The sequence below is a fragment of the uncultured Methanobrevibacter sp. genome (assembly GCF_937881195.1).
Taxonomy (GTDB): Archaea; Methanobacteriota; Methanobacteria; order Methanobacteriales; family Methanobacteriaceae; genus Methanobinarius.
In genome coordinates, this window is sequence record NZ_CALGFC010000039.1 from 1 (window position 1) to 91,338 (window position 91,338).

Consider the following 91,338-nt stretch of genomic DNA (forward strand, 5'->3'; position numbering starts at 1 on the left):
TAAACCCTAAATCCAAAAAAAGAAAAAAAGAAAAAAATTTTATGAGTCGTCCTCAAAATATAATTAAAAAAGAATGAAAAAAATAATAAATAAAAAATACACAATTGAAGAAAAGAATAAATATTAAAAAAAACAAAATTAATATTGTTATAATTAAAAAAGGTGATTTTATGTGTACTGTTGGAGGACCAATGGCAGATATTAAAATGAGAAAACTTAAAACAAAACGATATAAATGTTTGGATTGTGGAAATGACTTTAAAGGATTAGGTAAAAAAGTTATATGTCCATCATGCCAAAGCGAAAATGTTGAATGTTTAGATTAATTTTTATAATTTTAAATTATTTAGTAAATAATTCTTGTTTTAAATTTAATAAATTTTTAGATTTAAGGAATAAATAAATTGAAAAAAATAGATATAAATCCTTCTGAAGTACTATTTTTAATTGGAGATACTGGAACAGTTGGAATTTTAAAGGTATCCGATGAAAAAATGTTATTTATTGGAACTCCTGAAAAAGAAGAAATTGTTCTATATCTAGAAAAAGATGATTTAATAGCTGTTTCTGCATTTGGAACTGGAGAAAAATACGAAAAAGGTATAAAGTCAATGGCATATATTACAAGAGAAATGGAATCCCCAATAATTGTCTTACCAAAAGATCATCCAAGTTCAAAAAGACTAAAAATGGTTTTATCTGTAGGGGAAAGCATTAGATTAGATTGTGATATAACACCAGGAACACATCCAGAGCAAGACATATTGTGTTCATGTAATAGTTTATCTGGTTTGAAGATTGAAAAATCAAAAAGCGGTGTCATCATTAATAATAATAATAAAATAAATTATAAAATAGAAAAATTATAAGTTTTTTTATATATTTGAAGATATTTAAATAAATAAATCTAATTATAAAAAATATAATAATTTAAAATATTTATTATAAAAATTATAAAAGATATAAATACTTAAATATTATAAATTAAACTTATAATCATATCCTAAATCTAAACTACATTATAATAAAAATAATTTGATCAAATTAAAAAAAAATGATTTAATCAATTTAAAAAAAAATATTTATATAAAATAAAAAAAGCGCATAATATGATAATTAATACTTTATTTCAAATTTTTGGACAAACATTAGTCCTTATAGCTGTTGGACTATTTTTATTATTAATTTTAGCCCTAGCTTTTGGTAGAATACTACTTAAAAAAGACATACTTATTTTTCCAAAACTGATTATTTTTGCATTAGATATGTTTTATTCCCCTCTAAAAAGATTAGCTAGAAGTTTAGGATTTGATGAATCCATGGTAGATCACATTGGAGTTGAAGTACGAAACAAAGTAAATGCAAAAAAATTTAATAACACATCCCCTAAAAAGAAAATAATTGTATTTCCTCATTGCCTTAGAAATCCAAAGTGTGAAGCTATATTAGATGAAACTGGTTTAGTTTGTGATTGTTGTGGTAAATGTGCTATTGGAATAATAAAACCAAAAGCAGAGCAGATGGGATATAAAGTCTTTGTAATTCCCGGTTCAACATTTGTGAAAAAAATTGTCAAAAATAATGAGTTTGACTCTGTGCTTGGTGTAGCCTGTTATGAAGATTTAAACCTTACAATGATGAAATTAGCTAATTTTACCCCACAAGGAGTATTACTTTCAAGAACAGGATGTTTTAAAACAAAAGTTGATGTTAAGACAGTACTTGATAAAATTGGGTATAAGGAAGATAATGAAGGAGAAGAATCTTTTGATTATTATAATGATTTTGAAATAGGTTGTAGTGACAAAAAACATGATTTAAATAAATAATAAATATAAAAATTTAGTTAAATAACTTTCCCAAATTGATTTCTTTTAAAAAAAATTATCTGATTAAAGTTATTATATAATATTAAAGATTTATTTAATTAAAAATTATCTAATTAAAGTTTATATAACTAAAAATTATCTAATTAAATAATTATCATAATAATTGAAAATTTATCTAATTTTATCTAGTTTTCAACTTTTTTCTTGGTTTTATCAATAATATATTAGGGTGTATATCTGCATAATTATCTAAACATAATTTCTCATCATCATCCACCCAAAGATCAAAAGAAAGATTATATTTCCTAATTATTTTTTTTAGATAAACTGGTGCTTGAGGAATATAAATTTTATATCCTTCTTTATTTGTAGCCTCTAGAAATTCTTTAAATTTTTTCCCACCAATATTAGTAACTTCAATATAGTCTATATACATTTTTTTATCATCTTGAATATAAACTATAGATTTATTCTTAAAATATTTCGGAGTGAACCCAATATTTTTAGATAATTTATGTTCTTGATTTAATCTTACTTTAATGTTAATTCCTCCATATTTTGCAGTAATAAAATTTTTTAAATCTTATTTATATTTAATACCTAAAAATTTAATAATTTATTAATAAATTTTAATAAATAATAGATTTATATATTAAATATTATACAAATACATTATTAAATATTATATTAATATACAATACATTATATTGAATATTTTAAACAAAAAACTTTATTCTAAATCTTAAAGTATTGATTAAAAGATAAACTATTTAATAATTCTTTTAAGATAATTATATTCTCTTTTTACTAATTTAAATAATTTTCTGGTTTGTTTTATTAATTATTTTATTTATATAAATAATATGAATTATTAATTATTTTTTATTATATAATAATTATAAAACATATAATTATAAAAATTATAAGAATTATAAGAATTATAAGAATTATCAAAATTGTAAAATTTACATGAAATATAAAATTAAAATAAATTATAAAAGTTATAAAGATATTAATGGTAAATAAATATTTAAAAATATTAAATATAAAAAAATAAGTATTAGTTTTCACCCCCTCTCGGATTAAATGTATTTTTTATAAAATTTATTAGATATTATAAAGAGATATTTGAGTGAAAATATTATGAAAACTGTAGAAAATATATTCCATGAAGTAATACAGCAAGAAGGAACATTATTCAAACAAGCAGATGTATTTACATTAGAATATTTACCAGAAATACTAAGATTTAGAGACAAACAAATACAAGCTATGATAAATCACAGTAAACAATTAAAAAGTAATCATCCTCCAACCAATATGGAAATCACTGGGCCTTATGGAACAGGCAAAACAACAGCTGTGAAAAAATATTTTGAGTTAATAGAAAATGAATTTAGTGTAATAACCTCATACATAAATTGTGAATTTGATAAAACTGAAAATCAAATTCTTACAAAGATTTATAATAAGATTTATAAAAAAAATGTGAAACCAGGAATTAACACCCATATACTAAAAAATAAAATAGTCAGCTATCTAGGTGAAACAGAAAAGATACTTGTAGTCTGTTTAGATGATTATGGATCAAATAAAATATCTGGAGAGGACATTGACCAAATAAATAGAGTTATGTATACTTTACTCAGGGCTCATGAAATCAATCCAAAAGCAAAAATTAGTCTTATAACCGTGACAAACAAAAGATATATTAATTTTGTTTTAACTCAAAGTGTTGAAACAATATTCAGACCCATTAATATCAATTTTGATGCATATAACCTAAATGAAATTCATAAAATATTAAGTGATAGTTGTAAAATTGGTTTTGCAAATGGTGTAATAAAAGAAGATGTTATCCATATGGTAGCTGAACATGCTTACCGTGAAGGCGATTTAAGAGTTGGTATTCGTTGTTTGTATGATGCTGGATATAATGCAGAGTTTGTTGGAAGTAGTATTATTAAAAGAGAGCATTTAGATTTTTAGTATATAATTAATATTCTTCTAATTATTCATTTCAATTTTCTTTTATTTATTTTTAATATTTTCAGTTTATTAGTTATATTATTACTATACTATCGATTAATAATAAGTATATAGAATAATTCCACATATAATAATTTTAATAGTAATTTTAATAGTAATTTTTATGTTAAATGAAAAACATAAATTATAATGAAGAATATCATGATAAATAAACAAATGAATAAATATATTTAATATTAATTAATCAATGATTAATTTCTATAACAAATAATAATAATAATAATAATAATAATAATAATAATAATAATAATATATACTAATTTAATTTTATATTCTGTGATAAAAATGCTATTTGAAGATTTAAAATCATTAGAAAATAATGAAAAAATATCTAAAAATGATGTGTTAAAAATCTTAAAAAAATGGGCAGAAAATGTTTCTGTTTTTGATATTATGAATTCAACAACAAGGTTTAGAGAGTCTTGTAAATATGTTCAGAAGGAATATAAAGGATATTTTGATGAAATATATGTAAAAAATTTTTATATGCGTGTGAAAGATATATTGAAAGATAAAAATAATTATAATGATAATGTAAATAGAAAATTATTCTTAAAGGCAATTGAATATTTTCAAAAACAAGATAGTGAAATGGAAATATCAAATAAATTATATGATAAAGAAGAAGTAATAGAATCTCATAGATTAATATATTACTTAATTTGTATTTATACAACTTTTATATTAGATGAACCAATTCATCATGTAGGAAGTACATTCCCTGGACATACTAAAGTTAGGTATGAAAATGGAAAATATTATTGCCCCGTTAAAAATAATAATATTAATAATCTAAAAGCAGTATGCAGATTTTGCATAGCTAAACAGGGATAGAATGAAACAAAATATAATAAAAAAAGGTAATCTATATGAAAGCCAATCCTTTAGAAATTCCAATAACTGATAATCATATTCACATAGACCCAATTAATGGAATTGGACCAATCAAAGTAGCTAAACAATTTTATAATGTTGGTGGAAGAGTTATGATAATACCTAATAAACCTTCATGGACATTTGGAGAGCCTTTTAATTTTAAAAAAGCTATGGATTTAGTTATTGAATATGCTGAAGATATAAATAAAAATACCAAAGTTAAAGCATTTCCAATTGTTGGTGTTCATCCTGCTGAATTTTCAAGACTTATTGAAAGTGGAAAATCATTTGAAGAAAGTTTTAAAATTGTTAGAAAAGCATTGGCATATGGAAAAGAATTAGTTTTAGAAAAAAAAGCTTTTGGAATTGGTGAAATAGGTAGGCCTCATTATGATGTTTCAGATGAAGAAATGAAATATCAGAACAAAATTCTAAAATATGGATTAGAATTAGCTAGAGAAATTGATTGTCCTGTTCAATTGCATACAGAATCTGCAACTGAAATTGAATTTAAAGAATTTGCATCATTTGCAGATAGTATTAAATTTAATAAGAAAAAACTAATAAAACATTTCTCAGGACCATATATAACTAAAGATGAAAATTTTGGAATTACACCCTCAGTTATGTCAGGAAAAGAGAATATTAAAATAGCTATATCAAAAGGAGATAATTTTTTAATGGAAACTGACTATCTTGATGATTTAAGTCGACCAGGAGCAGTTCTTGGCCTAAAAACAGTTCCAAAAAGGACACTTGATTATATAAAAAAAGGAATATTTACAGAAGAAGATGCTTTTAAAATACATAAAGAAAATATAGAACATATTTATTCCATTGATTTAGATTAATAACCTATAAATAATAGATAAAAAAATGAATGAAATAATCAAAACAAAAAAAATACAATAGAATTAACTAATAAATTTAGAATTAATTAATAAATTAGTAGCATACTAAAAAAATTAATTAAAAAATAGATAAATATTAATTAAAAATTAATTAAAAAGTAAATAATTATTAATTAAAAATAAGGATATTTTTTAATTAAACATTAAATATTTTAGCTACACCCACGATATTAGATGCATTGGTCCATTTTTCTATAGCTATCATATCAACGTAAGTTCCATTTACAAAAGCTTGAACTGTATCATTATTATCACTAGATAAATAAATTTTATCCCCACTAATATTACCTAAGCGTTTTATTAGAAGAGTTTCTTCAGGATCTTTAACAACTATTATATCTCCAATTTGAGGATTTTTTGTTTTTTGAATTATAACTTTTTCCCCATTTTTTAGTGTAGGGACCATTGAAACCCCATCAACAGTAACTTCCATAGGAATTTGATCTTTACCAAATTGAGAGTGAATATTAACTTTTACGTCTTTAAAACCATGATTTTTAGCTATTTCCATTATTCCAGATTTTAAAGTAGTTGAATTACTATCAATATTATTCATTTGATTATAAGAATAATTTTCAAGTTCATTATTCATATTGCCAAAATTATTTGTAAATGGTGCAGAAATCACATTTACAGTAGCGTTTTCACCATCTAAGCTAACATCAATTATTACAGAATCTGCAAAAACAAAAGAGGTTACTAAAATTCCAATCCCAATAATAATAATTATAACTACAAAAATTGTTATAAGTTTATTCCGCTCTATAAAAAGACCCCCATATTATTTTTTATAATACATTTATCTATTAATTAATTATTTTTTAATAGTAAATATAATTTTCTTATAAATAATCTAGATAAAAATAAGCCTATAAATCATCTAAGAGAATGTCATGATCCATTAAATCCATATTTAACAATAATTTCATAGTTTCAATATCAATTTGACCAGGAGCTGTCACGTCCCCACCCGTAGCAAATGTAATAGGAGCATTAAATTTAGATGCTATAACACGAGTATAACTTCCCAATTCTCCCATAGATATTGCTATTGTATTATCGCAACGAGACATAATTGCTAAAACACTAATTGTATCCTCAAGAGTAATAGGCATTACAGCAATCTTAGCTATATCTCCTATTTTTTTTTCTTGTTTAACAATTTCAAGTAATTGATCTACTGAAGGTGTTTTTTTAAAATCATGAAAAGAAACAATAGTTTTAATATTAGATTCCCTACACTTTTTAATAATATAATTTCGGAGACTAGAATCAGTTTGAAGCTCTATATCAATATATTTAACATTTTTAAAATTAGAACAACTTTTAAGGATGTTTATCCTTTCTTTTTCACTACCTAAAAACATTCCTCCTTCCTTTTCACTACGATTAGTAGCTATAATCGGAAAATCAATAGATTCAATAATGTTCCTAACAATTTTAGGATTAACATTAATTATACTATCAATCCTAATTTCTAAAAGATCTGCACCTTTTTTAATATAATCTTCAGCGGTTTTAATTATTTCTTCTTCTTTTTCTTGCATAATAGGAATAGCTATTTTAGTTTGTGAAATCAATATTTTTCCCCTTCCATTAATTTAAATAATAAATTTACTATTTCAAACTATTATATAAAATAATGTTATATATCCAATATTATTAAGTTAACTATTTTATTTTTTATCTATTTTATATGTTATTTATTTTTATCTTTTATCTAATATTTTATCTTTTATTTAAGTATCTTTAGATTTTAATATCATAATTTTAAAAAATATATTATTATATTATTTAAAAACAATGACTAAAATTCAAAAATATTAGAATAAAACCTACAATAATATAAATAACAATGAATAAATAATAATTATCATAAATATTAATTAGTAAATTATTAAGAATATGAAAAAATATAATATGAAAAAATTATATAAAATTTATTTAGAAAATTTAAATACATATTGAAAGAAATTTATTGGGTGTTAAATTGAAAATAACAGCTATTGGAGCAGATATATCTAAAAATGATGTTTCTTGTAGTTATTCTTTATCTGAAAATATAGAAAAAGACATTCCTAAATTAGTAGAATCAGGAGCCCATAGTGCTGCTTTAACTAATATTACTGGTGATGATATAGTAATATCTGCTTTTGTAGAAGATAACCTACTAGAAAAAATCAATAAGAAAATTGTTAATATTCTTAAAGACAATGCAGAAGACATAGGAGATATTGCAGGAATATCAAAATACCCTGAAACTGCTGGAGAAGGAATTTCATATGCAGAAGCAAAAATAAGGCAGGATAGATATCCAGATGCAATTGTAATGTCCTTTGATACTTATGGCGGAGAACCTTTTGTAGAAGATGTAGCTAATTCCTGTATTGATGCTGCTACTGGAATATCTGGCCTTACTGATATATGTGATAAAATAGGCAAACAACGAAAAATACCTGGTGTGGGTTATGTGTCCAATGAGACTGATGACCCAGTTGTTGTAGCTACTGTAGAAAATATTGAATCTGTTGGAGTGATTGCAGGAGCTATGATTGGTGCTGCCTGTGGAAATAAAAACACTTATCTTGTTGAAAGAGGAACTCCTTGCAATGTTATTCCAGGAAGTGTAATTTTTTCAGTTTCTGCTTTTATGAATGGTAATGTTATTGATTTATCAATTCCTTTTCAATCAAGATCTAGAATTCTGAAATAAATTAAAAATAGCTAAAATAATAAAATTAATTAAAATAATAAAATTTAATTAAAATAATAAAAATTCATTAAAATATTAGATAAGTTAATGAGGGTAAAAATGATCTTATTAAATGAAGAAACCAGATGTTTAGTTCAAGGAATTACAGGAAAACAAGGATCTTTCCATACAGACCAAATGCTCCTATATAACACAAATATTGTAGCAGGAGTTACTCCTGGAAAGGGAGGTCAAGAATTTCAAAATGTGCCGATATTCGATTCAATTGAAGCAGCAAAAGAAGAAACTGATGTTAATGCTTCAATTATTTTTGTACCTGCGCCCTATGCAAAAGATGCTGCGTTTGAATCAATAAAACATCTAGAACTAGTAGTTATTATCACAGAACACATCCCAGTACATGATGCAATGAAAATAATGGATTATGCAAAAAACAAAGGTGCGACTGTTATTGGACCTAATACTCCAGGAATAATATCTCCAAAAGTTGGAAAAATGGGAATTATGCCAACACATATCTTCTCAGAAGGGAATGTCGGAGTAATATCTAGAAGTGGAACTTTAACATATGAAGTAGCTAGTCAACTAACAAGAGAAGGAATTGGTCAAAGTACCTGTGTTGGAATTGGAGGGGATCCCGTTATTGGAACAAGCTATTCAACAATATTGCAAAAATTTGAAGATGATCCTGAAACAGAAAAAATTGTCATGATTGGAGAAATTGGAGGCAATGCTGAAGAAAAAGCTGCAGAATATATCAGAAAAAACATAACAAAACCAGTTGTTTCATATATTGCAGGAATAACTGCACCTCCTGGGAAAAGAATGGGGCATGCAGGAGCAATAATTGAAGGAGATACTGGAACTGCAGAGAGTAAAATGAAAGCACTTAGAAAAGCAGGAGTTAATGTAGCTAAAAAACCTTCAGATATTGTTGAATTAATTAAAACAATTTAATATTACATAATCAAAATTATAATAAATATTAAAAATTATAATAAATAAATATTATTAAGATTATTATTATTGTTATTAAGAATAGTATTATTATTACTATTGTTATTAAGAATATAGTTATTATTATATAAGAATATAATTATTACTATTGTTATTAAGAATGTTATTATTAAAAATCATGGAGCCTTCATATGAATAAAAAAGAAATTATTCAAAAATTAATAGATGGTGAACTAAAATTATATGAGGTTGAAAAATATTCTTCATCAACAGAAGAAGCTATAGATACAAGAAGAGAATTTATTGAAATAGTTTCAAACACAGAGCTATCTACAATAGGAAAATATAATCTTGATATGGAATCTGCTTCTAAAAAAAATATTGAAAATCCAATTGGAACCATACAAATCCCTCTTGGAATAGCAGGCCCCATAAAAATAAATGGAGAATATGTAGAAAATGAAGAATTATATGTTCCACTTGCAACATCAGAAGGAGCTTTAATAGCATCAGTTAATAGAGGTTGCTCAACTATAACCGAAACAGGAGGAGTTAACACTAGAATTATTGATGATAAAATGACAAGGGCTCCTGCTATAAAAGCAAAATCAGCTATTGAAGCTATCAAAATAAAAAATTGGTTTGAAAAAAATTTCCAAAATCTTAAAGAAATTGCTGAAAGTACTACTAATCATGGAAAACTTTTAAAAATTGACCCAATACTTGTTGTAGGAAATTATATTTATCCTCGTTTTGTTTATTCAACTGGAGATAGTATGGGAATGAACATGGTTACAATAGCTACTGAAAAAGTTTTAGATTTACTATTAAATGAAAATGATGCTGAAATAATAGCACTTAGTGGTAATGCATGTGTTGATAAAAAGCCATCTTCAATTAATCTAGTTGAAGGTCGAGGAAAAAGCGTAGTTGCAGACATACTTATTCCCAAAAAAATAGTTGAAAATAAATTAAAAACTACAACAGAAGCAATAGTAGAAGTCAACACCTCAAAAAATCTTATTGGATCTGCTGCTAGTGGAAGTATGGGTTTTAATGCACACTTTGCAAATATGGTAGGGGCTATTTTTCTAGCTACTGGACAAGATATTGCCCATGTAGTTGAAGGATCTCTTGGGATAACAACAGCAGAAAATAGAAATGGAGACTTGTATTTTTCTGTTACAATGCCTGATTTACCAATAGCAACTATTGGTGGAGGAACAAGCCTCAAAACAGCAAATGAATCATTAAAAATATTAGGTGTTTCAGGCTCTGGAAATGTCAAAAAATTTGCAGAAATAGTTATAGCAACTGTTTTAGCAGGAGAATTATCATTAATTGGAGCATTAGCTGCAGGACATTTAGCTAGAGCCCACAAAGAATTAGGTAGAGCTTAATAAAATTTAAAAGGTTTTTTCATGGTTTTAAAAGAATCAAATAATAATGAAAAGTCAGCCAATAGAAATAAATTACATATAATAGAAAATATGAATGAAACAGATTATGATAATAAAATAATAAGCTTTGATGATTTAGAAAAAGAAATACTTTGTTTAGAATATCCAGAAATAGAGCTAGAAACTGATGATATTAAATTAATATTAACCCTTAAAAAAGATTATTCCAAAATTGAAGATTTAAAAAATAGAAAAGAAGAGTTTATAAAAGATATGAAAGATTTTATAGATGAATTTGTATCTAATAAAGAATTTGATGAATTAATGGAATACTATTAAATTATTAAAATAAAATAATCAAAAATTAAATAATGATTTTTGAGCAGAATCTTTTTTAACTTTTTTAGATTTTTTTTCTTCTTTTTTAGGTTTATTTTTACTAGATTCTTTTAATTCTTCTCTTTTAGATTTATTCTCTTTAGATTCCTTTTCTTTAGATTCCTTTTCTTTAAGTTTTTTTATTTTTTCTTTCTTAAGATTTTCTGAAATTTTTTGATCGTTTGTTCTTATAGCTTTTTCTTCTTTTTCTATTACTGTTATTTTTGATTTTTTGACGGCTTCTTTAAAGTTTTTTGAATCTTCATTTGATTTTGATACAAATGACAATGTTTCTGAACTTATTGGAACATATTCTTCTGATTTTTCTTCAAAATTAGCTTTTTCTTTTTGTTTAGCTAATTCGGCTTGTTTTTCTTTTTCTTTCCTTTTAATAACAGATTTAGGTATTTTTTTCTTTCTAAATCTTTTTATCTCATCATCATCAAAATCAAAAAAAGTCGAAATATCATAAGCAACATCATCATTTTCAAACATTATCTCAATGTAAGGAAACATAGAAATAGCTACACTATTAGATACATGAATCTTTTCAGAAATTTTTTCGGCAATTTTATCTCTAAGGGCTCGTTTGCCTTTAGTTCTACCCATTAAAGAAAATGCCATAGCCCCTGTAAGTCTTGTGAATTTTTTATAAGTATCATCTTTAGATAATGCAACACCAACACCCATAAATTCACTAGCATATCTCCAATAAGTATAATTTCTAGTCTGTCTAGCTCTCCCAAAGTATAAATCCGCTTCACTAATCATTTCATAAGCTTTTTTAATTTCTTTAGGTTTTTCATACTCCCTAGGAACATTTTCGGCTATATATTCCAGTACTAAAGTTGGGTCCTCATCCAATCTAAGAGAATTTTTCACTTTATCAATACTCTTACTTTTTAAAACTCTTCTAACACTATCAAATATATTATTGGTATTGTCTTTTTGAGAAACAATTTCTAAATCATCCATTTCGAGTTTTTTAGTTTCTTCAGCTATGACCTGAAGAGTATTTAGTGCAGATCTCATATCCCCATTAGAACCTTTAGCTAGTGCACGTACAGCTTCAGGATCTGCTTTAATCCCTTCTTTTGCACAAATCCGTTTTAATAGTGCATTTATAGAATTAGTGTGAACTTTTCCAATTTTTATAACTTTACATTTAGTTTTTATAGTAGTTAGCCTTTTACTATAAAAATCATTAGCGGTCATTACAATAGGATGAATACTTTCTTTAATTATTTTACCAATTGCTCTAGTTCCACCTCTATCATCAGTTCCATGAATCCCATCCACTTCATCCAAGATAATAAGTTTATAATCATTATCATTAGTGAAAAATGATTTTGTGGTTGCTGACTCTCCTACAGTATTCATAATTATATCATATGAACGTTTATCGCTTGCATTGAGTTCAATAGAATCTGAAAATTCACGAGCTATTACATGAGCAAAAGTTGTTTTTCCAGTCCCAGCTGGTCCAACAAGTAATAAGCATTGCTGAGGATTACCTTCTTTCCAATTTTTAACCCAAGCTTCAATTTCTTTTTTTTGTTTACCATTTCCAATAATTTCATCGAAATTTCTTGGCCGGTATTTCTCTGTCCAACGCATATTTTTACCTAAATATAATAAAATAGCTAATATAATATCAAAAAATATATTTAATACATAATAAATTAAATATATTGCAAAAAATTGGAATTATAAAAATTTAGTCAAAAGTGCTTCTAATTGGATTCTAGGATTAGCACCTTCCCTAATTCTAAAATCAGAGTCTGCAATAGCTTCAATTAAAGGAATATATACTTCCCCATCCATTTTACCTTCCATTGCCCTTTTTGTAACATCTTGATATATTTGATTTACCATATCTTCCCCACTAGTTCCTTGTAAAACCATGGTCTCACGAAGAAGGTCTCTTGCCCCCATAAAGTCACCAGTTAATGCTTTAGTAACCATATTACTAATATCTTTTGGCCTTGCTTTTGAAACAACATCATATATCCTATCTTCGGTTATTGTACCCTCACCAGATGCTGCAGCTTGAAGAAGATTAATTGCTTTACGCATGTCCCCTTCGGCAAAATAAACTATTGTTTCAATTGAATTTCCCTCATAATCAAGATTTTCTTGATTAGCTATATATTCCAATCTTTTAGCAATATCCTGACCTTTAATTGGAGCAAACCTAAATATTGCACACCTTGATTGAATAGGATCTATAATCTTAGAAGAATAATTACATGAAAGAATAAATGAAGCAGTCTTTGTATACATCTCCATTTCACGACGTAAAGCATGTTGTGCATCTTTAGTCATATTATCGACCTCATCTAGGAAAATTATCCTAAATGGAGCACCTACTGGTTTTAAACGGCAAAAATTCTTAATATTAGTACGAACAGTTTCAATACCCCTAGCATCAGAAGCATTTAATTCTAAAAAATTTTGACGCCAGTATTCGCCTAAAATAGATTTAACAAGAGCAAGAGCAGTTGTTGTTTTTCCAACTCCTGCAGGACCAGTAAACATCAAATTTGGCATGCCTTCTTCATTTACATAATTTTTTAATCGGTCAATGATGTGTTTTTGCCCTACAACATCTTCTAAAGTTTGTGGCCTGTATTTTTCTACCCAAGGTCCTTTCATTATATCACCAGTTAGTTAATAAACACCATATTAATTATAAATTTTAAAGAATAAAATAATAATAAACTAATAATAAATTAATAATAGTCAATTCAATATTATTTTTAATATTATATTTCTAATTTTATTTTTAAAAATTTTTAGTCAATATAATTATTTTATTATTAATATAAAAAGTTTTTTCGTAAGTGAATGATTAATAATCTAAGATAAATATTGTATAAAATGATATTATTTAATTATTCATTTTATTAATAATTATCACTAGACCAATTATTTTACTAATAGTCTTATAATATTTTAGTAACAATCTTTTATAATATTTTTTGTATTAATATCTTATTTTTGTTTTATTTATTTATATCTTATAAATATTTTATTAATATTAGAATAATTTGTTTTTATAAATTTTTTAATAATTGAAAAAAGTTTAATAATGTACAATTTCAAGAATTTGTGTGAAATTTAGATATATAAAATTTCAATAATAAATAAAAATTTAGATAATAAAAAATTTAAATAATTTAAAATCTAGATAATTTAAAATAAAATTTATAATAATATAGAAGAATTTTTATTATATTATGGACATATATTATATTACCTAATTTACTTATAATCTTCATACAAAATTAAATCTTTGGAGGAAACAAATTATGAAAGATTATAGAAAAGTTAATTTAACAGGATCTGATTTAAGAGAAATGGATTTTTGTAATATTGATTTTAGAAGGGCAAATCTAAGTAATACTAAACTTTCAGAAATTAGTGTTAAAAACTGTGATTTTACATGTGCAAATCTTCGAGGTGCTGATTTACAGGGAGCTGATCTTAGAGGAGCTAACCTTCGTGGCGCAGATATGAGTTATTGCAACCTAAAAAATGTAAATTTGGATGGTGCAGACTTATCTGGAACTAAATTATGTAATGCACAATTGAATGGTTCAAGTTTAAATAAAACATATATTAGAGGAACAGATATTAGAGGAGTGAATTTTAAAGAAGTAAATACTGATAAAGCCATTATAAAATTAGTATATGATGGAAAATATAAACGAATCCGAAGTTTGTAAATATATGTATTAAAAATAAAACCAACATAATTTTTTAAAATATAAATCAAAAATAAAAGAATTGATATCATGTTTGGGAGATTTAAAAAAGAAGAAACAGAAACCAATCAAAACTTCATCGAATTAAATATTGAAGAGCCAATTGATTGCCTTTGTGATTTTACATATAATTTTTATTGGAATCATGAAGGAGAAAAGTTAAATCCAAAAGAAAAAATCCCAAACAATAACTATAGCTTTCAATATATTGTTGATCATTTAAAAAAAGGGAATCCAATAAAAATAAATGGAGATGTTGGACATAGACTTTGTTCTAGTATGGGTGTTGATTTAGCTTATTTTGGAGGTACCGGATCAGCAATTACTGTTGGAGATGTATTTGTAAATGGTAATGTTGACAGTAGAATGGGAATAAGCATAAGAAAAGGAAGTATCTATGTTAGCGGAAAGATTAAAGAACCAATTGGGAATTTGGTGGAAGTTAAATCAGATATTAAAAGATATCGAAAATTTATCTCAGTCACTGAATTATTAATGGATAATCCAATAAATATTAAATTAATAGATGCAAAAATTTATGGTAAAAAGCTTGAAATAAATGATGGACTAATAAGAGATACATTAGGCGCTAGATTAAATAAAGATTTTGAAATCATCCTAAAAGGAGATGCTGATCTTTCAACAGGAATCTTAATGAAAAAGGGAATTGTAAGAGTTGATGGAAATAGTGGAAACAATACAGCTGCCCTCTTAAATGGGGGAACAGTCATAATAAATGGAAATTGTAATGATTTCACGGCAGTTGAGATGAAAAAAGGCATTGTTATTGTTAATGGAGATGCAGGCAAATTTTTAGCTCCTAAAAAAATTTCTGGAAAAATATACAGTAAAAATGGAAGTCCCATCTTTCCTGTCAAAAAACAAAAATTAGATAATGAAGATAAAGAAATTTTACAAGAATATAAATTTAACTCTAAAGGATTTTTTAAATTTGAGTAAAATAAGTAAAATTATCCTGAATTTATTTATAAAAATTATTTTTTTTAAATTAAATACAAATATACACTTATAAAATTAAAATAACTATTAGTAACAATAACAAAATTTATATATATAAACATACATATTAATATCGATATTTTAATATTATAGATTTAAAGATATATATTCTCTTAAGAATTATTTTAACAAAATTTTAATGAATTAAAATAGTATTTTATCAAAATAAGTAGATAAAAGAACATATAAATTGAAAATATAGTATTAATATAAATAAATACTAAATGAATAAGTTATAATCACAAATAAGTTGATTATAATTAAATAATTATAATTATTTAAAATTAGATAAATATTATACTTAAATAAATTATACTAATTTACTTTAATTATATAAATTATACATTCAAGTATATCATAATCGAGAATATTTTATAATAAAAGGTATTTAAATGATTTCAAGTACATGGAAACTTAAACTAAGATTATTTCTAGCTGTAGCAGTATTGATGGGTTTAATATATGCCATAGTTATAGTAGCGGCCACATTTTTAGGATATGGTGGAAATTATACACTATTCGCAGTATTAGGATTAGTAATAATATTTATACAATATTTAATTGGTCCCTCAATTGTTGAAAAGACAATGGGAGTAAAATATGTTACAGAAGAACAAGCACCAGAATTACATCAAATGGTTAATGAACTAGCAATAAATGCAGGAATCCCCAAACCTAAAATTGGAATTTCAGAAACTAATATCCCTAATGCATTTGCTTTTGGAAAAACTAAAAAAGATGGCCGAGTTTGTGTTACAAGAGGAATCCTTAATACACTAAACAAAGAAGAATTAAAAGCAGTTCTTGGACATGAACTATCTCACATTAAGCATAATGACATGGCAGTTACAACTTTAGTAAGTGCAGTTCCCCTCATATGTTATTATATAGCCCTTTCATTTTTCTTTAGTGGAGATAGTAGAAATGATGGAGGAATAATAATAGGTATTTTGGCAATTGTTGCTTACTTTATAGGACAATTAATTGTTTTATTTATATCAAGAACTAGAGAATACTATGCAGATCAAGGAAGTATTGAGATTGGAGGAAAACCAGACAAATTAGCTTCAGCATTGTATAAACTAGTTTATGGAGCAGCTAAATCTCCTAAAGAACAAGTTAAAGATATTGAAGGAGTTAAAGCTTTCTTCTTAAACGATGTATCTCATGCAAGAGATGATATCCAAGAATTAGCTCAACTAGACCTTGATAAAGATGGTGAAATATCAGAAGCAGAATTAGCTCAACTAAGAACTAAAAACGTCGATATTAAAACTAGTGATAAAGTAATGGAGCTTTTTTCAACACATCCAAATATGTTAAAAAGAATAGAAAGATTAGCAGAATATAGCTAATCAATAATTTTTTTTATTTAATTTATTAAAATTTAAAATAATTTATTTTATATATAATATATTTAATTTTTTATTTATTTAGTCAAATCTTTTTTTTATTTTTTAGATAAAACAAGAATCATTAATTTTATAATGAATATCCTATAAAATCCATAAATTAATATATACCCTCATTAATTGATTTTGCTGTATTATAAGCATCATAAATCGCATATATCCATAAAATTACTGCAATAATCGGCGGAATTATTAAAAAGAATAAAGCTATACAAATATATGATACAACTAATAAAATCAATCCCTTAGCAATCTCCCCATTATATATCTGACCTAAACCAATAATTAAAAATGATAAAACAGCTGCTAAGCCAGGACTTTTTTCATCTTTAACATATACTTTAGTTTGTTCATATGTACTTTCATTACCTTTTTCAGTATTATCTACTTCTTCAGAAGAAATTTTAGTTCCACAATTAGAACAAAAATCGCTTTCTTCTTCTAATTTTTTCCCACAGTTCGGACAATAATTATCCATTTTTTCACCTTTTATATAATTTTATAAAAAATATGAAGATTAAATAATTAAATCAGAAGTTAATTAAATAAAGTTAATTGAATAAAACATAATGAAATAAAGTTAATGAAATAAAGTTAATTGAATAAAAGTTAATTAAATATTAGTTAATACTATATTATATATTTTTACACATATTTATTTTTAAGTACAAAATTATTTTTAAAAAAAATAAAAATATAATACTAAAAAAATAAGATTTGTAAATTAATTATTAATTTATTATAAATTGTAAACTTCTTTAGAAGGTACTATACTAACATTATGATCTTTTAAAACTGAAATAAGTAAGTTTAAATCTTTAGATTGTAATAATAATATTGCTTTTTCTGTTTTCTCATGAGTAAAAGCATATATATACTCTAAATTGATTTTATTATCATTCATCAATTTTAAAACATTTGCAAGGCCTCCAGGAGTATCATCCAATTCAACTCCGACCACATCAATTATTTTAACAATAAAATCATTTTCTTCAAGTATTTTTTTTGCTTTTTCAGGATCATGTACAATAATTCTCAAAATCCCAAAATCAGAAGTGTCTGCTAAGGATAATGCTCTTATATTAATTCCACCATTAGCTAAAGTATCTAATGCATTCCATAATCTTCCTTCTTTATTTTCTAAAAATATTGATAATTGGCTAATCTTCATTTATATACCCCATTATTAATCAAAAAAAATATGATTTTTATATCAAAGTTATAATATATTAAAATTTTTTAATGCAAATTTCGTTTGTCAATTACCCTAACAGCTTTACCTTCACTTCTTGGAATACTTTTAGGTTCAACAAGCGAAACTTTAACTCTTAGTCCAATTTCATTTTCAATATAATCTTCAATTTTCTGTTTTATATTAACCATTTCTTTAACTTCATCAAAAAATATATCCGGTGATGCCTCAACTTTAACCTCAATTTCATCCATTAAATGCGGCCGAGTTACAATAATCTGATAATGTGGTTCAACATTATCAATTTTGAGCAAAGCTTTTTCAATTTGAGATGGGAAAATAGCTACTCCTTTAACTTTAATCATATCATCAGACCTACCAGTGATTCTATCCATTCTAACAAAAGTTCTATTACATTTACATTTACTATAATGAAGAGAAGTAATATCTTTTGTTCTAAAACGAATTATAGGCATTCCTTCCCTTTCCAAATTTGTTAAAACTAATTCTCCTTTTTTTCCTTCACTCAATTGTTTTCCAGTGTTTGGGTCAATAATTTCTGGTAAAAAATAGTCTTCCGATATGTGTAATCCATTTTGAGAGCTACATTCAACAGCTACTCCTGGCCCCATTAATTCAGTTAATCCATAAATATTAAATGCAGGAGCATTAAAATCATTTTCAATTTTTTTTCTCATTTCTTCAGTCCACATCTCTGCTCCAAAACCAATAGCCTTTAAACCAATAGATTTTGGATCGATTCCTTCTTCTTTTGCGACTTCTGCCAGATATAAACCATAAGATGGAGTAAATATTAATGCAGTAGTTCCAAAATCTTTCATAATTTCAATTTGTCTCCTTGTCTGACCAGTAGATATTGGAACAACAATAGATCCCACTTTTTGAGCACCATAATGAACCCCAAAGCCTCCTGTGAAAAGACCATAACCATGAGTATTTTGAATAATATCTTCTTCATGAATACCCATCATATTAAGCCCCCTTGCCATAATTTCACCCCAATTATCAAGATCTTTTCGAGTGTAGCCAGAAACAACAGGTTTGCCAGTAGTTCCAGAAGAACTATGAACTTCAACTATCTTTTTTGGAGGTACAGCAAACATTCCAAATGGGTATCCTTCTCTAAGATCATCTTTAGTTGTGAAAGGGAGTTTAATTATGTCCTCAAGTGTTTCAATATCTTCAGGAAAAACTCCAAATTCGGAATATTTTTTATTATAATATGGTACATTTTCATAAGATTCTTTAACAGTTTTTTGTAATTTTTTTAGTTGAAGTTCTCTTAATTCATCTCTAGACATACATTCTGCTTTTTCATTCCATATCATATTATTTACCTTACCTTCTACAATCCACTAATATACAGCTAAATTGGAATAAGTAATTTATAAATTAAAATATTAATTTCATTATATAAAAAAATAATTAATAAATAATCTAATTTTTATATAAATTATATAATATAACTAAATACAAAATTTCTGTATATATTAATAAATAATCTAATTTTTATATAATATAAATAAATATAAAATTTTTAAATAAATATTATTTTATATAATTATTATTAAATATTGATCAATTAAATATTAAAAATCCAATTTAATTATTTCATAAATTTTCTAAGTATTCCAAACTTTTTAAAACAGATTCTTTATCATTTACTTCAATTACAAATATCCCATTATAGTTATTTTTCTCGAAGTTTTTAATCACTGCTTTAAAATCAATTGATCCCTCACCTAAAGAGTAATGCATATCATTATCATAATTATTATCAGACAAATGCACATGTTTAATTGAATCAAAATATAATTCTTTTTCTGAAAAACCATTAACTGCTGCATGTCCAACATCAAGAGTCATTCCAATATCTAAATCAAAAAGTAATCTATTCAATGTATTTATATCTTTATACAAGAAATTATCAATATTAGGCATATTTTCAACTGCAATATGCACATCATAATCAGAACCATAGTTTTCACAAATTACTAATGATTCACGACATTTGCTTAGAACTTTATCAACATAATTACGAGCTAAAAAAGGGATTGAACCAGGATGAACAACTACAATATCACTATCAAGAGTTTTAGCTAAATCGATTGATTTTATAATCTCATTTATAGAAGCTAACTGAATAGATTTATTTAATGAAGCTATATTTAAATCTATAATTGGAGAATGAATTGTATATTTAAAATCGAAAGAGTTTAATAAATCAACATTAATATTAGAATTAGGATATTCTTGTAATATTTCAATATAATCAATATTCAATTCATTAAAAAATTTCAAGTCATCATATAATTTATCATTATTAATAGCTAATGTTGATACACCTATTTTCATCTTATCACTTTTTAACCTAATTTATCTTATCTTAGTGTATATTGATTTAATTAATTATTATATAATAGGTTTAATATACTTTATTATTTATTAAGATAATTATGTAATAATATAATATTTAAATAGAAAAAATAGCAAAAGATGAAAACAAAAAATCAAAACTATAAATTATAAAAAAAAGAATAAAAATTAAAATAAAAAAGAATAAAAATTAAAATAAAAAATATTTAAAATTAAAATAATATTTAAATAAAAATATCGAAAATTTAAATAATATTAAATTATCTACATAAATATCGAATAACTATCTAAATAACTATCTAAATAACTATTTAAATAACTATTTAAATAACTATTTAAATAAATATTTAAATTATTTCATAATATGAACCTTTAAAACAAGACTGGCAGATAGGTTTACCATTGATTAATGAATGTTTATTATCTAAAACAACTTCATTACAAACAGAACATCTTTTTTTAATTTTTGGCATACCAGGTAAATTATTTTCATCAAAATAAACATTAACATTCTCAATTTTAAATAATTCTTGAGCAGGCGTATTTTTATATCTTTCTATTCTTTCATCTATAGTTTCACCAGTATCATTACTTGAACTTGCATCAACATCGGTTAATCGAATAGCTTTGCCAGTTTCTTTATTGTAAAAAGTAATTGCAAATTTTCCATAATCTATTAACTTAACAGATTTAGTACCAGTAGAACCTTGTGTAATAGCTTGAACAGCATCATAAACACAACGATCAATCTCAACAATAGATATTAACTCTGGATTTTTTTCATTAAAATTAAGATTAAACTCTTCAATTGCATAAATTGCCATTTTAGTTCCTGTTAGAACACCACCACATATTTCACCATGAAAAACCTTCGCTTTTTCAAGTTGCTCTTCAAAAATTCCATCCATATTATTTCCTCCCAAAAAAATTCTTAAAATTATATATTTATATAATAAAAATTAATAAAAATTAATAAAATTTAATTAAAATTAATTAAAATGATATAAAACTAATATAATCACAAATAGATAATTATAATGAATCTTGTATCGATTAAATATTAGAAATATTGATAAAATAATAAATAAAAAAGTAGTTTAATAATATTTTAAATAATATTTAAAAAGTATTTAAAAAATATTTAAAAAGTATTCAAATAGTATTTTGAACATTATTTTATAAATATTTTTAATAAACTACTCAACCATTATCAGCTTTCCCGTGTTCGGATCTTTATAAACCTTTCCCATCTCAACATACCCTTCTCCAGAACTATTAGATGAATTAATATTATTATCGATCTCTTTTCCCTGCTTTACATCAGTAACACTTTTAATTTTTTCCATAGTTGATTTTTTCTCTTCAGGAGTCATATCTTCATTAAAAACTACTGATTGCATATTCCATGACATTACAAGGAAAACTAGGAGTCCTACAGATATAACTAACATTGCATCAACAAGATTTGTTGTTCCTGCCATTGGATCCTCTTCAGTTCTTGAAGACCTCCTATTTCTTTTGGATTTAACCATAAAAACCACGAATAATTTATAAATTGTTAATAGTTTGATTTATACTATTTTTAAAGTTATTAATAATAATACATTTAATAATATTTTCTAGAGTATTCTTAATACTATTCTTAAAAATATTCTTAAAAATATCCTTAATATTATTTTTGTAAAAGAATATTTAAAACATTAATTTTGATATTTTTTTTTCATAAAATCTAATACTGCATCAGATAATGCATCAAAATTAGACAGATAATCATCATACCATCTTTTTCTTATTTTAGATACAAAATATCCGATTGCACCAGCACCTATACCTACAACAGTTGTATCAAAAGCAACAATAATAGCATTTGCAAGACCAGTGACATCCCCACTACCTAATGCTGCAAGCCCTGGACCCATTGGAATTAAGGTTCCCATTAATCCTAAAGTAGGACCAATACGGGCCATAATATCAGTTTTTTCAAGAATTTTATCAATTAAATTTTCTTCATTTTCAATTATTTTTCTAGCTAAAGCTTCTCTTGATTCTTTAGATAAATCTTCAGAAGATATTAAATCTAACAAATCTTCTTTCTGTTTTTCAGGAATTTCTGAGGAGTTAATCGCATTTTTTGCAATATCTGAATTCTCAGCTAGTGAAATATCTCTAATCAAATTTTTCATTGTTGAAATTGGAACCTTTTTTCTTGAGCTATACTCTGAAATAAGGCTACCAATAGTGATTACTGCATAAACAACAAACACTAATAAAAGAACTATCACTGGAATTAATAAACTTTGAGAAATCACATTTAAAGTTGAAGTTAAAATCCCACTACCTGGAATATTTAAAACCATTTAATCACCTAACACTTCATAATACAGAAAATTTTTTAATTTGAGCATTTTAAGAAATATTCATAGGAATTTTATTTAAAAATTTTCAATAAGGAATTTTTATTATTAATATTACTTTTCAATATATTTTCATAAAATTTTATAATTAATAGAAATTTAATATGTATTTTTATAAATTTTCATTATTGAAAGAGAATTTAATAATATTTTATTAATAATTATTTCAAGAAACTAGTTTTTTTAGAAAAGAATGCCCCTACTATCAATAATAACAAAATTACTGGAATCAGATATATCATAAGATTTACATCTATTAAACTTATAGGTTTCATAATTTTTTTAAATCCTTCAATTAGATTTGGAAGAAGTAATGCTGCAAGTAAAAAGTAAACTCCTAAGAACAACATGAAATTTCCAAGAATAATTGGGTAAGGTTTCTTTATAAAATTAACAATTATATTAGCAGAAAAATAGGAGACTATAATAACTAATGCCAATATTATAGATATTATAGGACTCAATTCTCCAATAGAGAGACCTATTATAGGAGCAACAAATATGGCAGTTATAGTTATGGATAAAAAACAACAAGGAGAAGGTGCGATTACAGCTAAAGCAGATGTTGTTGAAGTATTACATTTATGAACTTTCCATTCCCTTATAGTTGTTAAACCTGCTAAAATCATTATAATAGACATAACTATAAATATTGGCATATTATACGATATGACAAAGTTTGTAAATTGGCTTGAATAAATAGAAGCTATTTGAGTAGCAATATAAATACCAATACCATAAATAGCTATTAGTAATAAAATAGATTTTTTTGAGAGATTCGCCATAGCTGAACCTAAACCAATTTTAACACCAAAAACTATGATTGCTGCTATTACGCCTGCTTGCCATAAAATATCCATTGGGTTCATGTTTTTTTATCCTATATTCTGATAATAAGACCTAATATGTTAGAATTATTATTATTATTATTATTATTAGTAAAATAATTATTATTAAAAATAAAATCCAATTTAAGATATAATAACATTATACAATATAAAAAAATTAGATCAATTATATTATACATTGGAATGTTATAAAATTTAATAATAAATGAACAATTTTATTTATATAGTTCATAGATATAAATGTTATTATCGATATAATTTTGAAAAAATATAAATCAATATTAAAATATTTGATTATAATTAAATAAAATAAACAAATTTAAAAATCTTTAAAATTGATTATATTGATTTTATTTTTATTAAATTAATATAAATTTATTTATAATGAATTTAAGAAAAAAATCGTCGATAAGAAAATAATTATAATAATAAAAAATTATCAATAATAAAAATTCCCCTTAAGAAATAAAAAATAATAGTAGAAAAATTATAAGAATATGTAAATAATATTTTTTAATTAATATCATCTACTTATAGTCAAAATCATCTACTTATTAAATTTTATTTAAAACTCAAATTAGACAACTTTTACAGATTTAGTTTGAGAATTACCATTAGTAGTAACTTTTACTTTTTGGGTTCCTTTAGAAACTGCTTTGACTTTCATTTTTAAAGTTATTGTCTTTTTAGAAGGAACTGATTTAACAGTCCAAGTTTTAGAATTTTTGTTATATGATGCATAACTACTTTTACTTACTGCTGCTATTTTTAATCCTTTTGTTGTAGATATTTTACTAGTTATTTTAGATGAGTTATCTAAGCCTGTGTTCTTAATTTGAGTAGTTATATAGAAGTAATTAGCTTTTCTTACTTTACTTGCACTGAATGTATTACTGCAAGATACTTTGATATCTTTATCAACAGTTAGTGTAGTTTTGGTACCATTAAGATCAACCCAACTATTACCCTTATTTAAGTTATCATTATAAGTTGCATTTATAGTATTTACAAAAGTTCCTGCTTTTGAAGGTTTTGCATAAAATACTAAAATAGCATTACTATTACTAGATAATGAGTCAATAGTCCATACTCCATTGGAAAAGCTACCACTTGATATAATTACAGAATCAGGACTTACACCTGCAGGCAAAATATTAGCTATTGTAATATTGCTTCCCGCTCCTTTTCCTATATTAGACACTGCTACAGTATATCTTACATTTTGTCCATTTTTTATAGTAGTTTTTTCATAAGAAGAGTTTATAGAAATTTGTGCAGGTGTTTGTGAACTATCAGAATAAGTTCCATTAACATTAGAATTAGAAGTTGAAGAATCTGCAGTTACTAAATTATATCCAAAACTAGGAGAAGTTGATTTTGAAGAATATGTAAAGTTATTACCTTCTAAAGTTATATTGCGATAAGTACTAGCTAATAAAATACCAATAATTCCATTTTTCATACTATTGTTTTGGATTAATACATCAAAAGCACCATAAGCAGTGATTGCACTTAAAGTAGTATTAATTATAGTATTATTTACAAATATATGGCCACCAGAGTGCATTGTATAAATACCCTCACTAGCATTAATTATTGTATTATTAGAAACTGTTGTATTTGCACTGCTTCCATGTCTTACATCAATACCATGTCTACCAACATTAGAGATTGTATTATTGTTAATTATAGCTGCACCAGAACCAAAATTGATAATTCCGGTATCGGACATATTGGTGACAACATTATTATAAATAGACATTGTTGTTGCACCAGTAGTCATAGCTAAATAAATACCCCATGCAGAATTATTAAGAGTATTATCATGAATACTTACATTATTAGTATTACGTAATGCATAAATTAGTGCATTTTTTGAAGTTGCAGATGAATTAGTCAAATAGTCAAATCCTGGCATACTTGTGATATTTAAACCATAAATACTACTATTACTTGAACCATTTACAAAATAAAAAGCAGCTGCCCTGTCAATACCATATTTAGATATATCAGTTGGATTTAGAGTTGAATTATCAACAATTGCTTTAATAAGTGCATTTGAACTAGCTGTTATAGTAATAGACTTATTAATAATTAAACCGATATTTTCAAATATTCCATCATCAAAAAATAAAGTATCTCCATCTGATAATCCATTTATAATATTTTGTATATCAGAATTTGAACTTGTGTCATTTACATGGACAACTTGTGCCGCCGAAGAAGAATCAATTGATAAAGCAATTCCTCCAATGGCTATTAAGACAAAAAATATAAAAGCTATACTTTTATTAAATCCGCCATTACCATTTTTTAATTTAATATTATTCACATCCTTTAGGTAGTTTTAAATATTTTAATTATATAAGTTTATAATTTAAATTAATTTAAAAATTAAATTAATTTAATACTTATTTCTAAATATTTTTTAATTTAAATAAATATTAACCGATTTAATTGAGAAAAACCCATAATTAATTAATATTTAAGTATAAAATATGTTTTTATAACTACAAAACAATATAAAGTAAAAATATTATGATAATAAATATAACTATAGTTATGTTAAATATTATAAACATAATATTTTGAATGAATATCAAATTAATAAAATAAATAATAAAATATCATATATTGAATTATAAACTTATTATAAAGAATATTAAATATTTTATATAAAATAATATAAAAAATATTGAATTAATATTAAAATAAATATTAAAATAAATATTAAAATAAATATCATATATCGTTATAAAAATATTAAATATTTATTATACAATATTTTATATTAATTATTTATATATAATATAATTAAATATAATAAATTTATTTACAATAATAATGTTACTAATTAATTTTGAATAAATTTCATTAATTTTAATATTAATATAAACAAATTATACAAACATCGTTATGTAATTATATAATTATCGGTATGGCATCCATTATATTTAAATATTACGATTAATAAACTACTTAAATAAAAAGAACATTAAGGTTTAATAAAAAGTTTAAAATAAAATCATATGGTTATATTTGTTAAATTGAACCTAATAATATATTAAAATTATAAAAACTAATAATTATCAACATTAAATGCATTAATAATAAAAATAATTCCTAAAATAGATTAAAATACAAAAATATTGTCTTTAAGATAATATTAATACAATATACAAAAAGAAATAATAGACGATAGGCATTAATATAATATTTAAAATAATAGGATATTTTATAATAAATAATCATACTAAAAATATTAATATCATTAATATAAATTAAATAGAAATATTATCTAAAATAAGCAGATTAAAACTGTCATTAATTAAAATAAATAGATAATAAAGTCTATTATTTAAAAATAATTAAAAATATTAAAAAAAATATTTGTGGACTGTTTAAATGGACAATATTAAAAAGATAGAAAAAAATAGAATTAAATATTTATTCTTATCGATTATAATTATTTTCTCTATTTTTATTTTTATATCTCCTAGCTATTCTGCAACAATAGAAATTAGTCATAATGCAACTAATCAAGAAATACAGAACTTAATTGATTCTGCAAAATCTGGAGATATACTTCAATTTAAAAATTCAACATATAATAACATATCACTAATAATAAATAAAAAATTAACTCTAAATGGAAATGGAGCAACAATAATTTCAAATAAATTTGAAGAAAATAATGGAAATGAAAATGATGGAAATGATACTTTTTCTTTCTATTTTACAAAAAGTGCTTTAGGTAGTTCTTTAATTGGGTTTAATATAATTACTAACTATGACTATGGAATTATTGTTAATTCATCATCAGTAACAATGAGCTCAAACAAAATTATTGGAGGTCAAAAAGGTTCAATTTTACTTAATAAAAGTACAAATTCAAATTTGAAGAATAATATAATTTCAAATTCTCAAGAATATGGATTATTTATTATAAATTCAGCAAATATAAAAATAATATCAAACATCATTACAAACAACAGCAAAACAGGAATATTCATTTATAATTCACAAAAAGTTATGATTAATAAAACTTCAATATTAAATAATAATTTACATGGAATTGAAGTAATACTATCAAATATGACAACAATCATTAACAGTACAATTGGAAATAATTATGATGGAATAAGTCTATCAAATACATATAAAACTAATATAACCGAAAATATTATTACTAATAATAAAAGAAATGGGATAAACCTAAATGATAAAACTGAAAGAACAGACATTATAAATAATACAATTTCTAAAAATGCAAATGGGATACAATTAAATGGTAAGTCTTTAAATAATGTTATAAAATTGAATATTATTAAAGATCAAAAACAAACATCAGACACTGATTTAGATGTATTTGAAACAGGAAATGGTATTGTAATTGGAGATAATTATGATCAGTCTTCAACACACAACATTGAATTTAATACCATTTTAGGTAATGAGAATTTTGATGTTAAAAATAAGCCCCAATTTGATGAAATAGGTATTGGACCTAATTATTATGGAGAAAGTACTCCACATATATGTCCTAGGATACTTGCTTCAATATTAACAGCAAAATTAACTGCTTCTGGTGAAATGGCCCTATGGGATGGAAAAAAACAAACAGGATATGTTATAGGTGCTGATGGAAGAATATATCCATCTTCACAATCAGGAAACCCGATAAACCCACCAAATAATCCTCAAAATGGTTCAAATATTGATAATTCTGGATCAAATGGAAATTTAAATAATCCTAGCCTTCAAAATGGAACCAATAATGGAAAAGCATATAACAAAACAAATAGTCCCATAAAAACTAATACAACAAATAATCAAAATTCTGTAGGAACTAGTGGTAAAACATTACTAAGTAAAGCTTATGAAGTTATATCAAACCAGATTGCAAAAGCAATGGGAGAAAATTCAATATTGCCATATTTAGTCCTTATTTTGATTGCAGGAATATTTGGCTTAGGCTATTTAAAAAAGAAAAAAATATAAAAAAGAAAGAATTATAATTATTTATTAAAATATTAAATTAATATTAAAATATTATTAAAATATTATAAATCAAATATTATAAAATTAATCAAATTTTATAAAATTATCTAAAAGTCGCAATAATCGGAATATCCATCTCAATTGCATCTAAGAGAATTTCAGTAATTTCGAGACCTTGTTTTAATCTCACAAGGCCTTTTTTTCCAACAGTAGCTGTGAAAAGATATTCGCCATTAACCGAAACATCAAACTCTTCGCCAATATTCTCATATCCCATATCTAAATTTAAGTGTTTTTTAGATACTTCATAAGGAATTTCAAACTCTTCACCAGCTTTTTTAGATTTATTTTCCTTTTCATATTTAGGATCTTTTAAAGATTCAATAGGTTCAATACCAATACTAATTCCTACTTTTCTTTCAAGATCATCTATACGTTTACCTTTTTTACCAATTATTTTTGGAATAAATTTCTCATTTACAAAAACTTTTACTCTATCATTAGAAACAAGCTCAACTTTAACATTAGATTTTGGAACTATTTTTTTAACAGCCCTAGTAACTTCTTTCTCAACTATCATATCTACAGAGGACTTAGAATCATTATTTTTTCCATTATCTTGAACTAAATCAACATCCATCACAATAGTCTGTTCACCATAAGTGTAAATTTCATTTTTTAAGTCATTAGTCTCAAAGTCACGAACTTCAATAACTGGCCTTGCAAGGTCTGCTTCTTGCATACCTGAAGGTACTTTTACAGTTAAATTAGTTTCATAAATAGATTTAATTTCACCATCTTCAATATAAATAGTTGTATCAACAATTGAAGGGATTATACCCAGTTCAACCCTTGCAGCTATTCTTTGGATAGCATCAATAGGACGAGTAGCATGAACAACTCCAATCATTCCAACACCTGCCAACCTCATATCAGCAAAAATATTAAAATCATGATTTTTTCTAAGTTCATCATAAATAGTGAAATCTGGCCTAACAAGAAGTAAAATATCTGCAGTTTTTTCCATATCCCCATCTAAAGGAGCATATTGAGTTATTTCATCACCAACTTGAAGATCACGAGGTGATTCCATGGTTTTCACTATTTGATTCATATCTTCAGAAAAAAATTTAGCTACAGCTTGAGCAAATGTACTTTTTCCCGCTCCAGGAGAACCTGAAATTAAGATACCATTAGCTGTATTTCTAAGTCTATCCATTAACTTATCAGAAAGTTTATAATCTTCAATAGAAACTTCTGCTACTGGCCTAACTGCAGTAATCTCCATTGCTTCAGAAAATGGAGGTTTAGCTATTGAAATTCTGTATTCTCTTGATTGAATAACTGTAGCTCCTTCTTCTTCAAGTTCAAGATATGTCTTAAAATCATATCTAGATTTTTCTATTATTTCTTCAGCAATTTTAATAAGATAATCATAACTAAGAGGCTTTGAATTTAATTTAACAAGATTTATATTTCCCGGTTTTCCTTTTTTAGCCATTGGAGGAACATTTTCCTTAAGATGTACAGACATTGTATCATCATCAAAATATTCAGATATTTTTAGTTCCTTACTGGATTTATCTTCTTGTTCAACAAATATAGATTTAATTCCCTGGGCTTTAGCTACTTCATTTTGAACTTTATCCGATGTTACTAAAATAGCAAATTCAGCTTTTGCAACATCTCTTATAATTGCATCGATTTCACCAGTTTTAGAAAGAGAAATTTCATAATTGCTAGGTCTTTTTCCAGTGAAACTAATAGCTATTTCTCCACTATCAACAAGTTTTTGAAGTTTTTTTAACTCATTTAGCCCTTTTTGACCAATAAGTTGACCTTTATTTGTTTGATATTCAAGTTCAGCGACAACTGCTTCAGGAATAATAATTTCTGGATAATTTAAATTATTTTCATTAATTAAATTAGTTATTGCTCCTTCAATAATAGCACTAGTATCAGGCACTATTTTCTCTATATTTTCTTCATTTTCTATTTCAAATTTTTCAATAAATTCCAATTGATAATCCCCTGTGTTTATAATGTTTAAATAGTTAATATACTATTTAAAATAAAATTTAATAAATACCATAAATATTCATTAATCTAATAAAAAGTTATAACTTAAGATTTATTATTCCTTACCATATACCTCTTCTGGATTAAATAATCTTTCAGATATGATTTTTAAATCTTCTTTATCCAAATCTTCTAAATCTTTATTATTTTCATTTATGTTAGCTACATCAAATTCTCTAAAAAAACAAGAATAATAACCTTCATGACATGCAGCACCAGTTTGCTCTACTTTTAAAACAACCGCATCCATATCACAATCAGTAAATATTTCTTTAACCTTTTGAGTGTTTCCTGAGCTTTCTCCTTTTAACCATAATTTATTTCTAGAAGTACTCCAATAATGAGCAATACCTGTCTTTAAAGTTTTTGTAAGTGCTTCTTTATTCATATAAGCCACCATTAAAACTTGAGAACTTTCATAATCTTGAACAACAGATATTACCAATTTTTCTCCATTAACTTCATGTTTAAAATTAATTTTAATAATTACACTCCCTACAATTAAATATTAATTATTGCTTAAAAACTCTTTAATATCTTCTATAGCCACTAATTCCTGATTTCCAGAAATCATATCTTTAATAGTAACACTATTTTTATCTAAATCATCTTTTCCTACTAATATGACATATTTAGCATTTAATTTATTAGCTGTATTAAGTAATTTTTTAAATTTCTTTCTTGAAAGATCTATTTCAGTCGGAATACCTAAAGATCTGATTTTTTGACCTATTTCAAAAGACTTTTCTCTTGTCTCATTAGATATAGGTGCAACGAAAACATCAATAATAGAATCCTCTTCAATAATAGATTCAGAATTATTAGTTTTAGACCTATTATTTTCAATAGCATTCATTAAACGATCAAAACCAAAAGCAAAGCCAGTAGATTCAACTTTTTCTCCCCCAAAAAGTTCTACAAGGTTATAACTACCCCCACCAGCTATTTGTTTTTGAGCTCCGAGTTCTGGAACATAAATTTCAAAAACAATTCCAGTATAATAATCTAAACCTCTTGCTATTCCAAGATTAAGAGTATAATTAGAAACTTTGAAACTTTTTAAAAGGTTTATAAGTTTTTTAAACTCGTTTAAAGATTCAAAAGCCTCATCATATTTGCTAATAAGATTTTCAAGATCGTTCAATACCTCATCTTTACCGACAAAATCTACTAATTTAATTAATATTTGTGATAACTCGTTAATTTCTATAAGTGGATTTCTATCATTAGTAAGCTCACTTTCAAGTAAATCTTTATCTCCTTTATCAATTAAAGCCATGATTTCTTCTTGAATATCGCTTGATATTTTAAAATGGCTAAATAAACCCCTGATTATACCTAGATGATTAATATGAATTTCAGCACTATCAATTCCTAAATTTTCTAAAGATTGTTCTGCCATTGCAATAGCTTCAGCTTCTCCTTCAGGAGATTTAGCACCTATTAATTCGCAACCAAACTGCCAGAATTGACGAAATCTTCCTTTTTGAGGCCTTTCATATCTAAAACAACTTCCAAAATAATAAAGTTTTATTGGTTTAGCTGTTTTTTGGAGTTCATTAATATATAACCTAGCTACAGGAGCCGTAATTTCAGGCCTAAGTGTTATTTCACGGTTAGATTTATCAGTGAAATTGTATAATTGATCAACAATCTGATCTCCAGATTTTGTTGTGAATAATTTTAAATCTTCAAATAAGGGAGTTTTTATTTCTTGATAAGCATAAGTTTCAAAGACTTTTCTCAATGTGTTTTCACACTTTTTTCTTTCTCTCATTTCATCAAAAAGAAAGTCTCTTGTTCCACGAGGTCTTGTAAATTCCAATATTATTCCTCCAATTTATAATGAAAAGACAATAATTTAAATAATTTTTTAAAAATGAGTTAAAATATAAATAAATATAATAAATATAATAAAATTTTAAACTATTTTATAATTTTTATTTTTATAATTGTATTTTGTTTTTATAATTTTCTATATTAAATAACTATTATAAATTTAAAATATCTATTCAAATATTAAAATATTTTTCTATTAAACTACAAATCAATTTGATTAATTAATTCTTTAATATGAACATTTTATATATAAATTAAACAACCTATTTTTTTAATAATTATTTATCTAATTTAATAATATAATTATTCTTGCCAATTAGTAGCTAAAATATTTATTTTGTATTAAAATATTTATTTATCAAAGTTTATATAATTATATGACAAATATTGGAATTCATATTTTTAATAATATTGAAAATTAATTTTTAATAATATTAATTATTAATTTTTTAATTTAGATTAATAATAATTATTACAATATTATCTAGATTAAAATTAATTATATTCAATGAAAAAAATTATAATTAAAATATGAGTAATAAATAAGTTTAATAGAAATATGAGTAATAAAAAATTTAATAGAATAATAATAATGAAAAGAGAGTGATTAATTGATAAATGGAACCACAAAAGTTGTTGGAATAATTGGAAACCCAGTTGGACATAGCTTTTCTCCAGCGATGTTTAATGCTGCATTTAAATCTATGAATATGAACTATGTTTATGTTCCATTTAAAGTAGAAAAGGAAAACTTGAAATATGCGATTCGTGGTGCTAAAGCATTTGGTATTCAAGGACTTAATGTTACTATTCCCCATAAACAAAAAGTCATAAATGAACTTGATAAATTTGATATAATGGCAAATCTAATCGGTGCAGTCAATACAATAAAATTTAAAGAGGGCAAATCAAAAGGTTATAACACTGATTGTGTTGGTGCTGTTCGAGCCATTAAAGAAGTTTCAGATTTAAAAGATAAGAATGTAGTAATAGTTGGAGCTGGAGGTGCTGCAAGAGCAATATCTTTTCAATTAGCTATAGAAGGAGTTAACAGCATAAATATGATTAATAGAAGTCCTAAAAAAGCAAAATCCCTTATTTATGATATTAAAACTTTACTATCTGCAGATTTTACTGATAATTCAAAATTAGACGAATTAACAATAGATTTTTCACATATAGACATTACATTTAAATATGGAAGCCTCGATGAGTTACCTAAAAGTTTAGCCGATGCAGATATTTTAATTGATACTACGCCTGTAGGTATGCATCCAAATTTAAATGATGAACCAATAGCTACTTATGATATCATGCATTCAGATCTTATTGTTAATGATATTGTTTACAATCCTCTTGAAACTAATCTTTTAAAGGAAGCAAAGAAAATAGGCGCAACTATAATTTATGGAACTAAAATGCTTTTGTATCAAGGTGCTGAAAATTTTAAAATATGGACTGGAGAAGAAGCCCCATTAGATATTATGGAAAAAAGCATATTAAATTCTATTAAATAGAATATTAATAAAAATTAAAAATAATAAATAATGAATACAAGATATTTAAAAATAATAAATAATGAATACAAGATATTGAAATAATCCCTCAAAAAATAAAATAGCTCATTTAAAAATAATAAAATAAACAATCAAATAAAAAATAATTAAAAAAATAAGTAAAAATATAATTAAAAAATTAAAAAATTAAACAATCAAATAAAAAATTAAATAAAAAACAAATAAATAAATAATATTAAATTATAATATATATTATAAAATTATTACATCCATACATAAACATTAATTAAATATGTAAATTTTAATAATTTAATTTTTAATAATTTATAATTCTAATTAAAAAAATTGATTTATTAATTATATTAGAATGTTTAATTATATTAATACTACCCATATTTGAAAATAGCTATTAATAAACTTAATAAGGAGATTGAATCAATGTCTTATAGAATTGCAGTAACAAGTGATGATGGAGAATATGTTAATCAGCATTTTGGCCAAGCCACCCATTTTTTACTTTTTGAAGTTGAAGATGATGGAAATTATGAATATTTAGGTTCTGTTAAAAACAATCCCACATGTAACAGTGATGAAAAAAACAAATCAGAACAAGCCATTGCCCTCATTGATGACGTTAGTATTTTAATAACACAGAATCTTGGGAAAAAACCACTTGAAATTTGTATTGAAAAAGGAATTAAGCCCATAATATCATATAAAGCTATTGATGATGCATTAGATCAAGCAATAAGTGATTATAATCAATAATAATTAATTTTAAAATATAATACTTGGAAATACAATGAAAATAAAAATATAAAATAAAAATATAAAATAAAAATATAAAATGAAAATATAAAATATTAATTATAAGATATAGAATAATATTAATAAATTAAATTTACAACTTATATTTTCCTTAATTCTCCTATTCTTATATGTCTTATTTTTCCCAATAAATTATTTCAGATAATTATTTAATCAATCATATATTCTTCTTAAATTTTAGTATTTTAATTATAGTAAATTATAATTACTAAAATAATTAATATTAACCTAAATGTTATAATCTAGATGATTTTATGAATCAAACTATAGATAAAGCTAATAAAAAAAAAGAAGTTTTAAAGTTACTTAGCATAATTGGTATAGACACAAGATATGTTAGTTATACACCCAAGGTATTATATATAAATGATCAAAGGTTTGCTAAGTTTTCTAAAAAAAGACAAGTAACTTTTAAGAAATATTATCCCAAAATAGAAATTATAAATTCTAATGTTCTTAGAAAGATATGTATAAAATTTTCAGAAATTATAGCTAATGAAATATCTCCTAAAAATAATGTTTTAATATTAAAACCTAAAAATAAAGTAGATTATTTATTAAAAATAGTTTTAGAACCTTATGCTCGAAAATATGGGATAAAAATTATGGAATATGATATAAAAAATATAAATTCTTTTTTATCAAAATTAGATCAAAAAAATCAAATATTTATAAAATTAGATAAGTTAAAAAATATTGACAAATTATTCTTTAGTGATACTGAGGAATATGAAGCTAATAAAAATGATAAAAGTAATTTAATCAAAATTGATTCAGTTCTTTTATCACAAACTTTAGATGATAAAGTTGAATCTATATTAACAAGTATATTTAAAGGTGAGGGAATTCCATTTTCCAAATCAGATTATAATAATGAAACTAAAATTGTCTATCCATTTATAAATGTTCCAAATAGTTGGATTGATACATTTCTCGAAACACTAGAAAAGGAATTAGATTCAAAAATTGATATTATAATTAAAAATAAAACATTGAATTATTCAAATAATGATTCTTATTATAAAATTACTAAATCATTTATGGATTTTATAGAAGAAATAATACCACAATATAGAGGAAATATTCTAAAATCATCAAATTTCATAGAAGATAAATTAATAAATACTAAAAAATCCAAATAAACTTAAAAATATTCATTAAAATCAAATTTAATAAATAAAAATAAAAAAATAAAAAAAAATATTTCAATTAGAGAAATGGTTTAAAATAGGAAGAAATAATAAAAAATAATAATTCCCAAGTGATATTAACTTATTCAGAAGTATCAGGCGTATAAACCCTAGTTCCAAAGTCTGAATCAACTAAAAACAATCCATTAGATGATTCATTAGCTAATTTAACTTTATTTAAAGCACTACTAGCTGATTCTTCCTCTTCAACTTGTTCTGCTACAAACCATTGTAAAAAATTGTTTGTTGAATGATCTCGTTCTTCTATGCTTAAATCAACCAAATCATCAATTAATCCTGAAACAGTTTTCTCGTGAGATAAAACATGTTCAAAAACATCAACAGGGGATTCCCATGAAGATTGAGGCTTTTCTATCTCATAAAGTGTAACCCTTGCTCCTCTTTGAACAATATAATCATAAAACCTCATTCCATGAGAAAGTTCTTCTTGAGCTTGGACTCTCATCCAATTTGCAAAACCTCCTAAATCAATTTCTTCAAAATAAGCCGCCATTGACAAATACAAATATCCAGAATACAACTCAGCATTAAGTTGTTTGTTTAATGCTTCTTCCATTTTTGCGTTTACCATAAAAAACACCTCTTTTAATAATAAATAATCTTATAAACATAAGATTGTATCAATAAGAAAATGAAAAGCTAATTATGAAATAAATAAAATTATAAAATAAATAAATATTAAAATTTAAAAACTAAGATATAAAATTAAAATAAAATTAAAATATTATATTATTTTATATCATATTATTAAACAAAAACAATGAAAATTATATAAAACAAAAAATTATATAAAACTTTTAAATTTTATATAATAAATCAATTGATTACTCTTGTTTAACAAATTCGTCTTTTCCTACACCACACATAGGACAAGTCCAATCATCAGGTAAATCTTCAAAAGCAGTTCCAGGATTTATTCCATTGTCAGGATCTCCTTCTTCTGGGTCATATACATATCCACACATATCACATACATATTTATCCATATTATCACCTTAAAATTCTTTAAATAAATATTTAAATAAATATACTTAAACGTTAAATAATTAAGAATAATATTAATCAATTAAATTTAAGCTAAACATTAATTATATACATTTTTAATTAGAATATAATTAATTATAAAATGATTAATTAAAATATAATAATGATATTATTATAATAATTAAAATATGGCAATTATTAATATTATACTAATCAACATACATAATTATAAACTAATAAAAAACTGATAAATTTAAATAATAAATATTAAATTGGTTTGAACATTCTTTTTGGAGCACCACATGAAGGACATTTAAAATTATCTGGTACATCTTCCCATTCGGTTCCTGGTTCAACATTAGCTCTTGGTTCTCCTTTTTCAGGATCATAAATATATCCACAGACTTTACATTTCATCCTACCACTCATATAATACAACTCCTATTATTAATATTGATTTACAAAAAGTTTATATAATTTTAATAGAATTTTATAGAACCTAAAATTCATTATTAAACTTTATAAATCTAGAATAAAATTATTTTTTACTGTAATTATATTATTGTATATTCTAATATTTATTATTATTGAAAAAATTATTATTATAAAAATAATAAAAAAAGAATATTATAAAAATAATAAAAAAAGAAATAATATAAAATAAAATGAAAAATAATAATATAATAAAATTTAAATAATAAAAATATAAATTATAAAAAAATTTATTTAACAAGAACAATAGGAATATCAAAAGTTCTAATAACTCTATCTGCAATACTTCCAATTTTAAGATTTTCAGATCTATTTTTTCCTAAAGAATTTATAACAATAGAATCAACTTGTGTCTTTTCAGCTATTATTTTCATATCCCTAAGAGGATCTGCAGTAATCAAATGTTCTATGACCATAACTCCCTCTTTTTTACCTTTTTCGGATATTTTTGCTAAAATTTTATTTCCTTCATCTTCTAAATCATCATAAGAAAAACTAGTATTTTCATCAAGAACATAAACAGCAGTAACTTTAGAATTAAATTTTTTAGCAATTTCAAAAGCAGTTTCAACAGCCAAATACGAATATTCAGAACCATCAGAAGGAACCATTATATTTTCAAACATAAACTTCACCAAAAATAATACTTGATTAAAAAATATTTAAATAATAAAAATATTTAAATTAAAAATATTTCAATTAAAATGAATTTCAATTAAGAAATAATAAGATAAAATTAACTTAAATAATCAGCTTTACAAAAAGTAACAAACTCATTAGCTAATCTAATGGGATCACCATCATCAATTATTTTTCCTTTATCCATAAAAACAGCTCGTTTACTAAGTTCTTTTATAAAATCAATGTTATGTGAAACCATTACAATAGTTGATTTAAATTCTTTATTAATCTTTTTGATAGAATTTGAAACGATTCTAAGTGTTAATGGGTCTAAATCCCCAAATGGCTCATCAAGTAATAGAGTTTCTGGTTTTGAAGCTAAAGCCAAAGCCAACATTGCACGAACTTTCTGTCCTCCAGAAAGTTCATAAGATTTTCGATTTAATATTTCAAGAGGGAGATCTAAAGCTTCAAAAAGAGGTTTAATTTCTTCTCTAACAGCTTTTTCTGGAAATTTTGGAAATAAATCATCTAAAATATCTGGAAGTAGTCCAATTTGTTCAAGTCTAGATTTTGCTTCATTTTCAGGCAAATCTGTAAGTTGATATAATGAATCTAAAAGTTCATCCCCTAATCCCAATTCCTTGGCCTTTTTTCTTGCATCATCCACTACAAATTGATTTTTAAACCCTAATTTTGTAGCTAACTGATCCCTTATAGTAGAATGATGCTGAAGTGCAAATTCTTGATACATAAAACCTATTTTTCTCCTGACTTTCATCCTATTAATTCCTGGATCATCCAAATCAACCCAAATATCTTCAATATCTTCTTTAGAATCATTTTCATTATTTTTAGAGTTTTTTATAGAATCATTATCTATATTATCCAATTCTTCATGTTCAAGCCTATATAAAACTTCTCCTTTTTCAGGATAATCTAATCCTGCGAGAATTCTAAGAATTATACTTTTACCTGCACCACTCGGACCAAGAATCGTTAATATATCCCTTTTTTTAATTTCTAAATTGATATCTTCAATATCTAAAACACTTCCTCCTTTTAGAAGGAAAAATTTCTTTTCAATATTATTAGCCTTAATTATTGATTTATCATCTACAGTCAAATCAATTTCAATTTCAGGCTCTATATCACTTAAAAACTCTTTTGTAACATCAGAAGCATCTCCTTCTTCTTTAATTTCACCATCTTCAAGTAAAATAACCCTATCTGCCAAATAAGTATGAACTTCTGGCAAATGTGAAACTAATACTACAGTTACTCCTAAATCACTATTGATTCTTTTAATTGAATCAAGAATAGCTTGTTTTGTCCTTGGGCATGCCATAGTAGCAGGTTCATCAAGAAGTAATACTTTTGGTTTTTTAGCTAATTGTCTAGCCATTATAAGCCTTTGTTTTTCTCCGCCACTTAATACTGGAGCAAAATGTTCTGATTTATCTTCTAGACCAACAACCTTTAAAATTTCCATTGCTTCATCACCAAATTGATCATAAGCAAAATCAAAATCAGTTGAAGCTTCATCCCCATATTTAGCACCATATAATTTTCTTACAACATTATTAAGAGCTGTTTCTGGCCATAACCCAAAGGATCTTTGAAGATGAATTGCAGTATCTTTTCTAAGTTTATTATAGTAATATTGACTAGAATCAGATGAAACTTCAATATTATCAAGTTTTATCTTTCCCTCATCAAATTTTTCAACACCTCGGAGTATTCTAAGAAGACTAGTTTTTCCAGACCCACTCATTCCAATTATACCTAATATTTCACCATCTTTAACTTCAAGGTTGATATTTTTTAGTGCAGATATTTCCTCACCATTATCTAATTTATAATTTTTACTAAGATTTTCCACTTTAATCATGAATATCACTATTTAATAGGTGTTTTATAACATTATAGTCTTTAAAATAACAGTATACAGAAATTAAATCCAATATATAAATTCAATCTATCAATCCAATATATAAATTCAATTTAATTAGATTTATAATTATCCTTATTTAATAATACATAAATTATTATTTAATAATAATTTTTAACAAATAGTTTAGTATGATAATTAATGTATTAAAATCTAATCTTATAAAGTTTATTCTTTAATTAATATAATTCATTAATTAATATAATTAATATTAATAATTATAGTTATTTATTAATAATCATGAGTTAATTAAAAAATAAGTTAATTAAAAAATTGAAAAATATAGCTAAATTTAATAATATGAATAATTAAATATTATACCAATGAAAGAAAAAAGAGGATTATTAATAGGTAGGATGCAACCAGTTCATAAAGGACATATTCAAGTAATTAAAAAAACACTTGAGGAAGTTGATGAAATCATCATTGGAATTGGAAGTGCACAATTAAGTCATACAACAGTTGATCCATTCACAGCTGGAGAAAGAGTTATGATGCTTACAAAAGCATTAGCTGAAAACAATATAAACTCTTCTAAGTATTATATTATACCTATTCAAGATATTCAAATGAATGCAGTTTGGGTTTCTCATATAAAGATGCTAACACCTCCTTTTGGCCATGTATTTAGTGGAAATCCATTAGTACAAAGATTATTTGAAGAAGAAGATTATGAAGTATCTAAACCTCCACTTTTTAAAAGAGAAAAACTTTCCGGAACAGAAGTTAGAAGAAGAATGTTATCTTCTGAAGACTGGAAAAAATTAGTTCCACTTTCAACTGCTGAAATTATTGAAGAAATCAAAGGAATAGAAAGAATAAAACACCTAAGTAAAAAAGAAGTTAGTGAAATAAAAAAAACTTAATTAAAAAATTGTAATATTAAGTAAAATTATTAATTAACTTATAAAACACCAAAAAACAAATACTAAAATAATAAAAATAATATTAACTAACTAGTTTAAAATATAAAAATATTATATAACAATAGTTATATTTATTTATGTGATTGATTAAAATAAATTATAATTTACAAATATAAATTTAATAAAAAAATAATCATAACTATTAAATTATTAAATTTATAAGCCAATAAATTATTAAACCATAATTAATACAATTATGTATAGCTCATTAAATATATAAAATCATTAAAATTAATAATGATTACAATAACAGATAAATAATTAAAATGAATAAATTTAAATAGAATATATTAATTATAGGAGAATGTATAATGGTTATTAAAATAGTTGAAAAAGATGATGAATATTATGAAATACAAGATTTAGTTGATTCATTAAAAAAAGATAAAAAAATAGACGAATCTGGAGCAATATTTACATTTGAAGGTTTTGTTAGAGGAACTGAAAAAAGTAATGAAGGTGAAAAAATTGTTGATAAAATGATATTAACAACACCTAACAAAGAAAAAGCTCAAAAAGATCTTGAAAAAATCGCAGAAAGTGTTAAGATTAAATATGGTATTTTTAGAGTAGCTATTATTCATTTTATAGGTGAATTTTATACCGGAGACCCCTTATTTTTAACAGCAGTATTAGGACCTCATAGAAATGAAACTCTTGATGCATTAAAAGAAGTTATAGAAAGAACTAAATTTGATGTTGAATTTAAAAAAGAAGAAATATCAAGCACTGGGACAAAAATTATAATGGCTGGTGGCTAATAAAAAGAAAAAAACGTGTTAGAAAAGCGGCATTTATAAAAATGGTATTTATAAAAATAATATATCTAAAAATAATATATCTAAAAATATTTTTTTATAAAATAAAAATAATAAAAAGAAAAGGATAAAAAATATTATTCTTTTCCAACAATTATTTCAGTTGATTTTATTATAGCTGAAACTTTATCTCCTTTTTTAAGACCTAAACTTTCAGCAGATTCTTTAGTTATTAATGCTGTTAGAACTCCAGGATTTTCAACATTAATTTTAATACTTGCCATTACTGCACCTAAGTTTACATCTTCAACTTTTCCATCAATTTTATTTCTTGCACTAATTTTCATATTATTCCTCCCAAATATATAATTAAAATCATACAGACTTATTTTAAAAAATATGAACAATATGATTTATAATTACATTTATATTTTTTATTATGTCATTTGTATTATATAAATATTCTTATTTATCTTTTATATTGGGAAATAAAAGTTTTATCATCGACCTCCAAAATCATTACATATCGATTTCATCTAATAAAATTATCTAAAAAATTATTTAAAAAAATAAAATATATAAATTAAAAAGAATATAATTTCAAATATGAACAAAATAGAATTTACCCCTATTGGAACAGTACACTCTCCTTTTGATGAACTTGAAGGAATGCCAATTCAACCAATTGGTGCTAGAGGAATTAAAGGAGAAATTCACTTAAGAGATGACTTAATACCAGGATTAAAAGATTTAGATGGTTTTTCACATTTAACCTTAGTTTACTATTTGCATAAGGTTAAAGGATATTCTCTAGAAGTAAAACCATTTTTAGATAATGACCACCATGGAGTCTTTGCAACAAGATCTCCTAGAAGATTCAATCCGATTGGAATATCAGTAGTTAAATTAGACTCAGTAAAAGATAATATAATTGAGATATCAAATGTGGATATTTTAAATGGAACTCCCCTTTTAGACATAAAACCATATGTTCCACAGCTATATGAAGATACTTGTAAAGATCTAAAAATTGGGTGGTTTGAAGATAAACACGAAAATGCAGAAAATACAAAATCAGACGATCGTTTCATTGATTAATGAAAACATTGAATATAAAAATTAATTTAAATTTATTTAATAAATATATTTATGTTTTATTTTGATAAATATGGCATAAATAAAACACATTTTGTTAAATAAAAATAAATATATCCTATTAAATAAATATTAATTATTAAATACATACTAGTAACATAATCATTTTTTTATTATTTTATTATTATATAAAATAATATAAATTAAATAAATATAATTATTTAGAGTTTTTAACTATTTTTATTATATTTTATTATATTTGCTTAATAATTATAAAATTAAATAATTGGAATTATAAAAATTTAAGGATATTTATGAAAAAGAAAAGCATACATTCATGCATTATTTTATGTGGTGGTATGAGTAAGCGTATGGGTGAAGATAAAGGATCTATGCTAATAAATAATACTCCTATGCTAATTCATGTACTTGAATCATTAAACTATCAAATTGATGAAGCTTTCATTGTTTTAAATAATACTGAAAGAATATCTAAATATAAATTACTTATTAATGAATATATTAAAAAAAATGATATAAATTTTAGTTTTAATTTAAGTTTTTTAGAAGATGAAATAAAAAATAAAGGGCCAATGTCAGGAATAATTACAGGACTTAAAAATATTTCTGGGGATTATGGGCTTATATTACCTTGTGATTCACCATTTGTAAGTAGTGAATATATAGAAACTATGTTTAATGTTTTAGATAGATTAAAATCAGATTATATTAATTTTGATGGAATAATACCTTTTCACTTTAAAAAATCAAATGAAAATTTTACTTTTCCTAAATCAGGATTTTATGAAAGAGAAAAGACTAAAGATATATTTATAGAAAATTCAGAACCATTACACAGCATTTATAGTAAAGATACTTATAAAAAAATGGAAATATTTTTAAAAAAAAATCAAATGAAAGTAAAATCCATTATAAAAAATATAAAACCCTTTTTCATACTAATAGATGAAGAATATAATAATAATAATACTACTAATACTAATACTAATACTAATACTAATACTAATACTAATACTAATACTACTAATAGTAAAAATAATAGTAAAAATAAAAATTTAGAAGATTATAAAATATCAAAATTTAACTTTAGTAATATTAATTATAAAAAAGATATTGAAAAAATCAAAAAATAATCCTAATATCAACTAGGAAAATAGATAAAAAATAAAATAATATTACTGAAAATACACTCTCAAAGTGTAAAAAAGATAATTCTAATTTTACTATATTAAAACTTTCACCATTATTATATATAATCAAATTTATAGATTATATCAACTAAGAATATCTATAAATTACAAATTCATATAAATAATAATAATATATAATACTATAGATATTATTAAGGTTATAATACAGCTTTAATTAGCCATTTTTTGCATTGTTGATTTGAAGTATTGAAAATTTTGGAAATATATTTATTTTAAATTGAATTACCCAATTTCAATTGAACGAGGACTTCTCCCCATTTCTAAAATAAATTTATTGACCCGCTCAATCATATTGCAATAATCTTCACGATGAATTCTAATATCGCTTATTTGAGCATACTCTGGCATTTCACCAGTAGTATTTTTTATATCCATAATTTCTTCTACCATTTCTCTATATTCTTCTAGTGTCAAATGTGTCATAGATACCCACCATGATATAAAAAAATATTCATGGGTTTTATTATGATTATAAATACCTTCTTTCTACTATATAAAGTATTCTATTATTATCTACTCAAAATAAGTCCAAAATAATGTTTATAAAAATAAGATGTTTAAATAGGCCATATAATTGTACATTATATAATAAATATAATCAAAATATTAATAAAAAATAAATATTAATAAAAGTTGAAAATAAAAAAATAGATAGTATAAAAGTTGAAAATGAAAAAATAGATAGTATAAAAGTTGAAAATGAAAAAATTAAAAGTAGAAATATAAAATAATTTTAGTTTAATGATACTAATCATTCATCTACATATATACTTGCATTGTCATCAAAAGGATTTGTACGAATTGAAATAGAAAACATATAAGGATAGTGTAGTTTTAAATAGTACAAATAGTTAATCCATTCATAAACTAAGGTAGAATAAACCCGATTGATATCATTAGTAAGATGTTCATAATCACTTTCTATAAGTTCCACCTTAAGATCTCTTTTTTCAAGCTCTTCATCTAAATGAAATATAGCCAAAAGAAGGTTAGAAAATGTGTCTTTTTCCAGTAAATTTGGGTTTTCAAGTAGCCTTATTAAAAAACTTCTATTTCTAACCAATAATTCTTTTAATTCTATTAAAAAGATTTTACGTTCATTTGAATTTAAATTTAAATCAATTTCACAAGGTGTTTTCTTTAATTCATTTAAAAAATTGTTAAATTGATTATCTGACCAATTATTTATGCTTTTTAATAAGTTATTAACTTTATCATTTTTATTAGATATTTTAATAAATTTAGATAAAAATTCAGTCCCAAATTCTGAAAAAAAGACACTCATAATCATGTCAAGTTTTTCTAATATTGTTTCCTTTTCTTTTTTATTTATTATTCCTTCAACAACAAGAACAACTACAAGTACATCTAAAGGCATAAAAGCTAAATCAATCACTAAATAAAAAAGAACTTTTTCATGTTCATGTAAAGTAAAATATGCAAAACAATACATAATTATTGATGTTAATAATAGTATTATTCCTAATTTAATTTTCCAGTTTATTTTCAATTTGGTCCTCCTTATCAAATAATAATAGTAATAATAAAAAAAAACAACAAAAGAATACTACTAATATATATTACTAATTTATATTATTAATCTGTATTATTAATCTAAATATATGTATGATAAAAATTAACTGCATATAGTTCAATATATTGAAGCGAATGTTTTAATTATCTAATAATTTTAATCTTATAGCTATAAGAATTAATTTTAAATAATTTTAGGATAAATATCAATTTGAAGTAATTTTAGAATATATAATGGCTATGGGATTTTCAGCTATCATCATAGTTCTAATACCCACATCCCTACCTCTTGAAATATTTACTTCTATAATTTTAGGATTTAATCCTAATTTTTTCAATTTATTAATAGCAAGATATCTTGTTTCGATTAAAATCCCTGTGACTAATATTCTCCCATTTGGATTTAATTTTGATGATACCAATTCTAAAATTTTATCAATATCTCCACCACTTCCACCAATAACCACTATATCAAAATTTTCTATTGATTCAAGTGCTGAAACAGCATCATTTTGAATCAAATCAACATTATTAGCAACTCCATGTTTTTTAATATTTTTAGAAGTTAATTCTATGGCTTTTGGATTTTTATCAATGGATATTACCTTTTTTGCTATTTTCCCAAATTCTGTTGTTACTCCACCTGTTCCACAACCAATATCCACAACTATATCACTATTTGAAACTTCACTTTTACATAATAATAAACACCGAATTTCTTCTTTTGTTGGTCCTGGAACATCTTTAGAACTTATAAAATCATCATCTTTAATCATGTTATTCTCCATTAATATATTAATAAAAATATTATACTAAACTTCTTTAGGGATAATTTTTTTAAGAATTTTAGAAAATAATTATTCCCATCTCTTAAATAAATCATTATCGATATCTAGAGAATCTAGTATCTTACCAACAACAAAATTAACAATATCATCAACATTTTCAGGGTTATGATAAAAACCAGGCATAGCTGGCAAAATTATTCCCCCTTCCCTACTTATCTCTAACATATTTTCAAGATGAATAGACCTAAGAGGTGTTTCACGAGGGACAATAATTGTTTTTCTTTTCTCTTTTAATGCAACATCAGCTACTCTAGTTATAGCATTATTTCCATATCCATTAGCTATTGCAGATAAAGTTTTCATTGAACAAGGAACAATTACAAGAGAATCAAATTTAAAAGAACCACTATTAATAGATGAAGTTAAATCATCTGATTCATAAAAATGATTAGCTAATTTTTTTATTTCATCAATTTTAATCCCTAATTCATAATCAAAAATTATCTGAGCAGGTTTACTAACCACAACCCCAGTTTCTATACCTAATTTTTTAAGTGCTTCAAGTAGTTTTAAGCTATAAATAACACCACTTGCACCAGTAATTGCTATAACAATCATTTTTATACCTACAGATATATTATATAAACAAATAACATGAGAAAATATAAATAAATCTACTTATTATAATTTTAAAAATATTAATCTAATCACATAATAAATATTAGAAATATTAATCTAATAAAATAATAAGTATAAAAAATATTCTAATCAAATAATTTTGATTGTTCAAAATGAACTTTATCAAACTTATTTTCCGCTCTTTTTGGAAGATCCAAATAATTATCTAATTTAAAGTTTTTAAATTTATATTTATCCTCTTTTGGGACATATAAACAAATGTCCGGATAGTTAAATCTTGCAGTTTGAAGTGCTTTAACAATACTAGAAATCTCATTAAGATGAAAAAGTTCATCTCCAAGTGCAACTTGAGTCTTCATTTCATCAAATCTAGGATATTCAGGAATATTTAAAATAATATAATCTTTATCAATCCCCATATCTTCACTAATCTCTTCTTCACATTTGTAAAGAGCTTTTTTACTTATATTAAAAATCTCAGGAGGATTCTCAAATTCATTCAATCTTGTTGAACATACACTTTTAAGTAAATTTCTATTATCTAATCTAGTTATAATATTCTTAATAAAAGCATTATTATCTGATTCACTTTCATCTACATTCCTACATATACATAACATATCAGAGTCATCATATTTATATATATCATCACTACTAATAATACCTTCTTTAAAAACCTTTTTTAGACATCTTCTAAACATTGCATTTACAATACGAGTCGTATGATGTTGATAAACACTTGGGTACATCTGATACCTAGCTACAAGGGCTTCTTCGGCAGCTTGAACACCTTTTATATCTAAAATAAGGTATTGTTTAAGTTTAAGATTTGCAATAATTCTATCAACATCAATAACCCCATATGCTACTCCAGTATAATGAGAATCACGAATTAGATAATCCATTCGATCTACATCCAATTCACCAGAAATAATAGGTCCAAGAGCCCCCTTACCATTAATAATATCTATAACTTCTTTTGAATCAAATTCTTGAGATATTAGATCATTTAATGAAGTTTCTTCAATAACTTTAGCTGTTAAAACTTCGTGTTTAACATTTAAAACAGCTTCTGATACATGAGAAAATGGGCCATGACCTATATCATGAAGTAGTGCGGCAATTCTAACCAATTTTTTTTCATATTCAGATAAATCAAGGTGAGCCGCTAATTTTGATCCTAAAAACATTGTCCCAATAGAATGTTCTAAACGTGAATGATTTGCACCAGGATATATTAAAGATATAAATCCCAACTGTTTAATTCTCCTTAATCTTTGAATTTGAGGAGAATCAATCACTTCAACTTCAAATTCATTTAATGGAAGATTGCCATGAACACTATCTCTGAGAAATTTAGTTGAATCAGACATTATAACACTTCTTAAATTCTCTCAATAAAATTTTATTAAATTTTTAATATTATAACAAATCCATATAATTATGGAGTAAAATAGACAATTAATAATAATTTTTAATAATAATATCTATGAAAATAAAATGTAATAAGTTTTTCTATAAAAATAAGAAAAATATATTAATAAATAAAAAATAATGAAATTAGAAATTATAAAAAAATGAAATAAAAAATGAAATAAAAAATAAAATAAAAAATTAAATAAAAAATTAAATAAAATAAAAAAATATATAAAAGCCAAAAATTACTCTAAAGTAGGATAATTAGGACTTTCATTTGTAATTAAAAGGTCATGAGGATGGCTTTCTTTTATACCACTAGAAGTAATTCTAACAAATTTAGCTACTTCTTGCATTGTTTTAATGTCTTTAGCTCCACAATAACCCATAGATGCTTTAAGACCACCAACAAGTTGGAATACTACTTCATTAACAGTTCCTTTATATGGAACAGCACCTTCAACTCCCTCAGGAACAAGTTTTGAATGTTTCATTGGTCCTTTGATCTCTTGGAAATACCTATCAGCTCCACCACCAAAACCTCCTGTCATAGCACCCATTGAACCCATTCCACGATATTGTTTATATTTTCTTCCATTCATCACAACAACATCACCAGGAGATTCATAAGTACCGGCAAGTAAATTTCCAAGCATTACTAAATCAGCTCCAGCACCTAAGGCTTTAGCTATATCTCCAGAATATCTTAATCCACCATCAGCAATTACAGGAACACCATAATCACTTGCTACATCAGCAACTGATGAAATAGCAGTTAATTGAGGAACACCTACACCTGCAATAATCCTTGTTGTACACATTGACCCAGGACCAATTCCAACTTTTAAACCATCAACCCCTTGAGATATTAAATCTTCAGCAGCTTCAGGAGTAGCAATATTACCCATGATAAGGTCTGCGTCAATATTCTCTTTCATTGTTTTTGCAAATTTAACTACATTCATATTATGAGCATGAGCACAATCCACTGCAAGAACATCTGCTCCCGCTTCATCAAGTGCCATTGCTCTTTCTAAATCAAAAGGCCCAGTAGCTGCAGCTACTAAAAATTTTCCATTTTTATCCCTAGCAGCATGAGGATACTTTTTATGATTTAAAATATCTCTAATAGTAACTATTCCTGCCAATTTACCATCCCTAATAACAGGAAGCCTTTCAACTTTGTTTTCATATGCTAATTCAAGGGCTTCAGATGGAGTAATAGGTTCTTCAATAGTCACAACATCAGAAGTCATTATTTCTTCAACTTTTTTATCAGCATTGTTATTCAAAAAAGGTTTAATATCTCTTTTACTAATAATACCGATTAATTTTTCATCTTCAATGACCGGAAGACCACTAACTTCTTCTTCATCCATAATAGTTTTTACTGTTAAAATAGATGAGTTTGGAGTAATAGTAACAACATCTTTTATTGTTAAATCTCCAGACATTTTTACTTTTTTAACCTCCTTAACTTGCTGTTCTAATGTCATATTACGATGTATAACACCAAGTCCTCCTTCTTGAGCTAAAGCAATAGCCATGTCTGATTCTGTTACAGTATCCATAGCTGAACTAATAATTGGAATATTCAATTCAAAATTTTTAGATACTTTAGCCTTTGTATCAACATCTTTTGCTTCTGTATATGATGCATTTGGAACAAGTAAAAAGTCATCATATGTAAAACCTAGTTCAGCTTCTTTTAATTTCTTTGAATACACTTCCCTCACACCTATTTATAAATAAAAATTAATATAATTTTTAATAAAATAATATTTCATAATCTTTTAAACAAAATAATATAATTTCTTAAATGAAATAATATAATTTCTTAAATGAAATAAATTATAAACATAATATTTGATAGATTTATAAAAATCAAGTATCAATTATTATTTAATCAAATAATTAATATTTAATCAAATAATAAAATTAATCAAATGACAAAATTAATCAAATGATTTAACAAGATTTTTTAACTCAGCTACAGCAACTCTACTGATTTTACCAGTATTTCTGTCCCCACCAGTACATGCAGCTCCTCTAACACCAACAACATCACAACCAATATCATAAAGAGGTTTTAATTGTTCTTTTTTAACAGAACCTGCAAGTGCTGATTTTAAACCATAGCTATGAGTTTCATTTACAAATTTTTCTAATTCGTTTATATCTAAATAATCAAATAAAGTTTTTCCATCTTTAACCGCAGTATCCAGCATAGCTAAATCACTACCAGATTCTTTAGCTACTTTTGGAATATCCCATGGCGTAACTGCTCCAACTCTATGAGCATCAGCATAACCAGATGCAACAACAACAGCATCAGGATTATTATCCTTAACAGTTTTAACAACATTGGTCATGACTTCTAGAGCTTCCTCATAGTTAGACGTACCATATAATCCTACTTTAATATAGTCTGCACCAGAAGTTAGAGCACCCATAGCTGCAAGAGATACTGTTCCAGGTTTATAAGGAACATCACCAAGAGTCGCACTAACTAACATATCATCAGGAGTCATTTCTCTAATTTCTCTAATAACCCATGGGAAATTAGCACCTAGAGATCCTTCTTTGGGATTTTTAACATCAACAATATCTGCACCGCCTTCTATAGACTCAAGTGCTTCTTCATTGTTTATTGGGCTTATTAATAGAAGCAATACATTTCCTCCATAAATTTACTTACTAAAATTTAATTACTAAATTAAAATAAATACTAAACTAAAATAAATACAAAGTTAAGATAAGTACTAAATTAAGATAAGTACTGAAATAAGATACATACTAATTTTACTACTTATTATATAGTTAATATAAATATAATATTTAAATAATATTATTTTAAAAAATTTAAAAACATCAAATAAATAGTTAAACAAATTTAATTAATTTATATAATAAATCAGCATATTAAATAACAAATAGATATATTAAGATACCAATAGAGATATTTAATATAATAAACAATTTATTAAAAATATTAAATAATTTTATTTAAAATATTAAATATTTAAAAATATCAAGCATTTTAAAAATATCAAGTATTTAAAAAACATCTAGTATTTAAAAAATATTAATTTACTTTATCTATTAAATCTATAATATAAAAACTTTTAGATTAAAAAAGTCAATAATATATTTTTACAAAAATTTTTTATTATAAAATAAATAACTTTTTATTCAAATTAATAATGTTTTTAGTTAAATTTTAAATAAAATAACTTTACATAAAAATCTAAATAGTTATGATTAATTTTTATAATCACTAATTAAATAATATTAAATATTAAAAGATAAAAATTGAATATCATTTAATGAGTACCATAAAAAGTTGTCTTGATCTGTTTTAATTTCAACAAAACCAGTTTTTGTATTAATATTAATATAATTTATAGGACTATCAACTGTTAAAAGCTCAAATTTATCTGATGTAAGAGTTTGCCCTACTTTAAATGTCAAAGAATCCTTTGAGTTTTTTGTTTGAATAATTAAAGTATCAACTTTCATTTTAAATCTTCCATTGTATATTATAGATAATTATAATAAATTTATATATACTATATTTAATAATTTTGAATATTTAATTGTTTTTAATTTATAGGTTATAAACATTAATATATTAATATCAATATAAAATAATAATTTTATTAAGTAATAATAAATATGAGTAAAATAATACTGGGTATAATAATACTATTAAATACAAAAAATATATTTAAATATCTTCATTAGAATATCAATGCAATAATAATTTAAGATTCTATTATTAAATATTTAAATAATTAATTTATATATTACATATTATTATAATATTTTATATATATGTGTATTAAATACATGCGTATTAATTATATATGTATTAATTATATGGGTATAATAATTAAACTAAATTATATAAATTGAATTATACACATAAGAAAATATGTACCATATAATAAAAAAATAATAAAAAAGAAAAGATAACTAACTAAATAGAATATTTAATATGGAGATCCCTTATTTTTAATATTTTCCTTAAATTTATCGTGTTTTTTTGGATATAATCCTTCTTTATGAGTTTCAGCACGAAGATTTTCAATAATTTCTGATGTTGAAATAGTAACTGGACAACTAATTTTACAAAGCCCACATAATGTACATTTATAAAGACCTGATGAAACACTAGTTTCAGTATTCTGAATAAATTTACTCATAGCTACTCCTCGACCACCCAAATAATTATTAAAACCAAAATCATTACCTATAGCATTATAAACCGGACAAGTTACAATACAACTACCACAGCCAATACAATAAAGACATTCACCAATTGATTTTATAGCTTCTGACCTTCCATTATCTAATATAATTACAAATACTTTTTCTGCACCATACATATTTTTAAGTAGCTTTTTTTCAATGTCAGCAGTTTTAGAAGGTCCAGAAACAATATTAATATAAGAAGTTACTTTACTTCCTGTCGCATATATAGTTTCAAGTTTAGCTATTGAAATAGCATCTTCAATAGTTCTAACAATCTTTTCTATACCTACTACAACAATATGAGTCTTCATTAAAGATATAAGAGATATGTTTCCTTCATTATGAATAAATACCAAAGAACCATCTTCACTTGCCACTGCATTAGCACCACTTAATCCAATTTTAGCATCTGACAACCTAATTAAAATATCTTTTTTTACAGCATCCATAATGTCTTTTGGATTTGGAGGAATATCCTTACCCAATCCTTTACTTACAATATCTGAAATTGCTTCAACATTTAAATGAGATGCAGGACCTGTTGGATGTGCAGGTTTATTATCTTTACCTTTTAGTTGTAATATTCTATCTCCTAAATCTGTTTCAACAACATCCATGCCTTTTGATTTAAGAAAATTAGAAGCTGAGATTTCACCAAGAGTATTAGATTTAGATTTTGCCACTACAATCGGATTACTATCATCAAAATTAATATTATCATTTTCATCAGATTCAGAAATTATAATATCCTGAATAAGTTTTCTAGCTTCTTCATCATTACTTGCAAATGCATAATCAATATCATTCCTATCAAAAGATTTTTTAAGAGATTCAATTAATTCAGGATTATTATCAATGGAATCTTTTCTTATATTGATTACTTTTTCCTGAAGATTTTTAACTTGAGGATCATTTAGGATACCTTTACGTTTATCATAAACAGTTTTAAATGAATTTCTCATAGCCTTCAATTCATTTTCATTCATTTAATGATTCTCCTCATTATTTTCTAAAATTTCATCCAAATTGCCTTCAATACAAGCTAAAACAAATTCAGAAAGATCTAAAACTTTAAGTGATGAATTTTCATCCAAATTTATCTTACAAAAAGGACAAGAAGTTATTAAAATATTACATCCAGTTTTTTCTGCTTCTTCGGCCCTTTTAGATGCTATTGAATTAGCTATTTCTGGAAATGCAGATTTTACTCCTCCACCAGAACCACAACATAATGAATTTTCACGAATATTTTCCATTTCAATAATATTTGAAAAATTTTTTATAACATCTCTAGGAGCATCAAATTCCCCAGCATGCCTACCTAAATGACAAGGATCATGATATGTGACTGAAATATTTTTATTTTTTAGTGAATTTTTATCTAAAATATCATTTAAGGAATAATCATATTTAGAATCATTATTTATAATATCATTAAGTAACTGAGAAATATGAATAACATCTAAATCAGCACCAATGAACTCTTTATAATCATTTTTTAAAGTTTTATAGCAACCAGCACAAGAAACTACAATTTTTTCATTTTTTAGTTTTGGTAGATTTTTTTTCATCTGTTTTCTAGCATCTTCCTCAAAACCAGTTCTAAGTAGAACAGAACCACAACATTCTTCATTATCTAAAGTTTTAAAATCTATATTAGCTAACTTTAAAAGTTTTTTTGTAGAATCAGAAATAGAATTTGCTCTTTCACGAGCAGTACATCCTCTAAAATATAACATTATACATTCACCATACTCTCAAAACATTAAAATATCTAAAAAACAATTATAATACCCCTAATAACTAATGAGACATTATAAATAAATAGTATAAATTCTACTATGACAATCATGAATAAAAATTTAGTATAAATATAATTATAAATATAATTAATACAGGATATTAATTAAAATGATTATAATTAATTATTATTAATTATAAAATTATACAATTATATGTAAATTCATTAATATTGTAAAAATAATTATAAAATCTATTAAAAATAGTAGAGAAATAGATTATTTAAAAATTTTATTATAATACATTATGTATTTTATTATTAATATCTTTTTCTATATAATGAATATAAAAATAAAAAATTATAAAAAATCAAATTTTTGAATATAATTATTATAAAAATTTAAAATTAAATTATAAAAATTGTAAAATAAAACGAATTAGAATCAATATTATAAAATATTAATTTTCATCTTTTTCATCATTTGATTCTAATTCATAATTTAATTCTTTATCAATTGAAATTTTTCTTACTAATTCAGTTATATCTTGATCTAATTTTTCAAGTTTCATATAAACCCTAAATATTAAATAATAAGAACCAATAACACCAAAAATTATTATTAAATCTAAACCTCTACCAATACCAATAACACTAGCTATTTTAGTACTTGATTCAGGAACTATTGCAAATATGGCGAGTAAAATCCATAATAATACCCATAAAACAAAAGTAGTAACTGATGTTTTTTTCTTATGAAATCTATTAAAAACTAATAATATTGCTAAAATAGCTATAATTACAACTAATATCTGAAATAACTTTATATCTCCGAAAATTATTACACCTTCCATTAAAATAACATATATAAAAAATTTAAATCAATTATTAAAAAATTATTTAAATATATCAATTATCATCTTAAATAAAATTTTAAGCCCTACCAATGCATTAGTCCCTTTTGCCTGAGTTTCAGGAGTATAAATAGTAGTAATAGTAACTTCCTCTAATTTAAGACGATTTTTTCTGATTTCTCTTATAAATTCTGAAGACACGCCATAACCTCTTGACAATAAACTTAATTTAGGAATAATTTCTGCTTTAAAAGCTCTGAGACCAGATTGTGAATCTTTAACTTTAGTTTTGTAAAATACAAAAGTAATAAAATTCATAATAGTATTAGCAAAATTTTTAGAGCTAGGCATATCTTCAAAAGGCCTTGATCCAATAACAACATCAGCTTTTCCATTTTTTAATGGTTCTGATACTTTAGCTATATCTTCAATAGCATGTTGACCATCAGCATCAAATGTAACAACAAATTTTGCACCATGTATCAATGCTCCAGTCATACCTGTTTTTAAGGCAGCTCCTAAGCCCCTATTTATAACATGTTGATATAAAAATATATTATTTGGATATTTAGATTTATAAGATTTAGCTATTTTAAAGGTATTATCTTTAGAACCATCATCAACAAGAACAGCCATATATCCCAATTTTACAATTTCTTCTATAATTGGACCAACAGTTTTTTCTTCATTAAAAGCAGGAATTACTATAAATATCCCATCAGTATATTTTTTGTTTAATTTAGTATTATAGTGATTAGAATCTGTGTTTTTATTTATCATGTTAGATATACCACTTTAGATATATAATTAGTTATAGTAGTTATGTTAGATACATTAGTTAATAGTTATATTAGATATATTATATGCATTAGTTAATAGTTATATTAGATATATTAGTTATATTAGCTAAAAAATTATATGAAACCTCTTATTGACAAAAGTTATTAGTTAGATTTATTAATTTATTTTAATTTGTTTTGTTTAAATAATCAATAGAATTATTAGACATTTGTTTTACAGAGTGTTCACTTTATTATGTAATTTTATATAAATATTATTATATAAATACATTACTATTTTTAATATTCCCATAGACCAGTTTTTAACTTTAAATAAAATTAACTTAAAATATGCTAAAATTTAGAAATTAAGATAAAATAAAATTTTAATTTTGATTATAAAGGACCTGCATCCTCTTTACCTTCTCTCATTCCCATTCCAGCTTCTTTTTGCATTTGTTTAGGAGTTAACATCATTTTTATTAAATTTTGAGCATGTTCCCTTGCCCTATTTTCGGCTAATTCTTTTAAAAGATTATCCTTCTCTTCTTCATCTTCATGGACAAAAACTTCTAAAATATGAGTATTTGTCATTAATTGTGCACTAATAAGGCCTGTAGAAGCTTCATGGGCACATGTCTTATCTTTCTCCATAGGACCTGGCATTCCAAGTGCCATAACAATTTCACAGCCTTCTTCTTCGATAAGTTTTTTAGAAGCCACAGGAAGATCCTTAATCCCAGGAACAGTTTTACGAACAATCTTTAAATCAGTTGCATTAGATCTTAACTCATCAATAGCTGCTCCGCCCATATCAAAACGGGCAAAAGTAGTATCACAAATACCAATTCGCATTTATACACCTTTTAAAAATAATTATTTATAATTTTATTATAAATGAATTTTTATAATTACTATTAATATTATAATCATTTATTATATTAATTATTTAGTTATTAATTATTAGTATACTAGTTATTAACATATTAATTATTTTTTTATAAAATTAAAATATGTTAAAATTATTAATATTTAACTCTAATCTAATTATGAATATAACTATTACTATGTAACTTATTAATATTATAAATTATTTTTCATTTAAGTAATTTAATAGTTCTTTACGTGCCTCACCAATAGTTAAAGGATAAGAATTAGAAATTTTAATATTGTCTTGCTTTTCTAGAACTTCTAAAAGATGAGCTACCCTAGGCAATCTCAAATCTGCATCTCTAATTAATTCAATATCATCAAATACTTCATGAGGAGTTCCTTCTTTAATAATTTTACCCTCTTTAATAATATTAACCTTATCAGAATAAAGAGGGACTAAATCAACATCATGAGTAGATATAATAATAGTCATACCTTGATTATTAAGTTCATATAATAATTTAAGCATTTTAGAAGCACCTTTAGGATCCAATCCTGAAGTTGGTTCATCTAAAACCATAATTTCAGGATTCATAGCTAATATACCAGCAATTGCAACCTTCTTTTTTTGCCCACCACTTAAATGATGTGGAGGTTTTTTCTCAAAGCCTTCCATCCCAACACGTTTAAGTGAATCTGTAACACGTATTTTTGTTTCTTCCTGAGAGAAGCCAATATTGAGTGGACCAAAAGCAACATCTTCCTCAACAGTTGGTGCAAAAAGTTGGTCATCAGGATTTTGAAATACAATTCCCACTTTCTGTCTTGCTTTAAGCAAACCTTTTTTGTTATACTCTAATTTTTCACCATCAATAAGTACTTCACCATTTTCTGGTTCAAAAATTCCATTAAAATGTAGAAAAAGTGTAGATTTTCCAGCACCATTTTTACCAAGTAATGAAACAATCTGACCTTTTTCTACCTTGAAATTAATATTATCCAATGCTTTTGTACCATCAGAGTATAAATAAGTAATATTCTTAGCTTCTATAATATTCATTAGTCCACCTATTAATTGTTATAAATTATGTTTTATTTACATATATAATTATTTAAAATTAAAATTTAAAACATTATTCTTCAAATTTATGATTAATATTTAAAGAATTAATAATAATGAGTCTATTAACAATAATACCCTTATTATTATAATATTTTTTAATATTAATAAAATTACTAATTTTAATGAGTGTGTTTATGATGTAAATCTGGAAAATGATTGTGTTTATGATATTTTTCATTATGATGATGCATATGACTATGTTTTTTATTTTTAGATTTATCACAACACTCAGGGTTATCAATATTATGATTGTGATTATGATGATTATCATCATGAGAATGAAGATGAATATGCTCAATTTTTTTATGAGAATGATAATGATTATGAACCAAATTATTCGTAATTAATACTGCAATAATTAATAATAAACTAGCTATAATCAAATTTAATGTTATTGGTTCACCAATAAATAGAGAAAATAAAATACCCCAAAATGGTGCAGTTGAAAATAAAATTTGGCTTCTAGTAGCCCCAAGATTCTGAGCAGAACTAATAAAAATAACAATGCTCAATCCATAGGATACTATCCCCAACACTATACCAAAAAATATTGATTCTATTGATAAAATCTGATGAGCTAAAAATAAGCCAATAGTTAAATTAATTCCTCCTCCAAAAATACCTTTAACAAATGTAATGAATTCTGGAGAAACTCCATCAACAATAGAAGTGAGTTGGTTATCTAAACCCCATGAAAAACAAGCTAAAATTATAAAAATTATAGAGAATAAGTTTCCAAACGAATTATTCCAAGAGACTACTAATCCTGCTGAAAATGTTAAAATCAATCCAATTACTGCAAATTTATCCAAATTATCTTTGAAAAAAATTACTCCTAAAATTGCTGTGGTTACAAGTTCCATATTTAGCCAAACTGCTGTTGAACTTGCACTATTATAAGAAAGACCCATCATTAAAAATAAAGGCCCTAATATCCCGCCAAAAATAACTATTAGTAATATTTTTAAAAAGTTTTTACCAAATCCAAGATTAAATAAATATTCTTTAATAATTTTTTCATTTATATTCTTATATTTATTCTTATTATTCTTATTATCCTCATTATTCTCATTCTTATTATCTTTCTTATTATTTTTCTTATTATTCTTATTATCATTTTCATTATCAATCGCATTATTCTTATTAATATCCCTTTTATTTATATTATAATTTAAATTATTATATAATTTCTTTATTATAGTAGGGACAATAACAGTCCCTGAACCTAAATATAATAAACCTGCTAATTGAAAGGAATTTAAATTAATTAAAAGAATTTTACTAAATGGTGTTGCAATACCAAATAACAAACCAGATAATAATCCTAAAAATATCCAATATCTATTGAAATTCAAATTTTCACCAATATTTTACATTAAACCAAAATAAATTAAATAAATTAAATAGATTAAATAGATTAAATAGATTAAATAAAAATAATTAAGAATATAACTAATTATCGGCTTATATATTATACATTAACTATTGAATAGATATATAAAACAATTAACTCCATAATTTATTATTATTTAGCAGTATTACTTTTTTTAAATTTTCTTATAAACTGTTATTACTTATATTTTATTAAAATATAATAAAGTATTTTAAATAAATAAAAAATAAAATTTTATTGATTTATAAAGTATTTTGTATTTTTATAAAATATTGTTATTTAGATATTCTTTTATTTAATTGAATATATTATCAAATAATAAATAATCAATTAATATTTTAAATAATATTAAATAATATTAATTATTAGTAACATATCTTTAAAAAGCTTTTAAATCAAAATTAATTATCAGATATATATTAAGGTTTATATTTAGGTAATTCTCCATTATAACCTCTAGAATCTAAAGCATGTTGTAATTTTTCACCTTTATCTAAAGATTTAAAAAATAAATTGGATATCAAAAGACCTAAAGACCTGTAAGAATTTTTAAATCCATTATACCCCATTCTTGTTTTTTGAGCATTTGTCATTATTTTTATCTGATCTAAAAATACAAAAATAGATGTATACATCAATAAAGCAATCTCAATAAATATTTTTGGGATTTTTATTTTGCCAAGATCGTTTAATATCTCAGCTATTGGTGTTGTTAAAGATAAAAGTCCAAGAGCAGAAAAACAAGCCAATGTTCTACAAAATGTGGTTATTGCAAGTGATAATGCATCTTCTCTTATAACAATACCAAAAATACCAGTATTAAATAATATCTGACCACTACCAAAAAAGAATGCCATGAAAATACATGTTATTAAAGCAAAACCAAAAGGTATAGAAATGAATTTAATATAAAATTTAAAAGGAATTTTAGCCACTAAAAGTAAAAAAATTCCAATTACAAAAGTTATAAAAAGAGAAACAATTGGCATATTGACTACTAAAGCAAAAATCATTATGGAAATGGAAGCTATAAACTTATAGCTACTTTTAACATTTCTCAAATTATTTTCATGTGCAATATAATCAATTTCCAATTTAACAACCCACAAAATAATTAAATAATTAAAATAATTAAATAATTAAAATAATTAAATAATTAAAATAATTATATAATTTAATAGATTAATATTAATAATTATTATAATCAATAATAATTATTTTAATATCATTCTTTCTCATATTTCGAAGTACCTCTCCAGTAACCAATGAAATAACCAATAATTATTGCACCAATTGCAGCTTGAAGTGCAAATAACAAACTTTCTATCTCACCACTTGGAGGTTCCCAAAAGGAAGAAAACCATGGTTGATAACCGAGTTTTTCAATAACTTGACTAGCACCATCATCAGAACCGACAAAATAGCCTTGATCCTCCCCGAGGCCAGAATACATTACCATTGGAACTATAGCAATAATAGCTACAAGGATTAACAAAATTATATCTCTATTTCTAGTACTCATAATATCACTTCATTTAATTTAGCACTTTTAAATTTAGCTCCTTAAATTTAGCTATTATATTTAACTATCTCCTGAAACTTTAGAGTTAGATTTAACTTTTAAAGCATTCAATTTTTCAAGTAATCTTGGTTTATATTTTGTTAGTTGATCCCAAATAACAACAGTCAATAATCCTTCAGCAATTGCTAATGGAACTTGAGTTATGGCAAAAATTCCGAAAAATGTAGTAAAAGCTGCTTGGAAAGTAGGCTCTGGAAAAGCCATAGCTAATTGGAATGAGGTTGTTATATAAGTAAAAAGATCTCCAAAAAATGCTGCGAAGAATATAGCTACCGCAGATGAGAAATTTGACTTCATAAAACCTTTATAAACCGTCCATGCTACAAGAGGCCCTATAATACCCATAGAAAATACATTTGCTCCAAGAGTAGTAAGACCACCATGGGCTAAAAGTATTGCCTGAAACAATAATACAATTGTAGCAAGAACTGCGGTTACAGCAGGTCCAAATATTGCTGCGCCTAAACCATTACCAGTAGGATGTGAACAGCTACCAGTAACAGAAGGCATTTTTAATGACGAAAGTACAAACATAAAAGCACCACTAACCGCTAAAAGTGATTTAGATTCTGGTGTTTCATCAGTTACTTTTTTAATACGTATAATTCCATAAGCAATTACTGGAATTGAAAGTATATACCAAAAAGCACACCAAAGTGGTGGTAAAAATCCTTCCATAATGTGCATAAATTATCTCTCCATATTATTTTAATAAATAAAAATTTATAACCAAATTAATTATAATTAATATTAATTGGCTACCTCATATAATATAAAATAAACTTGAATATGCATAAAGTTTATTTGATAATAGTAATTTATCAGTATATTATTTAAATGTTTTGATTTTTTTCAAGCTAAATTTAATTAAATTAAACGAAATGGAAAAATAGAGTAATAATAATTTTATAAAAAGGAATAATGGTAAAATAATTAAAAAAATTATAATTATATAGATTAATAGAGCATATTAAAAAATAAAATTATTATATTAATTTATTAAAATTGTACTAATGAATATTATTTATAAACAAATAATAATAATAATAATAATAATAATAATAATAATAATAATAATAATAATAATAACAAGTTAATATTTTAATATAAGTAAAAAATAATAAATTTTATTAAAAATAATGAATTTTTTATATATAAAATATATTTAAAAATAATAAAATTATTGCAAATTTTTAAAAAATTAGAGTAATAAAAATAAAAAGATATTTAAAATAGAAATTTATTAAAAATAAAAAATAAAAATTGATAAAAAATCATTTCAAAGAATTCAAAATATTATCAACCGCTAATCTAGGATCTTCTGAATTGTAAATAGATCTTCCAATTATTAAAGCATCAGCATAATTCAAAGTATCTTTAGGATTCCCCCCTTGAGTACCAACACCAGGAGATATTATAAAAGAGTCTTTACCAACAATATTTCTAATTTCCGAAAGTCTATTAAGCCTTGTTGAAGGAGCAACATAATTTTTGATTCCCATTTCGATTCCCATCTTTGCTATATCATCAGCAACTTCTTGAAGAAACATTTCTGCTCCAGGATGCGACATCTCTGTCAAAAGAAAAATATCTTTACCATACCCACTAGCAACATCCAAACATGCATTAACACTATCTTTACCCACAAAACCATGGGTTATTAATGCATCTGCTCCAGCATCAAAAGTTAAATCAGCAATTTTTGAATTAGTTTCAGGAATATCTGCTACTTTATAATCACAAATAACATTAAAATCAAAATTATCCTTAAAAATACCAATAGATTTGATTCCTTCAGCCAATGTCAATGGATATCCAATTTTAATTGTATCAATATAATCAGAAATTTCTTCAACAACTTTATAAGCTTCTAAAATATCCATTAAATCCATAGCTAAAATTATATTATTTTTAACATTCATAAAAAACATCCATTATTGTATTCATATTTGATATAATATTATAGTCGATATAATTATTAAGCATATATAAAATTATAGTTGATATAAAATTATAATCGATATATATTAAGTAGATATAAAATTATATTCTATATAATATTATATTTGATATAAAATTACTCAAATTATAATTTAATAATTATTTAACATATTGTTTAACATCATTCCTAACAATTGAAGATGCATTATAATCTTTTATCCCATTTAACATTTCAGGAAACTTATTTTTTTCAATTAGGACATTAATTTGAGAAAATTTGCTTCCAGTATTAATTGTAGGTTCATCAGAACAATAATTGTTATTTACTAAAAAATCACTTACAGCTAAAGCCATATCATTGTTAACATTAAATTTAACATCAAAATATTTTCTAGCAGTTGTTGCACCATAAAGTTGTTCAAAAATCATTTTAGCTTTTTCTAACTTTTCACCAACACAATTAGAACCTGCATAAAGGCCTGCAGAAGAATGCATAATTGTTTCAAGCTCAACTAAACCTGCTTTCTTTAGACTACTCCCAGTTTGAGTATTATCTACTATGAAATCCGCGCCTTTAGCAATATAAACTTCAGTTGCTCCATCAGAATTGATTATTTGGACCATGTCATTTTCACCATCAACTAAACCTCTAACTTGAACCAAAGGAACAGAATCCCCAAATAATTCCTTATAACCATCATTTTCCATGATATGTTTACGAGTAAGATTTGGATATTCAGTAAAACATAAAATTGGAGTATTTCTATCTTTATTAAGTCTAAAGAATTCACTCAAAGAAAAATAAGGAGAATCTGCAGGTACAGCAACTATAAGACGAGTTTGACCATAATCAAGATCCCCTATTTTTGTTATTCCTCCTTCATGAGAAACAGATTCTTCTTTGACCCAATCTTCACCAACAATAGCAATATCAACCATTCCTCTATTAAGTTCAACTGGTGTACTTTGAGGACGAGTTAAAAATGCCTTAATTTCATCATCATTGATAATATTAATCTCATAAGATTCATTACCTGGTTCATATCCTCGAACTTCATACCCAGCATCTTTAAAAAGTTGATAGGTATTTCCTCTATTTACATTATTTAAACTTCCTTTAGGAAGTCCTATTATAATCTCCATAAAATCTACCCAAATTTCTAAAAAAATTAATTAATAAGCTAATATTTAATATAAAATATCTAATACAAATCTAATAAAAATTAAATTGAATATAAATTATATTTTATAAAGTATATAAATTTTTATAAATAAAAACCATCTCAAAAAAAATGATTTTAAAAAATATTAAAAAAAAGTAATTTATAGATAAATTTTATTTAAAAATATATTAAAAAAATATTATAAAAATATTATAAAAAATTAGATTTTTATAAAAAATAATAATATAATATAAAATAAAATAAAATAAAAGTTTTAAAAAGCTCTATTTTTAAATTCTCAAATTTTCTATATTATATTTTTAAATTTTTTATATTTAAATTTTAAATTCTAAATTTCGAATTTTAAATTTTTTACCCCAATCAAAGAAAAAATTATAGCTAATAAACAACCTACAGCTAGTAAAAGGGATACTATTTGTGAACTTTCAATTAGCAGAGGATAATATTTAGGAATTATTTGAAGAGATCCCATAATCACTGCAAAAGTAACAGTCAACATCCCTAAACTCAAAGTTTCCCCTATAACTCTTGTTGTTGAAACTGTAGCTGATGCAATTGATGCTAATTTATCTGGAAGAGAACTTACAACAATATTTGTATTTGGAGATATGAATATTCCATAACCAAGACCTTCAAGAATAATAGCTAAAATAACTACCAATATTGGAGTATTTTGATCTAAAAGAGTTAAAATTATTAAAGATATGAATGCTATAAATAAACCAAAGCTTGCAATTAACTGGGGATTAACCCTATCTGAAAATCTTCCAGCGAAAAATGTGGATATAGCCATCGAAATTGGTGCTAACATTAGAATCAGACCTGTTGTCTGAGGATCAACCCCATTTATATACTGCAAATGATAATCAACAATATAAGTAACTACAAATGTTGAAAAAGAGCATAATAATGCCGCAATACTAGCATATGTAAATTTTTTATTTTTTAAAACATTTACTGGGAATAGAGGAAACTTAATTTTTAATTGCCATTTTCCAAAAATTATGAATAATATTGCAGATAAAAATAGTAAGCCTATTCCATTAAAAGTATGCATTATTGTAAATCCATAAGTTAAAAATGAAATAGCTAATCCAAAAATTAGTGCCCCTACATAATCAAATTTGTCATTTTTTATTAGTATCCATTCATTAGGAACTTTAAAGTATGTTATTAAAATTGTTATGACTAAAAATGGTATTACAACTAAAAAGACACTTCTCCAACCAAAATTATTAGTTAGAAACCCACCAACAACATTAGCAGCTATTAGTCCTACATATGCAATAGAAGTGATTATTCCTATTCCTTTACCTCTTTCATTTTGAGGTAAAGATTCAGTTACAATAGCTAATGTTGAAACATTTAAAATTGCAACACTTAACCCTTGTAAAGCCCTAAAAACTATTAAAAGGTCAGAAGAGTTAGAAATAGAAACCCCAAAAGATCCGATTATAAGAAGAATTAATCCCATATAAAAAGTCTTTTTGAGTCCAAATTTTGCAGATATTTTTCCAAAAGGTAGAGAAAAGATAGCTATTGTTAGAAAAAAGACCATTGCTATCCAATTTTGTGCCACAGCACTAACTGCAAAATCTCGAGCCATAGTTGGTAATGCAACAGATATTACTGATACTGAAAAACCGCATAAAAAATAAGACAATGCTGTTATTATCAAGATATATTTATTCTTAGACAAATTACCCTGAATTTTATGTTCAACTTCAATATATTTTGATTTTTTTAATCTTGAACTCATAAAAATACCTTTATTTATATTAAATTTTATACCATAATATTAAAATTATATAAGGAAATAGCCGATAATAAAAATTATATAATAAAATAATCAATAATATTAAATTACAAAAAATAATATTAGTTCATTAATCTATTTTGCTACTAATCCATATTATATTTAATAATCTAGTAATAAATATATGTTATATTTAAAATGTAATTATAAATAGTGTCATAATATGAAATAAATAAAAATATGAAGAGATAGTAATTAATTATAAAAATAAATTATCTAAAAATTGATAATTAAAATCAGAACAATTAAAAATATTATTAATATAAAAATTAATATAATTCATATTTATCATTATTAATAATTACAAAATGTTATTTATAAATTATATTATATAAAGTTAACCTAGAATTTCTTCTAATAACCAATAATACTCTTATAAAAATTAAAACCTAAATTTAAAAATTGGCTATTAAATAAATAAAATGTTTAAGATAAGTTAAATCATTAATAATTTTAATATAATAAAATAAATTATATATAAGGGATAAAAGAAAAAAATAAAATTAACAAATCCCCCCATAATTAGTTTTATAAATTTTATCAATTCGTGTCTAATATACCAGTTTATAGTCTATCCATTAATTGATGAAAAAATAAAAGATTAATATAAAAAATAGATTAATGTAAAAAAAATAACAAATTCATATAAAACAAAAATAAATAACAAATTCATATAAAACAAATAATTCATGTAAATTAAAAATAAATAAAAGATTCATAAAAATAAAATTACAAAAATTTATTTAAATTATAAATATAAAAATAATAATATGAAGTTAGAACAATTATTAGCAGAATGCCCAAAATGTGGTTCAAAAGACAAAACTGTTGAAAGAAAAATGTTGGATGAACATAGAGCTCATGCAGAAATGAAATCTATAGTATGTGACAAATGTGGTCATATTTTTGAAACAAAGGACAGTGAAAAAGAATAATGTTCAAAATAAAATCCAAAAATAATTAAAATAAACCATAAAAAAATAGTGAAATTATGACTTTTCATGTAATGATAATTCCTACTCTTGATTGTCCATCAAACTGTGAATATTGTTGGGGATCTAAGAAAAATTCTGGAATAATGGATATTGAAATAATAGAACAAATTATAACATGGCTTGATGGATTTAGAGATGATTATGTCCATTTCACATTTCATGGAGGAGAACCTTTACTTGCAGGTTATGAATTTTATAAAAAAGCATTGCCTATGCTTAAAAATGCTACAACACATAAAGAAGCAGGTTTCTCATTGCAAAGTAATTTATGGTTGATAAATGATGAATTAGCCAAATTATTTGCTAAATATAATGTAGCTATTAGTACAAGTATTGATGGGCCTCGTGAAATTAATGATTATCAAAGAGGAAAAGGTTATTTTGATAAAACTATGAAAGGATACAAAATTGCCACAGATAATGGAGTTAAAGTAAGTTTTATATGTACATTTACTTCATATTCTAAAGATTATGAAAAAGAAGTATATGATTTCTTTTTAGAAAATGGTTATAATATTAAACTTCATGCAGCTCTTCCATCAATGAGGGGAGATAATGCAGACCCTTGGGCATTATCACAAGAAGACCATGGAAATCTACTTATTAGTCTTTTAGATAGATATTTAAATGATCTTGACAAAATTGAAATAAAAGATTTTGACCATATATGTAAAAGTTCATTTATGAGAAGAGGAACACTATGTACTTTCGCAGACTGTATGGGTGATACATTAGCTATTGGACATGATGGAAAAATATATCCTTGTTATCGTTTTAATGGTATGGAAGATTGGGTAATGGGAAATGTTTCTGATAATCCTAGTATGGAAGATTTAAAAGAAAGTGAAGCTTGGAAAAAACTTGAAAGTTTTAAAGAATTTGTAGATACTGACTGTGCAAAATGTACATATATAAAATTTTGTAGAGGAGGTTGTCCATATAATGGTATTGTAGCGAATGGAACTACTGAATCTGTTGATCCACAATGTACAGCATATAAAATGATATTTAAAGAAGTTAGTGATAGGGCAAATAAAGAATTTTTAAAAACTTCAATGCCTCCGTTAATGGGAAGTACTAATACATCTAATAAAAATCAAAAAAAGAAATATAGTGTTATGGATTTAATGTTAAAAAGATAAAATATAGTGTTATGGATTTAATGTTAAAAAGATAAAATATAGTGTTATGGATTTAATGTTAAAAAGATAAAAAATTAATATTTATTAAATTGATAGTTAGATATTAAATTAAAAATTTAGCCTACTATATTTACCATATAAACTATAGCTATTATATTTCCAATTATTAACATGCCCAAAACCATTCAATTCATAATTTGATGCATCTGCAACATACCATACTTTACCAACTAATACTTGAGTCCAAACATGCCCATACCAGTGGCCACTTACAAACTTACAATATCCATGAACATAACGTGCAGGTATTTTAGAAGCCCTATAAAGAGATATTAATGCATGAGATTGATCAACACAATTTCCCTTTCTATTTATTAAAGCATTCTTAGCACCATATTTAGTATTATAGTATGAAGTATATACTACATTATCTCTAACCCAATTAAAAATTGCTTTAGCTTTTTGTAATTTGCTTTTACAACCTTTTGTGATTTTTTTAGATAATTTTTTTACATATGCACTATTTGATTGACAATTTTTAGAAGCTTTTAAGTATTTAACTAATGATTCTCCATTATACTTATTATTTAAATGATTTTTAGTCCCTTCTCTATTGTATATTGGAATTGAATTGGATATAGGATTAGAATAACTAATATTTAAAAATAAACTATTTGGAATTTTATCATTTGATATAAATTTAGAGAATAAAAATATTATTAGCTGATATTGAATTTTTACTACTTTATCTGAACCTTTATAATTAATTTTAGTTGAAATATAATTAGGTCCAACATTATAATAATCAATATAACTAATTACTTTTTTAACTGTGATATAAAACTCTTTGTTGGAAATATAACCTAAAATAGATGCACCACGAATATTTTGAGGATCATTAATGTCATATTTAACTTTAATTGAGGATAAATTATTTAAATGTTTATATTTAATTGCAGTTGAAACAAGGTAAAGAAATTCAGGCATCGAATATTTATATCCTGCAATTTTAACAGAATTAGGTAGCTTACCATGCAGATAAATATATCTATTAATATATTTAGAAGCAATAATTATATTTCCTTGAGATAATTTTTTAGGTTTATTTTTTGTATTATAATTAGATATTGAAGCAGATGGAGAATAAGTATCAACTTTTTTAGGAGTAACAGTTATATTTAGAGTATTATTATCATTATTACTACTATTAACATTATTAATGTTACTAGTACTATTATCTAATTTAATATCACCAATAGTATTATTAGAAATAATACCATTTTCAAAATTTGTATTTTCTAATTCTTCAGCATTAGAAGTATTAATACAAAGAAAAATAATTATAAAACAAAAAAGAATTATTTTAATTATATTAAGGATATTTAAAGAATTAAAATTATTTGAAATAGCTTTATTTAAATAAATATTATCACCGACTTCTTATTCAATGAAAATAAGGTCCAATCACATTAAATAATAAAATAAAATATTATTTAAAACATTTTTTATGCCAATTCCAAGAAGTTTCAACAATTTTTTCTAAATCAGAATATTCAGGATCCCAATTTAAAATATCAAAAGCTCTTTTAGAATCCGCTATCAATATGCTTGGATCACCTTCTCTCCTATCAACAACTTCTTTTTTAATTTCTTCTCCTGTAATTTTTTCACAAGTTTCAATAACTTCTTTAACAGAAAAACCATTACCATTACCAAGATTAAAGATATTCGTTAAAGAATTAAGATTAGAATTTGAATTAGTATTAGGATTTGAATTAGAATCTAAATTATCAAATGAATTAAGATACTCAAATGCTTTTATATGTCCCTGTGCGATGTCTTTTACATGAATATAATCTCTTATACATGTTCCATCAGGAGTATTATAATCATCACCAAATATTTTAATTTTATCTCTTTTTCCCATAGCTACATCTAAAATAAGAGGAATAAGATGAGTTTCAGGATTATGATCCTCCCCAATATCACAATCAATATCTGCACCAGAAGCATTAAAATATCTAAGAGCAGAATATTTAAAATTATTAGGATTTAACTTTAATTCTCTTTCTAATGCAAGTTCAACCATTAATTTAGATTTTCCATAGGGATTAATTGGATTTAAAATATCATTTTCAGTAATTGGGATATTTTTAGGAATACCATATACAGAGGCAGTTGAAGAAAATATAAATTTATTTACATTATTTTCTCTCATAACCTTCAATAAATTCAAAGTATTTTTATAATTATTCTTAAAATATTTAGCAGGGTATTTAACAGATTCTCCTACTGAAGTAAATGCTGCAAAATGCATAACTCCCTCTATATCAAACTCATTGAATATAGAATCAATGAAATTTATATTAGATATATCACCCTCTCTAAACTCTCCCCAATTAACAGCATATTTATGTCCAGAAGAGAGATTGTCTAAAACAACTGTGTCATAACCTTCATTATGAAGTTCTTTGTTGACGTGAGCCCCTATGTATCCAGCACCACCAGTGATTAGAATCATTCAATTTACACCTAATTTTTATAATTTTATATTGAAAATTTATTAAAATATTAAAATATACTAATTTTTCCATACCAATTATAAATTAAATAATTAGTAATTTTAATTATTTTATTATTAATATTAAGATTTGTTGTTCTTTTATTATATAACTTATCATATTATAATTAAAAAGTTAAAAAAATAATATTTTAAAAATCATTATGATAAAATAAAAAATATTAAACTATTTATAAAAAAATTATATTATAAACAATAGATGTTTATATAAAAATTTTAAATTTTAATAGTTAAATTAAAGAGATAGATAAAAATAACTAAAAATAATTAAAAATAACTAAAAATAACTAAAAATAATTAAAAATAATTAAAGAATAATTATAGAATAATTAAAGAATAATTATAGAATAATTAAAAAAATAAATAAAAATATTTAAAATAAAATAAAAAAATTATTTAATAAATTATTCTTGGAATGGTTGAGGTAGTTCACAAACATCAGTACCTTTCGCAATATAAGAGTATACCAATGCCGCTACAATTGAACCTAAAATAGGACCAACTAAATAAATAGGATAATAAATCCAGAAGTTTGTACCTCCAGCTAATAAATCAACTAAATATGGACCAAAAGTACGGGCAGGATTAATTGAAGCCCCTGTAAATGCTCCTAAAACTGCAATTACTGCTGCAACTGTAAAACCAATTGAAATCCCTGCAAATCCAGGATCTGCCTTTCTGTCCACAGCTACCCCCATTATTACTAACATCAGGAAAAAAGTACCAATAAATTCTGCAAATATGGCTTGAAAATAACTAACCCCTAAACCTGGAGCAGTAGCACCTAATCCACCAATTGTAACAGCTTGCATACCTAAAGTAGCTAAAAGAGCTAAACTTCCAAGTATTGCACCAATAAATTGTCCAACAAAATAATAACAAGAATCTCCTAACGATATGTTTTTTGTAACCAAAAGACCGATAGTAACAGCAGGATTTAAATGTGCACCAGATATTTTTCCAAAAAGATAAATACAAGCCATTACAGTAAGTCCAAAAACTAAACCAATAGCTATCCAATCACCAAGACCTCCAAGCACCCCAATACCAACATTATTTGGATCAAAAGTATTTGTAATTAACAGCGTGACAACAGCAGAACCTGTTCCAAAAAATACTAATAAAAAAGTTCCAATTAATTCAGCCAAAACTTTTTTTTCAATTCCACAGGTCATAAAATACCTCCAATTAAATATGAAATATTTAATAAAAAAATAACCCATAGTCTAATTTCATTTTTCATAGAAAAAAATATGAAAAATTAATAAAAATATATTTTAAATTAAACTATCAATAATTTAGATATTATACAGCTTCTCTCCATTGACAGTAATGATGTCTGAAATCTACAAGAGCTGCTGAAGCACAATTTTTACAACCTCTTACTGGAGCTGCAGGATTATCTTTATGTAGAGCTATAATATTAGTCATTAATGTAGCTGTAACAGGTTCACTAGTTAAAAGACATGGATAATCTGCTAATCTCATTAATGAAGAGAATCTAACAGAAATAGCACATGCAGGATAAGTATATCTTTGTGGATTCATAACTATTTCATTATTTCTAATTGGATCAAGATCAACTTTAAAACCATTGACAACAGGAGTTAAATTTTCTTTTTCACTACTTCTTAATCTTCTTGCTTTATCAGTATAACCCCATCCCCTATATATCATATCCATAAAATCACAATTATGGAGTTCTGCAGCAGCCCCTCTTGTTGGGAATTGCTGTACAAAATTATGGAAACGTTTTGTCAAAAGATCGACAATCATTGGAGCATTAAAACCATCTAATTCAAGAATATATTCAACTGCAGCTGCAGAAGAACCAGTAGCTAATGATAAAACATCAAACTCTGATTTATAATTATTGATATTTGAATTTAAAGTGTTATCAATAACATCAGTAGTAGCTTCAATTATCCCCATAATCATATCATCTTTACACATATTATAAGTTGATTGAGCTATATGGTGAGAAATATCACCTACACAATAAGCAGGAACAGTTACAATGTTAGCATAATGAACACCATCCTCAATAGCATTAATAGTAGTATTTCTCATCTCTTTTTTGTATTTTGACATATATTTACGAACATCAAATGAAGTATGCCCTGCATTATCCATTAAATCAGCTTGAGCATCAATTGGTGTTTGATAAATTTTTTTAATCATATCAATTTCTTTTTTTACAGCTTCTCCAGCAGTACTGCCAGATTCAAGCTCATTAGAAAATACTTCTCCAACACCGTATGAAGTATTCATTCCCCATGATTTAGCAGCTAAAATAGCTTGTTTATGTATATCGGGAATATTAGTTTCTAATAATATCTGATTAACTACATTACTAGTACTTCCAGGAATAAGTGCAAAATCAACTACACAAGTTGGACCATAAAAACCACCATATCTTCTAATAACTTCTTTTCCAATTAATGATTCACAATCATCAATAGTTGATATAAAGGTTTTTAAACTTTTTTCAAAATCTTCATCTTCTTCACAAAGAATTTCAAGAATAGCAGGTGTCTGATAATGTTCTACAAATGGATCATCTTCAGGCCTAACAGTGTCGGTTAAACTACTTAATGTGTTAAAGTGTGTATTAACAGAGTTAACATGAAGATCAATTACTGATTGTGCTTGACCATCAATAGCTTTCATATCCCCAGCTACTTTTACATAACTTTCAGCATCTTTAATTTTAAACTCTTTTCCCCTATTTTTTTTAACAGTACTAACATCTGCTCTTTGAGCAGCTATAGCTTCACTTATCATTTTTTTGTAAAGTTCTAACATAGATTCACTTCATCTTTATAGAGTCAAATTCATAATGCAAATGTGTATTTTTATTTATACATCTTTTGATATATATTTGACTATTTTTAATAAAAAATTATTATTAAATAATTAAAAAATATTACAAATAAGAAATTTATTTAGTTAAAATTCATATAAAATCTTAAAAAATAAAAAAAAGAGAATAAAAAATATTTATAAATAAATAAAGAATTATTATGTGTTAAAATTAGTAATAGAGATTAATAAAAAAATTTATTAAAAATAATTTTTAACCAAAGTAAAAGAAAATAAATATGTTTAATATCCAAAATAAAAAAATAAAAAATACCTAATAATAAAATAAGAGGAAAATAAATATAATATATTAAAATAAAAGAAAAAAAATATTTAATATTTAAAAAGAAATTAAAAATCAATTAATATAATTAAATACTATAATAATTTGCCTAATTTTAGTAATGCCTTAGGAGAGACTTTTATTAAATTCTTTACAAGTTCAGTAGTACTCACTTTTTCAAATTTAATGTCTTGGAAAGCATCTGCAACAGAATCAAGTTCTTTATCAGATAAAGATAGAGCATAATCCTTTACTTTTAAATATTTATCAATTTCATGACCTATATCATCCCTAACATTAGAATCATATTCTTTCAATCTTTTTTCTGAAAAATCATTATCAGATATTGCATTAGCAGCAACAATACCTGCATGCATTCCTCCTTTCATACCACTAATGATTCCTCCACCAGTCAAAGGATTTACCTGGCCTGCAGCATCTCCACATACAAGAATATTATCCTCATATATTTTTTTTGGCATTCCACCAACAGGATCTCCACCGATATTAAATTCAACTGCTTGAGCATTTTTAGTAGCAGGACAATTAGCTACAAAATCTTTAAGATGCTCATAAGGAGACTTATCAGTATCATTAGTTATTACAGCAAGACCAACATTAGCTATATCATCACCTTTAGGGAAAATCCAAGCATAACCTCCTGGAGCAACACTACCAAAATAAAATTCAATAACATCTTGTTTTTCCATTTCTACTCCGACCATTTCAAATTGGATACCGGATTCCATGTTAGTTGCTTTAGTAGCTGTTTTAAGCCCTGCCCATCTAGCTACACGAGACTCTGGTCCATCAGCAGCTATTATGATATTAGCTTTTATTTCAAATAACTCACCCATATGTTCACAGGTAACAACATAAGCATCTCCTTCTTTTCTCATACCGTGAGCAAGTGTTTTTATCCTAATTTCAGCTCCAGCCCTAGCTGCATCCATTGCCATATATTTATCAAAAATTTTCCTTTCTAAAATATACCCTGCTTCTGGAAGCTCGATTTCATCAGATGTTAGCCATACATCAGTCCCATTTGGAGATACTAAACGTACACCATCAAGTTCCTTAGTAACCCAACGATTATTTGGCTCAATTCCTAAATCTGCAAGTCCTGCCTTTGAAACTCCCTCAGCACATCGTTTTGGAGCACCTATTTCAGATTTTTTATCAACAATTATTACTTTAGCTCCTCCTAAAGCAGCATGTTTAGCTGCTGATGATCCTGCAGGTCCAGACCCAATTACTAATACATCAGTTTTAATCATTTTTGTATCCACCTAATAAATATTATCTAATAATTTTAAATATATTATTATCCTATTCTTTTTCTAGTGCTGTGACCGGACATACCTTGACACAAGTACTACAATCTCTACATTCACTTTCATCGAAAATTAAAGCAGATTCTTTTACTTCAATTAAATTCCTTGGGCAAACTCCCGCACATTCTCCACAGAACATACACCAATCTTTTACTATCATTTTATCTCCTTATGAACTATAATTGTAATTACTATAAATTTTATATACAACATAATTTTATATTCAACATGTTTTTATATCTAATATTAATTATAATTTAAAATAATTATCTAACTTGACAAAAAAAATCATTTAAGAAAAATCATAATTCAATCAAGAAGAATGAATTATTTAATTTGAAAAATAAATATAAAAACAATGCCAAAAACATTATTTTATTATTTTATATTTAACTACCTTAATAAATATTACTCTTTCAGTACAATATAAATAAATAGCAATATTAATGAAAAATTTAACTATATCACATAGAATAATAATAATAATAATAATAATAATAATAATAATATAATTTAATAATATATAAAATTATAAAAATAAGAAATAAAATATATTAAAAATTTGTATATAAATTGTATATAATATAATTAATTATAAAAATTATACAAAAGAAAAAAAATAATATTAAAGAATATTAGGAACTCTTAAATGGTCAGGTAATGGTTTAATTTTAGCTGGTGCACCAATAGCTAAATAGAAAGACGGCACATTCCTTGTAACAACTGCTCCAGCAGCTACAATAGCTCCCTCACCAACTTCAATATTTGAAAGAAAAGTAGTATTAGCTCCTACAGAAGCACCTTTCCTAATCTGAGGTCCTTTTAAATCATATTCCACCCTGACAGGATAACGATCATTAGTAAAACAAGCACATGGACCGACAAATACATTATCTTCAATTACACTATTTGTAGGAATATAAACATTAGATTGAATCCTAACATTAGATCCAATGGTACAATTTCCTTCAATTACAGTATTAGTTCCAATTAAAACATCATCACCGATATTAGTGTTTTCCCTAATTACTACATTATGGCCAGTTTTAAAGTCATCACCCATAACAACATCATTATAAATAATGGTATTAGAACGTAAGAGGAGATTTTTTCCAAAAACAGGAGGTTTACTGAATCTTTTATAATTAATACCAAGCTTAATATTTTCTTTAGCTAGTTTTTGATAAAATTCATCATTATCATCATTAAAAATTCCTAATAAGCTAGCCATTTCATTAAACTCCTATTTTAATATTAATAAATATCATAGCATAAATAATATGTTATTTATCATAATTATACTTTTCTTCTTAATTTTATTAACCAAAAAATATTATACTAATATCATCACAACTAAACATTAAACAAATTACATTACTAAATAATATTAATAAATAATTTAAATTAATACTTTAAATTAAGCTAATTAATTATAATAAACATAAATTATATCAATTAACATTCTAATAAAAATATTATTAAATCAATATTGAATTTTTTATAGATATATTACAAGTTTATTATAAATTATTTAATTATTTTATATATAATTCAAATATTTTATATAATATTTAATTAATTTATGTAATATTAATATTTTATATCCAACATAATTTTATATCCAAATAATTATTATAAACTATTATATCTATTTAAGTATATAAGATTATACGATAATATTGAATTTTCAAAAGAAAATCAGCAATTTCAAACAAAAAATAATATAAACTATTTATAATTTTATTAGAATGTTTTCAAAACTTAAAACGGTGAAACATTGAAAATAATAAAAAATAATATTAAAAATAATATTGAAGATATAAGAAAAGAAATTGGACATGAAGATTCTGAAATTAATATAAAAAAAATAATATATGATGAAAAAAATGATGAATTGTGGATTATAACTCCTGATCGCCCTGAAAAATCAGCTATTATTGGAAAAGGTGGATGGGTTGTAGGTAAACTTAGAGAAAAGTTAAAAATTAATAAAATACATGTTGAAAGTTATTCTGATTATTTAATAAAAGAGTATAGGATGGATTTATCATTAAATAAAGTTAATTCGTTCATAGAAGAACAGAAAAAAAACAATATATCAAGAACAATGATAAAAACTCTTAATAATTTAAAATACACCTTAGAAGAGAGATTAAAAAACATTTATAGCTTCAACTTTAATGAATTTTTTGATGAAAATAAATATGAAGAGGATAATCAAAAAAATCAAGCTATAGTAGCACTATCCGGAGGAGTTGATAGTAGCTTTTCATTAGTAATAGCAAAAAAATTGGGTTTTAATCCAATAGCAGTTACAGTCGATCCTGGAACAATAATACTTCCTAATCAATTTAAACATAATATAAAAAAATTATGTGAAAAAATTTCAGTTAAACATGAATATATAAATATAGATTATAATGAAATAATAAAAAATTCATTGGAGGGAAAATTTCATCCCTGTGGAAGATGTTCAAAAGAAACACAAGCTGCTTTATTTAAATATGGTGAAGATAAGAATATAAATCTAGTAATTTTTGGAGATATGCTTTCCACAGGATCCCAATGTATTACAAAGTATAATAATTCAGAAAAAAAAGATCAATATATGTTTAGGCTAAATTTACCTGCCACTTTATCAATAGGAAAAGAAGAGATAAAACAAATAATGAGTGAATATAACTTAGAAAAAATAAAAGGATTTGGTTGTCCTCTTTTACATGAATCACATAAAAAATACCCATATTTCAAAAAATTTTCAATACAAAGAATACTTAGAGAAACAAGATCTAGTGCATTGGAACCTGGTGAAGCACTTGATTTAATATGGAGTTTTTATAATACAAAATAAAAATTATAGAAATAAAAAATAAAGAGATATAAAATAAAAAGAATAGAAGATAAAAAAAAAGAAAATATAAAATAAAGAGAATAGAAGATAAAAAAATAAAAAAATGTAAAATAAAAAATAAAAAAATATGTTATTTCTGATATATACTTTTACAACCACATATTATAATCTATTAATTTATATTACAATCTTTAAAAGAAGTTATAATATAATTCCTTAAAAAAATTATAATATAAATTAGATTATAAAAAGTTCAATACTCCGTAGGCAATTAGAACTAATCCTATTACATAGGCAACAATATTAGGGAAAACAATCACTAAAAGCCCAGCTATAATAGCAATAATTCCTATAGCTAAATTGGTGTTATTGGATTTCATAGTAAATATTTTGTATTTGATTGTATATAATATTATCCAAAAAAGTCTTATTCTATAAGATTATAATATAACATTCTATAATTAAGTAATAGAATATATAATAATATGAATATAAAAAAATGAAAAATATTAAAGATTAGGTAGATAAAATGAAAATATGTCCAAGATGTGGATCAAAAAATGTTGATTGGATAATTCCTCAAAATTGGTCTATATGGGAATGTAAAGATTGTGACTATACTGGCCCTATTATTGAGGGAGATGAAAAGTTATCAAAGGAAATAAGAGAAAATTATGAATTAAAATTAAAAATAGAAAAATCTAAATCTGAAAAAGATACTAATAAAAAAAAGAGTAAAAAAAATAAAGAGATTACTGATGAAGATGAAATAGAAGAAGATTTAACTGATGAAGAAATAGAAAAAAGATTAGATGAATTAGAAATGTGATAATTAAATGTATTATTCATTAAAAATATATTTATTTAAAGTATCTCTTGGCACTTGTAAATTGTAATGTTTTGTTGATTCCCTTTTGAAATAACTTTTGATGAAAAAGTATTTTATCAAAATTTCTATTATTACTTATTAAAGTAACCTTCTAGCATATTATTTTATTCTTTTATATTTAGTATAATATTATTTTTAGGCAGGATTTTACAAACGACTTTGAAATGATTCTGATAATAATTATAATAGTAATTTTAATAGCAATTATGATAAATAAGATAACAAAGATTTAATACAAAAACAAATATTATTCATCCAATAATTTTGGATTTGATGCATTCTTTTTACTTAAAATTGTCCTATCTAATTGTTTTTCAATATTTTTCCTTGCTTCACCAGCAACATTTCCACCTCTCTTTACAACCACTCTACTTTCATCAAGACCTTTAGGATCTTCAGCTTTAGAAAATTCAGTAGAAGTTGCTTCAGCTAACATATTAAGAGCAAGTTCTAAATTAGTCATGTTATCTCTTAAATTTTCCTTTTTCAATCCTTTAAAATCTTTATATTCTCCAGTTGTCATTCCAGACCAGGCTTTACTCAATTCATTAGTTAAGATAGCATATTCATTACCTTCTTCAACTCCTGCCCTATCCCATTCAGCAGTAAGTTCTTTTCTAAATTCAATTGTTTTTAATCATTGAGTAATCCATTGTTCACTATATCCTTTTTTTCTATAGTTACTTATTGCTCTTTCAACACTTAATTGGGGATCAGCTATTTCATCTAAACGTTCATGGCCAACTTTTGCCAACCATAATTTAAAAGGTTCGGCATTTGGAGAAGGTATTGATTGTATAATTCTTAAAATTCCTTTAGTATCAGCAGCATCAGTTAATCTCATTTTGCCGTCTTTGGCAGGGAGTTTCAAACTTCGACAATTTGTCGATAGTTCAATTCCATTTTCTTTTTCTCTTTGTTTTAACCTATACCAATAATCATTAGGGTTTTTACTTCCACTAAGAACTCCCACAATATCAATCACTGAAAAATACCATTCTTCCTCTTCTTTATTCCATAAACTTCTTATTTCTTTGTTATTAAATAATTTAATTTGATTATGTTCAATCATTTTTCAGACACAACCTAATATTAACTAGTTGATATACTCCAATGAAATCTGTGTCATTTTTCATGTTACAATATATCCTGCTTTTCTTTTTACCTTTTAATTTATTTTAAATATTAGTTTAAAGTTTTAAAAGTTCTTTTAAGTCTTTTATAATAGTTGATATTGAAATTCCGAAGTATTTTTTTATATTTTTTAACAACCATATCTCATTTGATTGTTTTTGTTGGAATTGATTTAATTAGTATATTCAATCCCACAAATTAGTATAATAATATTTTTAGGTAGACTTTAGGTTGCTTTTGACACACTTTTTTTTAATAAAATATAACTCTTTAAAAATATAGTTATTAAATATTACAATAGCCATTTAAAATATAACTCTTTAAGGATATATTTATTAAAATTATTTTAAACTATTCACACATAACATGTTAAACTATTCCACATATAATCAATAAGTAATCAATAAAAAAATTAATCTTCAGTAATTTTCCTACTAAATTCTTCTTTTAGAAAATTTTTCATGTTATCACAAGCTAGTTGAACCATTTCAGGAGAAGGTCCACCTGGAACTTGTCTCATTTTAACATTTTCTAAAGGATCAAGAGATTTTTGAATAATATCATCAGACAATTTTAATTTACCAAAACCTAAATCATTAGATATTCCATCTATGAAACTAGAGCTAATATCTTCAATTTCTAAATCCATTTCAATAGAAAGATTTACAAGACGACCTACAATTTTATGAGCTGTTCTAAATGGAATTTTTGATTCCCTAACCATTACATCAGCTAAATCTGTTGCAGTTGCAAAATTAGCACTGGCTAACTCTAAACATCTATTTTTATTAATTTTTACAGATAATACCATATCTTTCACAATTTTTAGAGTATTATAAGCCATTTCTACTGAATTCCAAAGATGAGGAGTTATTTCTTGTAAATCCCTATTATAAGTATAAGGTATAGCTTTTAATATAGTCATTATAGTAACTAATTCCCCATTAATTACAGCAGATTTAGCTCTAGCAACTTCTGCAACATCAGGATTCTTTTTCTGTGGCATTATTGATGAAGTTGAAGAAAATTCATCAGCTATCTCAATAATTCCAAATTCATAAGTACTCCACAATACCATTTCCTCACACATTTTTGACAAATTTGTGGTTAAAGTAGCTAAATCAAAAACTGTTTCAGATATAAAATCTCTTGCTGAAACACCATCCATGGAATTTTCAAGATAATTATCAAATCCAAGAAGTTTAGTAGTAAGTTCCCTATTGATTGGAAAACTAGTTGTAGTCATAGCTGCAGAGCCAAGTGGATTCTGATTAACTCTTTTATATGTATCATCTAATCTTTGATAATCTCTTTTTAATGATTGAGCATAAGCCATAAAATTATGAGCTATAGTAATTGGTTGAGCATGTTGAAGATGAGTATAACCAATAGTAACTGTTTCTTTATGTTCTTCAGATAATTTTACTAATCCCTCAATAAAATCTAAGATAGCTATTTGAATTTCGATTATCTTAGATCTTAAAGCCAACCTAATATCAGTAGCAACTTGGTCATTTCTTGATTTAGCTGTGTGCATAAAACCAGCTACTTCTTGACCAACCATATCAGTAACATAATTTTCAACAGCCATGTGAATATCTTCAACAGAATAATCAAAATTGAGTGCTTCAAACCCTTCTTCTCTTAGTTTAGTTAATGCCTCTAATATTTTATCAGCTATTTCTTCATCAATAATATCTTCATTTTTTAGCATCAATACATGTGCAAAGTTACATTTAACATCACTATCAAAGATATATTTATCTGCATCAAGTGAAGATGTATATTCTGCTGCATCTTCTGTCATCTTTTTATCTAATCTTCCACTTCTTAAATTCAATTCAATACCCCTTAGAAATTCTATTTCTATTTCTAATGATTAATTAAACATATCATAGATATCTATATTTAATTTTTAAAAAAATTATTATATGTTAATTATTATATTTAATTATCATATTCAATTATTATAAAATTTATTAGTAAACAATAAAAAATATATTTTCTATACGTACTTATATTAGTTATATATCCCTTATTAACTTTTTTTATTAAAAATAAAAATTATTAATAAAAAATTAAATAAAAAAATTAGATAAAAAAATTAGATAAAAGAATTGTATAAAGAAATTAAATAAAAAAATTAGATGAAAAATTAGATAAAAGAATTGTATAATAATCTCAATTAGATAAATCCCTATAATCAAAAATTTATCTATAAAAATAATAAAAAATTAAAAATAGTAAAAAATATTAAATAATAAAATTTTATTTATAGAATTATAAAAATAAAAAGTTCTAATAATAAATATAAAAATTAAATGAAAATTAAAAAGAAGAATTAATCTTTATTTTTAATCTCAGTATATCCACATTTTCCACAAGCATATCTATCACCATGATCAGCCATAAATACACCACCAGAACATCGAGGACAAAACGGATTTTTCCTTTTTAATTTGTCTCCATCAACTTCATAAAGTGTAGATTTTTTCATAGTTTGAGTCCTCCAGACTATAATTATTCTTCAGAAGCAGAATTTTCTTCTGATTCAGTGTCTTCAACAACTTCGGCTTCTTTATTTTTAGCCATTACATGTTCAGTTTCAATATTATTTAAACTTTCAACTGAGCCATAAATTTTTGCATAACCTGCAGCTTTAGCTTGACCATATTGAGGTTGAACAGAATCAACAACAATTAATTCTTTTTTAGTGTCTAATAAAGCTACTAATTTACTTTTAACATCTAATAATTTAGGTGTAGCTTCATTAGAATAAATACAATCAAATTTAACTTCAGTCCTATCTAATACTTTATTTTCTTTTTTACTTAAAATATCAATTTCCATTTTTAAGCCTCTTTAATTTAATATAACCTTTATTTAAATAATTTTAGTTAGCTACTTTTTTGAACAACTTAAGTAGTTCATTAGCTTTATTTCTTACATCAGAAACATTTAAAAATACTAATCCTTCATTAGGTTGCCCATATAAAATAGTAGCATTCTCTGGAGCCATTATGATGCATGGAAGAACAGCAAGATCTTCTTCCCCATCTACAACAATTAATTGTTTTATATCATCATTTGTTGCATTTTTGATAGCTATATCTATGGTTTCCCATAGTTCATCAGTAATAGTTCCTGAAGGATTTTTTGTAAACAAAACATTTTCAGTGCGATTAATTTCATTATTTTGAATTATTTTATTATTATGAATTTTCCTTTGAATTAAATTATCAATAATACTAATATTAGGATAAATTTTTTCATTAAGAAGATTATTAGTTGTTGCATCTCCAACAGATATTAAAAATTTAGATGAAAGAATTTTAGGTAATGCATCTTCAAACAATGGGTATAATTTACCTAAAGGTTTTTTAAATTTATTTCTATCAGCTTCATCTAATACTAACACGATTAAACCTCTTAAATATATAAATATATATGAAAAAATTTTTGGAAAATTTATAAAATTCAAATTTATTATAAGTCCAAAATTTATAATAAATAATAAAAATTTATTATATATTCTCAAATTTAAATTGAATCAAATTTAATAGATTAATATGTAAATAAATCCAGATTTAAATTTTATTTTTATTTTAATAATTTTTAATTTAATAGATAATTAAATTATAAATAGATAACAATTCATTTATAGATAAATAACAATTCAATTATAATATAATACAATACAGTTTCAATTATAATACAATTCAATTATAATATAACACAATTTCAATTATAATACAATATAATTCAATTATAATCTGATAATTATTATTTATACATAATAAAAATCATTATATATATAATATTAATTTATCTTACTCTAAGAGCATATTCACCAGGTAATTCAATATTTAATTCTTTAGCTATATCAGAATTTTCTGGATCTATAATCAGTAAAAGACCACTCCAATTAGTTGAAGTAGGATTGTTACAAACAGGACAACGTTCCTTAGTAGATATTCTTTTACATGATGTACAAGCTTTCATACTCATATTATAATACTTCCTAATAATTAAAGTAGTTATATCTTACTTTTTACTTTTATTTTTCTCATCATCAATCCACTCAAATCTTCCCAAATTAGGTTGTCTCATAGTGAGTCCAATCCTAGTTTCTTTAGTGGATTTGCCTTTTAAACTAACAGCAACAATTCTAGCTCTGACAAAATTTCCTTCTTCAAGGCTCTTTTTAGATTCTTTAGCAAGTAAAGCTCCTCTCTTGGAGTCATAATTGATATAATCATCAGTAACTTGAGAAACATGGACTAAACCATCCATTGGGCCGATACGGATAAAAGCTCCAAATTCAGCTATTTCAATAACTTCACCATCAATTATTTCATATAATTCTGGTTTAAAGAATACTGCATTGAAAATAACTTCATGGTAAGCAGCACCATCACCCATTATTACTTTACCTTCCCCAATGACCTCTATATCATTTACACTAACAAGTAAGCCTAATTTTTTATCAAGCATACCATTGTAAGTTTCATTTAAAGTTTCAATAGCCACTTCTTCTAGAGGATCCTCAAACCTATAAGGAGGAATTCTCACAGTATCCTCAATTTTTGTTAAATAGTACAAATAAATCCCTCATAATATTCATATGATAAAATTATTTAAATATATTTTAATATATAAAATATATGATAAATAAATTATAATAAAATTAAATATAAATTTAATTTCCAATTATGTATTAATATTTCTCTTTGTATAATTCAATAGATCTAATAGCTTCTTTTTTAGCTATCTCAGCATCTTCCCAATCAAGCACTTCAACTTTTTTGCCTTCGAGATTTTTATAAGTTTTAAAAAACTCCTCAATTTCATCTAGAACATGGGAGGGAATATCAGATATATTGTTAATATCTTTAAATTTTGGATCATCAACAGGAACAGCTAGAATTTTATAATCTTTATCTCCACCATCAATCATCCCCATAATTCCAATTGGTCTTGAAGCAATTACGCAACCTGGAAAAGTTGGTTGATCTATTAATACCATAATATCCATCGGATCTCCATCATCATAGATAGTTTGAGGAATAAAACCATAATCAGCAGGGTATACTACTGAAGAATATAATACTCTATCTAAAGCAAAAGCTTCAATATCTTTATCATATTCATATTTGTTTCTTGATCCTTTAGGAATTTCAATTACTGCATTTATTACTTCAGGAAACTCAGATCCTGGATTTAATTCAGTCCATAAATTCATATTTCCACCATTATTTAATATTCAATTAAATTCATTCTAAATATCCATCAAAGGCAACATATCTTTTTTGACGTAGATAAACAACAGTTATACCTTTTTTTCTTGCTCTTTTTTTTAGCTCAATATCGTTTGTTGCTAAAATTTTTGAAATTCTAAGTAAACCATCATCTACAGATTCGTCTTTATTAAGAGAAATCTCTTTTATTAAAACATTCGCAGATTTAGCTATTTTAAGACCAATTCCTGCTGCAACCCTATTTTTGCCTTTTAAATTTTTCTTTAAACCAACTAGCTCATTTATAACAAAATTGGTAGTAGTCAATTTATATGAAGGAAAAGCTTTTTCAAGTTCATCTATTATATCAATATTGAACTGAAAGGGAATCATAAAAAATTTGTATCAATTACAATTTCCTTTTCAACAATTCTATCTGATACATTATTGGATGATACCATAACCAATCAATCTCCAACGAGCTCCTACTCTACGACTTAAAGCTACCCTATCGCCTTTATCAGCACAAACAGGTAATTTTAAAGTAACTTGGACATTACCTTTAACTTTTGTTACAACACCAATTGTTGTGGTTGTACCACAATTTATCATTAAAGGTTCCTTGATTTTAATAGGAGCAACATCTCTTTCTTCTTTAGTACCAACAACACGATCTAAAAGATGGGTTTCCATTGCAAAACTATGTAATACATCAGGAAGAGTTCCTGGTTCTCCAGCTACAGAACCAGATAATGAATCTGCTTTTGTAAGTGAAGGGTCCAACATAGTAGCTACACCTAATAATCCTCCAGGCCCTACTTCATCAACTTCTTCTCCACCAGCATTTAAACCAATAATTTTTGATGTCAAAGATATCCAAGCATTTTTCCCATCTCTTTTATTTTCGATACCAGGACGAATTTCTATATCTTGTCCTTGTTTTAGTGTCCCTTGAATTAAAGTTCCACCAATTACTCCACCTTTAATATCATTAGGATGAGAACCAGGTTTATTTATATCAAATGACCTTGCAACATGCATTCTTGAAGGTTTATTAGGGTCTCTTTTAGGAGTTTTAATTTTCTTATCAATAGCATCGATTAATATATCAATATTAGCTCCTTGTTGAGCTGAAACAGGAATAATTGGAGCACCTTCTGCACAGGTACCTTTTACAAACTCTTGAATTTCCTTATAACTTTCAATAGCTCTTTCTTTAGAAACTATGTCAATTTTATTTTGAACAACAATAACATCAGTGACACCAATAACATCAAGAGCCATTAAATGTTCTTTTGTTTGAGGTTGAGGACAGTGTTCATTTGCAGCTATTACGAGAACTGCACCATCCATTATTGCAGCACCAGATAACATAGTAGCCATAAGAGTTTCGTGCCCAGGAGCATCAACAAAAGATACTTTTCTTAAAAATTCAGTTTCTTCTCCACAGTGTTCACAAGTTAAAGCAGTTGTATAACACAAAGGTTCACCACACTTGTTACACTTCCTAAATTCAATATCAGCATATCCTAAACGAATAGATATGCCCCTTTTTGTTTCTTCGCTGTGAGTATCTGTCCAGATACCTGATAATGCTTTGGTAAGAGTTGTTTTACCATGATCGACATGACCCACTAGCCCTATGTTAACATCAGACTGTACTTTCACAGATTACACCTGCTGTGTTTTTATATTAAAAATATTCAACAATTCCATACACGACAATTTAATACAATAAAAGAGTTAAAAATAACCCAATTATTCTTCTGAAGATTCAGATTCTTCAGTTTCTGGATTAAGTATAGCATCAATAGATTTGTTACCTGCTTCAGCTACTACGGTATTAATTTGAACAATATCATCAGATATAGTATTTCCTCTTAATGTTTTTCTTCTTTTAACACCATCAGCTTTAGGTTTGTAACCTATACCACCAGATAATAAACTTTTAATTCTTCTAGGACCTTCAACATCTTTTTTCATTGGGAAACCATTCTTATCGCTTCCACCAGTGATTTTTAATGTATATCCTTCAAGTCCAACTAAATCTCCACTTAATTCATCACCAATAGACAAACCAACGATTTGTTTTTTATTATTATCTACTTCAATTTGGTGACTTTCTTCTTTCTCTGAAATAACAACTTTAAATACCAAAAAATTCCTCCTTTAAACAAACATAAATAATTAATATTTAATAATTGACAATTTAATATATATAAAAATTTTTTATATATTAATAAAAATTTTTAATTAAATTATCATTCTTGTGAGTATAAAACCATAAGATATATCATAATATTCATATTATAATAATATTATAATAATAATTTCATAATATATTTAATATTATAACAATTTCATAGCATATTTAATATTTATATATAATCAATAATTTATTATATACTTTTTATTATATTATTCTTATTATCCTCTATTAATATTTTTATCATTATCTTTATTTTATTTTTTTATTTTTATTAATTATCCTATTAGTTTTTCATTTTTATTAATTTTATTTCTATTAATTTTATTTCTATTAATTATTCTATTAGTTTTTATTTTTTTTATAAGTATTAAACTATGGTAAATAATAAACTTGAAATAAACTATTTATTTGAAAATATATAGTTAAATTATTCAAAAAGTCCAAATGCTCCCCAATCAGGATCCACTTTCCTTTTAATAGTTAAAATTTCATTTAAAGTTTCAAATTCATCTTCACTCAATTTATCTTTAAATTCTCTTTCTAATATTTTATAATGCTTTTCTGGAATATCAATATAAAGATCATCCCCTTCTTCAAAGTCTTTTCCAATAATGGCATCTTTAATTGCCATTGCAACCTTTTGACCTTTACTTATAGAAGGTAAATTATCTCCTTTATCCTGCATACTTTCAATAGACCCAACAACATGACCATTATTATTCATCAATGGCAATCCTTGTTTTATAGTTCCACTAAGGACTTCAATTCCTGCAATTGCTGGTTTACTCTGTCTAAAAACAAGTTTAGGAATAATTCTAATCTTTCCAGGTTTTATTATTGCATCCAACCATTTTTGTCTTTGTTCTTTTTCTTTATTTTTAATCCAAAGATCATATTCTTCAGTAATTTGATATATAACATTACCAGAAAACAATTTTATTTCGGAATTAGCTAACTCTTCTTGAGCAGTTGGATGAACTTTAACATTGAAAGCAATAATTACCCCATGAGATGGATCTTCTTGCTGTACAATTGATGCATTAATAACATCCCTTTTAGAAACATCACCTATCTCAGCAGTTCTTATTGGAATATCCATAGACTGTAATAAATTTACAAGAGCTTCAAGAGAACCAAGAGTGTCTGCTTTAGCCATTACTCCATTATCATTAGTATGAATAGTAATATCTTCTATTTCTCTTAAAATTTCTTCTTTAACATGATCCCCTTCATGAGTAACTCTTAAAGGAGAGCCAGAAATTACATTATCGAGATTAGGAGCTACTATTTTTATACCGGCTGCAGCTACTACTTCATTAACTTTTTTGAATTTTTTCTTAGAATCTCTCATCTCTTCTAAAGGAAGAGGTCTTAAAATTGATCTAATCTTAGTTATAAGAACATCACCAACTTCCATCAAAGCGATTTCATCATTTTTTTTAAGTATACCATCATATATAATAGTATCAATAGTTACGCCGAGGCCAGTTTCTTCTTTGATTTCTAAAACTGTTCCCTTTGCAGGAGAATTCTCTTCAATTTTTAGTTGTTCAGTTAAATATTCTTGTGCAAGTCCTAATAACATTGCAAGCAATTCCACAATTCCTTCACCAGATTTAGCACTAATAGGAATAATACTAATTTGTGAAGAAAAATCAGTTATTCTATCAAATCTTTCAGATTGAAAACCTTCTTTATGTAAAATTCCAACTAATTCATAAATCTGTTTGTCTAAGCCTAATTGAACATTTTTAGCTTGTTTTGAAAAAGATTCAGAAAATGAAGAATTTTCATGAGAATCCCAACCAAATAATCTGTCAATTTTATTTGCAGCTATTATAAAAGGAGTTTTATACATTTTAAGAATGTTTAAAGCTTCAAAAGTTTGAGGTTTAAAACCTTCATTAATATCCACAATAAGAATAGCTAAATCAGCTAATGCTCCTCCACGCTTTCTAAGACTAGTAAAAGCTTCATGCCCAGGAGTATCAATAAAAAATAGTCCTGGAATGTCTTTTTGGATAGTTAATTTACCAATAAAATCTCCACAAATATTTTGAATTGTTTCTATAGGAATTTCAGTAGCACCAATATGCTGAGTTATCCCACCAGCTTCTTTAGATGCTATAGTACTACCTCTAATAAAATCAAGAAGTGTTGTTTTACCATGATCCACATGGCCAAGAACAGATACAATAGGGGACCTAATTTTCATATTTTTCCAATTTTATAGTAATTAATTTTATTTATAAAAAGATTAATTCTATCTCTAAAATGATTAATTTTATTTCTAAAATGATTAATTCTATCTCTAAAATAAAAAATCAATCAATCTTTTTAAATTGAACAATTAAATCTTTTTATTTGAACAATAATATTTAATAAATTTAATACCAATGAGAATATTTAATATTTGAATATTTAATATATTTAAAAAGTTTAATATTTATTGAAAGTATTTAAAATTTTAATATTAATTAAAAATATTAAAAGTTTAATATTAATTAAATATATTTAAAAGTTTAATATTTATTAAAAATATTTAAAATAATATTTCATTAAATAGCTAAAACTTAATAAATTATTAATAAAACATCAATAAAGATTTATTCATAAATCCAAGCATCATCAGCTATTTTATATTCACAAATTTCATCTTCATTGAAAAATAAAGATATTTCTCTTTCTGCTGAAGCTGGAGAATCAGAAGCATGAATAATATTTCTACCCATATCCATCGCAAAATCTCCTCTTATAGTACCAAGATCTGCTTCTTTAGGATTGGTAGCACCAACTATTTTCCTAATCAATGATATTGCATCGTCGCCTTCAATTACCATTGCAAATGAAGGAGATGAAGTTATATAGCTAACTAAATCATTGAAAAAAGGTTTTTCAGAATGTTCACCATAATGCTCTTTTGCAAGGCTTTCATCAATTTTTAAAAGTTTTGCAGCAATAACTTGAAGTCCTTTTTCTTCAAATCGAGTTAAGACTTTTCCCATAATCCTTCTTTGGACAGCATCTGGTTTCATCATAACAAAGCTTTTTTCCATCATTTTTTAACCTCATAATCTTATATTTATTGATTAACTGCTAATTAAAATTTATGGATAATTTGATAATTATTGAATTGAGTGATTAATCTAATTTAACAAATAATCTAATTGAATATTGAATAATAGTCTAATTAAATAAATAATCTAATTGA

At 24.6% G+C, this 91,338-nt stretch carries 91 protein-coding genes; 25 read left to right on the forward strand and 66 right to left on the reverse strand.

Going from position 1 to position 91,338, the window contains the following annotated elements:
• Positions 1-170: 170 nt before the first annotated feature.
• The 3 genes from Q0087_RS05815 (at position 171) to Q0087_RS05825 (ending at position 1,829) form a co-directional block, all read left to right on the forward strand.
• Positions 171-326 (forward strand): hypothetical protein, encoded by a 156-nt coding sequence (locus Q0087_RS05815; protein WP_297898741.1) that lies wholly within the window; start codon positions 171-173, stop codon positions 324-326.
• A 78-nt stretch (positions 327-404) separates the two neighbouring features.
• Positions 405-869, forward strand: coding sequence for a hypothetical protein (locus Q0087_RS05820; RefSeq protein WP_297898742.1), 465 nt, complete (start codon positions 405-407; stop codon positions 867-869).
• A 240-nt stretch (positions 870-1,109) separates the two neighbouring features.
• A complete protein-coding gene (locus tag Q0087_RS05825; RefSeq protein WP_297898743.1) occupies positions 1,110-1,829 on the forward strand; it encodes a DUF116 domain-containing protein in 720 nt (239 codons plus the stop codon).
• 181 nt (positions 1,830-2,010) lie between these two features.
• On the opposite strand, the gene Q0087_RS05830 is transcribed toward Q0087_RS05825, so the two are convergent.
• Positions 2,011-2,265 (reverse strand): hypothetical protein, encoded by a 255-nt coding sequence (locus Q0087_RS05830; protein WP_297898744.1) that lies wholly within the window; start codon positions 2,263-2,265, stop codon positions 2,011-2,013.
• Between the two features lie 707 nt (positions 2,266-2,972).
• Between Q0087_RS05830 and Q0087_RS05835 the strand changes: the two genes are divergently transcribed.
• The 3 genes from Q0087_RS05835 (at position 2,973) to Q0087_RS05845 (ending at position 5,605) form a co-directional block, all read left to right on the forward strand.
• Complete coding sequence (locus tag Q0087_RS05835) at positions 2,973-3,818, forward strand: AAA family ATPase (RefSeq protein ID WP_297898745.1); 846 nt, start codon at positions 2,973-2,975, stop codon at positions 3,816-3,818.
• A gap of 345 nt (positions 3,819-4,163) precedes the next feature.
• The gene (locus Q0087_RS05840; protein ID WP_297898746.1) at positions 4,164-4,712 is read left to right on the forward strand and encodes a DUF2115 family protein; all 549 of its coding nucleotides are present in this window, start codon (positions 4,164-4,166) and stop codon (positions 4,710-4,712) included.
• A gap of 35 nt (positions 4,713-4,747) precedes the next feature.
• Positions 4,748-5,605 (forward strand): TatD family hydrolase, encoded by an 858-nt coding sequence (locus tag Q0087_RS05845; RefSeq protein WP_297898747.1) that lies wholly within the window; start codon positions 4,748-4,750, stop codon positions 5,603-5,605.
• Positions 5,606-5,801: 196 nt separating this feature from the next.
• Here Q0087_RS05845 and Q0087_RS05850 read toward each other — a convergent pair whose 3' ends face one another.
• Together Q0087_RS05850 and aroD are read right to left on the reverse strand one after the other, a co-directional pair.
• Complete coding sequence (locus Q0087_RS05850) at positions 5,802-6,293, reverse strand: S24/S26 family peptidase (protein WP_297898748.1); 492 nt, start codon at positions 6,291-6,293, stop codon at positions 5,802-5,804.
• Between the two features lie 241 nt (positions 6,294-6,534).
• On the reverse strand, positions 6,535-7,245 hold the full coding sequence (aroD, locus tag Q0087_RS05855; RefSeq protein ID WP_297898749.1) for a type I 3-dehydroquinate dehydratase: 711 nt from the start codon (positions 7,243-7,245) through the stop codon (positions 6,535-6,537).
• Positions 7,246-7,655: 410 nt separating this feature from the next.
• Here aroD and Q0087_RS05860 point away from each other — a divergent pair, with 410 nt between their 5' ends.
• The 4 genes from Q0087_RS05860 to Q0087_RS05875 all read left to right on the forward strand — a co-directional run bounded on the left by Q0087_RS05860 (position 7,656) and on the right by Q0087_RS05875 (position 11,074).
• Positions 7,656-8,378: a hypothetical protein gene (locus Q0087_RS05860; RefSeq protein ID WP_297898750.1), complete on the forward strand. Its 723-nt coding sequence runs from the start codon at positions 7,656-7,658 to the stop codon at positions 8,376-8,378.
• A gap of 99 nt (positions 8,379-8,477) precedes the next feature.
• The gene (gene sucD, locus Q0087_RS05865; RefSeq protein WP_297898751.1) at positions 8,478-9,335 is read left to right on the forward strand and encodes a succinate--CoA ligase subunit alpha; all 858 of its coding nucleotides are present in this window, start codon (positions 8,478-8,480) and stop codon (positions 9,333-9,335) included.
• A gap of 191 nt (positions 9,336-9,526) precedes the next feature.
• Positions 9,527-10,735 carry a hydroxymethylglutaryl-CoA reductase (NADPH) gene (gene hmgA, locus Q0087_RS05870; protein WP_297898752.1) on the forward strand — a complete coding sequence of 403 codons (1,209 nt, stop codon included), beginning with the start codon at positions 9,527-9,529 and terminating at the stop codon, positions 10,733-10,735.
• Between the two features lie 21 nt (positions 10,736-10,756).
• Positions 10,757-11,074, forward strand: coding sequence for a hypothetical protein (locus tag Q0087_RS05875; RefSeq protein ID WP_297898754.1), 318 nt, complete (start codon positions 10,757-10,759; stop codon positions 11,072-11,074).
• Positions 11,075-11,092: 18 nt separating this feature from the next.
• On the opposite strand, the gene Q0087_RS05880 is transcribed toward Q0087_RS05875, so the two are convergent.
• Together Q0087_RS05880 and Q0087_RS05885 are read right to left on the reverse strand one after the other, a co-directional pair.
• Positions 11,093-12,730: a replication factor C large subunit gene (locus tag Q0087_RS05880; protein ID WP_297898755.1), complete on the reverse strand. Its 1,638-nt coding sequence runs from the start codon at positions 12,728-12,730 to the stop codon at positions 11,093-11,095.
• 90 nt (positions 12,731-12,820) lie between these two features.
• Positions 12,821-13,768, reverse strand: coding sequence for a replication factor C small subunit (locus Q0087_RS05885; protein WP_297898756.1), 948 nt, complete (start codon positions 13,766-13,768; stop codon positions 12,821-12,823).
• A 656-nt stretch (positions 13,769-14,424) separates the two neighbouring features.
• On the opposite strand from Q0087_RS05885, the gene Q0087_RS05890 reads away from it, so the two are divergent.
• The 3 genes from Q0087_RS05890 to Q0087_RS05900 all read left to right on the forward strand — a co-directional run bounded on the left by Q0087_RS05890 (position 14,425) and on the right by Q0087_RS05900 (position 17,255).
• On the forward strand, positions 14,425-14,841 hold the full coding sequence (locus Q0087_RS05890) for a pentapeptide repeat-containing protein (protein ID WP_297898757.1): 417 nt from the start codon (positions 14,425-14,427) through the stop codon (positions 14,839-14,841).
• A 69-nt stretch (positions 14,842-14,910) separates the two neighbouring features.
• Entirely contained in the window at positions 14,911-15,840 is a 930-nt protein-coding gene (locus Q0087_RS05895; protein ID WP_297898759.1) for a hypothetical protein, read from the forward strand.
• A 455-nt stretch (positions 15,841-16,295) separates the two neighbouring features.
• Positions 16,296-17,255, forward strand: a complete 960-nt coding sequence (locus Q0087_RS05900) for a zinc metalloprotease HtpX (protein WP_297898832.1) — start codon at positions 16,296-16,298, stop codon at positions 17,253-17,255.
• A 157-nt stretch (positions 17,256-17,412) separates the two neighbouring features.
• Here the strand turns inward: Q0087_RS05900 and Q0087_RS05905 are convergent, their stop codons facing one another.
• From Q0087_RS05905 to Q0087_RS05945, 9 genes are all read right to left on the reverse strand, one after another.
• Complete coding sequence (locus Q0087_RS05905; protein WP_297898760.1) at positions 17,413-17,790, reverse strand: zinc-ribbon domain-containing protein; 378 nt, start codon at positions 17,788-17,790, stop codon at positions 17,413-17,415.
• Positions 17,791-18,051: 261 nt separating this feature from the next.
• The gene (locus Q0087_RS05910; protein WP_297898761.1) at positions 18,052-18,483 is read right to left on the reverse strand and encodes an acetolactate synthase; all 432 of its coding nucleotides are present in this window, start codon (positions 18,481-18,483) and stop codon (positions 18,052-18,054) included.
• A gap of 68 nt (positions 18,484-18,551) precedes the next feature.
• Positions 18,552-19,853 (reverse strand): phenylacetate--CoA ligase family protein, encoded by a 1,302-nt coding sequence (locus tag Q0087_RS05915; RefSeq protein ID WP_297898762.1) that lies wholly within the window; start codon positions 19,851-19,853, stop codon positions 18,552-18,554.
• Positions 19,854-20,136: 283 nt separating this feature from the next.
• Complete coding sequence (locus Q0087_RS05920; protein WP_297898763.1) at positions 20,137-20,880, reverse strand: sugar phosphate isomerase/epimerase; 744 nt, start codon at positions 20,878-20,880, stop codon at positions 20,137-20,139.
• A 368-nt stretch (positions 20,881-21,248) separates the two neighbouring features.
• Positions 21,249-21,809, reverse strand: coding sequence for an FmdE family protein (locus Q0087_RS05925; protein ID WP_297898764.1), 561 nt, complete (start codon positions 21,807-21,809; stop codon positions 21,249-21,251).
• Between the two features lie 288 nt (positions 21,810-22,097).
• Positions 22,098-22,433, reverse strand: coding sequence for a DUF2149 domain-containing protein (locus tag Q0087_RS05930; RefSeq protein WP_297898765.1), 336 nt, complete (start codon positions 22,431-22,433; stop codon positions 22,098-22,100).
• A 168-nt stretch (positions 22,434-22,601) separates the two neighbouring features.
• Positions 22,602-23,258 (reverse strand): MotA/TolQ/ExbB proton channel family protein, encoded by a 657-nt coding sequence (locus Q0087_RS05935; protein ID WP_297898766.1) that lies wholly within the window; start codon positions 23,256-23,258, stop codon positions 22,602-22,604.
• A 218-nt stretch (positions 23,259-23,476) separates the two neighbouring features.
• Positions 23,477-24,184, reverse strand: a complete 708-nt coding sequence (locus Q0087_RS05940; protein ID WP_297898767.1) for a DUF2162 domain-containing protein — start codon at positions 24,182-24,184, stop codon at positions 23,477-23,479.
• A gap of 556 nt (positions 24,185-24,740) precedes the next feature.
• Positions 24,741-26,495: a right-handed parallel beta-helix repeat-containing protein gene (locus Q0087_RS05945; protein ID WP_297898768.1), complete on the reverse strand. Its 1,755-nt coding sequence runs from the start codon at positions 26,493-26,495 to the stop codon at positions 24,741-24,743.
• A 1,073-nt stretch (positions 26,496-27,568) separates the two neighbouring features.
• On the opposite strand from Q0087_RS05945, the gene Q0087_RS05950 reads away from it, so the two are divergent.
• On the forward strand, positions 27,569-29,164 hold the full coding sequence (locus Q0087_RS05950) for a nitrous oxide reductase family maturation protein NosD (protein ID WP_297898769.1): 1,596 nt from the start codon (positions 27,569-27,571) through the stop codon (positions 29,162-29,164).
• A gap of 103 nt (positions 29,165-29,267) precedes the next feature.
• Here the strand turns inward: Q0087_RS05950 and Q0087_RS05955 are convergent, their stop codons facing one another.
• The 3 genes from Q0087_RS05955 to hisS all read right to left on the reverse strand — a co-directional run bounded on the left by Q0087_RS05955 (position 29,268) and on the right by hisS (position 33,068).
• Positions 29,268-31,142: a PINc/VapC family ATPase gene (locus Q0087_RS05955; protein ID WP_297898833.1), complete on the reverse strand. Its 1,875-nt coding sequence runs from the start codon at positions 31,140-31,142 to the stop codon at positions 29,268-29,270.
• A 156-nt stretch (positions 31,143-31,298) separates the two neighbouring features.
• Positions 31,299-31,727 carry a phosphoribosyl-AMP cyclohydrolase gene (hisI, locus tag Q0087_RS05960; RefSeq protein WP_297898834.1) on the reverse strand — a complete coding sequence of 143 codons (429 nt, stop codon included), beginning with the start codon at positions 31,725-31,727 and terminating at the stop codon, positions 31,299-31,301.
• A gap of 24 nt (positions 31,728-31,751) precedes the next feature.
• Complete coding sequence (gene hisS, locus Q0087_RS05965) at positions 31,752-33,068, reverse strand: histidine--tRNA ligase (protein WP_297898770.1); 1,317 nt, start codon at positions 33,066-33,068, stop codon at positions 31,752-31,754.
• Positions 33,069-33,693: 625 nt separating this feature from the next.
• Between hisS and aroE the strand changes: the two genes are divergently transcribed.
• The 3 genes from aroE to Q0087_RS05980 all read left to right on the forward strand — a co-directional run bounded on the left by aroE (position 33,694) and on the right by Q0087_RS05980 (position 36,569).
• Positions 33,694-34,599, forward strand: coding sequence for a shikimate dehydrogenase (aroE, locus tag Q0087_RS05970; protein ID WP_297898771.1), 906 nt, complete (start codon positions 33,694-33,696; stop codon positions 34,597-34,599).
• A gap of 438 nt (positions 34,600-35,037) precedes the next feature.
• Complete coding sequence (locus Q0087_RS05975) at positions 35,038-35,367, forward strand: NifB/NifX family molybdenum-iron cluster-binding protein (RefSeq protein WP_297898772.1); 330 nt, start codon at positions 35,038-35,040, stop codon at positions 35,365-35,367.
• 314 nt (positions 35,368-35,681) lie between these two features.
• Complete coding sequence (locus Q0087_RS05980; RefSeq protein ID WP_297898773.1) at positions 35,682-36,569, forward strand: hypothetical protein; 888 nt, start codon at positions 35,682-35,684, stop codon at positions 36,567-36,569.
• Between the two features lie 130 nt (positions 36,570-36,699).
• Here Q0087_RS05980 and Q0087_RS05985 read toward each other — a convergent pair whose 3' ends face one another.
• From Q0087_RS05985 to Q0087_RS06005, 5 genes are all read right to left on the reverse strand, one after another.
• The gene (locus Q0087_RS05985; RefSeq protein ID WP_297898774.1) at positions 36,700-37,209 is read right to left on the reverse strand and encodes a ferritin; all 510 of its coding nucleotides are present in this window, start codon (positions 37,207-37,209) and stop codon (positions 36,700-36,702) included.
• Between the two features lie 253 nt (positions 37,210-37,462).
• The gene (rd, locus tag Q0087_RS05990) at positions 37,463-37,624 is read right to left on the reverse strand and encodes a rubredoxin (RefSeq protein WP_297898775.1); all 162 of its coding nucleotides are present in this window, start codon (positions 37,622-37,624) and stop codon (positions 37,463-37,465) included.
• A gap of 265 nt (positions 37,625-37,889) precedes the next feature.
• Complete coding sequence (locus Q0087_RS05995; RefSeq protein WP_297898776.1) at positions 37,890-38,051, reverse strand: rubredoxin; 162 nt, start codon at positions 38,049-38,051, stop codon at positions 37,890-37,892.
• Positions 38,052-38,344: 293 nt separating this feature from the next.
• Positions 38,345-38,740 carry a universal stress protein gene (locus Q0087_RS06000; protein ID WP_297898777.1) on the reverse strand — a complete coding sequence of 132 codons (396 nt, stop codon included), beginning with the start codon at positions 38,738-38,740 and terminating at the stop codon, positions 38,345-38,347.
• A gap of 110 nt (positions 38,741-38,850) precedes the next feature.
• Positions 38,851-40,626, reverse strand: coding sequence for an ATP-binding cassette domain-containing protein (locus tag Q0087_RS06005; RefSeq protein WP_297898778.1), 1,776 nt, complete (start codon positions 40,624-40,626; stop codon positions 38,851-38,853).
• Positions 40,627-41,009: 383 nt separating this feature from the next.
• Here Q0087_RS06005 and Q0087_RS06010 point away from each other — a divergent pair, with 383 nt between their 5' ends.
• Both Q0087_RS06010 and Q0087_RS06015 read left to right on the forward strand, forming a co-directional pair.
• The gene (locus Q0087_RS06010; RefSeq protein WP_297898779.1) at positions 41,010-41,552 is read left to right on the forward strand and encodes a nicotinamide-nucleotide adenylyltransferase; all 543 of its coding nucleotides are present in this window, start codon (positions 41,010-41,012) and stop codon (positions 41,550-41,552) included.
• Between the two features lie 371 nt (positions 41,553-41,923).
• Complete coding sequence (locus tag Q0087_RS06015) at positions 41,924-42,373, forward strand: molybdenum cofactor biosynthesis protein MoaE (protein ID WP_297898780.1); 450 nt, start codon at positions 41,924-41,926, stop codon at positions 42,371-42,373.
• Between the two features lie 134 nt (positions 42,374-42,507).
• On the opposite strand, the gene Q0087_RS06020 is transcribed toward Q0087_RS06015, so the two are convergent.
• Positions 42,508-42,717: a molybdopterin-binding protein gene (locus Q0087_RS06020; RefSeq protein WP_297898781.1), complete on the reverse strand. Its 210-nt coding sequence runs from the start codon at positions 42,715-42,717 to the stop codon at positions 42,508-42,510.
• 259 nt (positions 42,718-42,976) lie between these two features.
• Between Q0087_RS06020 and tsaA the strand changes: the two genes are divergently transcribed.
• Together tsaA and Q0087_RS06030 are read left to right on the forward strand one after the other, a co-directional pair.
• Entirely contained in the window at positions 42,977-43,468 is a 492-nt protein-coding gene (gene tsaA / locus Q0087_RS06025; RefSeq protein WP_297898782.1) for a tRNA (N6-threonylcarbamoyladenosine(37)-N6)-methyltransferase TrmO, read from the forward strand.
• Between the two features lie 311 nt (positions 43,469-43,779).
• Positions 43,780-44,619, forward strand: coding sequence for a molybdenum cofactor guanylyltransferase (locus Q0087_RS06030; protein WP_297898783.1), 840 nt, complete (start codon positions 43,780-43,782; stop codon positions 44,617-44,619).
• A gap of 300 nt (positions 44,620-44,919) precedes the next feature.
• Here the strand turns inward: Q0087_RS06030 and Q0087_RS06035 are convergent, their stop codons facing one another.
• The 21 genes from Q0087_RS06035 to Q0087_RS06135 form a co-directional block, all read right to left on the reverse strand.
• Positions 44,920-45,120 (reverse strand): pseudomurein-binding repeat-containing protein, encoded by a 201-nt coding sequence (locus Q0087_RS06035; protein WP_297898784.1) that lies wholly within the window; start codon positions 45,118-45,120, stop codon positions 44,920-44,922.
• A 328-nt stretch (positions 45,121-45,448) separates the two neighbouring features.
• Complete coding sequence (locus Q0087_RS06040) at positions 45,449-46,207, reverse strand: hypothetical protein (RefSeq protein WP_297898785.1); 759 nt, start codon at positions 46,205-46,207, stop codon at positions 45,449-45,451.
• Between the two features lie 229 nt (positions 46,208-46,436).
• On the reverse strand, positions 46,437-47,006 hold the full coding sequence (gene cbiT, locus Q0087_RS06045) for a precorrin-6Y C5,15-methyltransferase (decarboxylating) subunit CbiT (protein WP_297898786.1): 570 nt from the start codon (positions 47,004-47,006) through the stop codon (positions 46,437-46,439).
• Positions 47,007-47,087: 81 nt separating this feature from the next.
• Positions 47,088-47,636: a UbiX family flavin prenyltransferase gene (locus Q0087_RS06050; RefSeq protein WP_297898787.1), complete on the reverse strand. Its 549-nt coding sequence runs from the start codon at positions 47,634-47,636 to the stop codon at positions 47,088-47,090.
• Between the two features lie 146 nt (positions 47,637-47,782).
• Positions 47,783-49,030, reverse strand: a complete 1,248-nt coding sequence (locus Q0087_RS06055; RefSeq protein WP_297898788.1) for an HD domain-containing protein — start codon at positions 49,028-49,030, stop codon at positions 47,783-47,785.
• 288 nt (positions 49,031-49,318) lie between these two features.
• Entirely contained in the window at positions 49,319-50,800 is a 1,482-nt protein-coding gene (gene guaB, locus Q0087_RS06060) for an IMP dehydrogenase (protein WP_297898789.1), read from the reverse strand.
• Between the two features lie 228 nt (positions 50,801-51,028).
• Positions 51,029-51,745: a (5-formylfuran-3-yl)methyl phosphate synthase gene (locus Q0087_RS06065; protein WP_297898790.1), complete on the reverse strand. Its 717-nt coding sequence runs from the start codon at positions 51,743-51,745 to the stop codon at positions 51,029-51,031.
• 619 nt (positions 51,746-52,364) lie between these two features.
• On the reverse strand, positions 52,365-52,592 hold the full coding sequence (locus Q0087_RS06070) for a hypothetical protein (RefSeq protein WP_297898791.1): 228 nt from the start codon (positions 52,590-52,592) through the stop codon (positions 52,365-52,367).
• 473 nt (positions 52,593-53,065) lie between these two features.
• Positions 53,066-54,313: an LUD domain-containing protein gene (locus tag Q0087_RS06075; protein WP_297898792.1), complete on the reverse strand. Its 1,248-nt coding sequence runs from the start codon at positions 54,311-54,313 to the stop codon at positions 53,066-53,068.
• Positions 54,314-55,066: a (Fe-S)-binding protein gene (locus tag Q0087_RS06080; protein ID WP_297898793.1), complete on the reverse strand. Its 753-nt coding sequence runs from the start codon at positions 55,064-55,066 to the stop codon at positions 54,314-54,316.
• A 460-nt stretch (positions 55,067-55,526) separates the two neighbouring features.
• Positions 55,527-55,919, reverse strand: coding sequence for a DUF2304 domain-containing protein (locus tag Q0087_RS06085; RefSeq protein WP_297898794.1), 393 nt, complete (start codon positions 55,917-55,919; stop codon positions 55,527-55,529).
• Between the two features lie 42 nt (positions 55,920-55,961).
• Complete coding sequence (locus tag Q0087_RS06090) at positions 55,962-56,699, reverse strand: glycosyltransferase family 2 protein (RefSeq protein WP_297898795.1); 738 nt, start codon at positions 56,697-56,699, stop codon at positions 55,962-55,964.
• Between the two features lie 395 nt (positions 56,700-57,094).
• The gene (ribC, locus tag Q0087_RS06095) at positions 57,095-57,553 is read right to left on the reverse strand and encodes a riboflavin synthase (protein WP_297898796.1); all 459 of its coding nucleotides are present in this window, start codon (positions 57,551-57,553) and stop codon (positions 57,095-57,097) included.
• Positions 57,554-57,788: 235 nt separating this feature from the next.
• Positions 57,789-58,625, reverse strand: coding sequence for an ATP-binding cassette domain-containing protein (locus tag Q0087_RS06100; protein ID WP_297898835.1), 837 nt, complete (start codon positions 58,623-58,625; stop codon positions 57,789-57,791).
• Positions 58,626-58,813: 188 nt separating this feature from the next.
• Positions 58,814-60,049: a DMT family transporter gene (locus Q0087_RS06105; protein WP_297898797.1), complete on the reverse strand. Its 1,236-nt coding sequence runs from the start codon at positions 60,047-60,049 to the stop codon at positions 58,814-58,816.
• A gap of 457 nt (positions 60,050-60,506) precedes the next feature.
• Positions 60,507-61,181 carry a cobalt ECF transporter T component CbiQ gene (cbiQ, locus tag Q0087_RS06110; protein WP_297898798.1) on the reverse strand — a complete coding sequence of 225 codons (675 nt, stop codon included), beginning with the start codon at positions 61,179-61,181 and terminating at the stop codon, positions 60,507-60,509.
• Positions 61,182-61,312: 131 nt separating this feature from the next.
• Positions 61,313-61,609, reverse strand: coding sequence for an energy-coupling factor ABC transporter substrate-binding protein (locus Q0087_RS06115; protein WP_297898800.1), 297 nt, complete (start codon positions 61,607-61,609; stop codon positions 61,313-61,315).
• Between the two features lie 60 nt (positions 61,610-61,669).
• A complete protein-coding gene (gene cbiM, locus Q0087_RS06120; RefSeq protein WP_297898801.1) occupies positions 61,670-62,356 on the reverse strand; it encodes a cobalt ECF transporter S component CbiM in 687 nt (228 codons plus the stop codon).
• 587 nt (positions 62,357-62,943) lie between these two features.
• Complete coding sequence (gene pyrF / locus Q0087_RS06125) at positions 62,944-63,591, reverse strand: orotidine-5'-phosphate decarboxylase (protein WP_297898802.1); 648 nt, start codon at positions 63,589-63,591, stop codon at positions 62,944-62,946.
• A 178-nt stretch (positions 63,592-63,769) separates the two neighbouring features.
• Positions 63,770-64,753: an ATP phosphoribosyltransferase gene (locus tag Q0087_RS06130; protein WP_297898803.1), complete on the reverse strand. Its 984-nt coding sequence runs from the start codon at positions 64,751-64,753 to the stop codon at positions 63,770-63,772.
• A 369-nt stretch (positions 64,754-65,122) separates the two neighbouring features.
• Positions 65,123-66,553 (reverse strand): MFS transporter, encoded by a 1,431-nt coding sequence (locus tag Q0087_RS06135; protein ID WP_297898804.1) that lies wholly within the window; start codon positions 66,551-66,553, stop codon positions 65,123-65,125.
• 827 nt (positions 66,554-67,380) lie between these two features.
• Between Q0087_RS06135 and Q0087_RS06140 the strand changes: the two genes are divergently transcribed.
• Positions 67,381-67,545 carry a TIGR04165 family Cys-rich peptide gene (locus Q0087_RS06140; protein ID WP_297898805.1) on the forward strand — a complete coding sequence of 55 codons (165 nt, stop codon included), beginning with the start codon at positions 67,381-67,383 and terminating at the stop codon, positions 67,543-67,545.
• Between the two features lie 56 nt (positions 67,546-67,601).
• A complete protein-coding gene (locus Q0087_RS06145) occupies positions 67,602-68,747 on the forward strand; it encodes a TIGR04083 family peptide-modifying radical SAM enzyme (protein ID WP_297898806.1) in 1,146 nt (381 codons plus the stop codon).
• A 108-nt stretch (positions 68,748-68,855) separates the two neighbouring features.
• On the opposite strand, the gene Q0087_RS06150 is transcribed toward Q0087_RS06145, so the two are convergent.
• From Q0087_RS06150 to Q0087_RS06180, 7 genes are all read right to left on the reverse strand, one after another.
• Complete coding sequence (locus Q0087_RS06150; protein ID WP_297898808.1) at positions 68,856-69,734, reverse strand: transglutaminase-like domain-containing protein; 879 nt, start codon at positions 69,732-69,734, stop codon at positions 68,856-68,858.
• Between the two features lie 502 nt (positions 69,735-70,236).
• Positions 70,237-71,268 carry a UDP-glucose 4-epimerase GalE gene (galE, locus tag Q0087_RS06155; protein ID WP_297898809.1) on the reverse strand — a complete coding sequence of 344 codons (1,032 nt, stop codon included), beginning with the start codon at positions 71,266-71,268 and terminating at the stop codon, positions 70,237-70,239.
• A 464-nt stretch (positions 71,269-71,732) separates the two neighbouring features.
• A complete protein-coding gene (locus Q0087_RS06160; protein WP_297898810.1) occupies positions 71,733-72,503 on the reverse strand; it encodes an MIP/aquaporin family protein in 771 nt (256 codons plus the stop codon).
• Between the two features lie 130 nt (positions 72,504-72,633).
• Positions 72,634-74,133: a DUF2193 domain-containing protein gene (locus tag Q0087_RS06165; RefSeq protein WP_297898811.1), complete on the reverse strand. Its 1,500-nt coding sequence runs from the start codon at positions 74,131-74,133 to the stop codon at positions 72,634-72,636.
• A gap of 435 nt (positions 74,134-74,568) precedes the next feature.
• Positions 74,569-75,750 (reverse strand): NAD(P)/FAD-dependent oxidoreductase, encoded by a 1,182-nt coding sequence (locus tag Q0087_RS06170; protein ID WP_297898812.1) that lies wholly within the window; start codon positions 75,748-75,750, stop codon positions 74,569-74,571.
• Between the two features lie 52 nt (positions 75,751-75,802).
• Entirely contained in the window at positions 75,803-75,967 is a 165-nt protein-coding gene (locus Q0087_RS06175; RefSeq protein WP_297898813.1) for a 4Fe-4S binding protein, read from the reverse strand.
• A 465-nt stretch (positions 75,968-76,432) separates the two neighbouring features.
• Positions 76,433-77,038: an acyltransferase gene (locus tag Q0087_RS06180; RefSeq protein WP_297898814.1), complete on the reverse strand. Its 606-nt coding sequence runs from the start codon at positions 77,036-77,038 to the stop codon at positions 76,433-76,435.
• A 546-nt stretch (positions 77,039-77,584) separates the two neighbouring features.
• Between Q0087_RS06180 and Q0087_RS06185 the strand changes: the two genes are divergently transcribed.
• Complete coding sequence (locus Q0087_RS06185) at positions 77,585-78,658, forward strand: 7-cyano-7-deazaguanine synthase (protein WP_297898815.1); 1,074 nt, start codon at positions 77,585-77,587, stop codon at positions 78,656-78,658.
• Positions 78,659-78,900: 242 nt separating this feature from the next.
• Here Q0087_RS06185 and Q0087_RS06190 read toward each other — a convergent pair whose 3' ends face one another.
• Positions 78,901-79,038 (reverse strand): hypothetical protein, encoded by a 138-nt coding sequence (locus Q0087_RS06190; protein WP_297898816.1) that lies wholly within the window; start codon positions 79,036-79,038, stop codon positions 78,901-78,903.
• A gap of 149 nt (positions 79,039-79,187) precedes the next feature.
• On the opposite strand from Q0087_RS06190, the gene Q0087_RS06195 reads away from it, so the two are divergent.
• A complete protein-coding gene (locus Q0087_RS06195; RefSeq protein WP_297898817.1) occupies positions 79,188-79,487 on the forward strand; it encodes a hypothetical protein in 300 nt (99 codons plus the stop codon).
• A gap of 307 nt (positions 79,488-79,794) precedes the next feature.
• Here Q0087_RS06195 and Q0087_RS06200 read toward each other — a convergent pair whose 3' ends face one another.
• From Q0087_RS06200 to ndk, 14 genes are all read right to left on the reverse strand, one after another.
• Positions 79,795-80,091, reverse strand: coding sequence for a hypothetical protein (locus Q0087_RS06200; protein ID WP_297898818.1), 297 nt, complete (start codon positions 80,089-80,091; stop codon positions 79,795-79,797).
• A gap of 93 nt (positions 80,092-80,184) precedes the next feature.
• Entirely contained in the window at positions 80,185-80,619 is a 435-nt protein-coding gene (locus tag Q0087_RS06205) for a Bro-N domain-containing protein (protein WP_297898819.1), read from the reverse strand.
• Between the two features lie 474 nt (positions 80,620-81,093).
• On the reverse strand, positions 81,094-82,521 hold the full coding sequence (gene argH, locus Q0087_RS06210; RefSeq protein WP_297898820.1) for an argininosuccinate lyase: 1,428 nt from the start codon (positions 82,519-82,521) through the stop codon (positions 81,094-81,096).
• A 501-nt stretch (positions 82,522-83,022) separates the two neighbouring features.
• Complete coding sequence (locus Q0087_RS06215) at positions 83,023-83,178, reverse strand: 30S ribosomal protein S27ae (protein ID WP_042703721.1); 156 nt, start codon at positions 83,176-83,178, stop codon at positions 83,023-83,025.
• 23 nt (positions 83,179-83,201) lie between these two features.
• Positions 83,202-83,531, reverse strand: coding sequence for a 30S ribosomal protein S24e (locus Q0087_RS06220; protein ID WP_297898822.1), 330 nt, complete (start codon positions 83,529-83,531; stop codon positions 83,202-83,204).
• 43 nt (positions 83,532-83,574) lie between these two features.
• The gene (locus Q0087_RS06225; RefSeq protein ID WP_297898823.1) at positions 83,575-84,099 is read right to left on the reverse strand and encodes a GTP-dependent dephospho-CoA kinase family protein; all 525 of its coding nucleotides are present in this window, start codon (positions 84,097-84,099) and stop codon (positions 83,575-83,577) included.
• A gap of 407 nt (positions 84,100-84,506) precedes the next feature.
• Positions 84,507-84,683 carry a transcription elongation factor subunit Spt4 gene (spt4, locus tag Q0087_RS06230; protein ID WP_297898836.1) on the reverse strand — a complete coding sequence of 59 codons (177 nt, stop codon included), beginning with the start codon at positions 84,681-84,683 and terminating at the stop codon, positions 84,507-84,509.
• A 42-nt stretch (positions 84,684-84,725) separates the two neighbouring features.
• Positions 84,726-85,283, reverse strand: a complete 558-nt coding sequence (locus tag Q0087_RS06235) for a DNA-directed RNA polymerase (RefSeq protein ID WP_297898824.1) — start codon at positions 85,281-85,283, stop codon at positions 84,726-84,728.
• Positions 85,284-85,398: 115 nt separating this feature from the next.
• Positions 85,399-85,923, reverse strand: a complete 525-nt coding sequence (locus tag Q0087_RS06240; protein ID WP_297898825.1) for an inorganic diphosphatase — start codon at positions 85,921-85,923, stop codon at positions 85,399-85,401.
• Positions 85,924-85,954: 31 nt separating this feature from the next.
• Positions 85,955-86,311: a PIN domain-containing protein gene (locus Q0087_RS06245; protein WP_297898826.1), complete on the reverse strand. Its 357-nt coding sequence runs from the start codon at positions 86,309-86,311 to the stop codon at positions 85,955-85,957.
• A 51-nt stretch (positions 86,312-86,362) separates the two neighbouring features.
• Positions 86,363-87,586, reverse strand: a complete 1,224-nt coding sequence (locus Q0087_RS06250; RefSeq protein WP_297898827.1) for a translation initiation factor IF-2 subunit gamma — start codon at positions 87,584-87,586, stop codon at positions 86,363-86,365.
• Positions 87,587-87,676: 90 nt separating this feature from the next.
• Entirely contained in the window at positions 87,677-88,075 is a 399-nt protein-coding gene (locus Q0087_RS06255; protein WP_297898828.1) for a 30S ribosomal protein S6e, read from the reverse strand.
• Positions 88,076-88,554: 479 nt separating this feature from the next.
• Positions 88,555-90,342, reverse strand: a complete 1,788-nt coding sequence (infB, locus tag Q0087_RS06260) for a translation initiation factor IF-2 (RefSeq protein WP_297898830.1) — start codon at positions 90,340-90,342, stop codon at positions 88,555-88,557.
• A gap of 391 nt (positions 90,343-90,733) precedes the next feature.
• Positions 90,734-91,186, reverse strand: a complete 453-nt coding sequence (gene ndk / locus Q0087_RS06265) for a nucleoside-diphosphate kinase (RefSeq protein WP_297898831.1) — start codon at positions 91,184-91,186, stop codon at positions 90,734-90,736.
• Positions 91,187-91,338: the final 152 nt, after the last annotated feature.

Bases quoted from the DNA above. Each gene is read 5' to 3' on its own strand.
- Q0087_RS05815 (WP_297898741.1), top strand. From the start codon at position 171: ATGTGTACTGTTGGAGGACCAATGGCAGATATTAAAATGAGAAAACTT.
- Q0087_RS05825 (WP_297898743.1), top strand. From the start codon at position 1,110: ATGATAATTAATACTTTATTTCAAATTTTTGGACAAACATTAGTCCTT.
- Q0087_RS05830 (WP_297898744.1), bottom strand. From the start codon at position 2,265: ATGTATATAGACTATATTGAAGTTACTAATATTGGTGGGAAAAAATTT.
- Q0087_RS05835 (WP_297898745.1), top strand. From the start codon at position 2,973: ATGAAAACTGTAGAAAATATATTCCATGAAGTAATACAGCAAGAAGGA.
- Q0087_RS05840 (WP_297898746.1), top strand. From the start codon at position 4,164: ATGCTATTTGAAGATTTAAAATCATTAGAAAATAATGAAAAAATATCT.
- Q0087_RS05845 (WP_297898747.1), top strand. From the start codon at position 4,748: ATGAAAGCCAATCCTTTAGAAATTCCAATAACTGATAATCATATTCAC.
- sucD (WP_297898751.1), top strand. From the start codon at position 8,478: ATGATCTTATTAAATGAAGAAACCAGATGTTTAGTTCAAGGAATTACA.
- hmgA (WP_297898752.1), top strand. From the start codon at position 9,527: ATGAATAAAAAAGAAATTATTCAAAAATTAATAGATGGTGAACTAAAA.
- Q0087_RS05875 (WP_297898754.1), top strand. From the start codon at position 10,757: ATGGTTTTAAAAGAATCAAATAATAATGAAAAGTCAGCCAATAGAAAT.
- Q0087_RS05880 (WP_297898755.1), bottom strand. From the start codon at position 12,730: ATGCGTTGGACAGAGAAATACCGGCCAAGAAATTTCGATGAAATTATT.
- Q0087_RS05885 (WP_297898756.1), bottom strand. From the start codon at position 13,768: ATGAAAGGACCTTGGGTAGAAAAATACAGGCCACAAACTTTAGAAGAT.
- Q0087_RS05890 (WP_297898757.1), top strand. From the start codon at position 14,425: ATGAAAGATTATAGAAAAGTTAATTTAACAGGATCTGATTTAAGAGAA.
- Q0087_RS05895 (WP_297898759.1), top strand. From the start codon at position 14,911: ATGTTTGGGAGATTTAAAAAAGAAGAAACAGAAACCAATCAAAACTTC.
- Q0087_RS05905 (WP_297898760.1), bottom strand. From the start codon at position 17,790: ATGGATAATTATTGTCCGAACTGTGGGAAAAAATTAGAAGAAGAAAGC.
- Q0087_RS05910 (WP_297898761.1), bottom strand. From the start codon at position 18,483: ATGAAGATTAGCCAATTATCAATATTTTTAGAAAATAAAGAAGGAAGA.
- Q0087_RS05915 (WP_297898762.1), bottom strand. From the start codon at position 19,853: ATGATATGGAATGAAAAAGCAGAATGTATGTCTAGAGATGAATTAAGA.
- Q0087_RS05920 (WP_297898763.1), bottom strand. From the start codon at position 20,880: ATGAAAATAGGTGTATCAACATTAGCTATTAATAATGATAAATTATAT.
- Q0087_RS05925 (WP_297898764.1), bottom strand. From the start codon at position 21,809: ATGGATGGAATTTTTGAAGAGCAACTTGAAAAAGCGAAGGTTTTTCAT.
- Q0087_RS05930 (WP_297898765.1), bottom strand. From the start codon at position 22,433: ATGGTTAAATCCAAAAGAAATAGGAGGTCTTCAAGAACTGAAGAGGAT.
- Q0087_RS05935 (WP_297898766.1), bottom strand. From the start codon at position 23,258: ATGGTTTTAAATATTCCAGGTAGTGGGATTTTAACTTCAACTTTAAAT.
- Q0087_RS05940 (WP_297898767.1), bottom strand. From the start codon at position 24,184: ATGAACCCAATGGATATTTTATGGCAAGCAGGCGTAATAGCAGCAATC.
- Q0087_RS05950 (WP_297898769.1), top strand. From the start codon at position 27,569: ATGGACAATATTAAAAAGATAGAAAAAAATAGAATTAAATATTTATTC.
- Q0087_RS05975 (WP_297898772.1), top strand. From the start codon at position 35,038: ATGTCTTATAGAATTGCAGTAACAAGTGATGATGGAGAATATGTTAAT.
- Q0087_RS05980 (WP_297898773.1), top strand. From the start codon at position 35,682: ATGAATCAAACTATAGATAAAGCTAATAAAAAAAAAGAAGTTTTAAAG.
- Q0087_RS05985 (WP_297898774.1), bottom strand. From the start codon at position 37,209: ATGGTAAACGCAAAAATGGAAGAAGCATTAAACAAACAACTTAATGCT.
- rd (WP_297898775.1), bottom strand. From the start codon at position 37,624: ATGGATAAATATGTATGTGATATGTGTGGATATGTATATGACCCAGAA.
- Q0087_RS05995 (WP_297898776.1), bottom strand. From the start codon at position 38,051: ATGAGTGGTAGGATGAAATGTAAAGTCTGTGGATATATTTATGATCCT.
- Q0087_RS06000 (WP_297898777.1), bottom strand. From the start codon at position 38,740: ATGTTTGAAAATATAATGGTTCCTTCTGATGGTTCTGAATATTCGTAT.
- Q0087_RS06005 (WP_297898778.1), bottom strand. From the start codon at position 40,626: ATGATTAAAGTGGAAAATCTTAGTAAAAATTATAAATTAGATAATGGT.
- Q0087_RS06010 (WP_297898779.1), top strand. From the start codon at position 41,010: ATGAAAGAAAAAAGAGGATTATTAATAGGTAGGATGCAACCAGTTCAT.
- Q0087_RS06015 (WP_297898780.1), top strand. From the start codon at position 41,924: ATGGTTATTAAAATAGTTGAAAAAGATGATGAATATTATGAAATACAA.
- Q0087_RS06020 (WP_297898781.1), bottom strand. From the start codon at position 42,717: ATGAAAATTAGTGCAAGAAATAAAATTGATGGAAAAGTTGAAGATGTA.
- tsaA (WP_297898782.1), top strand. From the start codon at position 42,977: ATGAACAAAATAGAATTTACCCCTATTGGAACAGTACACTCTCCTTTT.
- Q0087_RS06030 (WP_297898783.1), top strand. From the start codon at position 43,780: ATGAAAAAGAAAAGCATACATTCATGCATTATTTTATGTGGTGGTATG.
- Q0087_RS06035 (WP_297898784.1), bottom strand. From the start codon at position 45,120: ATGACACATTTGACACTAGAAGAATATAGAGAAATGGTAGAAGAAATT.
- cbiT (WP_297898786.1), bottom strand. From the start codon at position 47,006: ATGATTAAAGATGATGATTTTATAAGTTCTAAAGATGTTCCAGGACCA.
- Q0087_RS06050 (WP_297898787.1), bottom strand. From the start codon at position 47,636: ATGATTGTTATAGCAATTACTGGTGCAAGTGGTGTTATTTATAGCTTA.
- Q0087_RS06055 (WP_297898788.1), bottom strand. From the start codon at position 49,030: ATGTCTGATTCAACTAAATTTCTCAGAGATAGTGTTCATGGCAATCTT.
- Q0087_RS06070 (WP_297898791.1), bottom strand. From the start codon at position 52,592: ATGAAAGTTGATACTTTAATTATTCAAACAAAAAACTCAAAGGATTCT.
- Q0087_RS06075 (WP_297898792.1), bottom strand. From the start codon at position 54,313: ATGAATGAAAATGAATTGAAGGCTATGAGAAATTCATTTAAAACTGTT.
- Q0087_RS06080 (WP_297898793.1), bottom strand. From the start codon at position 55,066: ATGTTATATTTTAGAGGATGTACTGCTCGTGAAAGAGCAAATTCTATT.
- Q0087_RS06085 (WP_297898794.1), bottom strand. From the start codon at position 55,919: ATGGAAGGTGTAATAATTTTCGGAGATATAAAGTTATTTCAGATATTA.
- Q0087_RS06090 (WP_297898795.1), bottom strand. From the start codon at position 56,699: ATGATAAATAAAAACACAGATTCTAATCACTATAATACTAAATTAAAC.
- ribC (WP_297898796.1), bottom strand. From the start codon at position 57,553: ATGCGAATTGGTATTTGTGATACTACTTTTGCCCGTTTTGATATGGGC.
- Q0087_RS06115 (WP_297898800.1), bottom strand. From the start codon at position 61,609: ATGAGTACTAGAAATAGAGATATAATTTTGTTAATCCTTGTAGCTATT.
- cbiM (WP_297898801.1), bottom strand. From the start codon at position 62,356: ATGCACATTATGGAAGGATTTTTACCACCACTTTGGTGTGCTTTTTGG.
- pyrF (WP_297898802.1), bottom strand. From the start codon at position 63,591: ATGAATGTTAAAAATAATATAATTTTAGCTATGGATTTAATGGATATT.
- Q0087_RS06130 (WP_297898803.1), bottom strand. From the start codon at position 64,753: ATGGAGATTATAATAGGACTTCCTAAAGGAAGTTTAAATAATGTAAAT.
- Q0087_RS06135 (WP_297898804.1), bottom strand. From the start codon at position 66,553: ATGAGTTCAAGATTAAAAAAATCAAAATATATTGAAGTTGAACATAAA.
- Q0087_RS06140 (WP_297898805.1), top strand. From the start codon at position 67,381: ATGAAGTTAGAACAATTATTAGCAGAATGCCCAAAATGTGGTTCAAAA.
- Q0087_RS06145 (WP_297898806.1), top strand. From the start codon at position 67,602: ATGACTTTTCATGTAATGATAATTCCTACTCTTGATTGTCCATCAAAC.
- Q0087_RS06150 (WP_297898808.1), bottom strand. From the start codon at position 69,734: ATGCCTGAATTTCTTTACCTTGTTTCAACTGCAATTAAATATAAACAT.
- galE (WP_297898809.1), bottom strand. From the start codon at position 71,268: ATGATTCTAATCACTGGTGGTGCTGGATACATAGGGGCTCACGTCAAC.
- Q0087_RS06160 (WP_297898810.1), bottom strand. From the start codon at position 72,503: ATGACCTGTGGAATTGAAAAAAAAGTTTTGGCTGAATTAATTGGAACT.
- Q0087_RS06165 (WP_297898811.1), bottom strand. From the start codon at position 74,133: ATGTTAGAACTTTACAAAAAAATGATAAGTGAAGCTATAGCTGCTCAA.
- Q0087_RS06170 (WP_297898812.1), bottom strand. From the start codon at position 75,750: ATGATTAAAACTGATGTATTAGTAATTGGGTCTGGACCTGCAGGATCA.
- Q0087_RS06175 (WP_297898813.1), bottom strand. From the start codon at position 75,967: ATGATAGTAAAAGATTGGTGTATGTTCTGTGGAGAATGTGCGGGAGTT.
- Q0087_RS06180 (WP_297898814.1), bottom strand. From the start codon at position 77,038: ATGGCTAGCTTATTAGGAATTTTTAATGATGATAATGATGAATTTTAT.
- Q0087_RS06190 (WP_297898816.1), bottom strand. From the start codon at position 79,038: ATGAAATCCAATAACACCAATTTAGCTATAGGAATTATTGCTATTATA.
- Q0087_RS06195 (WP_297898817.1), top strand. From the start codon at position 79,188: ATGAAAATATGTCCAAGATGTGGATCAAAAAATGTTGATTGGATAATT.
- Q0087_RS06205 (WP_297898819.1), bottom strand. From the start codon at position 80,619: ATGATTGAACATAATCAAATTAAATTATTTAATAACAAAGAAATAAGA.
- Q0087_RS06215 (WP_042703721.1), bottom strand. From the start codon at position 83,178: ATGAAAAAATCTACACTTTATGAAGTTGATGGAGACAAATTAAAAAGG.
- Q0087_RS06220 (WP_297898822.1), bottom strand. From the start codon at position 83,531: ATGGAAATTGATATTTTAAGTAAAAAAGAAAATAAAGTATTAGATAGG.
- spt4 (WP_297898836.1), bottom strand. From the start codon at position 84,683: ATGAAAGCTTGTACATCATGTAAAAGAATATCTACTAAGGAACGTTGT.
- Q0087_RS06240 (WP_297898825.1), bottom strand. From the start codon at position 85,923: ATGAATTTATGGACTGAATTAAATCCAGGATCTGAGTTTCCTGAAGTA.
- Q0087_RS06245 (WP_297898826.1), bottom strand. From the start codon at position 86,311: ATGATTCCCTTTCAGTTCAATATTGATATAATAGATGAACTTGAAAAA.
- infB (WP_297898830.1), bottom strand. From the start codon at position 90,342: ATGAAAATTAGGTCCCCTATTGTATCTGTTCTTGGCCATGTGGATCAT.
- ndk (WP_297898831.1), bottom strand. From the start codon at position 91,186: ATGATGGAAAAAAGCTTTGTTATGATGAAACCAGATGCTGTCCAAAGA.